Annotated in this window: 105 protein-coding genes and 1 tRNA gene (1 of these 106 running past the window's edge); 47 read left to right on the forward strand and 59 right to left on the reverse strand. The window is 73.8% G+C overall.

Annotated features, from left to right (window positions below):
- Positions 1 to 286: 286 nt before the first annotated feature.
- Genes gatB through gatC form a run of 4 tightly spaced genes read right to left on the reverse strand, consistent with a single transcriptional unit; the run spans position 287 to position 3823 of the window.
- Positions 287 to 1786 carry an Asp-tRNA(Asn)/Glu-tRNA(Gln) amidotransferase subunit GatB gene (gene gatB, locus CRP39_RS20070; protein WP_097208176.1) on the reverse strand — a complete coding sequence of 500 codons (1500 nt, stop codon included), beginning with the start codon at positions 1784 to 1786 and terminating at the stop codon, positions 287 to 289.
- Positions 1783 to 1962: a hypothetical protein gene (locus CRP39_RS20075; protein ID WP_097208177.1), complete on the reverse strand. Its 180-nt coding sequence runs from the start codon at positions 1960 to 1962 to the stop codon at positions 1783 to 1785. The genes gatB and CRP39_RS20075 overlap by 4 nt, the downstream gene beginning before the upstream one ends.
- Entirely contained in the window at positions 1959 to 3500 is a 1542-nt protein-coding gene (gene gatA, locus CRP39_RS20080; protein ID WP_097208388.1) for an Asp-tRNA(Asn)/Glu-tRNA(Gln) amidotransferase subunit GatA, read from the reverse strand. Before gatA ends, CRP39_RS20075 begins: the two co-directional genes overlap by 4 nt.
- Before the next feature lie 5 nt (positions 3501 to 3505).
- Positions 3506 to 3823, reverse strand: coding sequence for an Asp-tRNA(Asn)/Glu-tRNA(Gln) amidotransferase subunit GatC (gene gatC / locus CRP39_RS20085; protein WP_097208178.1), 318 nt, complete (start codon positions 3821 to 3823; stop codon positions 3506 to 3508).
- A 216-nt stretch (positions 3824 to 4039) separates the two neighbouring features.
- Between gatC and CRP39_RS20090 the strand changes: the two genes are divergently transcribed.
- A complete protein-coding gene (locus tag CRP39_RS20090) occupies positions 4040 to 4711 on the forward strand; it encodes an ACT domain-containing protein (RefSeq protein ID WP_097208179.1) in 672 nt (223 codons plus the stop codon).
- A 283-nt stretch (positions 4712 to 4994) separates the two neighbouring features.
- Positions 4995 to 5696, forward strand: coding sequence for an HNH endonuclease (locus tag CRP39_RS27265; protein WP_183358955.1), 702 nt, complete (start codon positions 4995 to 4997; stop codon positions 5694 to 5696).
- Between the two features lie 22 nt (positions 5697 to 5718).
- Here the strand turns inward: CRP39_RS27265 and ligA are convergent, their stop codons facing one another.
- The 13 genes from ligA to CRP39_RS20160 form a co-directional block, all read right to left on the reverse strand.
- Positions 5719 to 7944: an NAD-dependent DNA ligase LigA gene (ligA, locus tag CRP39_RS20100; protein ID WP_245853987.1), complete on the reverse strand. Its 2226-nt coding sequence runs from the start codon at positions 7942 to 7944 to the stop codon at positions 5719 to 5721.
- 57 nt (positions 7945 to 8001) lie between these two features.
- The gene (locus tag CRP39_RS20105) at positions 8002 to 9039 is read right to left on the reverse strand and encodes a methionine synthase (protein WP_097208180.1); all 1038 of its coding nucleotides are present in this window, start codon (positions 9037 to 9039) and stop codon (positions 8002 to 8004) included.
- A gap of 41 nt (positions 9040 to 9080) precedes the next feature.
- Complete coding sequence (gene mnmA, locus CRP39_RS20110) at positions 9081 to 10169, reverse strand: tRNA 2-thiouridine(34) synthase MnmA (protein ID WP_097208181.1); 1089 nt, start codon at positions 10167 to 10169, stop codon at positions 9081 to 9083.
- Positions 10169 to 11359 (reverse strand): cysteine desulfurase family protein, encoded by a 1191-nt coding sequence (locus tag CRP39_RS20115; protein WP_097208182.1) that lies wholly within the window; start codon positions 11357 to 11359, stop codon positions 10169 to 10171. The genes mnmA and CRP39_RS20115 overlap by 1 nt, the downstream gene beginning before the upstream one ends.
- Positions 11356 to 12750: an MFS transporter gene (locus CRP39_RS20120; protein WP_245853988.1), complete on the reverse strand. Its 1395-nt coding sequence runs from the start codon at positions 12748 to 12750 to the stop codon at positions 11356 to 11358. Before CRP39_RS20120 ends, CRP39_RS20115 begins: the two co-directional genes overlap by 4 nt.
- A gap of 147 nt (positions 12751 to 12897) precedes the next feature.
- A complete protein-coding gene (locus CRP39_RS20125; protein ID WP_097208184.1) occupies positions 12898 to 13860 on the reverse strand; it encodes an electron transfer flavoprotein subunit alpha/FixB family protein in 963 nt (320 codons plus the stop codon).
- A 42-nt stretch (positions 13861 to 13902) separates the two neighbouring features.
- Positions 13903 to 14682, reverse strand: coding sequence for an electron transfer flavoprotein subunit beta/FixA family protein (locus CRP39_RS20130; protein ID WP_097208185.1), 780 nt, complete (start codon positions 14680 to 14682; stop codon positions 13903 to 13905).
- Between the two features lie 116 nt (positions 14683 to 14798).
- Positions 14799 to 15932 (reverse strand): ABC transporter ATP-binding protein, encoded by a 1134-nt coding sequence (locus CRP39_RS20135; protein WP_097208186.1) that lies wholly within the window; start codon positions 15930 to 15932, stop codon positions 14799 to 14801.
- Positions 15929 to 16807 (reverse strand): ABC transporter permease, encoded by an 879-nt coding sequence (locus tag CRP39_RS20140; RefSeq protein WP_245854018.1) that lies wholly within the window; start codon positions 16805 to 16807, stop codon positions 15929 to 15931. Before CRP39_RS20140 ends, CRP39_RS20135 begins: the two co-directional genes overlap by 4 nt.
- A 2-nt stretch (positions 16808 to 16809) precedes the next feature.
- Positions 16810 to 17652, reverse strand: a complete 843-nt coding sequence (locus CRP39_RS20145; RefSeq protein WP_172442538.1) for an ABC transporter permease — start codon at positions 17650 to 17652, stop codon at positions 16810 to 16812.
- 95 nt (positions 17653 to 17747) lie between these two features.
- Positions 17748 to 18908: an ABC transporter substrate-binding protein gene (locus CRP39_RS20150; RefSeq protein WP_245853989.1), complete on the reverse strand. Its 1161-nt coding sequence runs from the start codon at positions 18906 to 18908 to the stop codon at positions 17748 to 17750.
- Positions 18909 to 19030: 122 nt separating this feature from the next.
- The gene (locus CRP39_RS20155) at positions 19031 to 19816 is read right to left on the reverse strand and encodes an enoyl-CoA hydratase/isomerase family protein (RefSeq protein WP_097208188.1); all 786 of its coding nucleotides are present in this window, start codon (positions 19814 to 19816) and stop codon (positions 19031 to 19033) included.
- A 47-nt stretch (positions 19817 to 19863) separates the two neighbouring features.
- Positions 19864 to 20655: an ABC transporter ATP-binding protein gene (locus CRP39_RS20160; protein WP_245853990.1), complete on the reverse strand. Its 792-nt coding sequence runs from the start codon at positions 20653 to 20655 to the stop codon at positions 19864 to 19866.
- Positions 20656 to 20729: 74 nt separating this feature from the next.
- Between CRP39_RS20160 and glgX the strand changes: the two genes are divergently transcribed.
- Positions 20730 to 22868 (forward strand): glycogen debranching protein GlgX, encoded by a 2139-nt coding sequence (gene glgX, locus CRP39_RS20165; RefSeq protein WP_097208189.1) that lies wholly within the window; start codon positions 20730 to 20732, stop codon positions 22866 to 22868.
- 66 nt (positions 22869 to 22934) lie between these two features.
- Here glgX and CRP39_RS20170 read toward each other — a convergent pair whose 3' ends face one another.
- Positions 22935 to 23915, reverse strand: coding sequence for an FHA domain-containing protein (locus CRP39_RS20170; protein WP_097208190.1), 981 nt, complete (start codon positions 23913 to 23915; stop codon positions 22935 to 22937).
- Positions 23916 to 24026: 111 nt separating this feature from the next.
- Positions 24027 to 26576: an alpha-glucan family phosphorylase gene (gene glgP / locus CRP39_RS20175; RefSeq protein ID WP_097208191.1), complete on the reverse strand. Its 2550-nt coding sequence runs from the start codon at positions 26574 to 26576 to the stop codon at positions 24027 to 24029.
- A gap of 144 nt (positions 26577 to 26720) precedes the next feature.
- Between glgP and CRP39_RS20180 the strand changes: the two genes are divergently transcribed.
- The 7 genes from CRP39_RS20180 (at position 26721) to CRP39_RS20210 (ending at position 38060) form a co-directional block, all read left to right on the forward strand.
- Positions 26721 to 28733 (forward strand): alpha-1,4-glucan--maltose-1-phosphate maltosyltransferase, encoded by a 2013-nt coding sequence (locus CRP39_RS20180; RefSeq protein ID WP_097208392.1) that lies wholly within the window; start codon positions 26721 to 26723, stop codon positions 28731 to 28733.
- Between the two features lie 47 nt (positions 28734 to 28780).
- The gene (gene treS, locus CRP39_RS20185; protein ID WP_097208192.1) at positions 28781 to 30649 is read left to right on the forward strand and encodes a maltose alpha-D-glucosyltransferase; all 1869 of its coding nucleotides are present in this window, start codon (positions 28781 to 28783) and stop codon (positions 30647 to 30649) included.
- Positions 30646 to 32016 carry a maltokinase N-terminal cap-like domain-containing protein gene (locus CRP39_RS20190; RefSeq protein ID WP_097208193.1) on the forward strand — a complete coding sequence of 457 codons (1371 nt, stop codon included), beginning with the start codon at positions 30646 to 30648 and terminating at the stop codon, positions 32014 to 32016. The genes treS and CRP39_RS20190 overlap by 4 nt, the downstream gene beginning before the upstream one ends.
- A gap of 53 nt (positions 32017 to 32069) precedes the next feature.
- Positions 32070 to 34970 (forward strand): 1,4-alpha-glucan branching protein GlgB, encoded by a 2901-nt coding sequence (glgB, locus tag CRP39_RS20195; protein WP_097208194.1) that lies wholly within the window; start codon positions 32070 to 32072, stop codon positions 34968 to 34970.
- A gap of 222 nt (positions 34971 to 35192) precedes the next feature.
- Positions 35193 to 35708, forward strand: a complete 516-nt coding sequence (locus CRP39_RS20200) for a hypothetical protein (protein ID WP_097208195.1) — start codon at positions 35193 to 35195, stop codon at positions 35706 to 35708.
- The gene (locus CRP39_RS20205) at positions 35654 to 36583 is read left to right on the forward strand and encodes a neutral zinc metallopeptidase (protein WP_097208196.1); all 930 of its coding nucleotides are present in this window, start codon (positions 35654 to 35656) and stop codon (positions 36581 to 36583) included. The genes CRP39_RS20200 and CRP39_RS20205 overlap by 55 nt, the downstream gene beginning before the upstream one ends.
- A gap of 67 nt (positions 36584 to 36650) precedes the next feature.
- Positions 36651 to 38060, forward strand: a complete 1410-nt coding sequence (locus CRP39_RS20210; RefSeq protein WP_245853991.1) for a neutral zinc metallopeptidase — start codon at positions 36651 to 36653, stop codon at positions 38058 to 38060.
- A 59-nt stretch (positions 38061 to 38119) separates the two neighbouring features.
- On the opposite strand, the gene CRP39_RS20215 is transcribed toward CRP39_RS20210, so the two are convergent.
- The 5 genes from CRP39_RS20215 to CRP39_RS20235 form a co-directional block, all read right to left on the reverse strand.
- Positions 38120 to 39085: a tetratricopeptide repeat protein gene (locus tag CRP39_RS20215; RefSeq protein ID WP_097208394.1), complete on the reverse strand. Its 966-nt coding sequence runs from the start codon at positions 39083 to 39085 to the stop codon at positions 38120 to 38122.
- Between the two features lie 44 nt (positions 39086 to 39129).
- On the reverse strand, positions 39130 to 39654 hold the full coding sequence (locus CRP39_RS20220) for a MarR family winged helix-turn-helix transcriptional regulator (RefSeq protein ID WP_097208197.1): 525 nt from the start codon (positions 39652 to 39654) through the stop codon (positions 39130 to 39132).
- 114 nt (positions 39655 to 39768) lie between these two features.
- Positions 39769 to 41244, reverse strand: a complete 1476-nt coding sequence (locus CRP39_RS20225) for a phytoene desaturase family protein (RefSeq protein WP_097208198.1) — start codon at positions 41242 to 41244, stop codon at positions 39769 to 39771.
- A gap of 23 nt (positions 41245 to 41267) precedes the next feature.
- Positions 41268 to 42275: a methylmalonyl Co-A mutase-associated GTPase MeaB gene (gene meaB / locus CRP39_RS20230; RefSeq protein ID WP_097208199.1), complete on the reverse strand. Its 1008-nt coding sequence runs from the start codon at positions 42273 to 42275 to the stop codon at positions 41268 to 41270.
- Positions 42272 to 43462: an acetyl-CoA C-acetyltransferase gene (locus CRP39_RS20235; RefSeq protein WP_097208200.1), complete on the reverse strand. Its 1191-nt coding sequence runs from the start codon at positions 43460 to 43462 to the stop codon at positions 42272 to 42274. The genes meaB and CRP39_RS20235 overlap by 4 nt, the downstream gene beginning before the upstream one ends.
- 184 nt (positions 43463 to 43646) lie before the next feature.
- On the opposite strand from CRP39_RS20235, the gene mce reads away from it, so the two are divergent.
- From mce to CRP39_RS20260, 5 genes are all read left to right on the forward strand, one after another.
- Positions 43647 to 44102, forward strand: coding sequence for a methylmalonyl-CoA epimerase (gene mce, locus CRP39_RS20240; protein ID WP_097208201.1), 456 nt, complete (start codon positions 43647 to 43649; stop codon positions 44100 to 44102).
- Between the two features lie 116 nt (positions 44103 to 44218).
- Positions 44219 to 45550: a crotonyl-CoA carboxylase/reductase gene (gene ccrA / locus CRP39_RS20245; protein ID WP_097208202.1), complete on the forward strand. Its 1332-nt coding sequence runs from the start codon at positions 44219 to 44221 to the stop codon at positions 45548 to 45550.
- Positions 45551 to 45693: 143 nt separating this feature from the next.
- On the forward strand, positions 45694 to 47034 hold the full coding sequence (locus CRP39_RS20250; RefSeq protein ID WP_097208203.1) for a hypothetical protein: 1341 nt from the start codon (positions 45694 to 45696) through the stop codon (positions 47032 to 47034).
- A gap of 32 nt (positions 47035 to 47066) precedes the next feature.
- Positions 47067 to 47891, forward strand: coding sequence for a DUF4397 domain-containing protein (locus CRP39_RS20255; protein WP_245853992.1), 825 nt, complete (start codon positions 47067 to 47069; stop codon positions 47889 to 47891).
- Positions 47888 to 48478, forward strand: coding sequence for a class F sortase (locus CRP39_RS20260; protein WP_097208205.1), 591 nt, complete (start codon positions 47888 to 47890; stop codon positions 48476 to 48478). The genes CRP39_RS20255 and CRP39_RS20260 overlap by 4 nt, the downstream gene beginning before the upstream one ends.
- A gap of 9 nt (positions 48479 to 48487) precedes the next feature.
- Here CRP39_RS20260 and CRP39_RS20265 read toward each other — a convergent pair whose 3' ends face one another.
- The 3 genes from CRP39_RS20265 to nucS all read right to left on the reverse strand — a co-directional run bounded on the left by CRP39_RS20265 (position 48488) and on the right by nucS (position 51372).
- A complete protein-coding gene (locus CRP39_RS20265) occupies positions 48488 to 48793 on the reverse strand; it encodes a hypothetical protein (RefSeq protein ID WP_097208206.1) in 306 nt (101 codons plus the stop codon).
- A 6-nt stretch (positions 48794 to 48799) separates the two neighbouring features.
- Positions 48800 to 50581, reverse strand: coding sequence for a 3-hydroxyacyl-CoA dehydrogenase family protein (locus CRP39_RS20270; RefSeq protein WP_097208207.1), 1782 nt, complete (start codon positions 50579 to 50581; stop codon positions 48800 to 48802).
- A 119-nt stretch (positions 50582 to 50700) separates the two neighbouring features.
- Complete coding sequence (gene nucS / locus CRP39_RS20275) at positions 50701 to 51372, reverse strand: endonuclease NucS (RefSeq protein WP_097208208.1); 672 nt, start codon at positions 51370 to 51372, stop codon at positions 50701 to 50703.
- A gap of 79 nt (positions 51373 to 51451) precedes the next feature.
- Between nucS and CRP39_RS20280 the strand changes: the two genes are divergently transcribed.
- Complete coding sequence (locus CRP39_RS20280; RefSeq protein WP_216359837.1) at positions 51452 to 52309, forward strand: hypothetical protein; 858 nt, start codon at positions 51452 to 51454, stop codon at positions 52307 to 52309.
- 69 nt (positions 52310 to 52378) lie between these two features.
- Here the strand turns inward: CRP39_RS20280 and CRP39_RS20285 are convergent, their stop codons facing one another.
- From CRP39_RS20285 to CRP39_RS28145, 3 genes are all read right to left on the reverse strand, one after another.
- Entirely contained in the window at positions 52379 to 53725 is a 1347-nt protein-coding gene (locus CRP39_RS20285; RefSeq protein WP_097208209.1) for a dicarboxylate/amino acid:cation symporter, read from the reverse strand.
- A gap of 197 nt (positions 53726 to 53922) precedes the next feature.
- Positions 53923 to 54696 carry an enoyl-CoA hydratase-related protein gene (locus CRP39_RS20290; protein WP_097208210.1) on the reverse strand — a complete coding sequence of 258 codons (774 nt, stop codon included), beginning with the start codon at positions 54694 to 54696 and terminating at the stop codon, positions 53923 to 53925.
- Positions 54697 to 54705: 9 nt separating this feature from the next.
- Positions 54706 to 55929, reverse strand: a complete 1224-nt coding sequence (locus CRP39_RS28145) for a diguanylate cyclase domain-containing protein (protein ID WP_172442539.1) — start codon at positions 55927 to 55929, stop codon at positions 54706 to 54708.
- Positions 55930 to 56027: 98 nt separating this feature from the next.
- On the opposite strand from CRP39_RS28145, the gene CRP39_RS20300 reads away from it, so the two are divergent.
- Positions 56028 to 57050 carry a Gfo/Idh/MocA family protein gene (locus CRP39_RS20300; RefSeq protein WP_097208212.1) on the forward strand — a complete coding sequence of 341 codons (1023 nt, stop codon included), beginning with the start codon at positions 56028 to 56030 and terminating at the stop codon, positions 57048 to 57050.
- A gap of 31 nt (positions 57051 to 57081) precedes the next feature.
- Here CRP39_RS20300 and CRP39_RS20305 read toward each other — a convergent pair whose 3' ends face one another.
- Positions 57082 to 59094, reverse strand: coding sequence for a protein meaA (locus CRP39_RS20305; protein WP_097208213.1), 2013 nt, complete (start codon positions 59092 to 59094; stop codon positions 57082 to 57084).
- A 94-nt stretch (positions 59095 to 59188) separates the two neighbouring features.
- On the opposite strand from CRP39_RS20305, the gene CRP39_RS20310 reads away from it, so the two are divergent.
- Positions 59189 to 59503, forward strand: coding sequence for a hypothetical protein (locus tag CRP39_RS20310; protein ID WP_097208214.1), 315 nt, complete (start codon positions 59189 to 59191; stop codon positions 59501 to 59503).
- 89 nt (positions 59504 to 59592) lie between these two features.
- Here CRP39_RS20310 and murA read toward each other — a convergent pair whose 3' ends face one another.
- Positions 59593 to 60873 (reverse strand): UDP-N-acetylglucosamine 1-carboxyvinyltransferase, encoded by a 1281-nt coding sequence (gene murA, locus CRP39_RS20315; RefSeq protein WP_097208215.1) that lies wholly within the window; start codon positions 60871 to 60873, stop codon positions 59593 to 59595.
- 139 nt (positions 60874 to 61012) lie between these two features.
- Between murA and CRP39_RS20320 the strand changes: the two genes are divergently transcribed.
- Positions 61013 to 61636, forward strand: coding sequence for a cob(I)yrinic acid a,c-diamide adenosyltransferase (locus CRP39_RS20320; protein WP_097208216.1), 624 nt, complete (start codon positions 61013 to 61015; stop codon positions 61634 to 61636).
- 24 nt (positions 61637 to 61660) lie between these two features.
- Here CRP39_RS20320 and CRP39_RS20325 read toward each other — a convergent pair whose 3' ends face one another.
- The 9 genes from CRP39_RS20325 to atpB form a co-directional block, all read right to left on the reverse strand.
- Entirely contained in the window at positions 61661 to 62062 is a 402-nt protein-coding gene (locus CRP39_RS20325; protein ID WP_097208396.1) for a DUF2550 domain-containing protein, read from the reverse strand.
- A gap of 39 nt (positions 62063 to 62101) precedes the next feature.
- Entirely contained in the window at positions 62102 to 62491 is a 390-nt protein-coding gene (locus CRP39_RS20330; RefSeq protein ID WP_097208217.1) for a F0F1 ATP synthase subunit epsilon, read from the reverse strand.
- Positions 62492 to 63070: 579 nt separating this feature from the next.
- Positions 63071 to 64507 carry a F0F1 ATP synthase subunit beta gene (atpD, locus tag CRP39_RS20335; protein WP_097208218.1) on the reverse strand — a complete coding sequence of 479 codons (1437 nt, stop codon included), beginning with the start codon at positions 64505 to 64507 and terminating at the stop codon, positions 63071 to 63073.
- 72 nt (positions 64508 to 64579) lie between these two features.
- Positions 64580 to 65551, reverse strand: a complete 972-nt coding sequence (locus CRP39_RS20340) for a F0F1 ATP synthase subunit gamma (RefSeq protein WP_097208219.1) — start codon at positions 65549 to 65551, stop codon at positions 64580 to 64582.
- A 2-nt stretch (positions 65552 to 65553) separates the two neighbouring features.
- Positions 65554 to 67191: a F0F1 ATP synthase subunit alpha gene (atpA, locus tag CRP39_RS20345; RefSeq protein ID WP_097208220.1), complete on the reverse strand. Its 1638-nt coding sequence runs from the start codon at positions 67189 to 67191 to the stop codon at positions 65554 to 65556.
- Between the two features lie 70 nt (positions 67192 to 67261).
- The gene (locus CRP39_RS20350) at positions 67262 to 68080 is read right to left on the reverse strand and encodes a F0F1 ATP synthase subunit delta (RefSeq protein WP_097208221.1); all 819 of its coding nucleotides are present in this window, start codon (positions 68078 to 68080) and stop codon (positions 67262 to 67264) included.
- Entirely contained in the window at positions 68080 to 68658 is a 579-nt protein-coding gene (locus CRP39_RS20355; protein WP_097208222.1) for a F0F1 ATP synthase subunit B, read from the reverse strand. Before CRP39_RS20355 ends, CRP39_RS20350 begins: the two co-directional genes overlap by 1 nt.
- Positions 68659 to 68708: 50 nt before the next feature.
- The gene (atpE, locus tag CRP39_RS20360) at positions 68709 to 68936 is read right to left on the reverse strand and encodes an ATP synthase F0 subunit C (RefSeq protein ID WP_097208223.1); all 228 of its coding nucleotides are present in this window, start codon (positions 68934 to 68936) and stop codon (positions 68709 to 68711) included.
- A gap of 91 nt (positions 68937 to 69027) precedes the next feature.
- A complete protein-coding gene (gene atpB / locus CRP39_RS20365; protein ID WP_097208224.1) occupies positions 69028 to 69855 on the reverse strand; it encodes a F0F1 ATP synthase subunit A in 828 nt (275 codons plus the stop codon).
- Between the two features lie 111 nt (positions 69856 to 69966).
- Between atpB and CRP39_RS28150 the strand changes: the two genes are divergently transcribed.
- The gene (locus CRP39_RS28150) at positions 69967 to 70095 is read left to right on the forward strand and encodes a hypothetical protein (protein WP_260180492.1); all 129 of its coding nucleotides are present in this window, start codon (positions 69967 to 69969) and stop codon (positions 70093 to 70095) included.
- Between the two features lie 97 nt (positions 70096 to 70192).
- Here the strand turns inward: CRP39_RS28150 and CRP39_RS20375 are convergent, their stop codons facing one another.
- From CRP39_RS20375 to argS, 12 genes are all read right to left on the reverse strand, one after another.
- Positions 70193 to 70678, reverse strand: a complete 486-nt coding sequence (locus CRP39_RS20375; RefSeq protein WP_097208225.1) for a Cg1360 family ATP-synthase-associated protein — start codon at positions 70676 to 70678, stop codon at positions 70193 to 70195.
- Positions 70675 to 71928, reverse strand: coding sequence for a glycosyltransferase family 4 protein (locus CRP39_RS20380; protein WP_097208226.1), 1254 nt, complete (start codon positions 71926 to 71928; stop codon positions 70675 to 70677). Before CRP39_RS20380 ends, CRP39_RS20375 begins: the two co-directional genes overlap by 4 nt.
- A gap of 187 nt (positions 71929 to 72115) precedes the next feature.
- Entirely contained in the window at positions 72116 to 72772 is a 657-nt protein-coding gene (locus tag CRP39_RS20385; RefSeq protein WP_245853993.1) for an L-threonylcarbamoyladenylate synthase, read from the reverse strand.
- 14 nt (positions 72773 to 72786) lie between these two features.
- On the reverse strand, positions 72787 to 73647 hold the full coding sequence (prmC, locus tag CRP39_RS20390; protein WP_097208228.1) for a peptide chain release factor N(5)-glutamine methyltransferase: 861 nt from the start codon (positions 73645 to 73647) through the stop codon (positions 72787 to 72789).
- Positions 73644 to 74735, reverse strand: coding sequence for a peptide chain release factor 1 (prfA, locus tag CRP39_RS20395; RefSeq protein WP_097208229.1), 1092 nt, complete (start codon positions 74733 to 74735; stop codon positions 73644 to 73646). Before prfA ends, prmC begins: the two co-directional genes overlap by 4 nt.
- A gap of 112 nt (positions 74736 to 74847) precedes the next feature.
- Positions 74848 to 75078 (reverse strand): 50S ribosomal protein L31, encoded by a 231-nt coding sequence (rpmE, locus tag CRP39_RS20400; RefSeq protein WP_097208230.1) that lies wholly within the window; start codon positions 75076 to 75078, stop codon positions 74848 to 74850.
- A gap of 179 nt (positions 75079 to 75257) precedes the next feature.
- Positions 75258 to 77495 carry a transcription termination factor Rho gene (rho, locus tag CRP39_RS20405; RefSeq protein WP_097208231.1) on the reverse strand — a complete coding sequence of 746 codons (2238 nt, stop codon included), beginning with the start codon at positions 77493 to 77495 and terminating at the stop codon, positions 75258 to 75260.
- A gap of 248 nt (positions 77496 to 77743) precedes the next feature.
- The gene (thrB, locus tag CRP39_RS20410) at positions 77744 to 78694 is read right to left on the reverse strand and encodes a homoserine kinase (RefSeq protein ID WP_097208232.1); all 951 of its coding nucleotides are present in this window, start codon (positions 78692 to 78694) and stop codon (positions 77744 to 77746) included.
- The gene (gene thrC, locus CRP39_RS20415; RefSeq protein ID WP_097208233.1) at positions 78691 to 79776 is read right to left on the reverse strand and encodes a threonine synthase; all 1086 of its coding nucleotides are present in this window, start codon (positions 79774 to 79776) and stop codon (positions 78691 to 78693) included. Before thrC ends, thrB begins: the two co-directional genes overlap by 4 nt.
- Positions 79773 to 81077 carry a homoserine dehydrogenase gene (locus CRP39_RS20420; protein WP_097208234.1) on the reverse strand — a complete coding sequence of 435 codons (1305 nt, stop codon included), beginning with the start codon at positions 81075 to 81077 and terminating at the stop codon, positions 79773 to 79775. The genes thrC and CRP39_RS20420 overlap by 4 nt, the downstream gene beginning before the upstream one ends.
- Entirely contained in the window at positions 81074 to 82600 is a 1527-nt protein-coding gene (gene lysA, locus CRP39_RS20425; RefSeq protein WP_097208235.1) for a diaminopimelate decarboxylase, read from the reverse strand. Before lysA ends, CRP39_RS20420 begins: the two co-directional genes overlap by 4 nt.
- The gene (gene argS / locus CRP39_RS20430; protein ID WP_097208236.1) at positions 82597 to 84273 is read right to left on the reverse strand and encodes an arginine--tRNA ligase; all 1677 of its coding nucleotides are present in this window, start codon (positions 84271 to 84273) and stop codon (positions 82597 to 82599) included. The genes lysA and argS overlap by 4 nt, the downstream gene beginning before the upstream one ends.
- 207 nt (positions 84274 to 84480) lie before the next feature.
- Between argS and CRP39_RS20435 the strand changes: the two genes are divergently transcribed.
- The 5 genes from CRP39_RS20435 to CRP39_RS20455 all read left to right on the forward strand — a co-directional run bounded on the left by CRP39_RS20435 (position 84481) and on the right by CRP39_RS20455 (position 87634).
- Entirely contained in the window at positions 84481 to 85266 is a 786-nt protein-coding gene (locus CRP39_RS20435) for a thioredoxin-like domain-containing protein (protein ID WP_097208237.1), read from the forward strand.
- Positions 85263 to 85922 (forward strand): DUF305 domain-containing protein, encoded by a 660-nt coding sequence (locus CRP39_RS20440; RefSeq protein WP_097208238.1) that lies wholly within the window; start codon positions 85263 to 85265, stop codon positions 85920 to 85922. The genes CRP39_RS20435 and CRP39_RS20440 overlap by 4 nt, the downstream gene beginning before the upstream one ends.
- A gap of 57 nt (positions 85923 to 85979) precedes the next feature.
- Positions 85980 to 86051: transfer RNA gene (locus CRP39_RS20445), tRNA-Arg, on the forward strand.
- A 281-nt stretch (positions 86052 to 86332) separates the two neighbouring features.
- The gene (locus CRP39_RS20450; RefSeq protein ID WP_097208239.1) at positions 86333 to 86614 is read left to right on the forward strand and encodes a hypothetical protein; all 282 of its coding nucleotides are present in this window, start codon (positions 86333 to 86335) and stop codon (positions 86612 to 86614) included.
- A gap of 291 nt (positions 86615 to 86905) precedes the next feature.
- The gene (locus CRP39_RS20455; RefSeq protein WP_097208240.1) at positions 86906 to 87634 is read left to right on the forward strand and encodes a GAF and ANTAR domain-containing protein; all 729 of its coding nucleotides are present in this window, start codon (positions 86906 to 86908) and stop codon (positions 87632 to 87634) included.
- 55 nt (positions 87635 to 87689) lie between these two features.
- Here CRP39_RS20455 and CRP39_RS20460 read toward each other — a convergent pair whose 3' ends face one another.
- Entirely contained in the window at positions 87690 to 88460 is a 771-nt protein-coding gene (locus tag CRP39_RS20460; RefSeq protein WP_216359838.1) for an SDR family NAD(P)-dependent oxidoreductase, read from the reverse strand.
- A 153-nt stretch (positions 88461 to 88613) separates the two neighbouring features.
- Between CRP39_RS20460 and CRP39_RS20465 the strand changes: the two genes are divergently transcribed.
- The 7 genes from CRP39_RS20465 to CRP39_RS20495 all read left to right on the forward strand — a co-directional run bounded on the left by CRP39_RS20465 (position 88614) and on the right by CRP39_RS20495 (position 95418).
- Positions 88614 to 90113, forward strand: coding sequence for a long-chain-fatty-acid--CoA ligase (locus CRP39_RS20465; RefSeq protein WP_097208241.1), 1500 nt, complete (start codon positions 88614 to 88616; stop codon positions 90111 to 90113).
- A complete protein-coding gene (locus CRP39_RS20470; RefSeq protein WP_245853995.1) occupies positions 90110 to 91312 on the forward strand; it encodes an acyl-CoA dehydrogenase family protein in 1203 nt (400 codons plus the stop codon). The genes CRP39_RS20465 and CRP39_RS20470 overlap by 4 nt, the downstream gene beginning before the upstream one ends.
- A gap of 35 nt (positions 91313 to 91347) precedes the next feature.
- Positions 91348 to 91749 carry a hypothetical protein gene (locus tag CRP39_RS20475; RefSeq protein WP_097208242.1) on the forward strand — a complete coding sequence of 134 codons (402 nt, stop codon included), beginning with the start codon at positions 91348 to 91350 and terminating at the stop codon, positions 91747 to 91749.
- The gene (locus tag CRP39_RS20480) at positions 91667 to 92779 is read left to right on the forward strand and encodes an alpha/beta fold hydrolase (RefSeq protein WP_097208243.1); all 1113 of its coding nucleotides are present in this window, start codon (positions 91667 to 91669) and stop codon (positions 92777 to 92779) included. The genes CRP39_RS20475 and CRP39_RS20480 overlap by 83 nt, the downstream gene beginning before the upstream one ends.
- Positions 92776 to 93327, forward strand: coding sequence for a GNAT family N-acetyltransferase (locus tag CRP39_RS20485; protein WP_097208244.1), 552 nt, complete (start codon positions 92776 to 92778; stop codon positions 93325 to 93327). The genes CRP39_RS20480 and CRP39_RS20485 overlap by 4 nt, the downstream gene beginning before the upstream one ends.
- 50 nt (positions 93328 to 93377) lie before the next feature.
- Positions 93378 to 94562, forward strand: coding sequence for an MFS transporter (locus tag CRP39_RS20490; protein WP_342744247.1), 1185 nt, complete (start codon positions 93378 to 93380; stop codon positions 94560 to 94562).
- A 79-nt stretch (positions 94563 to 94641) separates the two neighbouring features.
- Positions 94642 to 95418 (forward strand): hypothetical protein, encoded by a 777-nt coding sequence (locus CRP39_RS20495; protein WP_097208245.1) that lies wholly within the window; start codon positions 94642 to 94644, stop codon positions 95416 to 95418.
- On the opposite strand, the gene CRP39_RS20500 is transcribed toward CRP39_RS20495, so the two are convergent.
- Genes CRP39_RS20500 through CRP39_RS20510 form a run of 3 tightly spaced genes read right to left on the reverse strand, consistent with a single transcriptional unit; the run spans position 95408 to position 98613 of the window.
- Positions 95408 to 97039 carry an ABC-F family ATP-binding cassette domain-containing protein gene (locus CRP39_RS20500; protein WP_097208401.1) on the reverse strand — a complete coding sequence of 544 codons (1632 nt, stop codon included), beginning with the start codon at positions 97037 to 97039 and terminating at the stop codon, positions 95408 to 95410. The genes CRP39_RS20495 and CRP39_RS20500 overlap by 11 nt on opposite strands.
- Before the next feature lie 23 nt (positions 97040 to 97062).
- The gene (locus CRP39_RS20505) at positions 97063 to 98094 is read right to left on the reverse strand and encodes an adenylate/guanylate cyclase domain-containing protein (protein ID WP_097208246.1); all 1032 of its coding nucleotides are present in this window, start codon (positions 98092 to 98094) and stop codon (positions 97063 to 97065) included.
- A 60-nt stretch (positions 98095 to 98154) separates the two neighbouring features.
- The gene (locus CRP39_RS20510; RefSeq protein ID WP_097208402.1) at positions 98155 to 98613 is read right to left on the reverse strand and encodes a universal stress protein; all 459 of its coding nucleotides are present in this window, start codon (positions 98611 to 98613) and stop codon (positions 98155 to 98157) included.
- Positions 98614 to 98803: 190 nt separating this feature from the next.
- Here CRP39_RS20510 and CRP39_RS20515 point away from each other — a divergent pair, with 190 nt between their 5' ends.
- The 8 genes from CRP39_RS20515 (at position 98804) to CRP39_RS20550 (ending at position 107619) form a co-directional block, all read left to right on the forward strand.
- Positions 98804 to 99760 (forward strand): ABC transporter ATP-binding protein, encoded by a 957-nt coding sequence (locus tag CRP39_RS20515; protein ID WP_375791627.1) that lies wholly within the window; start codon positions 98804 to 98806, stop codon positions 99758 to 99760.
- Positions 99757 to 100512: an ABC transporter permease gene (locus CRP39_RS20520; RefSeq protein WP_097208247.1), complete on the forward strand. Its 756-nt coding sequence runs from the start codon at positions 99757 to 99759 to the stop codon at positions 100510 to 100512. Before CRP39_RS20515 ends, CRP39_RS20520 begins: the two co-directional genes overlap by 4 nt.
- Before the next feature lie 40 nt (positions 100513 to 100552).
- The gene (locus CRP39_RS20525; protein ID WP_097208248.1) at positions 100553 to 101362 is read left to right on the forward strand and encodes an ankyrin repeat domain-containing protein; all 810 of its coding nucleotides are present in this window, start codon (positions 100553 to 100555) and stop codon (positions 101360 to 101362) included.
- 146 nt (positions 101363 to 101508) lie between these two features.
- On the forward strand, positions 101509 to 105381 hold the full coding sequence (locus CRP39_RS20530; RefSeq protein WP_245853996.1) for a multifunctional oxoglutarate decarboxylase/oxoglutarate dehydrogenase thiamine pyrophosphate-binding subunit/dihydrolipoyllysine-residue succinyltransferase subunit: 3873 nt from the start codon (positions 101509 to 101511) through the stop codon (positions 105379 to 105381).
- 69 nt (positions 105382 to 105450) lie between these two features.
- A complete protein-coding gene (locus CRP39_RS20535) occupies positions 105451 to 105633 on the forward strand; it encodes a DUF6104 family protein (protein ID WP_097208250.1) in 183 nt (60 codons plus the stop codon).
- A gap of 224 nt (positions 105634 to 105857) precedes the next feature.
- Entirely contained in the window at positions 105858 to 106280 is a 423-nt protein-coding gene (locus CRP39_RS20540; RefSeq protein ID WP_097208251.1) for a DUF2269 family protein, read from the forward strand.
- A 65-nt stretch (positions 106281 to 106345) separates the two neighbouring features.
- Positions 106346 to 107059 (forward strand): metal-dependent hydrolase, encoded by a 714-nt coding sequence (locus tag CRP39_RS20545; RefSeq protein ID WP_097208252.1) that lies wholly within the window; start codon positions 106346 to 106348, stop codon positions 107057 to 107059.
- Positions 107060 to 107169: 110 nt separating this feature from the next.
- The gene (locus CRP39_RS20550) at positions 107170 to 107619 is read left to right on the forward strand and encodes an SRPBCC family protein (protein WP_097208253.1); all 450 of its coding nucleotides are present in this window, start codon (positions 107170 to 107172) and stop codon (positions 107617 to 107619) included.
- Between the two features lie 41 nt (positions 107620 to 107660).
- On the opposite strand, the gene CRP39_RS20555 is transcribed toward CRP39_RS20550, so the two are convergent.
- The gene (locus CRP39_RS20555; RefSeq protein ID WP_097208254.1) at positions 107661 to 108869 is read right to left on the reverse strand and encodes an NAD(P)-dependent malic enzyme; all 1209 of its coding nucleotides are present in this window, start codon (positions 108867 to 108869) and stop codon (positions 107661 to 107663) included.
- A gap of 51 nt (positions 108870 to 108920) precedes the next feature.
- On the opposite strand from CRP39_RS20555, the gene CRP39_RS20560 reads away from it, so the two are divergent.
- Together CRP39_RS20560 and CRP39_RS20565 are read left to right on the forward strand one after the other, a co-directional pair.
- Positions 108921 to 109526, forward strand: a complete 606-nt coding sequence (locus CRP39_RS20560; protein WP_097208255.1) for a dTDP-4-dehydrorhamnose 3,5-epimerase family protein — start codon at positions 108921 to 108923, stop codon at positions 109524 to 109526.
- 198 nt (positions 109527 to 109724) lie between these two features.
- Positions 109725 to 111344, forward strand: coding sequence for an FAD-dependent monooxygenase (locus CRP39_RS20565; protein WP_097208256.1), 1620 nt, complete (start codon positions 109725 to 109727; stop codon positions 111342 to 111344).
- Positions 111345 to 111374: 30 nt separating this feature from the next.
- Here CRP39_RS20565 and CRP39_RS20570 read toward each other — a convergent pair whose 3' ends face one another.
- The gene (locus CRP39_RS20570) at positions 111375 to 111749 is read right to left on the reverse strand and encodes a S26 family signal peptidase (RefSeq protein WP_245853997.1); all 375 of its coding nucleotides are present in this window, start codon (positions 111747 to 111749) and stop codon (positions 111375 to 111377) included.
- Positions 111750 to 111801: 52 nt separating this feature from the next.
- On the opposite strand from CRP39_RS20570, the gene sodN reads away from it, so the two are divergent.
- The 5 genes from sodN to CRP39_RS20595 form a co-directional block, all read left to right on the forward strand.
- Positions 111802 to 112203: a superoxide dismutase, Ni gene (gene sodN / locus CRP39_RS20575; protein WP_072918931.1), complete on the forward strand. Its 402-nt coding sequence runs from the start codon at positions 111802 to 111804 to the stop codon at positions 112201 to 112203.
- A gap of 203 nt (positions 112204 to 112406) precedes the next feature.
- Complete coding sequence (locus CRP39_RS20580) at positions 112407 to 113576, forward strand: PP2C family protein-serine/threonine phosphatase (protein ID WP_245853998.1); 1170 nt, start codon at positions 112407 to 112409, stop codon at positions 113574 to 113576.
- Between the two features lie 32 nt (positions 113577 to 113608).
- Positions 113609 to 114286 carry a phosphatidylserine decarboxylase gene (locus tag CRP39_RS20585; RefSeq protein ID WP_097208258.1) on the forward strand — a complete coding sequence of 226 codons (678 nt, stop codon included), beginning with the start codon at positions 113609 to 113611 and terminating at the stop codon, positions 114284 to 114286.
- Positions 114287 to 114297: 11 nt separating this feature from the next.
- Positions 114298 to 115125: a CDP-diacylglycerol--serine O-phosphatidyltransferase gene (gene pssA, locus CRP39_RS20590; protein WP_097208259.1), complete on the forward strand. Its 828-nt coding sequence runs from the start codon at positions 114298 to 114300 to the stop codon at positions 115123 to 115125.
- Positions 115122 to 115343: the 5' portion of a GNAT family N-acetyltransferase gene (locus CRP39_RS20595; protein WP_097208260.1), read on the forward strand. Its footprint extends 267 nt past the window's final position; the window shows 222 of its 489 coding nt (coding positions 1-222); its start codon is at positions 115122 to 115124; its stop codon lies off the right edge, out of view. Before pssA ends, CRP39_RS20595 begins: the two co-directional genes overlap by 4 nt.

Raw genomic sequence — 115343 nt, forward strand, 5'->3', positions numbered from 1 at the left:
AGAGCCCCAGACCCCCGCCCCCGCTCGGGAGGGCCTCCGGCCCCCCACTCCCAGGGACCACACCGCGGCCAGGTGCCGTCCCCCCGCTGAGGAGACCCCCGCCCCCGCTCGGGAGGGCCTCCGGCCCCCCACTCCCAGGGACCACACCGCGGCCAGGTGCCGTCCCCCCGCTGAGGAGAGCCCCAGACCCCCGCCCCCGCTCGGGAGGGCCTCCGGCCCCCCACTCCCAGGGACCACACCGCGGCCAGGTGCCGTCCCCCCGCTGAGGAGAAGCCGCTGCCTGGCTTCAGCTCCCGACGACGCGCTCCTCGAGCATGCGCTTGACGGTGGCGGCGTCGGCCTTGCCGCGGGTGGCCTTCATGACCGCGCCGACCAGCGCACCGAGGGCCTGCACCTTGCCGCCCTGCACCTTGGCGACGACGTCGGGCGCCCCGGCGATCGCGGCCTCGACCGCGGCGACGAGCTCGTCGGACTCTCCCATGACGGCCAGCCCGCGGGCCTCGACCACCTGTCCCGGATCGCCCTCGCCGGCCAGCACGCCGTCGAGCGCCTGCCGGGCCAACTGGTCGTTGATCGTGCCGGCGGACACCAGGCCGGTCAGCTCGGCCACCTGTCGCGGGGTGATGGTCAGCTCCGACAACTCGACGCCGGCGTCGTTGGCCCGCCGGGCCAGCTCACCGAGCCACCACTTGCGGGCGTCGGCGGGGGTGGCCCCGGCGGCGACGGTGGCGTCGACCAGACCGAGCGCACCGGCGCCGGTCAGCCAGCCCATCTCGGTGGCCGACAGACCCCACTCCTCCTGCAGCCGCGCGCGGCGGGCAGCCGGGAGCTCGGGCAGCTCGGCGGCGAGCTTCTCCACCCACTCGGCGTCCGGCGCGACCGGGACGAGGTCGGGCTCGGGGAAGTACCGGTAGTCGGTCGCCTCCTCCTTGCTCCGCCCCGGCGAGGTGGTGCCGGTGTCCTCGTGGAAGTGCCGGGTCTCCTGCAGCACGCGGCCGCCGCCGTCGAGGACCGCGGCCTGCCGGCGCATCTCGAAGCGCACCGACCGCTCCACCGAGCGCAGCGAGTTGACGTTCTTCGTCTCGGTGCGGGTGCCCCACTCCAGGCTGCCGATCGGCGCCAGCGAGGTGTTCACGTCGCAGCGCAGGCTGCCCTGCTCCATCCGGACGTCGGAGGCGCCGAGCGTCTGGATGATGTCGCGCAGCTCGGTGACGTAGGCGCGGGCGACCTCGGGGGCCTTGGCGCCCGCCCCGGGGATGGGCCGGGTGACGATCTCGACGAGCGGGATCCCGGCGCGGTTGAAGTCGACCAGCGAGTAGTCCGCACCGTGGATGCGCCCGGTCGCGCCACCGACGTGCAGGTTCTTGCCGGTGTCCTCCTCCAGGTGCACCCGCTCGATCTCCACCCGGTACGTCTCGCCGTCGACCTCGACGTCCAGGTGCCCGGCGGTGCACAGGGGCTCGTCGTACTGGCTGGTCTGGAAGCCCTTGGGGATGTCCGGGTAGAAGTAGTTCTTCCGCGCGAACCGGCACCACCCGGCGATCCGGCAGCCCAGCGCCAGGCCGATGCGGATCGTGGCGGCGATCGCCGCTTCATTGGCCACCGGCAGCGAGCCGGGCATGCCGAGGCACACCGGGCAGGTCTGGGTGTTGGGCTCGGCGCCGAAGGTGGTGGCGCAGCCGCAGAACATCTTCGACGCGGTGCCCAGCTCGACGTGGGTCTCCAGACCGATCACGGGCTCGTAGCGGGTGAGGACCTCGTCGTAGTCCACCAGGGTGTCGGTCATGAGGGGTTGTTCTCCTTCGGGCCGGTGCGACCGGTCATCCACGCACCGACCGCGGTCAGCAGGCCCAGGACGATGAAGACGGCGAAGAACGCCTCGCCGGAGACGACCCAGCCGACCAGGCCCACGATGACGACGAACGCGGTGAGGGCCCAGGCGGCCTTGAGCGGCCCGTTCACGCCTGGGCCCCCGCGGTCGCCGCCCGCCGATCCAGCTCGTCGAGCAGTCGGTGCCCGCGGGCGGAGTCCAGCGCAGCCTCGACGGCGGCGGCCACCCGGTAGCAGCGGTCGTCGGCCAGGGCCGGCGCCATGACCTGGAAGCCGACCGGCAGCCCGTCGGACAGCCCGCACGGCACCGAGATCGCCGGCAGCCCGGCGAGGCTGGCCGGCAGGGTGCACAGGTCGGCGGCGTACATGGCCAGCGGGTCGTCGACGCGGGCGCCGATCAGCCAGGCCACGGTCGGGCTGGTCGGGCTGACCAGCACGTCGACGTCGTCGTAGGCGGACGTGAAGTCGCGGGTGATCAGCGTGCGGACCTTCTGCGCCTGCCCGTAGTAGGCGTCGTAGTAGCCCGCCGACAAGGCGTAGGTGCCCAGGATGATGCGGCGCTTGACCTCCGGCCCGAACCCCTGCTCGCGGGTCAGGGACATGACCTCGTCGAGGTGGTGGGCGCCGTCGTCGCCGACCCGGAGACCGAACCGCATGCCCTCGAACCGCGCCAGGTTGGACGAGGCCTCGCTGGGGGCGATGAGGTAGTACGCCGGCAGGGCGAGGTCGAACGAGGGGCAGGAGACCTCGCGGACGTCGGCGCCCATGCTCTCCAGCAGCGCCACCGTCTCCCTCGTGCGGGCCAGCACCCCGTCCTCGTAGCCGTCGGTGTGCCCGTCGCCGCCGAGTTCGCGGACGACACCGACGCGCAGGCCGGCCAGGTCGCCACCGGCGCCCCGGCGCGCGGCCTCCACCAGACCGAGGGTCGGGGCGTCGATGCTCGTGGAGTCGCGGGGGTCGTGCCCGCCGATCGCCTCGTGCAGGACGGCGGCGTCGAGAACGGTGCGCGCCATCGGGCCGGCCTGGTCGAGGCTGGACGAGAACGCGATGAGGCCGTAGCGGGACACCGAGCCGTAGGTGGGCTTGTGCCCGACCAGCCCGGTGACGGCGGCCGGCTGGCGGATCGAGCCGCCGGTGTCGGTGCCCAGCGCCCACGGGGCCAGGCCACCGGCGACCGCGGCCGACGAGCCGCCGGAGGACCCGCCGGGGATGCGCTCGGGGTCCCACGGGTTGCGGGTCGGCCGGTAGGCGGAGTTCTCGGTGGAGGAGCCCATCGCGAACTCGTCCATGTTGGTCTTGCCCAGCAGCACGGTGCCGGCGTCCTTGAGCCGGGCGGCGACGGTCGCGTCGTACGGCGGCCGCCAGCCCTCGAGGATCTTCGAACCGCTGGTGGTGGGCACCCCCTCGGTGACGAAGACGTCCTTGAGCGCGATCGGGAGGCCGGCCAGGGGCCCGAGCTCCTCTCCCGCGGCGCGGGCGGCGTCGATCTCACCGGCGCGGGCCAGCGCGGCGTCGGCGTCGACGTGCAGGTAGGCGCCGAGCACGCCGTCGGCGGCGGCGATCCGGTCGAGGTAGGCACGGGTCAGCTCCACCGAGCTGAGCTCCCCGCCGGCCAGCCGCCGGCCGAGCTCGGCGGCGTCGAGGGTGGTCAGGTCCTGGGGATCGGCCACGCCGGTCACTCCTCGTCGCCCAGGATCTGCGGGACGCGGAAGCGGTCGTCCTCCGCGGCGGGCGCACCGGCGAGGACGACGTCGCGCGGCAGGCTCGGGGTGACCACGTCGGGCCGGGTGACGTTGGTCAGCGGCACGGCATGCGTCATCGGCGCGACGTCGGCGGTGTCGGCCTTGCCCACCTGCGCCACGGCGTCGAGCACCGCGGACAGCTGGCCCGCGAAGTGGTCGAGCTCGTCGTCGCTGAGGGCCAGACGGGCCAGGCGCGCCAGGTGCGCGAGGTCCTGCCGCCCGAGGGGTTCCTTCGGGGAGGGGGTGCTCACTGCGCTGCGGACTCCACTTCGGGGGCGCCTTCCGAGGCCGTGGACGGCCAGGGAACCAACCCCGCCACTGTACGTGGGGCGCCTCCGCTGCCGTCCGGGCGGCGAGGTCCGACCCCGGCGCCCCCGGAGGTCCCTCGACCGCCGCCGGACCGATGGGGGAAGCTGGTCGCACCGCGATCGACGGAGATCGGCCCGTACCTCGAACCCGGAGGACCTGTGTCCTATCTCCTGCGTCTGGTCGTCCCTGACCGTCCCGGCATCCTCGGCGCCGTGGCGACGGCGCTGGGCACCGCCGGCATCGACATCGTCTCGGTGGACGTGCTCGAGCGCGGCGGAGGCGTCGCCGTCGACGACATCGTCGTGGACCTGCCCTCCGACCGGCTCCCCGACAGCCTCATCACGCTGGCCCACGCGGTCGACGGCGTCCAGGTCGAATCGCTGCGGCCGTTCGCCGGGCCGCTGGACACCCACCGCGAGCTCGAACTGCTGGAGTCCCTGGCCCGCGCCGGCGAGGGCACCGCCGTCAAGCTGCTCGCCGCCGAGCTCCCGCGGGTGTTCCACAGCGGGTGGGCGGCGGTGCTGCACGGCGAGCCCGACGGACAGCCGTGCGAGGTCCTGGCCGCCTCCGACGCGGCTCCCGGCTTCGACGGCATGACCCTCCCGTGGCTGCCGCTGCCCGCCGCGCGACTGCTGCCCAGCGAGGAGGACTGGCTCCCCGAGCGCTGGCGGGAGATGGCCATCGAGATGATGGCGACCCCCTTCGGCAGCCCACGCACGGCCGTCGTCCTGGGCCGCTCCGGGGGGCCGGCCTACCGCCGGTCGGAGCTGCTGCGGCTCGTACACCTCGCCGGGATCGCCGCGAGCGTCGCCCACCTGCCGCCGGCCTGAGCCGGCCGGGGCTGCCCGACCCTCCCGCAGCTCTCGACGTCGCCCGCCGGGGCGCCCCTCCACGGCGACCGGCGGGTGGCGCGCCTCCGTCCCCCTGCACACGTCATCCCGACCGGCCGCACGACCGCTTGCCGGGCTACACGGTCGTGACCTGCAGGAATGCGGGCAGAGGCACATTGCCGACCCCACCGTTCGAACCTATGATCGAGAAATGGGAAGGCGGGCAGCGACTGAGCTGACGGAGCCCTCCCGTGGTCCTGCATCCGACTCCGCCTCGCCGTCCGTGGGATGGGCGTCCGGGCCGCTCGGCGCGGTCCAGGCCGCCGATCGCGAGATCGCCCGACAGACCGCGCTGCGCGCGCGTGTGGTGGCGGAGTTCGCCGCGTCACGTCCGGCGACCACCGATCGGCAGCAGGGCGAGCGCGGGGCGATGAGTGCCGAGCGGTGGACCGCCCGGCCCGACGTGCTGCGGGCGGTGAGCGAGTGGGCCGCACCCGAACTGTCCATCGCCGTGAACATCACGGCACGGGCCGCCGAGACACTCACCGACGCGCTCACCGGCGCCCTGAGGGCGCTCACCGACCTGCCCGGGCTGCGCGCCGCCGCGCACTGCGGCGCCCCCACCTGCCGCCGCCGGCCCCTCACCTGCCCCCACGACCTCATCGGCCGCCCCGGCCTGAGCGCACCCGGGCCCACCGACGGCCACCGCCCCGGCGCCGCCCTGGACCGCTTCGTCCGCGCCCGCGACCGCCGCTGCCGCTTTCCCGGCTGCCGCCGCCGCATCCCCCGCGGCGGCGAACTGGACCACTCCCGGCCCTGGCCCGCCGGACCCACCAGCGCCACCGACCTCACCGGCTACTGCACGACCGACCACCGCGGCAGACACCAGGCACCGGGCTGGCGACACACCCTCGCCCCCGACGGCACCCTCACCGCCACCACCCCCACCGGCCTGACCGCGACCACCACCCCGCCGCCGTACTGACTGCGGGTCACACGCAGGGAGGTCAGTCCCCCACGGGCTGCTCGGCCGGAGCCGCAGGCGCCGGCTCCTCGGCTGGAGCCGCGGGCGTGGGCGCGGGCTCGGTGCGGTCGCCGATGGTCGCCACCGCGCGGGCCGCCTCGGGCCCGTCCTCGAGCAGCACGCGGAAGCCGTCGTCGTCCAGGACCGGCGCCTTCACCTGGACGGCCTTGTCGTACTTGCTGCCCGGGTCGGCGCCGACGACGACGAAGCCGGTCTTCTTGCTGACCGAGCCGGTCACCTTGCCACCGCGCTCCTGGATCGCCGCGGTCGCCTGGTCGCGGCTGAAGTCACGCAGCGAACCGGTGACGACGACGGTGACCCCGGTCAGCGGGCCCGGACCGGCGTCCTCGCCCTCGTCGGCCATCCGCACGCCCGCCGCGCGCCACTTCTCGACGACCTCACGGTGCCAGTCGACGGCGAACCAGTCGCGGACCGACGCCGCGATGGTCGGGCCCACCCCGTCGGCGGCGGCGAGCTCCTCCTCGGAGGCCTCGGCGATCCGGTCCAGGGAGCGGAAGTCGCGGGCCAGCGCCTGGGCGGCGGTCGGGCCGACGTGCCGGATCGACAGCGCGACCAGCACCCGCCACAGCGGGACGTCCTTGCGCATCTGCAGGTTCGACAGCAGCTTGCGGCCGTTGGCCGAGAGGGTGCCGTCCTTCTTGGTGAAGAAGGCGGTGCGGCACAGCGCCTCCTCGTCGAGGGTGAACACGTCACCCTCGTCCTGCAGGAGGGAGCTCTCCAGCAGCGCGATCGCCGCCTCGTAGCCGAGCACCTCGATGTCGAAGGCACCCCGCCCGGCGACGTGGAACACCCGCTCCCGCAGCTGAGCGGGACACGACCGCGCGTTGGGGCAGCGGATGTCGGCGTCGCCCTCCTTCTCCGGACGCAGCTCGGTGCCGCACTCCGGACAGTGCGTGGGCATGACGAACTCGCGCTCCTCGCCGGTGCGGGCGGCCGCCACCGGGCCGAGCACCTCCGGGATCACGTCGCCGGCCTTGCGGATGACGACGGTGTCGCCGATGAGCACGCCCTTGCGCTTGACCTCGCTGGCGTTGTGCAACGTGGCCAGCTGCACCGTGGACCCCGCCACCTTGACCGGCTCCATGAAGGCGAACGGGGTGACCCGGCCGGTGCGCCCGACGTTGACCCGGATGTCGAGGAGCTTGGTGGTCGCCTCCTCCGGCGGGTACTTGAACGCGATCGCCCACCGCGGCGCCCGCGAGGTCGAACCCAGCCGCCGCTGCAACGCGACCTGGTCGACCTTGACGACGACGCCGTCGATCTCGTGCTCGACGGAGTGCCGCTGCTCCCGGTAGCGCTCGATGTAGGCCCACACGCCCTCGAGGTCGTCGACCACCTCGTACCGGTTGCTGACCGGCAGACCCAGCTCGCGCAGCCGGTCGTAGGCGGCCGACTGCCGCTCGAGGGTGAACCCCTCGCGCGCGCCCATCCCGTGCACGACCAGCCGCAGCGGCCGGGAGGCGGTGATCCGCGGGTCCTTCTGCCGCAGCGAGCCGGCGGCGGCGTTGCGCGGGTTGGCGAACGGCGCCTTGCCGGCCTCGACCATGCCCGCGTTGACGTCGGCGAACGCGGCGACCGGGAAGTAGATCTCGCCGCGGACCTCCAGCAGCGCGGGCACGTCGGCGCCGGTGAGCTGCTGCGGCACGTCGTCCATGGTGCGCACGTTGGCGGTGACGTCCTCCCCCGTGACGCCGTCCCCGCGGGTGGCCGCGCGCACCAGCCGGCCGCGCTCGTAGAGCAGTGCCACGGCGACGCCGTCCACCTTGAGCTCGCACAGGTAGACCGCCGCCGCACCCACCTCGCGCTCGACGCGGGCGGCCCAGGCGGAGAGCTCGTCGCTGCTGAACGCGTTGTCCAGGCTCTGCATCCGCTCTCGGTGCTGGACCGGGGCGAAGGTCGCGGTGAACCCGCCGTTGACCTTCTGACTGGGCGAGTCGGGGGTGACCAGCGCGGGGTGCTCGGCCTCGATCGCCTTGAGCTCGCCCATCAGCTCGTCGTACTGGGCGTCGCTGACCAGTGGCGCGTCCTGCACGTAGTAGGCGAACGCGTACCGATCCAGCTCCTCGGAGAGGTCGCGGTGGCGGGTGCGCGCCTCGTCGGGGACCTCGGTGAGGTCCTCCCGGTCGGTCGCGGCAGCGACCTGCGGGGCATCGACCGGCGACTCGTCCAGCGCGGCTTCGGTGGTCACGGCGAAACGGTATCCGGCGAGTACGACGGCGAACCGGCGCTCACCCGGCCGTGTGCGTCACTCGGGCAGCAGGTACCGCGCCGCCTCGCGCACGTGGGTCATCGCCGTCCGCGCGTAGCCGGGTGTCGCCCCGGCCAGCCCGCAGGACGGCGTCAGCGTGACCGCGGTGTGCAGCCGGTCGGCCGGGAAGCCCAGTTCACTCCACCACGCCTGCAGCCGGGAGGCGGTCGCCTTCGGCGCGGGCAGCGTCGCGTCGGTGCCCGGGACGACACCGGGCAGCAGGTGGGTGCCGGCCTCGACCGCGGTGCCGATCGCGTCGAGGTCCTGGACCGTCCCGAGGTCGAAGGAGACCGCGCCGGCACCGGCGGCCCGGAACAGCTCCAGCGGCGCCCGATTCGCGCAGCAGTGCACCACCACCGGCACGTCCAGCGCGTCGACGACGGCGGCGAGCTCCTGCTCGACGACGGACGCCTCGACCGCGGCGAGCTTGCCGAAGCCGCTGACCGTGGGCAGCGCGCCCTGCAGGACGGCGGGCACCGAGGGCTCGTCGAGCTGCACCACGACCCGCGCGCCGGGCACCCGTGCGGTGACAGCGGCGACGTGCTGCGCGACGCCCTCGGCGAGGGACTGACCGAGGTCGCGACGGGCGCCGGGGTCGACGACGGCGCGGTCACCGCGGGTGCGCTCCAACCCGGCGGCCAGTGTCCACGGCCCGGCCACCTGCACCTTGAACGGTCCCTCGTAGGCCTCGGCGACCTCGTACAGGGCGTCGAGGTCGCGGGCGAGGAACTCCTGCGCCCGCCGCTGGTCCACGCCGGAGCGCGGGACCAGCCGCCAGCCGGCGGGCGTCAGCTCCACGGCGATCTCGACCAGCAGTGCGGCGCCGCGGCCCACGAGGTCGGCGCCGGCTCCGCGACCGGGCAGCTCGGGCAGGTGCGGGAAGTCGGGGAGCTCGCCGGTCACCGTGCGCAGCGCCTCGGCGGCGTCGGTACCGGGCAGCGAGCCCACGCCGGTCGCGGGCCCCCAGGACGCAGGCCCGGGCCCGGCGTCGGGGGTCGGCTCGATCGGCGAGGCGGGATCGATCGGCGAGGCCACGGGTCCGACCGTAGTCGGCCGGCTCCCCGGCCCCGGTCGACCTAGGCGGGGACCGGGTGGCCGGCGGAGACCACGGTCCCCTGCCCCAGCACGAGGTCGCCCCGCTCGACGTCGGCGGCGTACAGCACCGCCGACTGCCCCGGGGCCACGCCACGCTGCTCGCTGCCCAGGCGCAGCACCAGCCCGCCGTCGTCGGCCGCGCTGACCGTGCAGGGCACCGGGGTGCCGTGCGCCCGCAGCTGCACCTCGGCGTGGAACGGCAGCCGCGGGACCGGGCCGGTCCAGGTGGGCCGGGCGGTACGCACCTCGGTCACACCCGCCTGCTCGGCGGTGCCGATGGTCACCGTGCGGGTCACCGGCTCGATGCCGAGCACGTAGCGGGGCCGGGAGTCGCCGACCGCGACCCCGAGACCGCGGCGCTGCCCCACGGTGAAGCCGTAGGTGCCGCCGTGTTCCCCCACGGTCGCGCCGGTGGCGGCGTCGACGACCGGTCCGGGCTGCTCGCCCAGCCGCCGGGACAGGAAGCCGCGGGTGTCGCCGTCCGGGATGAAGCAGATGTCGTGCGAGTCGGCCTTGGTCGCCACCGCGAAGCCCCGCTCGGCGGCGATCTCCCGGACCCGCTGCTTGGTCATCGACCCCAGCGGGAAGACCGCCCCGGCCAGTTGCTCGGCGGTGAGGACCGCGAGCACGTAGGACTGGTCCTTGGCCGGGTCGACCGAGCGCCGCAGCTGACCGTCGGCCAGCCGCGCGTGGTGCCCGGTGACGACGGCGTCGAAGCCCAGCGCCTGCGCGCGGTCCAGCACCGCGGCGAACTTGATCTTCTCGTTGCAGCGCAGGCACGGGTTGGGCGTGCGTCCGGCCGCGTACTCGGCCACGAAGTCGTCGACGACGTCCTCGGTGAACCGCTCGGCGAGGTCCCAGACGTAGAACGGGATGCCCAGCTCGTCGGCGACCCGGCGGGCGTCGTGGGCGTCCTCGACGCTGCAGCACCCCCGGGCGCCGCTGCGCAGCGTCTGCCGGTCCGGGGAGAGCGCCAGGTGCACTCCGGTGACGTCGTGGCCTGCGTCCACGGCCAGCGCCGCGGCGACCGCCGAGTCCACGCCGCCGCTCATGGCCGCGAGCAGGCGCACTACCGCCGCCCCAGTCCGGCCCGCCGGGCGCGTTCCACCACCGGCCCGATCACGTCGAGCACCGCGTCGACGTCGGCGTCGGTCGACGTGTGACCGAACGAGAACCGCAGCGAGCTGCGCGCCCGGTCGGCGTCGGCACCGACGGCGAGCAGCACGTGGCTGGGGCGGGCGACCCCGGCACTGCAGGCCGAGCCGGTGGAGCACTCCACGCCGCGCGCGTCGAGCAGCATGAGCAGCGCGTCGCCCTCGGCCCCGGGGAAGGACAGGTGCGCGTTGCCGGGGAGCCGGCCCGGCCCGCCGGCGACGACGTCGTCGAGGGGGGCGCCGTTGAGCTGGACGTCGGGCACCTGCGCCATCACCCCGGCGACCAGCCGGTCGCGCAGGGCGGACACGCGCACCGCCCGCTCCTCGCGGGTGCGCACCGCCGTCGACGTGGCCACCTGCAGGCCGACGATCGCGGCGACGTCGAGCGTCCCGGAGCGCACGTCGCGCTCCTGGCCGCCGCCGTGCAGCAACGGCGTGCACTCCGCGTCGCGGCGCAGCAGCAGCACCCCAGCCCCCATGGGGCCACCCAGCTTGTGCCCGGTCATGGTGAGCGCGTCGACGCCGCTGGCGGTGAAGTCGACCGGCACCTGACCGACCGCCTGCACCGCGTCGGTGTGCAGGGGGACCCCGACCGCGTGCGCGACCTCGGCGAGCGCGGCGAGGTCGCTGACCGTACCGATCTCGTTGTTGGCCCACATGACGCTGGCCAACGCGACGTCGTCGCCGTCGCCGAGCGCCGCACGCAGTGCCTCGGGGGTGATCCGCCCCGTCGGCTCCACCGAGAGCCAGGTGATGTCGGCGCCGTCGTGCTTGGCCAGCCACTCGACGCTGTCGAGGACGGCGTGGTGCTCGGCGGGGCTCACCACGATCCGCCGGCGGCGGGAGTCGGCGTCGCGGCGGGCCCAGAACAGGCCCTTGACGGCGAGGTTGTCGCTCTCGGTGCCCCCACCGGTGAACAGGACCTCGGATGGGCGCGCGCCCAGCGCCTCGGCCAGGCGCTCGCGGGCCTGCTCGGCGGAGCGACGCGCGGCGCGGCCGCTGGCGTGCAGCGAGGAGGCGTTGCCGACCCGGCCCAGCTGCTCGGTCATCGCAGCCAGGACCTCGGGCAGCATCGGCGTGGTCGCCGCGTGGTCCAGGTAGGTCATGACGCCGCCAATGTAGTCGTGGGCCCGGCGACGCCCTCCTCGGCCGGGGCGGCGGCCCGCGGGGCCACGACCGCGCCGACGAGGGCCAGGCCGGTGAGCGCCGCCGCGGCGACGGCGACCGCGCCGGGCAGCGGCAGCAGCGCCGCGGTGGCCGCGGCGACGAGCACCCCGACCAGCCCGACGCAGAGGGCCGCCCCGGTGACGTCCGCGATCTGGAACGCCGCGGAGTCCGCGCCCCGGCGGTGCTCCGGCGACTGCGCGAGCAGCAGCACGCCGACGCTGGGCATGCCCAGCCCCATCCCGAGCCCGGCCACCGCCCACGTCGCGTAGGCCGGCCAGCCGCCCACCCCCGGGACGGCGACCAGCGCGCTGGCGCCCACGCCCACGGCGAGCAGCACGAAGCCGACCCGCAGCAGCCGGGCCCGGGACACCGCGGGGTGTCGCCCCTGCAGCTGGGACGCCGTCGCCCAGCCGACGGCGCCGGCGGTCAGCGGGAGGCCGGCGGCGGTCGGGCTGAAGCCGTGCAGCTGGGTCAGGGCCAGGGGCAGCAGCACGTCCATCCCGAAGAACGCCCCGGCCAGCAGCCCGCGGGCGCCGACGACGGCCGGCAGCCCGGCCCGCGCGCGGACGACGCCGGCGGGCAGCAGCCGCCGCAGCCCGAGGGCGAGCGCGACCAGGCCCCCAGCCGCCAGCGCCGGTGCGGCCAGGTCCAGCCGCTGGCCGGCGACCTGCAGGGCGCCGATCCCGATCCCGGCGAGCGCCGCCCAGGCCGGTCGGGCACGCCCGCCGGGAGCCCCCGACGACGTCGGCGCGGCGAGGTCGCGCAGCGCCGGCAGCACCAGCAGCACGCTGACCGTGACCAGGGGCAGCAGGCCGAGGAACACCCAGCGCCAGCTGGCGTGCGTGGTGACCAGCCCGGCGAGCACCGGCCCCACCAGCGCCGGGAGCACCCAGGCCGCGGAGATCGCACCGAACAGGCGGGGTCGCAGCGACGCCCCGTAGGCCTGCCCGGCGACGACGTACAGCGAGACCGCGATCAGCCCGCCACCGAGACCCTGCACGGCCCGGGCGGCCACCAGCAGCGCCATCGACCCGGCCAGACCCGCGGCGAGCAGCCCGGCACCGAACACCGCGACACCAGCACCCAGCGCCGACCGGGGGCCCCGCCGGTCACCGAGGTCGCCGCCCACGACCATCCCGATGACCGAGGCCACCAGGTAGGCACTGAACGGCCAGCCGTACCAGGCCAGCCCGTCGAGCTCGGCGACCACCGTCGGCATCGCCGTCCCGACGGCCATCGCCTCGAACGCGACCAGGGTGACCAGCAGGAGCAGACCGGACGTCGGCAGCCGGTGCCGACGGTCGAACAGCCCCGCCGCGGGTGCCTCCACGTCCACCTCCCCGCCAACCGTCGCCCGCGGCTCCGGCTTCCCCGACACACCGAGCGCCGGCCCCGTCGGACGGGACCGGCGCTGGGTGTGGCTCGCTGCCGGGGCCCGCGCCGAACGCCAGCGGGGCGTGGGGGGCAGCGAGGTCCTCTACTTGCGGGCGGTGATCAGCTCGGTGGCTGCGGGGACGACGGTGTTCAGGTCGCCGACGATGCCGAAGTCGGCCAGCTCGAAGATCGGGGCCTCGGGGTCCTTGTTGACCGCGACGATGGTCTTGCTGGTCTGCATGCCGGCCCGGTGCTGGATGGCCCCGGAGATGCCGACGGCGATGTACAGCTGCGGGGAGACGGTCTTGCCGGTCTGCCCCACCTGGAAGGTGTGCGGGTAGAAGCCGGAGTCCACCGCCGCCCGGGACGCACCGACCGCGGCACCCAGGGAGTCGGCCAGGCCCTCGATGACCGAGAAGTTCTCCGCCGAGGCGACCCCCCGGCCGCCGGAGACCACGATCGCGGCCTCGGTCAGCTCGGGGCGGGAGGACTTCTGCTCCACCACCCGGTCCACCACGCGGGCGGCCTTCGCGGCGTCGGACAGCTGCACGGTCACGGTCTCCTCCGCGGCCGCGGCCGGCGCCGGGGTGGGGGTGACCGAGTTGCCGCGCACCGTGTAGATCGGGGTGCCGGCGGTCACGCGCGAGTGCACGATCGTCGCCCCGGCGAACGCGGTCTGGGTCGCGGTGCCGTCGGGGGCGATCTCGGTGACGTCGGTGAGGAACCCCGAGCCGGTCTTGACCGCCAGCCGGGCGGCGACCTCCTTGCCCTCCGGAGAGGAGGGGATCACCACCGCCGCCGGTGACCTGTCGGCCACCAACTGCGCCAGCACCTCGGCCTTCGGGGCGACCAGGAAGTTCTCGATGTCGTCGGACTCGGCGACGTACACCTTCGCCGCGCCGTACTCGGCCAGCTGCTCGCGCGCCTCGGCGGCCGAGCCGGGGGCGCCGGCGACGACCGCGGACGGCTCGCCGAGCGCGCGGGCCGCGGTCAGCGCCTCCAGGGTGATCTTGCGGACGCCGCCGCCGGCCGGGTTGCCCTCGACCAGGACCAGGACCTCTGCCATGACTGCTCTCGTCTCCTCGTGCGGATGTCGGTCGGGGTCGGGTCAGACGATCTTCTGGCCGGCGAGGTAGTCGACCAGCTTGGCGCCGCCGTCGCCCTCGTCGACGACCTTCACGCCCTCGCCCTTGGGCGGGCGGCCGGTGAAGTCGAGCACCTCACTCGTCGCCGAGCCCGCACCCACCGTGCCGGGGTCGATGCCCAGGTCGGCCAGCGTCTTCTTCTCCACCGGCTTCTTCTTGGCGGCCATGATCCCCTTGAAGGAGGGGTAGCGCGGCTCGTTGATGGTGTCCCAGGTGGACACGATCGCCGGCAGCGGCGCCTCCAGCGCCCAGTAGCCGCCGTCGGTCTGCCGCTCCACCTTGGCCACGCCCCCGTCGACGGTGAGCTTGCGCGCCCCGGACAGCTGCGGCAGGCCCAGCCGCTCGGCCAGCAGCGCCGGCATCACCGACATCTGCGAGTCGGTCGCCTCCGCACCGCACAGCACCAGGTCGTACTCCAGCTGGCCCAGCGCCGCGGCCAGCACCGCGGAGGTCTGCACCGCGTCCGACCCGTGGATCGCCTCGTCGGTGACGTGCACCGCGCGGTCGGCGCCCATCGACAGCCCCTTGCGGATGGCGTCGGCGGCCGAGTCCGGCCCCACGGTGAGGATGGTGACCTCGCCGCCCTGCGCCTCCTTGAGCTGGAGGGCCTCCTCCAGGGCGTACTCGTCGATCTCGTTGAGCACGTTGTCCGCACTGCCCCGGGCGACGGTGTTGTCCGCCGGATCCAGAGTGCGCTCACTCCCGGAATCGGGGACCTGCTTGACCAGAACGACGATGTTCATCGTCAGACCTACCTCCGCGCTGGGTCAGGGGGTCGCGGGCCGGCGCCCGCCTCGCTCTGATAGTGGAGGTTACCGCCGGGTAACGGAGACGCCGTCCCTGGCTCCGGTGACGCCCGTCACGCCGTCCCGGCGGGGTCGCGGAGTTCCGGGGAGGACTCGGCCGGTGCCACCAGCACGGGGCGCTCGGCGGGGGTGACCGTCACCGCGGCGCCGGGGACGAGATCGGCGCTCTCGGCACTTGCCACGTCCACCGCCACCTCGAGGTCCCCGGGCAGCGCAACGGCCAGCCGGGTGGTGGCGCCGGAGAAGGTGCGAGTCACGACCCGGCCGGCACCGGCCGGGTCGGCGCGGACGGTGAGGGACTCCGGCCGCACCAGCGCGACCAGCGGGCCGGCCGACGGCAACGCCCCCGTGACGGGCCGGTGGACGCCGAGCAGCCCCACTCCCCCGTCGACCGGCTCCGCGGGCAGCCGGTTCATCGTGCCGACGAACTCGGCGACGAACGCCGTCGCCGGCCGCTCGTAGAGGTCATCGGGGGAGGCGACCTGCTCCAGTCGTCCCTGCCGCAGCACGCCCACGCGGTCGGCCACCGACAGCGCCTCGGCCTGGTCGTGGGTGACGAAGACGGTGGTGATGCCCAGCTCGAGCTGGATGCGGCGGATCTCCTCCCGCAGCTGGACCCGCACCTGGGCGTCCAGCGCCGACAGCGGTTCGTCGAGCAGCAGCACCTGCGGGGCGACGGCGAGCGCGCGGGCCAGGGCGACCCGCTGCTGCTGGCCGCCGGAGAGCTGGTGGGGGTAGTGACCGCCGCGGTCGGCGAGCCCCACCAGCTCCAGCAGTTCGACGGCCCGCCGCCGCTGCTCGGCCCTCCCCCGCCGGCGCACCCGCAGGCCGAAGCCCACGTTGTCGGCGACGGTGAGGTTGGGGAACAGGCTGTAGGCCTGGAAGACCATCCCCATGTCCCGCTTGCTGGCCGGGACGCCGGTGATGTCCCGCCCGTCCAGCAGCACCTGCCCGGCATCGGGCCGCTCGAAGCCGGCGATCGCCCGCAGCGCCGTCGTCTTCCCGCAGCCCGACGGACCCAGCAGGGCGAGGAACTCCCCACCGCGGATGTCGAGGTCGAGCCCGTCGAGGGCCAGTACCGAGCCGTACCGGCGGGTGATGCCGGCCAGCCGGACGGCGACGCCGGGGTGCTCGCGCAGGTCGGCCGGCGCCGCGGCGGCGCGCGTGGCGGCCGGGGTCGTGGTCATGCGGACTCCTTCCCCGTCCGCCGGCGGTCCAGCGCGGAGATCAGCAGCAACAGCACCCAGGTCATCACGAGGGAGAGCACCGAGACCGCCACCGACAGCTGTGGCCGGGACCCGGAGATCTCCAGGATCCACGTCGGGAAGGTCCGGAAGCCCAGGATCTGGGCGATGGTGAACTCCCCCAGCACCAGGGCGAGGGTCAGGAACGAGGCGTTGAGCACCGACGTGCGCAGCACGGGCAGCACGACCGAGACCAGCACGCGCGGCCACGAGGCGCCGAGGTTGCGGGCCGCTTCGGTCAGCGTGCGCAGGTCGGTGCCGCGCAGGCCGGCGTCCAGCGCCCGGTAGACGAACGGCAGCGCGAGGACGGCGTAGACGAGGACGAGGATCCACGGCAGTGAGGGGCGCTGCAGGGCGAAGAACGCCTCGGCCAACGGGGTCCCGAAGAAGTGGTCCGGGGCCCAGGCGAGCACGCTGCGCACCCCCACGACCAGCGCGATCGGCGGGAGCACCAGCGGCAGCAGGGTGAGCAGCTCCACCGTCGTCCGCAGGCGGGGCAGCCGCAGCTCGACCAGGACGACGGTCGGCACCATGAGCACCAGCGCGATGACCACGGTGAGCACGGCGATCGTCAGCGAGCGGGCGAAGGTCTCCGCGAAGCCCTCGGCCCCCGGGATGCTCGTGTAGTTCTCCGCCGTCAGTCCGCCGGTGCCGCGGTCGCGGACGGTGAACCACACCGACCCGGCGATGGGCACCAGGAAGTACAGGCCGAACAGCGCCAGCACCACCCAGCGCCAGGCGCCGGCCCCCCGCCGGCCCGGCCGCACCGGTGCGTCGGGGGCGACGCCGCCGGCGCCGGCGATGCCGGAGGTCGCCATGGTCACGTCAGCCACCGCTGGGTGCGGCGCTGCACCCAGGCGTAGAAGGCCATGACCAGGCCGATGAGCACGACCATCCCGAGGGCGAGGGCCTTGCCGAGGTTCTCCGCACCGACGACGACGTTGCTGGAGAGGGCGTCGGCGATCTGCAGGGTGACCAGCGGGATGCTGCTCCCCACCAGCGCGCGGGCGGTGGCGTAGGCGGCGAAGGCCGAGGCGAACAGCAGCATCGTCGCGCCGATCACCGGCGGGGCGAGCACCGGTCCGCCGACGTACCGCCAGTACTGCCACCCGCTGGCGCCGAGGTTGTCGGCGGCCTCCCGCCACTGCGGACGCAGGGCTTCCAGGGCCGGCGTGATGGTCAGGACCATGAGCGGGACCAGGAAGTACAGGTAGACCAGTGCGAGACCGGCCATCGAGTACAGCGAGAAGCCGGACAGTCCCAGGGTGTCGGTGACCAGCGCGGTGACCACGCCGGCGTTGCCGATGGTCGCGATGAAGGCGAAGGCCAGGGGGATGCCGCCGAAGTTGGCCAGGACGCCGGAGGCGGTGAGCACCAGCCGGCGCAGCAGCCGGCCGCGGCGGGCCCGGAGCACGGCGATCGCCAGCGCGAGCCCGAGCACCGCGCCGAGCACCGCGGTGAGCGCCGACAGCTGCAGGCTGCCGACGTAGGCCCGCCGGTAGGCACCCTCGGTGATCGTCGCCAGGTTCGCCGCCGACCACCCCTCCTCGAAGGTCACCGGGTCGGTGACCCGGAAGGCCTCCACCCCGAGCACGACGACCGGCAGCACCAGGAAGACCGCGACGTAGAGGAAGAACGGGACAGCGCCGAGCCAGACCAGCACCCGGCCGCGGCCGCCCCGGCGCGCAGGCGGGCGCGTCCGGTCCGGGGCGGCGGCCGGCGGGCCGCCGTCCCGGACCGGGGTGTCGGCTGCGGTGCTCAGCCGGACATCTCCGCGTTCCAGCGCTCGGCGACCACGTCGCGAGCAGCGGTCTCCTGCTCCTGGCTCGGGAACTCCGCGGTGCCCTCGACCGGCGGCAGCGCGGACAGCGCGTCGGCGTCGGCCGTGCCGGCCTCCTCCATCGCAGGCAGGCGCACCGGGCGGGCGCCACCGCGCAGCCAGATGTTCTGGCCCTCGTCGCTGTAGAGGAACTCCTGCCACAGCCGGGCGGCGGCCGGGTGCGGGGCGAACCGACTGATGGCCTGGTTGTAGTAGCCACCGAACAGCCCGTCGGACGGGACGGCGACCTGCCACTGGGCGCCCTGGTCGACGAGGTCGTCGGTCAGGGCGGCGTTGTTGTAGTCCCAGTCGATGGAGATGGGGGTCTCGCCGCTGAGGATCGTCGCCGGGGTGATCTCCACCGGGTTCCAGTTGCCGGCGTCCTTCACCTGACGGAAGAAGTCGACGCCCGGGCCGATGTCGTCGAGGTCCCCGCCGTTGGCCAGCGAGGCGGCCCAGACGCCCGAGAACGCCGCCGTCGCCTGCGTCGGGTTGCCGTTGAGGGCCACCAGGCCGGCGTACTGCGGGTCCAGCAACTCGGCGAAGGTCGTCGGGCACTGCCCGACGACCGACGCGTTGCACCCGATCGACACGTAGCCGCCGTAGTCGTTGACCCAGTACCCCTCGGGGTCCTTCTGGCCCTCGGGGATCTCGTCCCAGGTCTGCACCTGGTACGGCGCGAGGAGGTCCTGCGCCTTCGCCTGGTGGTGGAACGGGGTGCCGAGGTCGAGCACGTCGGGGGCTCGGTCCTGGCCGCGCTGGCTGGTCACTGCGTTGAGCTCGTCCTGGCTGGACCCGTCGGGCAGGGCGCTGACGACCTCGATGCCGTACTTCTCGGTGAAGGTCTCGATCATCTCGCCGTAGTTCGCCCAGTCCGGCGGGAGCGCGATGACGTTCAGCGTGCCCTCGGCCTGCGCGGCCTCGACCAGCGCGTCGAGGTCACCGACGTCCTGCAGGGAGGTCGCGGTCGCCGCCCCGCTGTCCGATCCCCCGCCGCCGGAGCCCTCGTCCCCGCCCCCGCACGCGGCCAGGACCAGGGCGGCGGCCAGGGTGGCCGCCGCCCGCACGGTGGGTCGTCTGCTCGGGGCACTGCACTGCACGTCTGTCCTCCAGGGTGGGTCCGTGTGGCTGCCGGGATGGTGGCAGAGAGCGGCCGCTCCGGACGGGGCGCGGACACCGACGCCCGGTGTCCATCCGGGGAACACCCGGCTGTCGGCCCTGGTCAGCGGCCGGTGAACGTGGCCTTGCCGGGCCCGTTCTCCAGGAACGACGCCATGCCGGCCTTCTGGTCCTCGGTGTCGAACAGCTCGGCGAACAGCTGGCTCTCCAGCGCGAGGCCGTCGGGCAGCGTCATGTCCAGGCCCTCGTCGACGGCCCGCTTCGCGGCGGCCAGCGCCAAGGGCGGGCCGGCGGCGAACTTGCGGGCCATCGCCACCGCGGTGGCGTGCACCTCCTCGTCGGGGACGACGGCGTCGGCCAGCCCGATCTCCAGGGCCTCCTCGGCGCCGACGTGCCGGCCGGTGAAGACGAGGTCCTTGGCCTTGGCGGGGCCGACCAGGCGGGACAGCCGCTGGGTGCCCCCCGCGCCGGGGATGACGCCCAGCAGGATCTCCGGCTGGCCGATCTTCGCCCCGGCGCCCATGACGCGGAAGTCGGCGCACAGGGCGAGCTCGTAGCCGCCGCCGAGGGCGTACCCGGTGATGGCGGCGATGACCGGCTTCGGGATGCGCTGCACGGTGGTGAAGGAGTTCGTCAGCTCCCGGCCCCACGCGACCATGCCGCGGCCGTCGAGCTGGGACATGGCCTTGATGTCGGCTCCGGCGGCGAAGACCCGCTCCCCGCCGTAGACCACCACAGCGCGGACGTCCTCGCGCTCACCGGCCTCGAGCGCGGCGGCGCGCACCTCCATGTGCAGCTGCTCGTTGATCGCGTTCATCTTCGGACGGTCGAGGCGGATCGTGCCCACCCCGCCCTCCACCTGCAAGGTCACGAACTCCGGCGCTGCCATGGAAGGCCTCCAACGGGGGTGGACGACGTCGTCGCCGCACCCTAGCTTCAGGCCGCGCGGCGGGCGGTCCAGCGTCCGTCTGCACGCTGCACCTGCAGGGCCAGCCCGAAGGTGTCCGACAGCGACTGCTGGGTCAGCACCTGCTCGACCGGCCCGCCGGCCACCACCTCGCCGGCACGCAGCAGCAGGGCGTGGGTGTAGCCGGGCGGGATCTCCTCGACGTGGTGGGTGACCAGCACCTGGGCCGGGGCGTACAGGTAGCGGGCGAGGTCGGCCAGCCGGCTGACGAGGTCCTCCCGGCCACCGAGGTCGAGGCCGGCGCCGGGCTCGTCGAGCAGCAGCAGCTCGGGGTCGGGCATCAGCGCGCGGGCGATCTGCACGCGCTTGCGCTCACCCTCGCTCAGGGTGCCGAACGGGCGGTGCGCCATCGGGGACACGCCCCACTGCTGCATCAGCATCGCCGCGCGGGTGAGGTCGTGGACGTCGTAGCGCTCCCGCCACCGGCCGAGGACCGCGTACCCGGCGGAGAGGACGACGTCACCGGTCCGCTCCGACGACGAGATGCGCTGGGCCAGGGCGGCGCTGGTCAGGCCGATCCGCGGGCGCAGCTCGAAGACGTCAACCGCGCCGAGGGTCTCCCCCAGCAGCCGCACGGTGCCCCGGGTCGGGTGCAGGTGCGCGGCGGCCAGCTGCAGCAGCGTCGTCTTGCCCGCGCCGTTGGGGCCCAGCACCACCCACCGCTGGTCGGCCTCGACCGTCCAGTCGACCCCGCGCAGCAGGTACGCCTGCCCTCGGACGACGTCCACACCGTGCATCTCGACGACCGGCTCGCTCGACACGCCCCCATCCAACCAACCCGCCCGGTGCCCCCGCCCTCCACCCGCCGGACGCCCCGGGTTGGCACCATGCCCCTGTGGACAGCAGCCCGGACGACGCCTCGGTCTGGCCCGGATCCCCCACGCCCCTGGGCGCGCACTGGGACGGCACCGGCACCAACGTCGCGCTGTGGTCCGCCGGCGCGCACGCCGTGGACCTCTGCCTGTTCGACGACGACGGCACCGAGCACCGCCACCGGCTGCAGGAGACCACCCACCAGGTGTGGCACGGCCGGCTGCCCGGCGCCGGGCCCGGCACCCGCTACGGGTACCGGGTGCACGGCGGCTACGACCCCGCCTCCGGGCAGCGGTACAACCCGGCCAAGCTGCTGCTGGACCCCTACGCCCGTGCGGTGGACGGCGAGCTGACCCTGCACCCGTCGCTGTTCGGCTACCTCGAGTCCGCCCCCGACACCCCGCTCCCCGATCCGCACGACTCCGCCCCGTACGTGCCCCGCGGCGTGGTCGTCCACGACTCCTTCCCGTGGGACGGCGACCGGCCACCGGGGACCAGGTGGTCGGACACCGTCATCTACGAGGTGCACGTCAAGGGCGCGACCATGCGCCACCCCGACGTGCCGCCTGCACTGCGCGGCACCTACGCGGGGCTGGCCCACCCGGCGTTCGTCGCCCACCTGCAGGCCCTCGGGGTGACCGCCGTCGAGCTGCTGCCGGTGCACCACTTCGTCAGCGAGCCGCACCTGCTGCGCCGCGGGCTGACCAACTACTGGGGCTACAACACCCTGGGCTACTTCGCCCCGCACGCGGCCTACAGCTCGGCCGGTTCGGGTGGCCGGCAGGTGACCGAGTTCAAGGCCATGGTGAAGGCACTGCACGCCGCCGGCATCGAGGTGGTCCTCGACGTCGTCTACAACCACACCGCCGAGGGCGACCACACCGGCCCCACCCTGTCGTTCAAGGGCATCGACAACGGCGGCTACTACCGGCTCGCCGGGGACGACCCGTCCCGCTACACCGACTACACCGGCTGTGGGAACACCCTCGACGTCCGCCGTCCCCCGGTGCTCGGGCTGCTCATGGACTCGCTGCGGTACTGGGTCACCGAGATGCACGTCGACGGCTTCCGGTTCGACCTCGCCTCGGCGCTGGCCCGCTCGATGCACGACGTCGACCGGCTGTCGGCGTTCTTCGACGTCGTCCACCAGGACCCGGTGGTCAGCCGGGTGAAGCTCATCGCCGAGCCGTGGGACGTCGGCGAGGGCGGCTACCAGGTCGGCAACTTCCCGCCGCTGTGGACCGAGTGGAACGGCAAGTACCGCGACACCGTGCGCGACGTGTGGTCCGGGGCACACGTGGGTGTCCGGGACCTCGCCTACCGGCTGACCGGCTCCTCCGACCTCTACCGCTCCGACGGGCGCCGGCCCTTCGCCAGCATCAACTTCGTCACCGCCCACGACGGTTTCACGCTGGCCGACCTGGTCACCTACGAGCGCAAGCGCAACGAGTCCAACGGCGAGGACAACCGGGACGGCGAGAGCCACAACCGGAACTGGAACTGTGGCGTCGAGGGGCCCACCGACGACCCGGAGGTGCGCGGGCTCCGCGCCCGGCAGGTGCGCAACCACCTGGCCACGCTGCTGTTGTCGACCGGCGTCCCGATGCTCACGGCCGGCGACGAACTGGGGCGGACCCAGCAGGGCAACAACAACGCCTACTGCCAGGACAACGAGATCTCCTGGATCGACTGGGACACCGTGGACGAGGACCTGCGCGCCTTCGTCGCCCGCATCGTCGGGCTGCGGAGGTCCTCCCCCGTACTCCGCCAGGAGGCGTTCTTCGAGGGCCACGAGATCCCCGGCACCGGTGGGACCCGGGACCTCGCCTGGTTCGCCCCGGGTGGTGAGCAGCTGACCACCGCGGAGTGGTTCGACACCGGGCTGCAGACGGTCGGCATGTACCTGGACGGCCGCGGCATCCGGCACCGTGACGAGCGTGGCCGCCCGGTGCAGGACGACTCCTACCTGCTGCAGCTGCACGCCGGCCCCGAGCCGGTCACCGTGCACCTGCCGGGGCCGCCGTGGTCGGACGGCTACGAGTTCGTCGTCTCGACGGAGTTCCCGACGGGGGCGCCGCCGCGGCCGGCCATCGTCGCCCCGGGCCGGCTGGAGATGCCCCCGCGCAGCCTCTGGCTGCTCCGGGTCCTGCGCCGCCCCTGACCGGGGAACGGGCAGCGGCTCAGCGCAGCAGGGGAACGGCGGTGCGGTCCGGAGGACCGCAGTGACTCAGTCCTGGACCTGTTCGAAGGTGATGACGGTCCAGCCGAGCAGCAGCCGGTCACCGTCGGAGAGCGGGTGCGCGACGCCGGGCTCGAGCTGGGTCCACTCGGTGGCCTCCGGCCCGGCGACGTGCGTGCCGTTGAGCGAGCCGAGGTCGACCAGGGAGACCTCCCGGCCGTTGCGCTGGATGGCCGCGTGGGCCGAGGAGAGCACGTTCTGGGTGTCGGCGATCGGCACCGGCCGGGCCGTCCCGGCGGTGACCAGCTCGTGGTTGTCCGGGCGCCGGCCGAGGACGAGGTCCTCGTCGACGGTCACGACGAGGCCGTCGTCGAAGCGCAGGATCGGCGCCGCGGGCGGCTCCGGCTTCCAGAAGGCCGTCGCCTCACCGCCGTCCGCCTCCTGCGCCGCGGGGGCGGGGGTCTCGTAGGCGGATGAGCCGGCGCTGCCGAAACCGGCGTCGGAGCCGGCGGTGAACGACGACGGCGCCGGCGACGACGGCACGGCGGCCGACGAGGCGTGTGCGGCAGCGGCGAGCTGCAGCATCGCCCCTGATCCGGGGACGGTGCCCTCGATCAGGTCGTAGGCGACACCCGGGGGCATGGAGGGCACCGGCTGGCCGGGGCCCACGTAGAGGGTCTGCCCGAGCTGGAAGCCGGTGGCCAGGGTGCAGCCGTCGACCGACGCGCCGGAGACCGGGACGCCGTCGACCGCCGGCTGGCCCTTGCCGCACCACAGCGCCACCCCGGTGCCCGTACCGCCCGCGGTGTCGACCAGCACGAGCGCGAAGGACGCCGAGCTGCCGCCCAGCGTGGCGACCTGACCGGCGATCGCGCCGAGCACCCGTTCCGCGCCGGGGCCGGAGACACCCAGGCAGGCGTGCAGGGCGGCGACGAGGGCCGGAGAGCCCGGCGCGTCGACCCACAGCAGACCGCCTCCGCGTCGGGCGACGACGGAGTCTCCGGGCAGGACTTCACAGCGGTCGGGCATGGCGCAAGCCTAATGACCTCAGGCACGCGGCGGCGGACCGGCGACGCGCCACGCCGACACGCCGCACGGCTCCCGGGACGGGTGCGACCGGCGTGGCGGATGTGTCGCGAGCTAGGCGCTGGCGACCACGCCCAGCTCCGCCGGGTCGGCCATGTGCGACGAGTACGGCAGCACGCGCACCGTGTAGCCGAAGGCGCCGGTGCGCTCCAGCGGCAGCGTCGCGGTGAACCAGTGGCGGGAGCCGTCGGTGTGCTCGTGCTCCATCGGCAGCGTGGTCACCTCGTGCAGCCCGTCGGCGTCGTCGACCCGCCCGTAGGCCGCCTGCACCTGGACGTCCACGGGGGTGAGGCCGGGCAGCTCCACCTCCGCGCGCAGGGCCAGCGTCGACCCGATCTCGGGGGTGTCGCCGGCGCCGGTGGCCTCGACGTGGGCGACCCGGACGGCGCTCCAGTGCTCCAGCAGGTGCGCCCGCCAGTCGGCCTCGGTCCGGGCCGGGCCGTAACCGCCGTCGGCCATCGCGCGGGCGGAGCCGGCGGCCGGGACGTACAGCTGCTGCACGTAGTCGCGGACCATGCGGGTGGCCAGCACCTTGGGACCGGTCTCGCGCAGGGTGTGGCGCACCATCTCGACCCACCGGGTCGGGACGCCGTCCCGGTCGGTCTCGTAGAAGCGCGGCAGCACCTGGTTGCCGAGCAGGTCGTAGATCGCCCGCGCCTCGATCTCGTCGCGTCGGTCGGCGTCGGTGACGCCGTCGGCGGTGGGGATGGCCCAGCCGTTCTGACCGTCGAACCACTCGTCCCACCACCCGTCGCGGATGGAGAGGTTGAGCCCGCCGTTCAGCGCGGCCTTCATGCCCGAGGTGCCGCAGGCCTCCAGCGGGCGCAGCGGGTTGTTCAGCCAGACGTCGCAACCCCAGTAGAGGTAGCGGGCCATGCCGATGTCGTAGCCGGGCAGGAACGCGATCCGGTGTCGGATCTCGGGGTCGTCGGCGAACTTCACCATCTGCTGGATCAGCTGTTTGCCGCCGTCGTCGGCCGGGTGGCTCTTGCCGGCGATGACCAGCTGGACCGGCCGCTCAGGGTCCAGCAGCAGCGCCTTGAGCCGCTGCGGGTCACGCAGCATCAGGGTGAGCCGCTTGTAGGAGGGCACCCGGCGGGCGAAGCCGATGGTGAGGACGTCGGGGTCGAACGCGGTGGCGGTCCAGCCCACCTCGGACTCCGCGGCCCCGCGGGACAGTGCCGTCTCCCGGAGCCGGCGGCGCACCTCCTCGACCAGCCGGCCGCGCAGCAGCCGGCGGGTGCTCCACAGGTCACCGGCGGAGATGTGGTCGACGCCGTCGAAGTGCACGTCGCCGTCGACCTCCACCGGGTCGCCCTGGGAGCCGGCCTGGCTGCCCAGGTCGACCAGCTCACGGGCGGTCCAGGTGGGCGCGTGCACGCCGTTGGTGATGGAGCCGATCGGCACGTCGCCCTCGTCGAAGCCGGCCCACAGGTCGCGGAACATGTGCCGGCTGACGTGCCCGTGCAGCTGGCTGACGCCGTTGGCGCGCTGACCCAGCCGCAGGCCCATGTGCGCCATGTTGAACTTGGTCGGGTCCTCCTCGGCACCCAGCGGGATGAGCTGGTCCAGCGGGACGCCGAACCCGGCGAAGTAGCGCTCGATGAGCGCCCGCGGGAAGCGGTCGATGCCGGCGGGCACCGGGGTGTGGGTGGTGAACACCGTGCCGGCCCGCACCGCCTGCAGCGCCTCGGCGAAGGACAGCCCGTGGGACTCGGTCAGCTCGCGGATCCGCTCCACGCCCTGGAAGCCCGCGTGGCCCTCGTTGGCGTGGAAGACCTCCGGCTGCGGCGTGCCGGTGAGCGAGCAGTAGGCGCGCAGCGCGCGGACGCCGCCGATGCCCAGCAGCATCTCCTGGCGCAGCCGGTGGTCCTCGTCGCCGCCGTAGAGGCGGTCGGTGACGCCACGCTCGGCGGGCGCGTTCTCCTCGATGTCGCTGTCGAGCAGCAGCAGCGAGACCCGGCCGACCTGGGCCCGCCACACGTGCGCGTGCAGGGTGCGGCCCTCGGGCAGCGGCACGGTGATGACCGCGGCCGAGCCGTCGGGCTGGCGCAGCAGCTTGACCGGCAGGCCGTGCGGGTCCAGCGAGGGGTAGTGCTCCAGCTGCCAGCCGTCGGCCGACAGGCCCTGCTCGAAGTACCCGGCGCGGTAGAGCAGCCCCACCCCGATCAGCGGGACGCCGAGGTCGGAGGCGGCCTTGAGGTGGTCGCCGGCGAGGATGCCCAGGCCCCCGGAGTACTGCGGGAGCACCTCGGTGATGCCGAACTCCGCGGAGAAGTACGCGATGGACGCCGGGGCGTCGGCTCCGAGGGACTGGTACCAGTGCGGGCCCGACAGGTAGTCCTGCAGGTCGTCGACGACGTCCTGCAGGCGGCGGACGAATCGGCGGTCCCTGGCCAGTGCCGCCAGCCGCTCCGCGGAGACCTCACCGAGCACCTTCACCGGGTCCCCGTTGCAGGTGGTCCAGAGGGTCGGGTCGAGGGCCTCGAACAGGTCGCGGGTCTCGGGGTGCCACGACCAGCGGAGGTTCATCACGAGCTGGGACAGCGGCATCAGCTCCTCGGGGAGCGATGCCCGGACGGTGAACCTTCGGAGAGCGCGCACCGCCCGAGACTAACCAGCCCCCCGCGCCCGCCACAGGCGGCCGACGGGTGTCCCCACGCCCGCCCGACCTGCTCACACGAGCGCGGCGAACGGCGCTCTCCCGCCGACATGCCCGCAGACCGGGACCTCGATAGCGTGGCCGGGATGACTCGCCGCGCTGACCTCCGTCTCGGCATCACCGATGTCGCCCCCGTCGTCTCCTGCGGGTCCTTCTCGGCCCGCGCCGTGGTCGGCGAGCACCTGCCGATCACCGCCACCGTCTTCCGCGAGGGCCACGACGCCGTCGCGGCCAACGTGGTGTGGACGCCGCCCGGCGAGGACGGCGCGGCCCAGCCCCTGCGCCGCATGGCGCGGTTCGGCCAGGAGCCGGACCGCTGGATCGCCACGGTCGTCCCCGACCGGGACGGGCTGTGGACCTACCAGGTGGAGGCGTGGAGCGACCCGCTGGCGACCTGGCACCACGCGGTCGAGGTGAAGATCGAGGCCGGTCAGGGCCCTGAGGACCTCGCCAACGACCTCGAGGAGGGCGCCCGCCTGCTCGACCGGGTCGCCGGCGAGGCATCGGACGAGTGGCGCGAGCGGGTCACCGATGCCGCCGCCGCGCTGCGCGACACCTCCCGCGAGCTCACCGCCCGGGTCGCCCCGGCGCTGGCCGCTGGGCTCCAGGAGTACCTGCACGAGCACCCCGTTCGGGAACTGGTCACCGGCGGGCCGCGGTACGAGGTCTGGGTCGACCGGCCCCGGGCCCTCTACGGCTCCTGGTACGAGTTCTTCCCGCGCTCGGAGGGCCCCGTCGTCGGGGGCACGCCCACCCACGGCACCTTCACCACCGCCGCCGACCGGCTGCCGGCGATCGCCGACATGGGCTTCGACGTCGTGTACCTGCCGCCGATCCACCCGATCGGGCAGGTCAACCGCAAGGGGCGGAACAACACGCTCACGCCCGGGCCGGACGACGTCGGCTCGCCGTGGGCGATCGGCAGCGCCGAGGGCGGGCACGACGCCGTCCACCCGCAGTTGGGCACGATGGACGACTTCCGCGCCTTCGTCGCCCGCGCTCAGGAGCTGGGCATGGAGGTCGCCCTCGACCTCGCCCTGCAGGCCGCGCCGGACCACCCGTGGGTGACCAGCCACCCGGAGTGGTTCACCACCAAGCCCGACGGGACGATCGCCTACGCGGAGAACCCGCCGAAGAAGTACCAGGACATCTACCCGATCAACTTCGACAACGACCCCGAGGGCATCTACGCCGAGGTGCTGCGGGTCGTGCGGGTCTGGATGGACGCCGGAGTACGGGTGTTCCGGGTCGACAACCCGCACACCAAGCCGCTGGACTTCTGGCACTGGCTGATCTGGGAGGTCAAGAAGACCGATCCCGACGTGCTGTTCCTCGCCGAGGCCTTCACCCGGCCGGCGATGATGCACCAGCTCGCCCGGATCGGGTTCACGCAGTCCTACACGTACTTCACCTGGCGCACCGCGCGCGGGGAGATCGAGGACTACGGCCGCGAGCTGGCCAGCAACAGCCACTACATGCGGCCGAACTTCTTCGTCAACACCCCGGACATCCTCCACGAGTCGCTGCAGTTCGGCGGCCCGCCGATGTTCAAGATCCGCGCTGTCCTGGCCGCGATGATGAGCCCGACGTGGGGCGTCTACTCCGGCTTCGAGCTGTTCGAGCACGTGGCCGTGCGGCCGGGCAGCGAGGAGTACCTGGACAGCGAGAAGTACCAGCTGCGACCGCGGGACTGGGCCGCGGCCGAGGCCTCCGGGCACAGCCTCGCGCCCTACCTGCGGAGGCTCAACGAGATCCGTCGGGCCCACCCGGCCCTGCAGCAGCTGCGCACGCTGCGGTTCCACTCGGTGGACAACCCGAACCTGATCTGCTTCTCGAAGACCGACCCGGGCTCCCAGGACGCCGTGATCGTGGTGGTCAGCCTCTCCAGCCACCACACCCAGATCGGCACCACCGCCCTGGACCTGCCCACGCTCGGCCTGGAGTGGTACGAGCGGTTCGCCGTGACCGATGAGCTGACCGGCGCCAGCTGGGACTGGGGCCAGTTCAACTACGTCGAGCTCGACCCCTACCGGGAGCCCGCGCACGTCTTCTCCGTCACCCGCCCCCGGGTGGTCCAGGTACCGCCGCCGGTCGCCTGACCACTCCCCTACCCGCTCCCCTGCTGAACCGAGGGCGACTTCCTGCGATGACCGTTCCCGTCCCTGGCCTCCCCGCCGGCCGCACCGACTCCCCGAGGTCGGCGCTGCCGGCCCCCGGCGCCGACCCCGACTGGTACAAGCGCGCCGTCTTCTACGAGGTGCTCGTCCGTGGCTTCGCCGACAGCAACGCCGACGGCGTCGGCGACCTGCGCGGCATGTTGGACAAGCTCGACTACCTGCAGTGGCTGGGCGTCGACTGCCTCTGGCTCCCGCCGTTCTTCGCCTCGCCGCTGCGCGACGGCGGCTACGACGTCAGCGACTACACCGCGGTGCTGCCGGAGTTCGGTGACATCGAGGACTTCAAGGAGTTCCTCGACGCCGCCCACGCCCGCGGCATGCGCGTGATCATCGACTTCGTCATGAACCACACCTCGGACCAGCACCCCTGGTTCCAGGCCAGCCGCAGCGACCCCGAGGGCCCCTACGGCGACTTCTACGTGTGGGCCGACGACGACACCGGCTACCGGGACGCGCGGATCATCTTCGTCGACACCGAGAGCTCCAACTGGTCCTTCGACCCGGTGCGCAAGCAGTACTTCTGGCACCGCTTCTTCTCCCACCAGCCGGACCTCAACTTCGAGAACCCGCGGGTGCAGGAGGCGATCATCGATGCCCTGCGCTTCTGGCTGGACCTGGGCATCGACGGGTTCCGGCTCGACGCCGTCCCCTACCTGTTCGAGGAGGAGGGGACCAACTGCGAGAACCTCCCGAAGACCCACCAGTTCCTCAAGCACGTCCGCAAGGTCGTCGAGGCCGACTACCCCGACCGCGTGCTGCTGTGCGAGGCGAACCAGTGGCCGGCCGACGTCGTCGAGTACTTCGGTGAGGACGGCGACGAGTGCCAGATGGCGTTCCACTTCCCGGTGATGCCGCGCCTGTTCATGGGCGTGCGGCGGGAGCAGCGCTTCCCGATCTCGGAGATCATGGCGCAGACCCCGGACATCCCCGCCAACTGCCAGTGGGGCATCTTCCTGCGCAACCACGACGAGCTGACCCTCGAGATGGTCACCGACGAGGAACGCGACTACATGTGGGCCGAGTACGCCAAGGACCCCCGCATGAAGGCCAACATCGGCATCCGTCGCCGGCTGGCGCCGCTGCTGGACAACGACATGGACACCCTGGAGCTGTTCAACGCGCTCCTGCTGTCCCTGCCGGGCTCCCCGGTCCTCTACTACGGGGACGAGATCGGCATGGGCGACAACATCTGGCTCGGTGACCGCGACGGCGTCCGGACGCCGATGCAGTGGACGCCGGACCGCAACGGCGGCTTCTCCACCGCCGACCCGCAGCGGATGTACCTGCCGCTGAACCAGGACCCGGTCTACGGCTACCAGGTGACCAACGTCGAGTCCCAGCTGCGCAACACCACCTCGATGCTGCACTGGATCCGGCAGATGATCCGCGTCCGCAAGGAGCACCCGACCTTCGGGCTGGGCACCTACGCCGAGATCGGCTCGCGCAACCCGACCGTGCTCTCCTTCGTGCGCGAGTTCGGCGACGACGTCGTGCTGTGCGTGAACAACCTGTCCCGCTTCCCGCAGCCGGTGGAGCTGGACCTGCGCCGGTTCGAGGGCTACACCCCGATCGAGCTCACCGGCCGGGTGGAGTTCCCGCAGATCGGCGTCCTGCCCTACATGCTCACGCTGGCCGGCCACGGCTTCTACTGGTTCGAGCTGAGCAAGCCCGCCGCGCCCGAGGCCGAGGAGACCGAGGACTGGGAGAGCACCGCGGCCAGCACGGTCGCGGAGTCCCTGTTGGCCGCGGGGGTGGTCTCCGCCGCGACGGAGATCCCCGGCGACAGCGACACCCGGTCCGGAGACGACGTCCCGCCCAGCCCCGGAGGCGACCGATGAGCGCACTGACCGATCTGCTCCGCGAATGGATGCCCCACCAGCGCTGGTTCGGCAGCAAGGGCCGGGAGTGGAGCGACGTCACCGAGGAGGGCTTCCTGCTCGACCAGGCCGACCCGGTGCTGTCGGTGCACCGGGTACGCGTCTCCTACACCGACGGCGTGAGCGAGACGTACCTGGTGCCGCTGTCGTGGCGGGACCACCCGGTCGAGGAGCTCAACTCCGCGTTCATCGGCGCGGTGCCCTCGGGGGAGCGGGAGAGCTACGCCTACGACGCCATGCGCGACCGGGACGCCACCACGCCGTGGCTGATCCACCTGGTCAACGCCTCGACGATCGGGCCCATGCACTTCCACCCGGCGGGGGTGGCCTACATCCCCGAGGGCGTGCCCGGCGACATCCTCTCCACCGAGCAGAGCAACACCTCGCTGGTCTACGGCCAGGAGGCGATCTTCAAGCTGTTCCGGCGGCTGGAGCCCGGGCTCAACCCCGACGTGGAGGTCCACGACGCGCTGCGCAAGACGCAGAACCCGCACATCGCCTCGCTGCTCGGGCACATCGAGATCGACGACCCCGACCCGTCGGCGGAGCCGGCCACCGTGGCGATGCTGCAGACGTTCGTGCCCAACGCCAGCGACGGCTGGCGGCTGGCCACCGCCAGCGTCCGGGACCTGTACGCCGAGGGTGACCTGCACGCCGACGAGGTCGGCGGGGACTTCGCCGCGGAGAGCGAGCGGCTGGGCGCGGCGACCGCGTCGGTGCACGCCGACATGGCCAAGGTCCTGCCCACCGAGCCCGCCGACCGCTCGTGGTTCGCCACCGTGGCCGAGCAGATGACCGCCCGGCTCGACGCCGCGATCGCCGTCGTCCCGCAGCTGGCCGAGCACGCCGACGGCCTGCGCGCCGTGTACGCCGCCGTGGCCTCCGCCCAGGAGACCGTCGTCCGGCAGCGGGTGCACGGCGACCTGCACCTCGGCCAGGTGCTGCGCACCGCCACCGGATGGATCGTGCTGGACTTCGAGGGTGAGCCGGCCCGTCCGCTGGCCGACCGCCGCGAGCTCGACAGCCCCATGCGTGACGTCGCCGGCATGCTGCGCAGCTTCGACTACGCGGCACGTCACATGCTCGTCGAGCAACCCGACGACTCCCAGCGCGCATACCGGGCGCAGGAGTGGGCAGAGCGCAACCGCAGCGCCTTCTGCGCCGGGTACTCGGCCGCCAGCGGGCTGAACCCGTGCGGTGACTCCCCGTTGCTGCGGGCCTTCGAGGCGGACAAGGCCGTGTACGAGTGCGTCTACGAGGCGCGCAACCGCCCACACTGGCTGATGATCCCGCTGCAGTCGCTGTCGCGGCTCACCGCCGCGGTCTGACGCGCGGGCCCACCCGACCACCGACCACCCGCACCGAAGAGGACGGCGACGCGATGACGACCCCCGAGGGGACGACCGACAGCACCACCGGCGCCACCGAGCCCACCATCGACTCCGGGAGCCGCCCGCCGGCGACCAAGGAGGAGCTGCAGGCCGCCGTCGAGGAGAAGGCGGCGCGAGCCGAGGCCGCCGAGAGCGAGCCGGTCGTGAACCCCACCGCGCCGCGCAAGCGGGCCGCGGCGAAGAAGGCACCGGCCGCCAGGAAGGCACCGGCGGCGAAGAAGACCACCGCGGCGAAGAAGACGACGGCCGCTGCCACGGACGCCGAGGGCGCCCCGGCGAAGGAGACCGCCAAGCGGGCCGCCGCGAAGAAGGCCACCCCCCGCGCTGCGGCGGCGAAGAAGACCGCTGCCGCCCGGGCGGCGGGCGACGTGGACACCCCGCAGGACGACGTCGTGCTCGAGCAGGGAGGCACCGCCACCCCGGTGGTCGCCCCGGCGCCGATCGCCGAGCCCGGCAGTCCCAGCGGCGCACCGGCTCCGCAGCCCGAGCCGCCGAGCCCGGACCCGGCCGAGCCGAGCACGCCACAGGCGCCGGAGGACGGCGCCGGCGGCGTCGGGACCGGCGAGACCGCCGAGGTCGCGGCCGGCGACGCCGGCGGGCTCCCGTCCGCGGGCGCGGGGCCCGCGGGCACGGCCGGCACCGGGACGCCCCCGGACGCGCAGCCCGCCGCCGAGGAGGTCACCGGCAAGCAGCTGCGGGCGATCGTGGAGGGCTGGTCCTACTCGCCGCACAGCGTGCTCGGCGCGCACCGGGCCGAGCGGGGTTGGGTGGTGCGCACGCTGCGGCCGGACGCGGTCTCGGTCACCGTCGTCGACCAGGACGGCTCCCGCCACGAGGCGCGTCAGCTGCACGGCGGCGGGATCTACGAGGCCCAGCTCCCCCAGCAGCCCGGTGACTACCGGATCGAGGTCAGCTACGGCGACGGCCAGGGTGGCACCACCACCTTCACCGTCGACGACCCCTACCGCTGGCTGCCCACCGTGGGTGAGCTGGACCAGCACCTCATCCGCGAGGGCCGGCACGAGCGGCTCTGGGACGTTCTCGGCGCGCACGTGCGGCGCTACGAGACGCCGGGCGGCCCGGTGGAGGGCGTGTCCTTCGCCGTCTGGGCACCCAACGCCCAGGGGGTGAAGGTCACCGGCGACTTCGACTACTGGGAGGCCCGCGCCTATCCGATGCGGTCGCTGGGCTCCTCGGGCGTCTGGGAGATCTTCGTCCCCGGCGTCCAGGTGGGGACGCGCTACCGGTACCACGTGCTCGGTCGCGACGGGGTGTGGCGGGAGAAGTCCGACCCGCTGGCCTTCGCCACCGAGGTGCCGCCACTCAACGCCTCGGTCGTCACCGCGTCCACCCACGAGTGGCAGGACGACGCGTGGCTCGCCGACCGCGCGCAGGCCGGCTGGCACCAGCGGCCGATGAGCGTCTACGAGGTGCACATCGGCTCGTGGCGGCAGGGCCTGTCCTACCGGCAGCTCGCCGACGAGCTGGTCGACTACGTCGTGTCGGCCGGGTTCACCCACATCGAGTTCATGCCGGTCGCCGAGCACCCCTTCGGCGGCTCGTGGGGGTACCAGGTCACCTCCTACTACGCCCCGACCGCGCGCTACGGCAGCCCCGACGACTTCCGTTACCTGGTGGACCGGGCCCACCAGGCCGGCATCGGCGTCATCGTCGACTGGGTCCCGGCACACTTCCCCAAGGACGACTGGGCGCTGGCCCGCTTCGACGGCACCCCGCTCTACGAGCACGGTGACCCGCGCCGGGGCGAGCAGCTGGACTGGGGCACCTACGTCTTCGACTTCGGCCGGTCCGAGGTCCGCAACTTCCTCGTGGCCAACGCCCTGTACTGGTGCAAGGAGTTCCACGTCGACGGCGTCCGGGTCGACGCGGTGGCCTCGATGCTCTACCTGGACTACTCCCGCTCGGAGTGGGCGCCCAACAAGTACGGCGGCCGGGAGAACCTGGAAGCCGTGGCGTTCCTGCAGGAGATGAACGCGACGGTCTACCGCGAGGTACCGGGCGTGGTCACCATCGCCGAGGAGTCGACCGCGTGGCCCGGCGTCACCCGGCCCACGCACCTCGGCGGCCTCGGCTTCGGCTTCAAGTGGAACATGGGCTGGATGCACGACTCGCTGGCCTACATCGAGCGCGAGCCGGTGCACCGCAGCTACCACCACGGGCAGCTCACGTTCTCGATGATGTACGCGTACTCCGAGAACTACGTGCTGCCGATCAGCCACGACGAGGTCGTCTACGGCAAGGGCTCCCTGCTGCGGAAGATGCCTGGCGACCGGTGGCAGCAGCTGGCCAACCTGCGCGCCTACCTGGCCTACATGTGGGCGCACCCGGGAAAGCAGTTGCTGTTCATGGGCTCGGAGTTCGGACAGGACGCCGAGTGGGCCGAGAGCCGCTCGCTGGACTGGTGGCACCTCGACGACCCCGCCCACCGCGGCATCCTCTCGTTGGTCACCGATCTCAACGCCCGCTACAAGGAGCTGCCGGCGCTGTGGTCGCAGGACGTCGACCCGGCCGGGTTCCAGTGGATCGACGCCAACGACGCGTCGGGCAACGTGCTGTCGTTCCTCCGGTACGGGCTCCCCAGCGCCTCCTCCGGCGGCGAGTCGGCCGATGCGCCGGGGACCGGCGGTGGGCAGGCGCTGGCCTGCGTCGTCAACTTCTCCGGCGCGCCGCACCACGGCTACCGGATCGGGCTGCCGCGTCCGGGCACCTGGCGAGAGGTGGTCAACACCGACGCGGAGGGCTACGGCGGCTCGGGCGTGGGCAACCTGGGTGGCATCGAGGCCGTCGAGGAGCCGTGGCACGGCCAGCCCTGCTCGGCGACACTGTCGGCTCCGCCGCTGGGCACCGTCTGGTTCCTGCACGAGGGCTGAGCGCCTCCCCTGCGCGGCCGGCGCACCTCCCCGGCCGCGCAGTGAACCCGCCTGCAGCGCGTCCCCGGCGCCGGCCCGACGCCGCACGCGCCGGTGACCGACCGCTCGACGGCGCGTGCGCCGGACACACCCCCTGACGAGGCCCTGACCGGGCATCATGTGCCGGCTCCCCGCCCGCCGTCTGGCCGCGGCGGTCCCGCCCAGACGAGGGAACACGGCTCCATGAGGCAGGTCCTGCGCGGCGCGACGACCGCGGCTGCCGTGGGCGGCGTGCTGCTGCTCGCGGGTTGCTCCACCACGGTCCCCGGTACCGCGATGCCGGCCGACCCGGTGACCGACGTGTCGGCCGAGGCCTTCCCGGTCACCGGGGCCACCGACGACGACATCGACCGCTCCGCCCGCAACGCGCTGGCCGACCTCACCACCTTCTGGACCGGCGCCTACCCCGAGTTCTACGACGCGGAGCTGACCCCGCTGCGTGGCGGCTACTCCTCGGTGGACGCCGACGACATCGACCCGGGCCTGTACCCGGACACCGGGGTGGGCTGCCAGCAGCTGCCGATCGACCCGTCCGAGGTCGAGGGCAACGCCTTCTACGAGCAGACCTGCGACGTCATCGTCTACGACGGTGCGCTCCTGGAGGGCTGGGCGAGCTGCACGGCCGCTTCCTGGGCCCGGCCGTCATGGCCCACGAGTTCGGCCACGCCATGCAGGCCCGGTTCGGCTTCAGCGAGGTGACGATCCGCGACGAGACGCAGGCCGACTGCTTCGCCGGTCCGTTCACCCGCTGGGTGGCCGACGGCAACGCCGAGCACGTCAGCCTGCGCGTTCCGGAGCTCGACGACGTCCTCGTGGGGTTCCTCGAGCTCCGCGACCCGGTGGGTACCGACGAGGACGTGGAGGGGGCGCACGGCTCCGGGTTCGACCGGGTGTCGGGCTTCCACTCCGGCTACACCGGCGGCGTGGGCACCTGCCGCGACGAGTTCGGCCCCGACCGGGTCTTCACCGCCCGCGAGTTCGACGACCGGCTCGACGAGGCCAACGAGGGCAACGCGCCCTACGAGGACATCGGCACCCTCGTCGCCGACTCGCTGCCGCTGTTCTACGACTCCTGGTTCCCGCAGGTCGCCGGCACCGCCTTCGAGGCGCCGGCCATCGCGGGCTTCGACGGCACCGCGCCGGACTGCGGCGACATGCGTGCCGAGGACCTCGACCTCGGGTACTGCGCGGCCGACGGCACCGTCTACGTCGACGAGACCGACCTGCTCCAGCCCGCCTACTCCGACGTCGGCGACTTCGCCGTCGCCACCGCGGTGTCCCTGCCCTACGCCGAGGCCGCCCGCGACCAGCTGGGGCTGTCCACCGACGACAGCGCCGCGACGGTGTCGACGGTGTGCCTGACCGGCTGGTACACCGCCCGCTTCGTCGACGGCGACTTCGAGGAGGTCACCGAGCTGTCCCCCGGCGACGTCGACGAGGCGATCGTCTTCCTGCTCACGTACGGCCGGTCCGGCAGCGTGCTGGCCGACGTCGGGACCAGGGGCTTCGAGCTGGTCGGGGCCTTCCGCGACGGATTCCTGGAGGGCGGCACCGCCTGCGACCTGGGCATCTGAGGCAGGCCACCGGCGGGGCCCCGCTCCCCCAGCGAGGCCGCCGCCGGGGTGGGACGATGCCCCGGACATGCCTGCTGCCGTGCTGCGCCGGGCGGTCCTGGCCCTCCTGGCCGTGGCCGCGCTGCTCGTCGTGTCCGGCTGCTCGGTCGTCGTCCTCGGCCGGCCCAGCGCCGCCGACCCGCCCCCGGACGACGCCGACCCCGGCCGCGTGGACGTCGTGGGCGCCGTCGACGGGCCGATCGACCTGCTCGCCCGCAACGCGCTCGCCGACCTCGAGGACTACTGGGCCGAGCAGTTCCCCGACGTGTTCGGCGCCCGCTTCGACCCGCTGGCGGGGGGCTACTTCAGCGTCGACCCGGCCGACGTCGACCCCGCGGTGTACCCGCAGGGCGTCGGGTGCGGCACCGACCCGCGCGAGGTCGAGGACAACGCGTTCTACTGCTCGGCGCCACAGGCCCCCCACTCCGACTCGATCAGCTACGACCGGACGTTCCTCGCCGAGCTCGCCGACGGGTACGGGCGGTTCATCCCCGCACTGGTGATGGCGCACGAGTTCGGGCACGCGGTCCAGGCCCGGGTCGGCTCCCCGCCGACGTCGATCGCCACGGAGACGCAGGCCGACTGCTTCGCCGGCGCGTGGACGGCGTGGGTGGCCGAGGGCCGCGCCACGCACTCCCAGATCCGGGAGCCGGAGCTGGACCAGCTGCTGCGCGGCTACCTCCTGCTGCGGGACCCGGTCGGGACGGGCACCGACGAGCAGCAGGCGCACGGGTCCTACTTCGACCGCGTCTCCGCGTTCCAGGAGGGCTTCGACGACGGCCCGGTCGCCTGCCGCGACCGGTTCGGGCCCGACCGCGTGTTCACCCAGGGCGAGTTCACCACCGACGAGGACTTCCTCAGCGGCGGCAACGCGCCCTACGGGACGATCGAGCAGATCGTCGAGACCTCGCTGCCGGAGTTCTGGGACCGCGCGTTCACCGAGGTCCTCGACGACCGCTTCACCGCCCCGCAGCTCGAGCCCTTCCGCGGGCAGGCGCCCGGGTGCGCCACCGACGACGTCGACCTCGTGTACTGCCCGCCCGGGGACGGCACCGGCGACGCCGGGCTGGTCGGCTACGACGAGCAGGACCTGATCGGCCCGGCCTACGAGTCACTGGGCGACTACGCCGTCCCCACCGCCGTCGCCATCCCCTACGCGCTGGCAGCCCGCGACCAGCTGGGGCTGTCCGCCGAGGGTGACGAGGCGCTGCGGTCAGCGGTGTGCCTGGCCGGCTGGTACAGCGCGCAGGTCTACAACGGCGAGCTGACGAACGTCGTCATCTCCCCCGGCGACCTCGACGAGAGCGTGCAGTTCCTGCTGGAGTACGGCAACGACCCGCAGGTGCTCGGCGCGACCGACGTCTCGGGCTTCCAGCTCGTCGACCTCTTCCGCGGCGGGTTCCTCGAGGGCGCCCGCGCCTGCGACGTCGGCGTCTAGGCCCCCGTGCAGGGTCCCGCCGCGAGCGTGCGAGCGGTGGGGGGCACGGGGGTCCTTCTTCAGTACAGGGCGAGAGTGAGCTGGCGGCGGGCGTCGCCCACCCGCGGGTCCTGGTCCCCGACGACGCCGAACAGCTCCACGAGGTGCTTGCGGACCTGGTCGCGCTCCTCGCCGGCGGTCCGGCGGACGACGTCGAGCAGGCGGGCGAACGCACCCTCGACGTCCCCGGTGCCGAGCAGGAAGTCGGCGGCGCGGGTCTGCGCGGTCACGTCGTCGGGTGCCGCGTCGGCGAGGGCCAGCGCGTCGGGCCCGGCCTCGTCGGCGCGCCGGAACAGCTGCACCTGGCGCAGGGCGAGGCCGGCGACCGGGTGGTCGGGCTCGGCGTCGACGATCGCCTGGTAGGCGGCCTCCGCGGCGGCGAGGTCGCCGCGCTCGAGGGCGGCCTCGGCGGCGTCCAGACGCGGGTCGTCGTCCGCGGCCTCACCGTCTCCGGCGTCGGGCACGGCGCCGCCGGTGGTGGCGCGGACCAGCTCGGCGACGAACTGGCGGGCCTGGTCCTCGGGGATGGCGCCGGTGAACTCGGCGACCAGCTGCCCCTGCCAGACGGCCTTGACCGCCGGGATGCCCTGCACCCGCAGGCCCTGGGCGAGCGCCGGGTTGGCGTCGACGTCCACCTTGGCCAGCACCCAGGACCCGCCACCCTCCGCGGCCAGCCGCTCGAGCACCGGGGACAGCTGCTTGCACGGCCCGCACCACTCGGCCCACAGGTCGAGCACGACCGGGACCTGGAAGGACCGGTCGAGCACCTCGGCCTGGAAGGTGTCCTCGGTGACGTCGACGACCGCGGCGCCGGGCGCACCGGCGGGGGCGGCCGGGCTGGGCGGCGGCGCGGCCTGGGCCCGTGCCGCGGCCTCGGAGCGGGCCTTGACGGCGGCGAGGTCGACCGCGCCGGCCAGGGAGGCGGCCAGATGCGCCTGCTGGGCCTGAGCGCGCGGGTCGGGGCGTCCGGGGCGGGAGGGCTGCATGACCTCGATCATCCCACCGCCGCCGCGGGGACGTCGCGGGGTGCTCAGCCGACGGCGGCCTCGGCGTCGGCCACGTCGCCGGCGCCGAGCCGGACCCGCTTGAGGATGTCGAACAACGTCTGCAGCTCCGCCTCGGGAACGTCCCCCAACCCGAAGTCGAGGGCGTTGAGCGCGCTGGTGGCCTCCTCGACCACGGCGCGCCCGCGTTCGGTGATGCCGGCCAGCACGCCCCGGCCGTCGGCCGGGTTGGGCCGTCGGTGGACGTAGCCGGCGGCGACCAGCCGGTCGATCGCGTTCGTGACGCTCGTGGGGTGGACCATCAGCCGGCTGCCGATGACCTTCAGCGGCAGCTCACCGGTGCGGCTGAAGACGAGGAGCACGAGGACCTCGTAGCGCGCGAAGGTCAGCGCGTGCGGCCGCAGCGCCTCGTCGAACCGGGCGAGCAGGATCTGCTGGACCCGGAACACCGACGTCGCGGCGCGCATCGTCGCGGCCGGGCCGAAGTGCTCCTCCCACGACGCCCCGGCGCGCTCGATGGGATCGAAGGGCAACCCCAGCGGTCGGACCATGGCTCCAGAGGTTACGGGCCGCGCTCCCGGGGCCGGTCGTCGGCGAGGTCCCGTCGAGTGGCGAGTCGTCGTGGCCTCGGCCCCGTGGAGACCACGGCGGCTCGCCACTCGACGTCAGTTCGCGGGCGGGGCCGGGCGCAGTGGGGGCACGTGCCGCAGGCCGAAGACCTCGCGCAGCGCCACCCGCGCCGCGTTGTCGCCGCAGGCGCCGTGCACGGCCGGCCCCGGTGGTGTCGCCGAGGAGCCGAGGTAGACGCCCGGCACCGGCGTCTTGTACGTGTTCCACCGCGGCACCGGCCGGGCGAGCATCTGCCGCAGGGTCGCCTGGCCGTTGGAGATGTCCCCACCGAGGTAGGCCGGGTTCCACTTCTCCATGGCGACGGCGTCCTTGGTGACCCGGTCGACGACGGTGTCCTTGAAGCCCGGCGCGAAGCGCTCCACCTGGTTCTCGATGGCCTCGGTCATGTCGACGTCGGCGCCGTGCGGCACGTGCACGTACGCCCAGAAGACGTGCCCGCCCTCCGGTGCCCGCGTCGGGTCCGGGACGGTCGGCTGGACGGCGAGCACGTACGGGCGGTCGGTGAGCCGCCCCTGGTTGGGGGCCCGCTCGCCGGCGATGGTCTCCTCCAGGGTGCCGGCGATGTGGATGGTCCCGGCCCGGCGGACGTCGGGGTTGGTCCAGGGCACCGGCTCGGACAGGATCCAGTCGACCTTGAAGACGCCGGCGCCGTGCTCGTAGCGACGCACCCACCGGCGGTAGCCCTCGTGCACCCGGTCGCCGGCCATGTCGACGAAGGCCTCCGGCGTGGTGTCCAGCAGCACCGCCGGCACGCCGTCGAACTCGCGCAGGTCGGTGACCAGGTGCCCGGTCACCACCTCGCCGCCCTGCTGTTCCAGCGCGGTGACCATCGCGTCGGCCAGGTTCTGCGAGCCGCCCTCGACCAGCGGCCAGCCGACGTGGTGGCCGAGCATCGTCAGCAACATGCCCAGCGCGGAGGTCAGGGGCTGGCTCAGGTCCAGCATGCCGTGCGCCGCGGCCCCGCCCAGCAGGGCTCGGGCCTCCTCGGTCTCGAAGTACCGGTGGGCCAGCCACCGCACGTTGGGCAGCCCGTTGAGCCCGAACTTGGTGATCGGCCCGACGCTGCGCGTGGGCAGCCGCCGCAGCCGGCTGGTCAGGAAGAAGTCGATGACGTCGGTGCCGTGCTCGACCAGCGGCTCGAACAGCCGCCGGTAGGCCGGCCCGTCCGCCCCCAGACCCGCGGCGGTCTCCTCCAGCGAGCGGCGCGCGATCGAGGCGCGTCCGCCGTCCAGGGGGTGCGCGTAGTTGATCTCCGGCTGGACCAGCCGCACGCCGCGGCTGGCCAGGTCGAACTCGCGGAAGAACGGCGCCGCGGCGGCCATCGGCTGCACGATCGAGCAGACGTCGTGCCGGTACCCGGGCCGCATGAGCTCCTCGGTGCGCATGCCACCGCCGGGGCGTTCGGCCGCCTCCACGACCTGCACGCGCAGGCCGGCGGCGGCCAGCCGCAGGGCCGCGGCGAGCCCGTTGGGCCCCGATCCGACGACGACGGCGTCCGGCTTCCCGTTCACCCCGCCATCCTGCCCTCAGCGGGTCACAACTGCGCGAGGAGCACGTCGGCGGCCCGGAAGGGGTCGGTCTCCCCCGCGACCACCGCCTCGGCCAGAGCCCCGAGCGCCACGGAGCCCCGCACCTCGCCCATCCGCTCGCGCAGGCCGGCCAGGGCGATCGCCTCGATCTCGCGGGCCGCCCGCTCCACCCGCCGGCGGGCGCGTTCCCCCGACGAGTCCAGCCAGCGGCGGTGCTCGTCGATCGCCTCGACCAGAGCCGCGACGCCCTCGCCGCCACCCCGGGTGGCGACCGTGCGGCAGACCGGCGGCCGCCAGGCGCCGTCGCGGCGCTCGCCCAGCGTGAGCATCGCGCGCAGGTCGCGCACCGTCTGGTCGGCGCCGTCCCGGTCGGCCTTGTTGACGACGAGGACGTCGGCGACCTCGAGGATCCCGGCCTTCGCCGCCTGGATCCCGTCGCCCATGCCGGGCGCCAGCAGCACCAGCGTCGTGTCGGCGAGGGAGGCGATCTCCAGTTCGGACTGCCCGACGCCGACGGTCTCGACCAGCACCACGTCGCACCCGGCGGCGTCGAGGACGCGCAGCGCCTGCGGCGTCGCCCAGGCCAGCCCCCCGAGGTGCCCGCGGGAGGCCATGGACCGGATGTACACGCCGGCGTCGCCGGCGTGGTCCTGCATGCGCACCCGGTCGCCGAGCAGCGCGCCGCCGGAGAAGGGGGACGACGGGTCGACGGCGAGCACGCCGACCCGCTGCCCGGCCTGCCGGTAGGCGCGCACCAGCGCGGTCGTCGTCGTCGACTTGCCGACGCCGGGCGCGCCGGTCAGGCCGATCACCCGGGCTCGCACGGTGTGCGGGGCCAGCGCCGCGGCCACCTCCCGCACCGCCGGGCTGGCGTCCTCCACCAGAGAGATCAGCCGCGCCACGGCGCGGGCCTCGCCGGCCCGCGCGCGGGCGACGAGATCGGGGAGGTCGACCGTCCGCCGTCCCCGGCGGGCGGTCGGGACCGCGGTCGGGCCGGGACCCGACCCGCTCACGCCCTGGCGGGTACGTGCAGGACGAGCGCGTCGCCCTGCCCACCGCCGCCGCACAGCGCCGCGGCACCGACGCCGCCGCCGCGGCGGCCGAGCTCGAGCGCCAGGTGCAGCACGATGCGCGCCCCGCTCATCCCGATCGGGTGCCCCAGCGCGATCGCGCCGCCGTTGGGGTTGACCTTCTCCGGCTCGATGCCCAGCTCGCGGGTGGAGACGATGCCGACCGCGGCGAAGGCCTCGTTGAGCTCGACCAGGTCCAGGTCGGCCGGGTCGATGCCCTCCCGGGCGCAGGCCTTGGCGATGGCCCGCGACGGCTGGCTCTGCAGGCTGGCGTCCGGGCCGGCGACGACGCCGTGCGCGCCGATCTCCGCGATCGGCGTGAGCCCCAGCTCGGCGGCCTTGGCCGCGCTCATGACCACGACCGCGCAGGCGCCGTCGGAGATCTGCGAGGCCGACCCGGCGGTGATCGTGCCGTCCTTGGCGAAGGCCGGCTTGAGCTTGGACAGGCTGTCGGCGGTGGTGTCGGGGCGGATGCCCTCGTCGTCGCGGAACTCGATCGGGTCGCCCTTGCGCTGCGGGATCAGCACGGGGGTGATCTCGTCGTCGAACAGGCCGTTCTTGGCCGCCGCGGCGGCCTTCTGGTGGCTGGCGGCGGCGAAGGCGTCCTGCTCCTCGCGGGTCAGCTCGTAGCGGTCGTTGGCCTTCTCGGTCAGCTCCCCCATCGCGACCTGGTCGAAGGTGTCCGACAGGCCGTCGTGGGCCATCGAGTCGACCAGCTTCGTGTCGCCGTACTTGGTGCCGGTGCGGGAGTTGGCCAGCAGGTGCGGGGCCTGGGTCATCGACTCCATGCCGCCGGCGACGACGACGTCGAACTCCCCGGCCCGGATCAGCTGGTCGGCCAGCGCGATCGCGTCGATGCCCGACAGGCACACCTTGTTGAGGGTGAACGACGGCACCGACATGGGGATGCCGGCGGCCACGGCCGCGGGACGGGCCGGGTTCTGGCCGGCGCCGGCCTGCAGCACCTGGCCCATGATCACGTAGTCGACCTGGTCGCCGGAGATGCCGGCGCGCTCCAGGGCGGCCTTGATCGCAACGCCGCCGAGGTCGGCGGCGGAGAAGTCCTTGAGCGAGCCGAGCAGCCGACCCATCGGGGTGCGGGCGCCGCTGACGATGACCGAACGGGGCATGGGGGCCTCCAGTGCCGGGCCGCGACGGCGGCCGGGGTGCTCAGAGCGGGCCGCGCGGACGGCGCGGCTTCGTGCTTCCCCCGAGGATAGGACGGCGGAGCCACCGAGCGGCCGCCTCGACGCCGGACGTGACCCGCGTCACCCCGAGCTGTCGTCCCAGACGTCTGTTCGGGAGGATGCCGCCGTGACCACTGACTCACCCACCGGCCTCCCCGCCGACCTGCTCACCACCATCGACCACGTGGGCATCGCCGTCCCGGACCTGCGCGAGGCGATCGCCTTCTACGAGCTGGCCTTCGGCATCACGTCCGTGCACGAGGAGGTGAACGAGGAGCAGGGCGTCCACGAGGCGATGCTCGCCGTCGGTGACGGGGAGACGCGCATCCAGCTCCTGGCACCCCTGACCCCGGAGTCGACGATCGCGAAGTTCATCGGCCGCTCCGGCCCCGGACTGCAGCAGCTGGCCTTCCGGGTGACCGACGTCGAGGCGGCGAGCGCGACCCTCCGGGCGCGGGGCCTGCGGCTGCTCTACGACACCCCGAAGCGGGGCACGGCCGGGAGCCGGATCAACTTCGTCCACCCCAAGGACGCCGGCGGCGTCCTCGTCGAGCTCGTCGAGCCGGCGACGGACGGCCACTGACCGTCGTGTCCTGACGGCGTGGCTACTCGCCGGTAACGTCTCGCGTCACCGCACCGCTGGCACTGCCCCACCCGCGCCGCCTCCGACCGCAGCCGACGAAGACCCGGGAGACGCACGTGTTCGAGATCAGGGACGCCATCCTCGCCGACCAGCCCGACGCCCTCGCCGGGCTGCCGGTGCCGGAGTCCTACCGCGCCGTGCTGGTGCGCAAGGACGAGCAGGACATGTTCGCGGGCCTGCCCACCAAGGACAAGGACCCCCGCAAGTCCCTGCACGTGGAGGAGGTGCCGACCCCGGAACTGGGCCCGGGCGAGGCGATCGTGGCGGTGATGGCATCGTCGGTGAACTACAACACCGTCTGGACGTCGATCTTCGAGCCGGTCTCCACCTTCGGCTTCCTCGAGCGCTACGGCCGGCTGCACGACCTCGCCCGCCGGCACGACCTGCCCTACCACGTGGTCGGCTCCGACCTGGCCGGCGTCGTCCTGCGGGTGGGTCCCGGCGTGCACAAGTGGAAGGCCGGCGACGAGGTCGTCGCGCACTGCCTGTCGGTCGAGCTGGAGGACCCGGCCGGCCACGACGACACGATGCTCGACCCGCAGCAGCGGATCTGGGGCTTCGAGACCAACTTCGGCGGCCTCGCGGAGCTGGCGCTGGTCAAGAGCAACCAGCTCATGCCCAAGCCGGCGCACCTCACCTGGGAGGAGGCCGCCGCGCCCGGGCTGGTCAACTCCACCGCCTACCGGCAGCTCGTGTCGCACAACGGCGCGGCCATGAAGCAGGGCGACGTCGTGCTGATCTGGGGCGCCTCGGGCGGGCTGGGCTCCTACGCCACCCAGATGGCGCTCAACGGCGGCGCGATCCCGGTCTGCGTCGTCTCCAGCTCGGAGAAGGCCGACATCGTCCGGAAGATGGGCGCCGAGCTGGTCATCGACCGCTCCGCCGAGCAGTACACGTTCTGGAAGGACGAGCACACCCAGGACCCCCGGGAGTGGCAGCGGCTGGGCAAGCGGATCCGCGAGCTGACCGGCGGCGACGACCCCGACATCGTCTTCGAGCACCCCGGCCGGGAGACCTTCGGCGCCAGCGTCTACGTCGCCAAGAAGGGCGGCACGATCGTCACCTGCGCCTCCACCAGCGGCTACCTGCACCAGTACGACAACCGCTACCTGTGGATGAACCTCAAGCGGGTCATCGGCAGCCACTTCGCCAACTACAAGGAGGCGTGGGAGGCCAACCGGCTCATCGACCGCGGCCTGGTCCACCCCACCCTGTCCAAGGTCTACCCGATGGAGCAGGTCGGCCAGGCCGCCTGCGACGTGAAGAACAACGCCCACCAGGGCAAGGTCGGCGTCCTCACCCTCGCACCCGAGGAGGGCCTCGGCGTCACCGACAGCGAGAAGCGGGCACGGCACCTCTCCGCGATCAACCGCTTCCGGGGCGTCTGAACGAGGCCCCTCTCCGAGCCCCTCGGGGCCCGGGGAGGGGCTCGAGCCCGCGAGGGGCTGCTCTCCCAGCCCTCTCCTGGCAGTCTGCTGGGGATCGCGGCGACACGCCGCGCCCCCTTCCGCGACTCTGCGAGGATGGACGTATGAGCGACCCCCGCCGCGACATGCTCCCCATGCGTGAGGCCCAGCACTCGTTCGACGTGGTGCTGCGGGGTTTCGACCGACACCAGGTCGCCGAGACGATCGAGCGGCTCGAGGCCGACATCCGGGTGGCGTTCGCCGACCGGGACGCCGCGATGGCCCGGTCCGCCGACCTCGCCGGCCAGCTCCAGGCCATGCACGGCGAGATCGAGTCCCTGCGCCGCAAGGCCGCGTCGTCCGGGCCGGCCACGTTCGAGAACATGAGCGAGCGCATCTCGCACATGTTGCGGCTCGCCGAGGAGGAGGCCGCCGAGATCCGGCAGGCGGCCCAGGCCGAGGCGCAGGCGCTGCGCGAGCAGACCGCCGCCGAGGAACGGGCGATGCACGAGCGGCACGCGGCCGGCCGCGCGGAGGTCGAGCGGATGATCGCCGAGGCCCGGCAGAACGCCGAGCAGATCGCCAGCAAGGCGCAGATCCGCGCCGACGAGCTGGTCAGCAAGGCGCAGGAGAAGGTCGCCCGGCTCGACGCCGAGTCCCAGGCCCGGCGGACGAAGGTCGAGGAGGACTTCGAGATCGCCCAGCGGGCCCGCCGGCACGAGGCCGCCCAGCGGGACCAGGAGCGCGACCACGCCTCGGCCGAGGCCGCCCGGCAGCGGATCGCGGCGGCCGAGCAGCACGCCGCCCGGGTGGTCGGCGAGGCCGAGGCGGCCGCGGCGGCCATCCGTGCGGTGCGCGACGAGCTGACCGGTCGGCTGACCGAGGCCCGCCGCGTGCTGGACCGGCTGCCCGACCTCGGTGACCGGCGCCCGGAGCCGACCGCGGGCCCGAAGCCGCCCGTCCCGGCGCAGGACCGCCCCTCGCCCACGCCCCGGCAGCCGCAGCCGTCCGCCGCACCGCAGCCGTCCCCCGCCCCGAAGCCGGCGGCGCAGGAGCCCGTGGGCCCGGTGACCGCCCAGCAGCCCGCGGTCCGGTCCGCCACGGCGCCGCAGCCTGCGGTGACCCGCCCGGCCGAGGCGCCACGCACGGGCACCGGCGAGGCCGCTGCGGCCCGCCAGCCCACCCGTCCCCCGGTGCAGCCGGCCACGCAGGGCCCCGCCCCGCAGGGCGCGGCGCCCCAGGAGGCGGCGAACCGAGCTCCGGCCCAGCCGTCGGAGGAGTCCCCCGGCGACGCCCCGGCGCTGTCCGCGCAGCAGACCCAGCAGCTGACCCCCGTCTCCGCCGGGGACACCGCCACCGGCGCCCCGCCGGCCGCCGGCCCGCCGACCCTGGTCCAGCCCGCGGTGAAGCCCGACCAGCCCGACAGCGACACCGGCAGCCGTCCGGTGGTCCCCGGCCGCCGCTGAGCGGCCCGCTGCGCCACGGCCCGGCGCGCGGGGTGCGGGGCCGGCCCGCCGCTCCCCGCGCCCTCGCCGTGGCGCTGCTCGTGGCGGCCGCCGTACTGGTCGGTGTCCCGGCGTCGGCGGCGGAGACGGCTCTGCTGCGCGTCGCCCACCTGTCGCCGGACACCCCGGCCGTCGACCTCGCCGTCACCCCGCTCGGTGGCGGGGACCCGCTCAGCACCCGGCCCGGGGTGGGGTACGGCGCGCTCTCCGAGTACCAGGAGGTGCCCCCGGGCGGCTACGCGGTCAGCGTCCGCGCCGTGGGCGCCGCCCCGGGCAGTCCACCGGTGTTGTCGGTGACCGTCGACGCCCCGGCCGGCGCCGCGCGCACCGTGGCGGCGGTGGGTTCGTTCGCCGGCCTCCGGCTGGTGGTCCTCGACGACGACCTCACCCCTCCCCCGACCGGGTCGGCCCGCGTCCGCGTCGTCGCCGCCGCCCGTACGCCGTCCCTGGACGTGTCCGCGGGCGCGGTCGCGGCGGCCACGGACCTGGGGTCCGGCGAGGTCGGTCCGTACGTCGCGGTGCCCGCCGGTGCCACCACGCTGCAGCTGCGGGCCGGGGAGTCCCCGGCCGAGGTGCCGGTCGAGCTGGCCGCCGGCTCCGTCTACAACCTGCTCGTGCTGGACGGGCCCGACGGCGGCCTGACCGTCCGCACCGTGCTCGACGCGGCCGGCGCCGCCGTCGTCCCCACCGGTGGGGTCGAGACCGGCGCCGGGGGGACGGCGGGCGGCTCCGCGCTCCCCGCCGTCCTGGCCGCGGCGGTGCTGGTTCCCGCGGTGCTGGCGGTGCTGCGGCTGCGGCTGCGGGCACGGACCCGGTGAGCGGAGGCCTCGCCGCGGTCCGGCGGCTGCTGGCGGCCACCGCGCTGGTCGCCGGGGCCGTCGCGCTGGTGGCCCCCGCCCCGACCGTCCCCCCGACGCGGCCGGTCCCGGTCCTCGCCGAGAGCGGCGCGGTCGCCGCCGCGGCCGCGCCGCTGCGGGTGCGCGTCCCGGCCATCGGCGTGGACAGCCCGCTGGCCCGCCTCGGGGTGGACGCCACGGGGGCGCTGGTCCCGCCGGCCGAGTACGACCGGGCCGGGTGGTTCACCGGCAGTCCGGCACCCGGCGACGTCGGCCCGGCGGTGGTCGCCGGACACCTGGACTCCCGGGCCGGCCCGGCCGTCTTCTGGCGACTGCGGGAGCTCGCCGCCGGGGACGAGGTGCTGGTCGACCGCGGCGACGGGACGACGGTCCGCTTCGTGGTGACCGCGGTGGCGACGTACCCCAAGGAGCAGTTCCCGACGGCGGCGGTCTACGGCCCCACCCCACGCGCGGAGCTGCGCCTGGTCACCTGCGGCGGGGAGTTCGACCGCTCGGCGCGCAGCTACGCCGACAACGTGGTGGTGACGGCCGTCCTCGCCCTGCCGTGACCGAGCCGGCTAGCGGCGCCGCTCGCGCGCCCGCCAGCAGGCGGTGTGCCAGTGCCGGCGGCGGTCGGCCGCCGACCCGGTGTCCCACGGCTCGAGGTCGGAGTCGCGGGCGTAGGCCGGCCACGTCACCACGTGCGGCACCCCCGGGCGGATCTCCTGGTCGCAGCCGGGGCACCGGTAGGTCTTGCCGGTCGCCGACCCGGTGACCGCCCGTACCACCCAGTCGCCGTCGGAGGCCTCCTCGACGGGGTCGGGACGGCGGAGCAGGTCGCGGCCTGCCGGTCGCGACCTGCTCCGTCCGGTGCGGCGGGGCACGGGAGCTCAGCGGCGCGCGTGGTCCCGGAACCCGCGGCCGGTCTTGCGGCCGACGTAGCCGGCGGTGACCAGGTGCTCCAGCAGCGGGGCGGGGGCGAAGCCGGGCTCGCGGAACTCGACGTAGAGCTCCCGCTCGATGGCCAGGGCGACGTCCAGGCCCACGACGTCGAGCAGCTCGAACGGGCCCATGGGGTAGCCGCAGCCCACCTTCATCGCGGCGTCGATGTCGTCGGCGGTCGCGTAGTGCGCCTCCAGCATCCGCACCGCGTCGTTGAGATACGGGAACAGCAGCGCGTTCACGATGAACCCCGCGCGGTCGGTGCACGCCACCGGGTGCTTGCCCAGCTGCCGCGACACCGCGTGCGCCGTGGCCGCGACGTCCGGTGCGGTGGCGATGGTGGAGACCACCTCGACCAGCTTCATGACCGGGGCAGGGTTGAAGAAGTGCAGCCCGACGACGTCGGCCGGGCGGCCGCTGGCCTGGGCGCAGTCGATGACCGGGAGGCTGGAGGTCGTGGTGGCCAGCACGGCGCCGGGCTTGCAGATCTCACCGAGGTTGGCGAACAGCGCGTGCTTGACGCCGAGGTGCTCCACCACGGCCTCGATGACCAGGTCGACGTCGGCGAGGTCGTCCAGCGAGGCGCTGCCGGTGACCCGGCCGAGGGCCTCGTCGCGGGCGGCCTCGTCCAGCCGGCCGCGGACGACCTGCTTGTCCAGCGACCGGGTCAGCGCGCTCTGCACCGCCTCGACCTTGTCGAGGGTGCGGGCGACGAAGGCGACCTCGTAGCCGCTCTTGGCCGCGACCTCGATGATCCCGGTCGCCATGGTGCCCGAGCCGACGACGCCGATCCGGCGCACCGGCCGGGCGCCCTCGGCGGCGGCGTCGCCGGCCGGGGTGAGGGCGTCGGGGACGACCTCGGCGGAGTCGCGGTCGGCGTAGGTGTAGAAGCCGCGGCCGGACTTCCGGCCGAGCAGGCCCGCGGTCATCATCTGCTTGATGATCGGGGTGGGCGCGTGCAGCCGGTTGCGCGACTGCTTGTACATCGTGTCGAGGATCTCGTAGGCGGTGTCGATGCCGATGAGGTCCATCAGGGCCAGCGGGCCCATCGGCAGGCCGCACCCCAGGCGCATGGCCGCGTCGATGTCCTCGCGGCTGGCGTAGTGGTTCTCGTACATCGAGACCGCGTGGTTGAGGTAGCCGAACAGCAGCGCGTTGGCGATGAACCCGGCCTTGTCGCCGATCGTCACGTCGACCTTGCCCAGCCGCGCGGCCAGCGCCTCGACGTCCTCCACCACCGACGGCTCGGTGACGACGGTCCGCACCACCTCGACCAGCTTCATGACCGGGGCCGGGTTGAAGAAGTGCATGCCGATGACCTTGCTCGGCCGCCCGGTGGCCACCGAGATCTCGGTGACCGACAGGCTGGAGGTGTTGGTCGCCAGGATGGTGTCCGGCGGGCAGATCTTGTCCAGCCTGCCGAAGATGTCGCACTTGAGCTCCAAGCGCTCCGGCACGGCCTCGACCACCAGCTCCGTGTGCGCGAGGTCCTCCAGCGAGGTGCTGAACCGGATCCGCTCCAGGATGGCGTCGCGGTCGGCGGGGTCGAGCTTCCCGCGCTGCACGGCACGCCCGGTGGAGTGCGCCAGGTGCTCACGGCCGCGGGCCACCGCCACGTCGTCGACGTCCACGGCGGTCACCGACAGTCCCGCCCGGGCGAGCACCTCGGCGATGCCGGCACCCATGGTGCCCAGCCCCACGACGCCGACCTCGGTCAGTTCTCTGGCCACGCTGCCATCCCCTCTGCCGTCCGGTGATCGCAGGCAGTCTCCCACCCGGACCCTCGGGGACACGGCCCCGTCCACGGCAGCCCCGCGAGCCCGGTCGCGGTGGGGACGGGGCCCTGCGTTCAGAACAGTCGCTCGGAGGGGTCGTCGGTGCCCTTGAGGACGGCGTAGTCGACGGTGAGGCAGTCGATGCCGCGGTCACCGGCGAGCACCCGCGCCTGCGGCTTGATCTCCTGCGCGGCGAACACCCCGCGGACCGGCGCGAGCAGCGGGTCGCGGTTGAGCAGCTCCAGGTAGCGGGTGAGCTGCTCGACGCCGTCGATCTCGCCGCGCCGCTTCACCTCGACCGCGACGGTGGCGCCGTCGGCGTCCCGGCACAGCAGGTCCACCGGGCCGATCGCGGTGGGGTACTCGCGACGCACCAGCGACCACCCGGCCCCGAAGGTCTCCACGTGCAGGGCGAGCAGCCGCTGCAGCTCCGCCTCCACGCCGTCCTTCTGCAGGCCCGGGTCGATGCCGAGCTCGTGCGAGGAGTCGTGCTCGACGGACTCGATGGTGATGACCAGCTGCTCGCCGGCCTTGTTGGTGACCGTCCAGGTGCCCTGCCCGTCGACCAGCTCGTCCTTGAGGGAGCAGGGCGGGCTCATCCAGTTCAGCGGCTTGTAGGCGCGGTCGTCGGCGTGGACCGACACCGAGCCGTCGGACTTCACCAGCAAGAGGCGGGGCGCCATCGGCAGGTGGGCGGTGAGCCGCCCGATGTAGTCCACGGAGCAGCGGGCGATGACCAGGCGCACGGGGTCCGACGGTACCGGTCCGGCAACGACCGGCCGCCGGACCGGGGCGGGCGGGCCTCCGGACGGCATCCTGGCGGGCGTGACCAGCGCCCTGCGCCCCGCCGCCCTGGCCCTGCTCCTCCTGCTGTGCGCGTGCGCCCAGCGCGGGGGCGACGCCGGCGCCCCCCGGGCCCCGGCCCCCGGCGACCCGGGCCGGCCGGTGCTGCTGATCGAGCACGTCGGCGGGTTCGTGACGCCGGAGATGCTGGCGTCACGGCTGCCGCTGGTCGGCGTCTACGCCGACGGGCGGGTCATCGCCCAGGGCCCGGTGCCGGCGATCTACCCGGGGCCGGCTCTGCCGAACCTGCAGGTGTGGCAGCTCGACGCAGACGGCGTGCGGACCGTGGTCGACCGTGCCGTCGCCGCCGGGGTGACCGACACCGGCGACCTGGGCAGCCCCCCGCTCGCGGACGCGCCGGCCACCCGCTTCACGCTGGTCACCGAGGAGGGGACGTCGGTGCGTGAGGTGCAGTCCCTGCTCGAGCTGCCCGACGACGGCGGCCTGACTCCGGAGCAGCGCGCCGTCCGCGGGGAGCTGATGGGCCTGATCGACGTCCTCGGCTCACCGGACGCCTCGCTCCGCGCCGCCGGGCCGGTGTCCTACCGGCCGTCGGCGGTCGCCGCGGTGGTCGCGGAGTACGCGGCGGCCCCGGAGCCCGAGCTCGTCCAGCCGGACTCCCCCTGGCCCGGGCCGGCACTGCCGGGGGAGCCGCTGGAGGAGCGCCTCGGGCTCTCCTGCGTGGTGGCCCGCGGCGCGGACGCCGACGCCGTCCTCGACGCCGCCGGCCGGGCGAACGCCCTCACCCCGTGGCTGGCCGCCGACGGCAGCCGCTGGGCCCTCACCCTGCGCCCGCTGCTGCCGCACGAGAGCGGCTGCGGCGACCTCCGGGGGCAGTGACGCCGCCGGCCCGGCCCTCCGCGGGGAGGACCGGGCCGGTCGTGTCGGTTTCCGCGGAAACCGACGGGATCACACCGTGGCGGGCTCCCGCAGGTCGGCGTCCACCCCGCCGCGCTCGTCGACGCGGGCCAGCGGGTCGATCGTCGACGTCGACCGGTAGCGCTCGACGTCGAGGATGCCCTCGCGCTTGGCGACGACGGTCGGCACGAGCGCCTGCCCGGCCACGTTCACCGCGGTGCGGCCCATGTCGAGGATCGGGTCGATCGCCAGCAGCAGGCCGACGCCGGCCAGCGGTAGGCCCAGCGTGGAGAGGGTCAGCGTCAGCATGACGACCGCGCCGGTGACCCCGGCGGTGGCCGCCGAGCCGATGACCGAGACCAGCGCGATCAGCAGGTAGTCGGTGATCGACAGGTCCACCCCGAAGAACTGGGCCACGAAGATCGCCGCCAGCGCCGGGTAGATCGCCGCGCAGCCGTCCATCTTCGTCGTCGCGCCCAGCGGGACGGCGAAGGAGGCGTAGGACCGCGGGACACCCAGGTTCTGCTCGGTCACCCGCTCGGTCACCGGCAGGGTGCCGATCGAGGACCGCGACACGAACGCCAGCTGGATGGCCGGCCAGGCGCCGGCGAAGTAGCGCAGCGGCGAGAGCCCGTGCAGCCGCAGCAGCACCGGGTAGACGACGAACAGCACCAGCGCGAGGCCGGCGTAGACGGCACCGGCGAACACCCCGAGCGAGCCGAGGGACTCCCAGCCGTAGCTGGCGACGGCGTTGCCGATCAGGCCGACGGTGCCCAGCGGGGCCAGCAGGATGACCCACCACAGCACCTTCTGGACGATCGCCAGCGCGGAACGGACGAAGCCGAGAAAGGGCTCGGCCGGCTCGCCGACCTTGAGCGCGGCGACGCCGACGGCCACGGCGATGACGATCAGCTGCAGGACGTTGAACGACAGGCTGCCGTCCGCCGAGCCCTCCAGGCCGAGGATGTTGCCGGGCACGAGGCCGGTGAGGAAGTCGAACCAGGAGCCGGTGCTCTCGGGCACCTCCTGGGCGGCGGCGTCGACGGAACTGTTGCGGCCGGGCTCGGTGAGCAGGCCGAGGCCGATCCCGATCGCGACGGCGATCAGCGCCGTGATCGCGAACCACAGCAGGGTCTGGCCGGCCAGGCGGGCGGCGTTGGAGACCTGCTTGAGGTTGGCGATGCTGACGATCACCGCGGTGACGACCAGCGGCGGGACGAGTGCCTTCAGCAGCGTCACGAAGGTGCCGCCGATGGTCTGGAGGGTGCTGGTCAGCCAGTTGGGGGTGCCGTCGGCGACGGGACCCATCTCGCGGGCGACCAGCCCGAGGACGACGCCCAGCACGAGGGCGAGGAGCACCTGCGCCGCGAACGGGACGCGGCGGAGACGAGCGAGCACGATGAGGTGCCTTCCGGAGATCGGGGCGGGAGGGGGCGGACCGGGCGCGGGCAGCGCTCAGCGGTCGGCGGTCACGCGCCCGAAGTCGACGGTGCGGCGGCGCGTCAGGCCCCACAGGTTATGCACGCCAGGGTCAATGCCGCGACGACGTCGTCCCATCCCGGTGTGGGCGGACTCACGCCCGCCCCCGGAACTGCTCAGTCCGGCCAGACCGGCCGGCGCTTCTCCAGGAAGGAGGTCATGCCCTCGACGGCGCCGGGCAGCTGGCTGGCCGAGGCCATGACCTCCACGGCGGTGGCGTAGGCGTCCCGCTCCGGCCGGTCCAGCTGGGCGTACATCGTCTGCTTGCCCCACGCCTTGCTCGCCCGCGACCCACGGGTGGCCCGGCTCATCAGGTCGGCGACGGCGACGTCGAGCTCGTCGTCGGGCACCACCCGGTTGACCAGACCCCAGTCCAGCGCCGTCCGGGCGTCGATGACGTCGCCGGTGAGGGCCAGCTCCATGGCTCGCTTGCGGCCCACGTTGCGGGCGATCGCCACCATCGGCGTGTGGCAGAACCAGCCACCCTTCCCCCCGGGGGCGGCGAAGCCGGCCGACTCGGCGGCGACGGCCAGATCGCAGGAGGCGACCAGCTGGCAGCCGGCCGCGGTGGCGAGGGCGTGCACCCGCGCGAGGACGACCTGCGGCACGCCCTGGATGGTCTGCATGAGCTCGGTGCACAGCTGCAGCAGGCTGCGCACCTCGGTCACCGGCCGGCCGGCGACGTCGGCGAAGTCGTGGCCGGCGCTGAACACCGGCCCCTCGGCGGCCAGCACGATGCCGGCCGCATCGCTCTCCCCCGCCTCGGTGACCGCGGCCAGCAGCTGGCCGAGGTGTTCCCGGGAGAGCGCGTTGCGCTTGGCCGGCCGGCACATCGTGATGGTGACGACGTCGCCGTCACGGGCGACCCGGGGCGCACCCTCAGCAGTCATGCCCCGACGCTAGCGGGCCGGTGCCGACGGTGCCGCCGGTGCCGCCCCGCGCAGGCGCCCGCGGCCGGCGTCCTTGGCCGCGTACATCGCCCGGTCGGCGTCCTGCAGCACGTCCTCGAACGGCGTCCCGGGCGCGGCCATCGCCAGCCCGATGCTGGCCGAGACCCGCACGGTGCGGCGTCCCACCTGCACCTCGTCCACCAGCGCGGTGACCAGGCGCCGGCCGATCGCCTCGGCCGTCTGCCGGTCCAGGCCGGGCAGGACCGCGGCGAACTCATCGCCGCCGAGCCGGCCCACCACCACCCCCGGTACGTCGTCGAGGTGGACCCGCAGCCGCTCGGCGAGCCGGACGAGCAACTGGTCCCCCACAGCGTGGCCGCCGCGGTCGTTGACCTCCTTGAAGCGGTCGACGTCGACGAACAGCACGGCGCCGCCACCGGCGAGCGCCATCCGCCCCGCCTCGAGGAGGTGGCCGCGGTTGGCCAGCCCGGTCAGCGCGTCCTGCCGCGCGACCCGGGTCATCGTCCGGCGCCACCCGTCGGCGTCGGTGGCGACCGTCGTCAGCCGGTCCACGGTGTCGGTCAGGAGCCGCTGCTGGTCGGCGTCGGCGTCCGGGGACAGCTCGCGCACCGCGGTCGCGAGCAGGTCGAGGACCTCCGCGAGCGGCGCGCCCGTGGCGACGGCCTCGAGCACCCGTCCCTGCGTGGCGAGCAGCCGGGTGTCCCACCGGTGCGCCGCCACCTGGCGACGCAGGGACAGCACGCTGCGCACGAGCCGGACCTGGATCTGCAGGACGTCGAGGCCGTCCACGGGGAAGGAACGGACGTCGTCGTCGAAGACGCCGAGCGAGCCGAGCACGAAGCCGTCCGCGTCGATCAGGGGGACGCCGAGGTAGGAGCGGATGGCACCGGCCGCCACCGCCGGGTTGTCGGCGAACACGGGGTGCGCGAGCGCGTCCGGCACCTCCAGCGGCTCGCGCGTGGCGACCACGTACGCGCAGAACGACAGCTCGTCCGGGACGTTCGAGAACGGGGCGCCGACGCCGATCTCCGCGGGGAAGCACTGCAGGTCCGGTCCCACGAGGTTGATCACCGCGATGGGCGCGTCGAGCGCACGGGCCAGGTAGGCGACGACCGCGTCGAGATCGGCGTCGCCGGCGTGGCCGCCCAGCCGGTAGCTGGCGAGGGCGGACAGCCGCGCGGGGTCGGCGACGGCGAGACGAGGGCTCAGCACGCGCGGCACGGTAGCGGGTGTCGGTCACGAATCGTGGTCACCGCGGTACCGCTGGTCTCGGAAGTCGGGTGGGGACGGGTCCGGGGCATGATCCCGGCATGGACCCCGTGCGTTTCGGACTGGTCGGGTACGGCTTCGGCGGCCGGTACTTCCACGCACCGCTGCTGGCCGCGGCCCCCGAGTGCGACCTGCTGGGGGTGGTCACCACCTCGCCCGAGCGGCGCGCGCAAGTGGCCGCCGAGCACCCGGGCGTGCGCGCGTTCGCCTCGCTCGAAGACCTCGCGGCGGCCGGTGCCGAGGCGGTCGCCATCTCCACCCCGGCCGACACCCACACCCCGCTGACCGAGCAGGCCCTGCGGCTGGGGCTGGCCGTGGTATGCGACAAGCCATTCGCGCTCGACGCGGCGTCCGCCGGCCGGTCGGTGCACCTGGCCGAGGAGCGGGGCCTGCCCCTGGCGCCGTACCAGAACCGCCGCTGGGACTCCGACTTCCGCACCGTCCGCGCCCTGGTCGACACCGGCCGGCTGGGCACCGTCACCCGCTTCGAGTCGCGCTTCGAGCGGTTCACCCCGGAACCGGGGCCGCCCGCCTCGGGCGGTGGCACGCTGCTGGACTTCGGCAGCCACCTCGTCGACCAGGCCCTGGTGCTGCTCGGGCCGGTGACGAGCGTCTACGCCGAGTGGCGGCTGCGCGCCGGCGGCCTGGACGACGACGTCTTCGTCGCCCTCACCCACGCCGACGGCGCGCGCTCCCACCTGGCGGGCAGCTGGAGCGAGGGCGCGCCGGGTCTGCGGTTCCGCGTCACCGGGACCGAGGGCAGCTACGTCGTCGACGGCCCGATGGACGGGCAGGAGGCCGTGCTGCTGGCCGGGCAGACGCCGGCGAGCCGCGACGACTGGGGTGCCGAGCCTCCGGAGCGCTGGGGTCGACTGCGCCGGGGGGACGTCGGCGAGACCGTGCCCACCGAGCGCGGGCGCTGGGACACCTTCTACCCGGCCTTCGCCGCCGCCGTCCGGGGGCGGGGCCCGGTGCCGGTCGACCCGCGCGACGCCGTCGCCACCGCCACCGTGCTGGACGCCGCCCGCCGCAGCGCCACCGAGGGCGTCGTCGTCGAGCTGTAGCGGAGGCCGGGGGCGCAGGTTCCGTGCGCTCTCAGCCTCCGCTCCCGCCGGCGTCGAGGCCGTTCGCGGCGCGGACCACGTCGACGACCTGGCTCATGATCTCGGTCAGGCCGAAGTCTTTGGGCGTGAAGACGCGGGCCACCCCCTGCTCCCGCAGCCGCCGCGCGTCGCTGTCGGGCACGATCCCGCCGACCACGACCGGGACGTCGTCCAGGCCGGCCTCCCGAAGGCCGGCCAGCACCGCGGGGACGACCTGCAGGTGCGAGCCGGAGAGCACCGACAGGCCCACCACGTGCACGTCCTCCTCGACCGCCGCGGAGACGATCTGCGCCGGGGTGAGCCGGATGCCCTGGTAGACCACCTCGAAGCCGGCGTCCCGCGCGCGGACGGCGATCTGCTCGGCGCCGTTGGAGTGCCCGTCGAGCCCCGGCTTGCCGACGAGGAAGCGCAACCGGCCGCCCAGCTCCGCACCCGTCGCGCGGACCCGCTCGCGAACCCCGGTCAGCGTCGCGTCCGCCGTCCCCGCGGAGGCCGCGGCCACGCCGGTGGGCGCCCGGTACTCACCGAACACCTCACGCAGCACCCCGGCCCACTCCCCCGTCGTGACGCCGGCGCGGGCGCAGTCGAGGGTGGCCGGCACGAGGTTGACGTCGCTACCGGCCGCCGCGCGCAGCGCGTCGAGCGCGCGGCGCACCGGCTCGGGGTCGCGGGCCGCGCGCCACCGCTGCACCGACGCGCAGGCCGCGGCCTCCACGGCCGGGTCGACGGTCTGGATGGCGGTGTCGAGGTCGGCCAGCAGCGGGTTGGGCTCGGTGCCCTCGAACCGGTTGACCCCGACCACGACGTCCTCGCCGCTCTCGATCCGCCGTCGCCGCTCGGCCAGCGAGGCGACCAGCCGCCCCTTCATGTAGCCGGACTCGACGGCCGCGACCGCCCCGCCCAGCTCCGCGACGCGGGCCATCTCCTCCCGCGCGCCCTCGACGAGGTCGGCGACCTTCCGCTCGACGACGACCGACCCGGTGAACAGGTCCTCGTACTCCAGGAGGTCGGTCTCGTAGGCGAGCACCTGCTGAAGCCGCAACGACCACTGCTGGTCCCACGGCCGCGGCAGGCCGAGGGCCTCGTTCCACGCCGGCAGCTGGACGGCGCGGGCCCGGGCGTCGCGGGAGAGGGTCACCGCCAGCATCTCCAGCACGATCCGCTGCACGTTGTTCTCCGGCTGGGCCTCGGTCAGGCCGAGGGAGTTGACCTGGACCCCGTAGCGGAAGCGGCGGTGCCTGGAGTCTCGGACGCCGTACCGCTGGAGGGTCAGCTCGTCCCAGAGCTGGGTGAAGGCGCGCAGCTTGCACATCTCCTCGACGAAGCGCATGCCCGCGTTGACGAAGAAGGAGATGCGCGCGACCACCTCGCCGAAGCGGTCGGGCGGCACCTGCCCCGAGTCGCGCACCGAGTCCAGGACGGCGATCGCGGTGCTCATCGCGTAGGCGATCTCCTGCACCGGCGTCGCCCCGGCCTCCTGCAGGTGGTAGCTGCAGATGTTGACCGGGTTCCACCGCGGCATCGCCGAGACGGTGTAGGCCACCATGTCGGTGGTCAGCCGCATGCTCGGCCCGGGCGGGAAGACGTACGTCCCGCGCGACAGGTACTCCTTGATGATGTCGTTCTGCGTCGTCCCGGCGAGCTCCGCGACGTCGTGCCCGTGCTCCTCGGCGACTGCCTGGTAGAGCGCCAGCAGCCACATCGCCGTGGCGTTGATCGTCATCGAGGTGTTCATCTCGTCGAGCGGGATGCTGTCGAACAGCGCCCGCATGTCCCCGATGTGCGTGACCGGGACACCCACCTTGCCGACCTCGCCGACCGCGAGCTCGTCGTCGGGGTCGTAGCCGGTCTGCGTCGGCAGGTCGAACGCCACCGACAGGCCGGTCTGCCCCTTGGCGAGGTTCCGCCGGTACAGGGCGTTGGACTCGGCCGGCGAGGAGTGGCCGGCGTAGGTGCGCATGACCCAGGGGCGGTCACGCTCCTCCGGCGTGCGCGGGAACGGCATGCCAGCGGAGTGTAAGGGGGTTACCAATGAGTAGGAACGCCGCCTCCGGGCCGCTCCGGTGGCACACTCTCTGCAGCCGAGAGGAGGTGCGTCGATGGCACCCGTCGCCGGTCTGCAGTACCTCGTCGGCCCGGTCATCGTGTTCGCCGTCCTGGCGGGGCTGGCTCTCTTCCTGCGCTGGGCGTTCGGCTCCGGCGACCGCCCCCGCCCGCCGTCGGACGACGGCCTGCTCGCCCGGGTGGCGACGACGTCCTCGCGCGAGGCCGCGCTGGCGCTGCGGGCCGTGCTCTCCGACGCCGAGATCCGCTCGACGATCCGCTTCCCGGGGCCGCACCGCGTCGAGGTGCTGGTCTTCCCCGAGGACGCCGCCCGGGCCCGGGAGCTGGCCGCCTCGTTCCCCGCCGAGTGAAGCAGGACCCGATTCCTGTCCACCGGGTCGGCCCTCGTGCAGGGGCCCGAGCCGAGCGGAGCGAAGTTCGGGGGCACGAGGGTCCTCTGTCAGTCCGGGCGCTGCACCCGCTGGATCTGCACCCCGAGCCCGCGCAACTGCTCGACGAAGTCGGGGTAGCCGCGGTCGACGTGGTGCACGTCCTGCACCTCGGTGACGCCGTCGGAGACCAGCCCGGCCAGCACCAGACCGGCACCGGCGCGGATGTCGGTGGCCAGGACCGGCGCGCTGGAGAGCCGCTCCCGGCCGCGGATCACGGCGTGGTGACCGTCGATGCGCACGGAGGCGCCCAGCCGGACCAGCTCGTTGACGAACATGAACCGGCCCTCGAACACGTTCTCCGTGATCAGGGCGGTGCCGGTGGAGACCGACGCCAGCGCGACGGCCATCGGCTGCAGGTCGGTGGGGAACCCCGGGTAGGGCAGCGTGACGACGTCCACGCAGCGCGGGCGCCCGTCCATGGCGACCCGCAGCCCGCCGTCCAACGGCTCGACGTGGGCGCCGGCGTCGGTGAGCTTGGCCAGCGCGACGGTGAGGTGGTCGGCCTCCGCCCGCTCGATGACGACGTCCCCGCGGGTCATGACCGCACCGATCGCCCAGGTGCCGGCGACGATCCGGTCGGGCACGGTGGTGTAGGTGACCGGCTTGAGGGTGGAGACGCCCTCGACGGTGATGGTGGAGGTGCCGGCGCCGTCGATGACCGCGCCCATCGCGGTGAGCATCGCGCACAGGTCGGCGATCTCCGGCTCGCGGGCGGCGTTGTCGATCACCGTGGTGCCCTCGGCGAGCACCGCGGCCATCACCAGGTTCTCCGTCGCCCCCACCGAGGGGAAGTCCAGCCAGATGCTGGTGCCGGTCAGCCGCGGCGCGGTCGCGACGAGGAACCCGTGCTCGCTCTCGATCGTGGCGCCCAGCCGCTCCAGGCCGGAGATGTGCATGTCGAGCCCGCGTGAGCCGATCGCGTCGCCACCGGGCAGGGCGACCCGGGCCGACCCGCACCGGGCGACCAGCGGACCGAGCACACTGATCGAGGCCCGCATCTTGCGCACCAGGTCGTAGTCGGTCTCGGTGGCCGGCTCCTCCGGCACGTCGACGACGACCCGCCCGCCACCCCCGCCGTGCTCGTGGCGGTCGTACGTGACGTCGCAACCCAGGCGTCGCAGCACCTCGCTCATGATCGCCACGTCGAGGATGTCCGGGACCTCCTCGATGGTGGTCCGCCCGGACGCCAGCAGGGCGGCGGCCATGAGCTTGAGGGCACTGTTCTTCGCGCCGGTCACCCGCACCCGGCCCCGCAGCGCCGTGCCGCCGGTGACCTCGAAGCACTCCACCGGGCCACCCTACGGTGGCCCTGGCTGCAGGGTCCCACCGCGAGCTTGCGAGTGCTGGGAAGGCAGCAGGGTCCCACCGCGAGCGGGCGAGTGGTGGGGGGCGGCAGGGTCCTTCTTCTAGCTTCTAGGCTCGGCAACCATGACCGTCCGGCTGACGCGCATCTACACCAAGACCGGCGACGCCGGGCAGACCCACCTCGGCGACATGAGCCGGGTGGCGAAGACCGACCCCCGGCTGGTCGCCTACGCCGACGTGGACGAGACCAACAGCGTCCTCGGTGTCGCCCTGGCACTGGGCGCACCCCCGGCGGAGCTGGCGGACCTGCTGCGCAGCGTGCAGAACGACCTGTTCGACGTCGGCGCCGACCTCTGCACGCCCATCACCCCGGACCCGGAGTTCCCCCCGCTGCGGATCACCGCCGCCTACACCGAGCGGCTCGAGGGCGCCTGCGACGCGTACAACGAGGCACTGCCGAAGCTGGCCAGCTTCATCCTGCCCGGCGGGACGTCGCTCGCCGCCCTGCTGCACCAGGCCCGGGTCGTCACCCGCCGCGCGGAGCGCAGCGTGTGGGCGCTGCTGGCCGAGGACGCCGACCGCACCAACGCCGAGACCGCGCGCTACCTCAACCGGCTGTCGGACCTGCTGTTCATCCTCGCCCGGGTGGCCAACCCCGACGGCGACGTGCTGTGGGAGCCGGGGGCGCACAGCGGGGCGCACACCCAACGGTCCGCGGCGGCCGCGCAGCAGCAGGCCGGCGACTGACCCGGCCGCCGACGGCGCCGCCGTTCAGCGCACCGGTGGCGCGGACTCCACCCAGGAGAGGAAGCCGGTCACGGTCGAGGGATCCATCGCCAGTTCCCGGCGTCCCCCCGCGGTGGCGCAGACGAGGACGACGACGTCCGGTGGCAGGGCGACGTCCTCGGGGCCGGCGGTGCGGCGGCTCTCGACCTGGAACTCGGCGCGGCACAGCCGCTGCTGCGGGCGCACGGACAACGACAGCGCCCGGTACCAGAGGAGGGCGTCCCCGCCGTACCAGGCCACGCCCACCGACCAGCGGGACGAGCCGGCCGGTCGCAGCCACATGGTGACCGCGCCGAGACCGGAGAGCAGGAAGCGTCGCCGCAGCAGGAAGGCGACCACCACCGCGACGACGAGCACGCCGGCCAGGATCAGCAGTGCGGTGGTCATCCGGCCGGCGGGCACATCGACGTTCGGCTCAGCCGCGCCTCAGGCGTCCTGACCGGCTGCCCGCAGCCGCGACTGGGCGCGACGGGCGGCAGCCAGGGCCTCGGGGTCGTCACCGGCGTCCTCGGCGCGGCGCAGGGCCTCACGAGCACGCTCCACGTCGATCTCGGAGGAGATCTCGGCCGTCTCGGCGAGGATCGACACACCCCGGTCGGTGACCGAGAGGAAGCCGCCGTGCGCGGCCACGACCATGTCCTCGCCCTCGGTGGTCCGGATGCGGACCACGCCACCGGGCGCGAGCTCCCCCAGCAGGGGCGCATGACCGGGGAGGACGCCGAGCTCACCCTCGGTGGTACGGGCGATGACCATGCTGGCCTCGCCGGACCAGATCATCCGCTCTACGGCCACCAACTCGACCTGCAGGGTCGCCACGACACTCCTCGGGGTCCACCGCCGGGCGGTGCGGGGTCACCACGTCCGACTGGACACGGCGACGGGTCGGTCCCACTCTAACGGCCGGGGTCCGGACCCCGATCGGGCGATCCCCGCTGCGGCCTCGGCGGGGGCACCGCCGCGGGTGGGACGGGGGGCGCGTTCAGGCGGCGCGCCGGTACAGCAGGGTCCAGCGGCCGACGCGGACCCAGGGGTGGCGGACGGTGGACGCCGGGGCCCATCGCTCGGTCACGAACTGCTGCGCACCCGCGTGCGGGACCGCCGCAGACGGGGGCCAGCTCCAGTCGGCGCCGTCCGGCCTGCTGGTCGTCCCGTCCACTCTCGTCTCCCGCACGTCGCCCGGGCCGTCCGGGCCTCCCCGCTCACTGATCGGCAGGGAGCATCCCGCGCTCGAGCCCGCCCGCACCAGGGTTTCCGTCACGTGCTGCGGACCGGAGCGGCCACCCCGGTCCGGGGACGCGGAACGGCCGGGCCCCAGCGGGGACCCGGCCGTCCGGTGTCGGCCCCGTCTCGCGCACCGCCCCGCGCTTGCGCCGGGTGGGGAGGACGGGTCCTTCGTCAGCCCTTCTTCAGCTTGTCGGCGTTGCGCTCGAGGTCCTCGAGGCCACCGCACATGAAGAACGCCTGCTCGGGGACGTGGTCGTACTCGCCCTCGGTCAGCGCCTTGAAGGCCTGCAGGGTCTCCGCCAGCGGGACGAACGAGCCCGGCTGACCGGTGAACGCCTCGGCGACGAACATGTTCTGCGAGAGGAACCGCTCGATGCGCCGGGCCCGGTTGACGGTGACCTTGTCCTCCTCACCGAGCTCGTCGATGCCGAGGATGGCGATGATGTCCTGCAGTTCCTGGTAGCGCTGCAGGATCCGCTGCACCTCGCGGGCGATCGAGTAGTGCTCCTGACCCACGTACTGCGGGTCGAGGATCCGGCTGGTGGAGTCCAGCGGGTCCACGGCCGGGTAGATGCCCTTCTCCGAGATCGGCCGCGAGAGCACGGTCGTCGCGTCGAGGTGGGCGAAGGTCGTGTGCGGCGCCGGGTCGGTGATGTCGTCGGCGGGCACGTAGATGGCCTGCATCGAGGTGATCGAGTGGCCGCGGGTCGAGGTGATCCGCTCCTGCAGCTCGCCCATCTCGTCGGCCAGCGTCGGCTGGTAGCCCACCGCGGACGGCATGCGGCCGAGGAGCGTGGAGACCTCGGAGCCGGCCTGGGTGAACCGGAAGATGTTGTCGATGAAGAGCAGGACGTCCTGCCCCTTCTCGTCGCGGAAGTACTCCGCCATCGTCAGGGCCGAGAGCGCCACCCGCAGTCGCGTGCCCGGCGGCTCGTCCATCTGGCCGAACACCAGCGCGGTCGAGTTGATGACGCCGGACTCGGTCATCTCCGTGATCAGGTCGTTGCCCTCGCGGGTGCGCTCGCCGACCCCGGCGAACACCGACACACCACCGAACTCCTGGGCGACGCGGCGGATCATCTCCTGGATGAGCACCGTCTTGCCCACACCGGCACCGCCGAACAGGCCGATCTTCCCGCCGGCCACGTAGGGCGTGAGCAGGTCGATGACCTTGATGCCGGTCTCCAGCATCTCGGTGCGGCCCTCGAGCTGGTCGAACCGCGGCGCGTGCCGGTGGATGCCCCAGCGCTCGGCGCCGGCGCCGTAGCCCGGCTCGTCCAGGCACTCGCCCAGGGCGTTCCAGACGTGGCCGGTGGTCACGTCGCCGACGGGCACCGAGATGGCCGCACCGGTGTCCTGGACCTCGGCCCCACGGATCAGGCCGTCGGTCGGCTGCATCGAGATGGTGCGGACCACGTTGTCACCCAGGTGCTGGGCGACCTCGAGGGTCAGCGTCTTGCCCAGGTCGGCGAGGGTGACCTCCACCTTCAGGGCGTTGAACAGGTCGGGCATCGCGTCGCGCGGGAACTCGACGTCGACGACCGGCCCGGTGACCCGGACGACACGGCCGGTCGTCTGGGTGGTCGGACGGTCCTCGGTGACGGTCATCTGTACTGCTCTCCTGCCCTCGGGCTCGCTTGCTTCCGCGTCTTCAGTGTCCCCGCCGCGGCGGGGAGGGGGTCAGTCGTCGGCGCCGGCCGACACGAGCGCGTCGGCACCGCCGACGATCTCGCTGATCTCCTGGGTGATCTCGGCCTGACGGGCCTGGTTGGCCTGCCGGGAGAGGTTCTTCGCCAGTTCCTCGGCGTTGTCCGACGCCGACTTCATCGCCCGCCGCCGCGACGCCGACTCCGAGGCCGCCGACTCCAGCATCGCCGCGAAGATCCGGGTGGTCACGTACTTCGGCAGCAGGGCGTCGAGCAGGGCCTCGGCCGACGGCTCGAACTCGTAGGACGTCGGCACACCGCTGTCGCCGGTGACCCCGTGCTCGCGGTCCTCCCGCTCGTAGTCGAACTCCTCGACCTCCTCGACCTCCAGCGGGGCCATCCGCTTGGCGACCGGGACCTGGGAGAGCAGCGACCGGAACTCGGTGTAGACGATGTGCAGCTCGTCCACACCGATGACGCCGTCGGCGCCCGCACCGGTCTCGTCGTCGTCCTCACCGGCGGTGAAGGCGTCGATGAGGACCTCCCCCACGCGCTGGGCATCGGGGTAGTTGGGCTGCTCGGAGAAGCCGGTGAAGGTCTCGGCCATCTCGCGGTTGCGGAAGGAGTAGTAGGTCTCCCCCTTCCGGCCGACCACGTAGAGGACCGGCTCCTTGCCCTCCTGACGGAGCAGCGACAGCAGCTCCTCGGTACGGCGCAGCACGTTCACGTTGTACGAGCCGGCGAACCCGCGGTCGGAGGTGATCACGAGGACCGCCGCCCGGCGGGGGTTCTGCCGCTCAGTCAGCAGCGGATGGTCCAGGGACGCCGAGGACGCCAGCGCCGACAGGACCCGCGTGATCTCCCGGGCGTAGGGCTTGGACGCCTCCACCCGGGCCTGGGCGCGCACGATGCGGGCACCGGCGATCAGCTCCTGCGCCGAGAAGATCTTCTTCGTCGACTGCGTGGAGCGGATGCGGCGCCGCAGCGCGCGGAGGTTGCCGGCCACGGTCAGGCGCTCCGCTTGACCTGGACGCGCTCCTGGCCACGCTCGGACGCGTCCATCGCCTCGGCCTCGGGCTCGTTGATGTGCAGCGTCCCGCCGTCGGAGGTCTGGAACTGGCGGTAGAACTCCTCGATCGCGGACTCCAGGCTGCGGACGGCGTCCTCACCCAGCGCCTTGGTCTGGCGGATCTCGTCGTAGATGCCGTTGTCGCCGCGACCGATGTACTCGAGGAACTCGGCCTCGAAGCGACGGACCTCCGGCACCGGCACCTTGTCCAGCTTGCCGGTGGTGCCCAGCCAGATGGAGACGACCTCGCGCTCGACGGGGTACGGCTGGTACTGGCCCTGCTTGAGCAGCTCCACCAGCCGCTGGCCGCGCTCCAGGGTGGCCCGGCTGGAGGCGTCCAGGTCCGAGGAGAAGGAGGCGAAGGCCTCGAGCTCGCGGAACTGCGCCAGGTCCAGCCGCAGGCGCCCGGCGACGGACTTCATCGCCTTGATCTGCGCTGAGCCGCCGACCCGGGACACCGAGATGCCGACGTTGATCGCCGGGCGGACGCCGGAGTTGAACAGACCGGTCTCGAGGAAGATCTGCCCGTCGGTGATCGAGATGACGTTGGTCGGGATGTACGCCGACACGTCGTTGCCCTTGGTCTCGATCAGCGGCAGGCCGGTCATCGAGCCGGCGCCGAGCTCGTCGGAGAGCTTCGCGCAGCGCTCGAGGAGCCGGGAGTGCAAGTAGAAGACGTCGCCGGGGTAGGCCTCGCGCCCCGGCGGGCGGCGCAGCAGGAGGGAGACCGCGCGGTAGGCCTCGGCCTGCTTGGACAGGTCGTCGAAGACGATCAGGACGTGCTTGCCCTCGTACATCCAGTGCTGGCCGATCGCCGAGCCGGTGTAGGGGGCGATGTACTTGAAGCCAGCGGCCTCGGACGCCGGGGCGGCGACGATGGTCGTGTACTCCATCGCGCCGGCCTCCTCGAGGGCGGAGCGGATGGCGGCGATCGTGGAGCCCTTCTGGCCCACCGCGACGTAGATGCAGCGCACCTGCTGCGACGGGTCACCGGTCGCCCAGGCCTGCTTCTGGTTGATGATCGTGTCGGTGACGATCGCCGTCTTGCCGGTCTGGCGGTCACCGATCACCAGCTGCCGCTGACCACGGCCGATCGGCGTCATCGCGTCGATGGCCTTGATGCCGGTCTGCATCGGCTCGTGCACCGACTGCCGCTGGACCACGGTCGGCGCCTGCAGCTCCAGGGCGCGGCGGCCGGTGGTGGCGATCGGGCCGGCACCGTCGATCGGGTTGCCCAGCGGGTCCACGACGCGACCGAGGTAGCCGTCGCCGACGGGCACCGAGAGCACCTCGCCGGTGCGGCGGACCTGCTGCCCCTCCTCGATGCCGGCGAAGTCGCCGAGGACGACCACACCGACCTCGCGCACGTCCAGGTTCAGGGCCAGGCCGCGGACGCCGCTCTCGAACTCGAGCAGCTCGTTGGTCATGACCGAGGGCAGGCCCTCGACCCGGGCGATGCCGTCGCCGGCCTCGGTGACGATGCCGACCTCTTCCCGGGAGACGTCCGGGGTGTAGTCGGTGACGTAGTTCTGGATGGCACTGCGGATCTCGTCTGCGGAGATCGTCAGCTCGGCCATGGTCTGCGTCCTCTTCCCTGCTGGGGTCGTGAATGTCTGCTGGACTGGGGGCGGCGGGTCGGCGCGGGTGTCAGCCGACCAGCCGTCGGCCGGCGGCCTCGAGCCGGTGGGCGATGCTGCCGTCGATGACCTCGTCACCGACGCGGATCACCAGGCCACCGAGGACGTCGGGGTCCACGGTCACCTGCAGCCCCATCGCCCGGCCGTAGAGGCGGCTGAGCACGTCGGTCAGCCGGCGCTCCTGCGCGACGGTCAGCGGGACGGCGGTGGTCACGCGGGCCACGGAGTGGCCACGACGACCGGACGCCGCCTCGGAGAGCCGCTCGACGACCGTCGCGGCGTTGCCGACGGTGCGACCGGTGAGGTGGCTGCGCAGCAGCAGGACGGTGACCGGGCTGACCCGCCCCGTCAGCAGCCGCTCGATGAGGGCGGTCTTCCCCTCGGCCGGAGCCGCACGGTCGCTGAGGATGCGCGAGAGCTCGGCGTTCCCGGCGACGATGCGCCCGAAGCGGAAGAGCTCGTCCTCCACGCCGTCGAGCTCCCCGCGGGCGGAGGCGGCGTCGAGCGCCGCCTCCGTGGCGAGCGTCTCGGTGGCCTCGACCAGGTCCAGCGGCCGCGACCAGCGCTGCCGGGCGACCGTCTCGACCAGGTCGAGGGCGGCCTCGGAGACCTTGCCGCCGAGCACCCGGCGGGCCAGTGCCGCCCGTTCGGCCGGCGAGCCGGACGGGTCCGACATCGCGCGGCGCAGCGCGATGTGTCCGTCGAGCAGACGGGCCACGGCGAACAGCTCCTCGGCGAGGCCGACGAGGGACTCACCGGTGGCGCCGCTGGTCCGATCGATCAGGCGCTCGCGCGACTGCGCGAGCGCCGCCCGGCTGGAGGCGTCCATCAGCGGTTGCCCTCCGGGGCGTACACCGAGCTGCCAGTGCGCCCATCGGGCGAGCCGGCCGCCATGCCGTCGAGCTGGTCGAGGAATCGGTCGACGGTGCCCCGACGACGCGCGTCGTCCTCCAGCGACTCCCCGACCACGCGGCCGGCGAGATCGACGGCGAGCGAGCCGATGTGGCCGCGCAGCTCGTTGAGGACCTGCTGGCGGGAGGCCGCGAGCTGCTCCTCGCCACGGGCGACGATCCGTGCGGACTCCTGCTGGGCCTGGGCCCGCAGCTCCTCGAGGATCTGCTGGCCCTCGGCACGCGCCTGGTCGCGGATCTGCGCGGCCTCGGTGCGGGCCTCGGCCAGCTGCGCCCGGTACTGCTCCAGCGATGCCTGCGCCTCGGCCTGCATCGCCTCCGCACGCTCGATGCCCCCCTCGATCGCCTCACGGCGGGCCCGGAAGACCTGCTCGAAGCGCGGTGCAACGAACTTGAACATCACGAACAGCACGATCGCGAACGCGATCAGGCCGATGATGATCTCGCCCAAGGGCGGAAGGAGCGGGTTCGCGCTCTCCGCAGCCAGGATGCTCATGCTCTCGATGTCCCTGTCTGGAGTCGGTGACCGTACTCAGGCGGTACGGATCAGGTACCGAAGACGAAGGGGACGACGAAGCCGATCAGCGCCAGCGCCTCCGAGAGGGCGAACCCGAGGAACGCGTAGGTGCGGGTCAGGCCGGCCGACTCGGGCTGCCGGGCGGTCGCCTGGATGTAGGCGGCCCAGACGATACCGACACCGATACCGGGGCCGATCGCGGCGAGGCCGTAGCCGACCGAGCCGATGCTGCCGGTCAGTTCTGCCAGAGCGTCCATTACGGGGTGTTCCTCCTTCGTCGTCGCCCGGCGGGTACCGGGCGGCTGGCGGGGTCGTGCGGGGTGGTGCGGTTCAAGGGGGTGGTCCGGGTCAGTGCTCGGCCTCGATCGACCCGTTTAGGTACGTGCCCATCAGGACGGTGAAGACGTAGGCCTGCAGGAAGATGACCAGCAGTTCGAAGAAGGTCATCACGATCGCCATCAGGGCCGAGATCGGGCCGAAGATCATCGAGTAGTTGCCGACCTGGAACAGGTAGACCGCACCGAGCGAGAACACCACCAGCAGCATGTGGCCGGCGAACATGTTCGCGAAGAGCCGGACGGCGAGCGTGAACGGCCGGACCACGAAGTTCTGCAGGATCTCGATGGGCGTCACCAGGACGTACATGGGCTTCGGCACGCCGGGCAGGAACAGGATGTCCTTGAAGTACTTCCCGGCGCCCTGCTCCCGGATGCCGATCCAGATGTACATCACCCAGCAGATGGCGGCGAGCACCAGCGGGAAGGCGAACTTCGACATCGGCGAGATCTGCGCGAACGGGATGATCGCCATCAGGTTGTTCGCCAGGATGAAGAAGAAGAGCGAGGCGAGGAACGGCGCGAACGGCAGCCCCTTCGGCCCGACGACGTCTCGGGCGATGCCGTCGCGGACCAGCGAGTAGCCGGATTCACCGACGAACTGGAGCTTCCCCGGCACGATGGACGGCTTGCGCACCGTCGCCACGAGGAAGGCGATCAACGCCAGGGTGGCCACCCAGAGGATGATCGTGATCCGGGTGATCTCGAAGGCGATGCCGAACAGCGAGAAGCTGGCGACCACCTCGGGGTAGAACTCACCCAGTCCGGGGGCCTGGAAGCCGTCGCCACCGCCACTCTCGGCGGCGAGCACGTTCCCTAGCGCGAGGGCGCTGGAGGTCACCGTTGTCCCTTCTCCGTCCTGGGCCGGCTCCGTCGTCCGCCCGGGGTCGTTCCTGTGCGCCGTCCCCCCGATGGCGGGTCGACGGCGCCATAGCGAGCGACCACCAGGTAGATGGCCACTGCCATGCCGAAGATGATGCCGACCGGGAAGAACACGCGCGTGTCCAGCCACTGGTCGAGCAGCCACCCGGCCCCGCCCCACACGGCCATCCCGGAGATCAACGTCCCGATGACCGCGTAGCCCGTCTCAGCACCACTGCCCTGCCGCGCCGGACTCACAGGTCGGGGCCGAGCGTCCCCACGTGCGGGGTTGTCCTCGGCCATCGGCGGGGACACTATCAGCCGCGTTCCGCGGGCCCGTCCGGGTCCACGCCTACGGGGGAATCCGTCCGTGCCACGGGTGGCGCCGGCGGCTGCACGTAGTAGAGCGGACGGGTCCACACCCAGCGCAGTTGGACGGCACTCCACAGCAGCGCCCCCACGATGACCGTCCAGGCCAGCGTCAGGCGGTCCAGCCATCCCTCCTCGGGCAGCGCGTTCAGCACCGCGAACAGCACCAGTGCCTTGACGAAGAAGGCGCCCAGCGCCGCCGGCAGGGTGAACGCGTCGTTGACCCTGCCCGCCCAGGCGACGACCACGCCGGAGACGACGAAGAAGGCGGTCACCACCAGGGCGCCGACCAGGACCCCGGCAGCGTCGTCCCATCCGGCCAGCAGCCCCGCGACGGGGGCGGCCACGGCGGTGAGCGCTGCGCTGACCAGGGCCCCCACCCGGAGGAAGGAGAGGTCCCAGGGGGCCTCGGTGGAGGTGTCGGTGCCGGTCATCGGACTCCCTGCCCCGCCCCCGCGGCGCGCGGGGAGGGCTCGTCGGTGCGGTCGGGGACGGTCGAGGCGGCGCGGAGGGACCGCGCCGTGGGGTGGTCGGCCCGGCTGCGCCGGCGCTGCGCGGCGAGATCCGCAGCGCGCGCCTCCCGCGCCGCGCGGCGGGCCCGCGGGCTCAGGACGACGACGACGCCGACCACGAGCAGCACGCCGATCGCGACCAGCAGCTCCGCCTGTCCCCCGGTGATCGACAGCGCGACCGCCCCGAAGGACAGCAGCGCCGCCCAGAAGTACATGACGAGCACCGCGCGCCGGTGCGAGTGGCCGATGGCCAGCAGCCGGTGGTGCAGGTGCATCTTGTCCGGTGAGAACGGCGACTGGCCGCGCAGGCTGCGGCGGATCACGGCGAGGACCAGGTCGATGAACGGGATGGAGAGGACGGCGATCGGCACGAGCAGCGGCAGCGCCAGCGGCAGCAGGTTGGCCGCGGAGTCGAACGACTGCGGGTCCACCCGGCCGGTCGCGGTGACCGCGGCGGCGGAGAGCATGAGCCCGACGAGCATCGACCCGGAGTCGCCCATGAAGATGCGGGCCGGGCTGAAGTTGTGCGGGAGGAACCCCAGGCACGCGCCGGCGAGGACGGCGGTGATCAGGGCGGGAGCGCTGGCCACCTCGTCGTAGCCGACCAGGCCGAGGTTGTAGCTGTAGGCGAAGAAGGCCAGGGCGGCGACGGCGGACACGCCGGCGGCCAGCCCGTCGAGGCCGTCGATGAAGTTGAGCGCGTTGACGGTCAGCACCGTCAGCAGGATGGTCAGCGGGACGCCGATGTCGGGTCCCAGCGACAGCGTCCCGATGTCGGCCACCGGCAGGAACACGAACGCGAGCTGCACACCGAGCAGGACCATGACGCCCGCCGCGGCGATCTGGCCGGTCAGCTTGGTGAGCGCGTCGAGCCCGAACTTGTCGTCGAGCACACCGAGGGCACAGATCAGCCCGCCGGCGACCAGCACGGCGAAGGTCTGCGAGTCCTCGAAGGTGCGTTGCAGCGCCGGCAGCCGGGTCGCCACCAGGATCGCGGCGGCGACGCCCAGGTACATGGCCACGCCACCGCCCCGCGGGGTGGGGATCACGTGCACGTCGCGCTCGCGCGGCGCGGCCATCATCCGCAGCCGGATCGCCGCCATCCGCACCACCGGGGTGGCCAGGAAGGTGACCAGCCCGGCGGTGAGCAGGACGACGACGTACTCGCGCATGGTTCAGGCGAGACCGGCGGCGGTCCGGCTCCCGCTCGCGGCCGTCCGGCCGGCGGAGGGACCCGAGGAGGGCGTGCTCATCGCGGCGGGTCTCCCGGGTTTCGGCGTCGGACGGTCGCTCCACGGTATCTCTCCGGACGAGCGATCAGCCCGACGGCGCGGGGTCCTGCGGCCGCGCGAGCCTCCGTCAGTCCGTGAGTTCCGGCACGAGGTCACGCAGCCGGTCGACCGGGACGGCGCCGATCCGGAGCACCCGCGGCACCGGTCCGGTGCAGTCGACGATGGTGCTGGGAGCCGACTGCGACCGGGGTCCGCCGTCGAGGACGACGGCCGCGTGCATGCCCAGTTGCGCGACCGCCTCGTCAGCGGTGGTCGCGGCCGGGCGGCCGGAGCGGTTGGCGCTGGAGACCGCCAGCGGGCCGGTGCGGCGCAGCAGGTCGCGGGCGACGCCGTCGTCGGGCAGGCGGACCGCGACGGTGCCCTCGGCGTCCCCGAGGTCCCAGGCCAGGGACGGCGCGTGCTCGAGGACGAGGGTGAGGCCGCCGGGCCAGAACGCCTCCGCGAGCCGGGTGGCTGCCTCGGGCACGGTGCGCACCAGCCCGGCCAGCGTGGAGGCCTCACCGACGAGGACCGGGACCGGCATGGTCCGCCCCCGGTTCTTGGCGGCCAGCAGGGACATCACCGCCGCCGGGGTGAAGGCGTCGGCGGCGACGCCGTAGACGGTGTCGGTCGGCAGCAGCACCAGTTCGCCGCGGCCGATCGCCGCCGTCGCGGCGTCCAGCCCGGCGGCGCGGGCGTCGGGGTCGGAGCAGTCGTAGGTCACCGGGGTCGGAGGTGGGGCCACGAGGCCGGAGTCTGTCATCCCGCCGCGCGTCGGGCCGTGGTGAAGCGGGGCCGGCCGGCGAGGTCGGGGTGGTCGGCGACGTCGTCGAAGCCGCCGTGCCCGCGCACCAGCGTGGGCAGCGCACTGCCCTGCTGGTCGGCGTGCTCGATGCCGAGGTGGCCGCCGGGGCGCAGCAGCCGCGCGGCGGTGCGCAGCAGGCCCCGGACGACGTCGAGGCCGTCGGGGCCGCCCCACAGCGCCAGCGGCGGGTCGTGGTCGGCGACCTCCCGCGGCACCCGGGCGCCGTCGGGCACGTAGGGCGGGTTGGAGACGACGAGGTCGACGGCGCCGTCGAGCTCGGTCAGCAGCCGCGGCGAGGTCATGTCACCGGCCAGGACCTCGACCGGGCGGTCCCCCGCCGCGGCCCGCGAGGCCGCGTTGTGGCGGGTCCACTCGATCGCGCCGGCGTCACGCTCGACGGCGAGCACACGGCCGCCGGGGTGCTCGTGCGCGATGGACAGCGCGATGGCGCCGGACCCGGCCCCCAGGTCGACGACGACAGGTGCGGGCCGCCCCGCGAGCCGCTCGAGCGCCCACTCGACGAGCAGCTCGGTCTCCGGCCGCGGCACGAACACGCCCGGGCCGACGGCGAGCTCCAGGTGCCGGAAGGGAGCGCGGCCGGTGAGGTGCTGCAGCGGCACCCGCCCGGTCCGCAGGTCCAGCAACGCGGCGAAGCGGGCCGCGGCCTCGTCGCCCACCTCGTCGAGGGTCAGCAGCCGGGTCCGGGGCACGTCGAGGACGTGGGCGAGCAGCAGCTCGGCGTCCACACGTGGGGACTCGACCCCGGCGTCGGTGAGCCGGCGGACGGCGACGGCGAGCAGCCCCCGGGTGTTCAGGAGCCGACCGCCAGCAGCTCGGCGGTGTGCGCGCGGGTCAGCGCGTCGATGACCGGGTCGAGCTCACCGTCGAGCACGGCGTCCAGGTTGTGCGCCTTGAAGCCCACCCGGTGGTCGGAGATCCGGTTCTCCGGGAAGTTGTAGGTGCGCACCCGCTCGCTGCGGTCGACCGTGCGGACCTGGCTGCGCCGCTGGTCGCTGGCCGTGGCGGCGGCCTGCTCGCGGGCAGCGGCCAGCAGCCGCGACCGCAGGATGCGCAGCGCGGACTCGCGGTTCTGCAGCTGACTCTTCTCGTTCTGGCAGCTGACCACGATGCCGCTCGGCAGGTGGGTGATCCGGACGGCGGAGTCGGTGGTGTTCACGCTCTGCCCGCCGGGGCCGGACGACCGGAAGACGTCGATGCGCAGGTCGCCCGGGTCCACGGTGACGTCGACCTCCTCGGCCTCCGGCAGCACCAGGACCCCGGCCGCCGAGGTGTGGATGCGGCCCTGGGACTCGGTGACCGGCACGCGCTGCACACGGTGCACGCCGCCCTCGAACTTCAGCCGCGACCAGATGCCCTCGTCAGTGCGGGACTTGATGGCGACCGAGACGTCCTTGTACCCGCCGAGGTCGGCGTCGACGGCGTCGATGACCTCCGCCGACCAGCCGCGGCGCTCGGCGTAGCGCAGGTACATGCGCAGCAGGTCGCCGGCGAACAGCGCCGACTCCGCACCGCCCTCCCCTGCCTTGATCTCGAGGATGACGTCCTTGTCGTCGTCGGGGTCCTTCGGGAGCAGCTGTTCGCGCAGCCGCTCCTCGAGCTCGACGACCCGCTGCTCCAGCGTCGTGGCCTCCGCGGCGAAGGAGTCGTCCTCGACGGTCAGCTCGCGCGCGGCGGCGAGGTCGTCGCGGGCGGCGTCCAGGGCGCGCGCGGTCTCGACCAGCGGCGCCAGCTGCGCGTAGCGGCGGCCCAGCCGGCGGGCCCGGCCGGCATCGGCGTGGACGCCGGGGTCGGCGAGCTCGGACTCCAGGGCGGCGTGCTCGGCCAGCAGCCCGCTCAGGCGATCGGGCTGCCCGCCCGACCCGGCCTCGGTGGTGCTGCTCATCGGCTGGGGCCTTCCAGTGCGCGTGCACATCCGCGGAGGTGCACGAACGGGGGCGGACACGACGACGGCGCCCGCCCCACCGCATGTGGTGGGGCGGGCGCCGTCGGGAGTGCTACTTCTCGGCGCCGGTGCCGGCGTTGCGCTTGCCGAACCGCTTCTCGAAGCGGGCGACGCGGCCACCGGTGTCCAGGATCCGCTGCTTGCCCGTGTAGAAGGGGTGGCAGGCGGAGCAGGTCTCGACGGTCAGCGTGCCGCCGGCTGCCGTGCTGCGGGTGGTGAAGGTGTTCCCGCAACCACAGGTCACCGTGGTGGTGTGGTAGTCGGGGTGGATTCCGGGCTTCATGTCGCCTCTTCCGGGGTCTGTGTCGTTCAGGTGGTCGAACGCCGGCGGCCGGCCGGGCATTCCGGCCGCGCAGCGGGGCTCAGTCGCTCAGTATCCCTGACGCGCGAGCCCCGCCGGCGAGTGGCCCCGCTGCAGGGTCCCGCGGCGAGCTCGGGAGCGGCGGGGGGCAGCGGGGTCGTTCAGTCGTTGCCGGGGCCGAGCGTCGTCTTCTGGATCTGCATGAGGAACTCGATGTTGTTCCGCGTCTTCTTGAGCTTGTCCAGCAGCAGCTCGAGGGCCTGCTGGGGCTCGAGCGCGGCGAGCACCCGGCGCAGCTTGATGACGATGGCCAGCTCGTCGGGCGACATGAGGATCTCCTCCTTGCGCGTGCCCGACGCGTTGACGTCCACGGCCGGGAAGACCCGCTTGTCCGCCAGCCGGCGGTCGAGCTTGATCTCCGCGTTACCGGTGCCCTTGAACTCCTCGAAGATGACCGTGTCCATCGTGGACCCGGTCTCCACCAGCGCCGAGGCGATGATGGTGAGCGAGCCGCCGTTCTCGATGTTGCGGGCGGCACCGAGGAAGCGCTTGGGCGGGTAGAGCGCCGTGGAGTCGACACCGCCGGAGAGGATGCGCCCGCTGGCCGGGGCCGCCAGGTTGTAGGCGCGGCCCAGGCGGGTGATCGAGTCCAGCAGGACGACGACGTCGTGGCCCATCTCGACCAGCCGCTTGGCCCGCTCGATGGACAGCTCGGCGACCGTGGTGTGGTCCGACGGCGGCCGGTCGAAGGTCGAGGCGATGACCTCGCCCTTCACCGAGCGCTGCATGTCGGTGACCTCCTCGGGCCGCTCGTCGACGAGGACGACCATGAGGTGGCACTCGGGGTTGTTCGTGGTGATCGCGTTGGCGATCGCCTGCAGCACCATCGTCTTGCCGGCCTTGGGCGGGCTGACGATGAGGGCGCGCTGCCCCTTGCCGATCGGCATGACCAGGTCGATGACCCGGGTGGTCAGCTGGTGCGGCTCGGTCTCCAGCCGCAGGCGCTCCTGCGGGTAGAGCGGGGTCAGCTTGGTGAACTCCGGGCGCTGGCGGGCCTGCTCGGGGTCCAGGCCGTTGACCGTGTCCAGCCGGACCAGCGCGTTGTACTTGTCCTTGCGCTCGCCCTCGCGCGGCTGCCGGACGGCGCCGGTGATGGCGTCACCGCGGCGCAGGCCGTAGCGGCGCACCTGTGACAGCGACACGTACACGTCGTTCGGGCCGGTCAGGTACCCCGACGTCCGGACGAAGGCGTAGTTGTCCAGCACGTCGAGGATGCCGGCGACCGGGAGCAGGACGTCGTCCTCGCTGACGGTCGGCTCGCCCTGGTCGAAACGCTCGCGGCCCGTGGTGCCCCGGCGGTTGCGGTCCCGGTAGCGGCGGCCGCGGCGGCCGCGACCGCCCTCGAAGTCGTCGTCGTCCTCGTCGTTGCGGTCGTTCCCGCCCCGGTCGTTGCGGGTGTCGTTCCGGTTCTCCGGACGCCCGCCGCGGTCGTTGCGCTCGTTGCGGTCCGGGCCGCGGTTGCCGTCACGGGTGCCGTCCCGGCCGTCGCGGTTCTCGCGGTTGCCCCGCTCGGCGCGGTCGCCACCGTCCCGGTTGCCGCTCTCGCGGTTGTCGCGGGCGCCCCGCTCGGCGCGGTCGCCACCGTCCCGGTTCCCGCTCTCGCGGTTGCCGTCGCGGTCGCCGCGGGTGCGGTTGCCGCGCTCGCCACGGTCGCGGCTGCGCTGCGGACGTTCGCCGTCCACGCGGTCGCCGTCGGCCTTCTCCGGCGCGGTGGTGCTGTCGGCGGCCGGCGGCTCGGTGCGCGGCTCGGCGGCCGGCGCCTCGGTGCGCGGCTCGGCGGCCGGCACGGCGGCTGCGGGAGCCGGGGAGTCCGTGGCCGGGGCTGCCGGGGACGCAGCTCCGCCGTCCACGGCGGGGGCGCCGGCGGGACGGCTGGCGGCACGACGCCGACGGGGAGCGGCCTCGGCGGGGGTCTCGGGAGCAGCGGCCGGCGCGGTCACCGGGCCCCCGTTGGCCCCACCGCTGACGGGCGCCTCGAGCGGCGCGGCCGTGGCGGCGACACCGCGGGCGGCGTCGGCGCCCTGGGTGCTGTCGGTGCTCGCGGCGCGGGCCGTCGGGGTGCCGGTGGGAGTCCGGCCCTCGGCCGGGGCGGCTGGCGCGTTGCCGGCGCCCTCGCCGCCGACCTGGCGGGCGGAGATCGCGGCGACGAGGTCGCCCTTGCGCATCCGGCCGGTGCCGGAGATGCCGAGCTCGGCCGCCAGCCGCTGCAACTCGGGCAACAACATGCCGGACAGCCCGCTGCCGCGGCGACGGGTGCGGCCCGTCGTCCCAGAAGCGGCAGATGCCTCGTCGGTCCCCGCGCTCTGCGGCGCGGCGACGAGGTCGGTGGTCTCGCTCACGTACAGGTCCTTCCCTGCGGAGACCTGCGCCTACCAGCGCAGGGGGTGAGCCGGCCCTCCCTCGGTCCGGCTCGGGAGCGGGACAGCAGGGAGAACGGGATCGATGAGGTGCGGGGCGGAATCTGCGGCGACGGAATGGATACGTCTGCAACGCCCCGCGCGAGGCTCGCCCCTGGGGGCGGCTACGCCGTGAGCCTAAACCGCGCTCACGAACACGACAACACTGGTGAGTACCGGTGTGTTCCTCGTTACCGAGACGATACCTGAACGCCCCGGTCCAGCACGGCAGCACCGCCGGCGTCGACGTCGAGTGGCAGCACCGCCCACCCCTGAGGGGTGAGATCGGCCACCGTGCGCACCGCGCCCGGCTCCTCCCCCACCTCACCGTCGAGCCGGCGGGCCAGGACCAGGACGCTGGGCCCGGCACCGGAGACGACGGCCGCGTGGCCGGCGGCGCGCAGCCGCTCGAGCACGGCCAGGGTGTCGGGCATCGCGGCGGCGCGCTGCCGCTGGTGCAGCCGGTCGTCGGTGGCGTCGAGCAGCAGCGCCGGCGCGGTGGTCAGGGCGTGCGTGAGCAGCGCCGCCCGGGAGGCGTTGAACACGGCGTCCGCGTGCGGCACCAGCTCGGGCAGCAGGCTGCGGGCCACGTGCGTCGACAGCGTCCCCGGCGGCACGAGGACGACGGGGACGACGTCGGGGTGCACCGCCAGCCGCTCGGCCCGTGCCCCGCCGGGCGTCGTCCACGACAGGGTCGCCCCGCCGAGGAGGCACGGCGCGACGTTGTCCGGGTGCCCCTCCATCTCGGTGGCCAGGCCGAGCGCGGCGTCGAGGTCGACGTCCTCGACGTCCGGGCACAGGGCCCACGCCCCGACGATCCCGGCGACGACGGCGGCCGCGGACGAGCCCATCCCCCGCCCCTGCGGGATGGTGTTCTCCGCGACCACCCGCAGCCCGGACGGCCGCCAGCCCAGCCGGTCACAGGCCGCGCGGAATGCCCGGACCACCAGGTGCGACTCGTCGGCGGGCAGGCTGTGCGCGCCCTCGCCGGTCATCACGACCTCCAGCCCGCCGGCGGCGGTGCTGAACTCCAGGACGTCGTGTCGGGCCAGGGCCAGGCCGGCGCAGTCGAACGCGGGGCCGAGGTTCGCGCTGGTGGCGGGGACACGCACCCGCACCGCATCGCCGGCCGGTGCGCTCACAGGCCCAGCTGCGCCGCGGCGACGGCCGCGTCGACCGGGACGGTCACCGGCGCGGGGGCACCGGAGATGGCCCACTCCGGGTCCTTGAGGCCGTTGCCGGTCACCGTGCAGACCACGCGCTGCCCGGGCTCGAGCCCGCCGGCCTGCGCCACCTTGAGCAGCCCGGCGACCGACGCGGCCGACGCGGGCTCGACGAAGACCGCCTCGCTGCGCGCCAGCAGCCGGTAGGCGGCGAGGATCTCGCGGTCGGTGACGCTGTCGATGAGGCCGCCGGACTCGTCGCGGGCGGCCAGGGCCTTCGTCCACGACGCGGGGTTCCCGATGCGGATCGCGGTGGCGATCGTCTGCGGGTGCTCGACGACCTGGCCGGTGACGATCGGTGCGGCGCCGGCCGCCTGGAAGCCCCACATGCGGGGGCGCTGCGAGGCGGTGCCGTCGTCGGCGTACTCACGGTAGCCCTGCCAGTAGGCGGTGATGTTGCCGGCGTTGCCGACCGGCAGGCAGTGGATGTCCGGGGCGTCGCCGAGGACGTCGACGATCTCGAACGAGGCCGTCTTCTGCCCCTCGATGCGGAACTGGTTGACGCTGTTGACCAGGCTGACCGGGTAGTCGATCGCGAGCTTGCTGGCCAGCGCCAGGCAGTCGTCGAAGTTGCCGTCGACCTGCAGCAGCTTCGCGCCGTGCACCAGGGCCTGGGCCAGCTTGCCGAGCGCGATCTTGCCCTGGGGCACCAGGACGGCGCAGACCAGCCCGGCCCGGGCGGCGTAGGCGGCGGCGCTGGCGCTGGTGTTGCCCGTGGAGGCGCAGATGACCGCCTGCGAGCCCTCCTCGACGGCCTTGGTGATGGCCATCGTCATCCCGCGGTCCTTGAACGACCCGGTCGGGTTGGCGCCCTCCACCTTGAGGTAGACGTCGCAGCCGGTGCGCCGGGAGATCTCCTGCGCCGGCACCAGGGGGGTCGCGCCCTCCTGCAGCGTCACCACGGGCGTGCTGTCGCTGACCGGCAGCCGGGAGCGGTAGGCCTCGATGAGCCCGGGCCAGTACGGCGAGACGGTGCCCCGCACGGGCAGCTGGGTGGTCATGAGAGTCCCTCCACACGCAGGATGCTGGTCACGCCACGGACGGCGGGCATCTCCCGCAGCGCGGCGACGGTCGCCGACAGGGCGGCGTCCGGGGCGCTGTGGGTCACGATGACCAGCGTCGCGGCGTCCCCGTGCCCGTCCTGGCGCACGGTGGCGATGCTGACGCCGTGGCGGGCGAACTCCTGCGCCACCGTCGCCAGCACGCCGGGCTTGTCCGCGACGTCGAGGCTGACGTGGTAGCGGGTCGGGGTCTCGGCGATGGGCCGGGCCGGCAGGCCCGCGTACGTGGTCACCCCGGGCCCGGCCACGCCGGCGACGCGGTTGCGCGCCACGGCGACCAGGTCGCCGAGGACGGCACTGGCCGTCGGCCGGCCGCCGGCGCCCTGGCCGTAGAACATCAGCTGCCCGGCCGCCTCGGCCTCGACGAAGACGGCGTTGAACGCGCCGCCGACGGCGGCCAGCGGGTGCGTCGTCGGGATCATCGCCGGGTGCACGCGGACGGCGACCGAGTCCGACGCGGCGTCGCCGTCGTCGGCGGTGACCCGCTCGCAGATGGCCAGCAGCTTCACCGTGCAGCCGATCTCCGCGGCGCGGGCGACGTCGGTCGCCGTCACCGCCGAGATGCCCTCGCGGTAGACGTCGGCGGCGGTGACCTCGGTGTGGAACGCCAGCGACGCGAGGATCGCGGCCTTCGCCGCCGCGTCGAACCCGTCGACGTCGGCGGTCGGGTCGGCCTCGGCGTAGCCCAGCTCGGTCGCCTCGGCCAGTGCCTCGGTGAACCCGTGCCCGGTCTCGGCCATGCGGGAGAGGATGTAGTTCGTCGTCCCGTTGACGATGCCGACGACGCGGCGCAGCTGGTCACCGGCCAGCGACTCGCGCAGCGGGCGCAGCAGCGGGATGGCCCCGGCGACCGCGGCCTCGTAGTAGAGGTCCACGCCTGCCTTGGCGGCCGCGGCGTGCAGGGCTGAGCCGTCGTCGGCGAGCAGCGCCTTGTTCGCGCTCACCACCGACTTGCCGGCCTCGAAGGCCGCCATCAACAGCGACCGCGCCGGCTCGATCCCGCCGATGACCTCGACGACGAGGTCGACGTCCGGGCGGGTGACCAGGGCCTCGGCGTCGGTGGTCAGCAGGGCGGCGGGGACGTCGGGGTGCCGGTCGGGACGGCGGACGGCGACCCCGGCGACCTCGACCGGCCGGCCGATGCGGGCGGCGAGGTCCCCGGACTGGTCCTCGAGCAGGCGGAGCACGTCGCTGCCGACGGTTCCGCAGCCGAGCAGCGCGACCTTCAGCGGCGTCGTCACGACCGGACCTCCACGCCGACCCCGGCGCCCGTCGAGCGGGCTCCGGCCGGGTTCTCGGGGGCCGGCTGGTCGATCGCCGGCGAGGGCGCGGGCACGTCAGCGAGGACGGCATCGAGGGCGAACACGTCCGACAGTGTCTGACGTCGCACGACCTCCGTGGCGACGCCCTCCCGCACCGCCACCACCGGGGGCTTGAGCAGGTAGTTGTAGTTGCTGGCCATCGACCAGCAGTACGCGCCGGTCGCGGCGACGGCGAGCAGGTCGCCGGCCTGCACGTCCGACGGCAGCCACAGGTCACGCACCAGGACGTCCCCGCTCTCGCAGTGCTTGCCCACCACCCGGCACAGGGCCGGCGGCGCGGTGGAGACCCGGTTGGCCAGCACGCACGTGTAGGCGGCGTCGTAGAGGGCGGTGCGGATGTTGTCGCTCATCCCCCCGTCGACGGAGACGTAGTTGCGCACGAGGGGCGTCCCCGGCGCGCCGCTGGCCCCCAGCCGCACCGGCTTGATGGTGCCGATCTCGTACAGCGTGACCGTCCCGGGGCCGGCGATGGCCCGTCCCGGCTCGACGGCCAGCCGCGGCACCGGCAGGTCAAGCGCCGCGCACTCCGCGGCGACGACCGCGCGCAGCCGCGCGGCGACGTCGGACGGGGTCACCGGGTCGTCCTCGGCGAGGTAGGCGATGCCGAACCCGCCGCCGAGGTTGAGCTCGGCCAGCACCTCCCCCGTCGCCTGCGCGATCTGCCCCATGAGCCCGACCACCCGGTGGGCGGCGGCCTCGAAGCCGGCGGTGTCGAAGATCTGCGAACCGATGTGGCTGTGCAGCCCGGTCAGCCGCAGGGCCGGCTCGCGGATCACCCGCACCGCGGCGGTCAGCGCGTCCCCGGTGGCCAGCGAGAAGCCGAACTTCTGGTCCTCGTGCGCGGTGGCGATGAACTCGTGGGTGTGCGCCTCGATCCCGACGGTGGCCCGGATCAGCACCGGCACCGCGGTGCCTCCGGCGGCCACCCGCGCGGCGGCCAGCGGCACCAGCCGCTCGATCTCGTCGAAGGAGTCGAGGACGACGTGGCCGATGCCGGCGTCGACGGCCAGCTGCAGCTCGACCAGCGACTTGTTGTTGCCGTGCAGCGCGATCCGCTCGGCCGGGAAGCCGGCGGCCAGCGCGAGGGCCAGCTCGTTGCCCGAGCAGGCGTCCAGGTGCAAGCCGTCCTCGGCGATCCAGCGGGCCACCTGCCCGCAGAGGAACGCCTTGGAGGCGTAGTGCACGTCGGCGCCCTCGAACGCCGCGGCGAAGTCCGCCGCCCGGCCCCGGAAGTCGTCCTCGTCGAGGACGAACAGCGGCGTGCCGTGCGCGCGGGCCAGCTCGGTGACCGGCCGGCCGCCGAGGTGCAGCTCGCCGTCGACCCGCGTCGCCGAGCGCGGCCACACCGCGGCGTCGAGCGTCCCGAGGTCCTCCGGCGGGGCGCCAGCTGCCGACGGCGGGGTGAGCCCGCCGTGCAGCGGGCCGGCCGGGTGCGCCCTCACATCCGCTCCGGGGCGCTCACGCCGAGGACACCGAGGCCGTTGCGGAGCACCACCGCGGTCGCCGCGCACAGCCACAGCCGGGCGGTGGTCAGGGCGGTGGGCTCCTCGTCACCGCGCGGCAGCACCCGGCAGGAGTCGTAGAACCGGTGGTAGGTGCCGGCCAGCTCCTCGAGGTAGCGGGCCACCCGGTGCGGGGCGCGCAGCTCCGCGGCCGAGGACACCACCCGGGGGAACTCGCCGATCGCCCGCAGCAGGTCGTTCTCCCGCTCGTGGGTCAGCTGGCCGGGGTCGACGGCGCCGGCCGGGGTGGGCGGGTCGAGGCTCGAAGCCAGACCGAGGTCGGCGGCGTTGCGCAGCACCGAGGAGATCCGGGCGTGCGCGTACTGCACGTAGAAGACCGGGTTGTCGTTGGTCTGCCGGCTCCACAGGTCGGCGTCGATGTCGATCTGCTGGTCGACCGAGGCGCGGGCGAGCGCGTAGCGGGCGGCATCGGTGCCGACGGCGTCGACGAGGTCGGTGAGCAGCACGAAGTTGCCCTTGCGCTTGCTCATCCGCACCGGCTCGCCGTCGCGCACGAGGTTGACCAGCTGGCCGATGAGGATCTCGAGGTGGGTGCCGGGGTCGTCGCCCGCGGCGGCCACCAGCGCCTTGTACCGGCCGACGTACCCGGAGTGGTCCGCGCCCAGCATGATCACGACCCGGTCGAACCCGCGCGCCCGCTTGTCCAGGTAGTAGGCGCAGTCGGCGGCGAAGTAGGTCGGCTCGCCGTCGTTCTTGACCAGCACGCGGTCCTTGTCGTCGCCGAAGTCCGTCGTCCGCAGCCAGATGGCGTCGTCGGCCTCGTAGACGTGCCCCTGCTCGCGCAGCGTGGCGACGGCCTTCTCCAGCGCACCGGAGGTGTGCAGCGTCCGCTCGGAGAAGAACGTGTCGAAGTGGACGCCGAAGCCGTCGAGGGTGGCGCGGATGTCGGCGACCATCGCCTCGACGCCGCGCTCGGCGAAGACGGTCAGCTGCTCGTCCTCGGGCCGCTCCAGCAGGCCCGGCTCGGCGGCGACCACCTGCTGGGCGACCGTCTCGACGTAGTCGCCCTGGTAGCCGTCCTCCGGGACCGGCCGGCCCAGCGCCGTCGCCTGCAGACTGCGCCCGAACCGCACGATCTGCGCCCCGGCGTCGTTGACGTAGTACTCCCGGCTCACCTCCGCGCCGCTGGCCTCCAGCAGGCGGGCCAGCGCGTCGCCGACGGCGGCCCAGCGGGTCGAGCCGAGGGTGACCGGGCCGGTCGGGTTGGCCGAGACGAACTCCAGGTTCAGCCGCTGGCCGGCGAGGGTGTCGGTGCGGCCGTAGGCCTCCCCCGCGGTCACCGCGTCGACGGCGATCCGGCCGAGCGCACCCTGGGCGAGGGTGATGTTGAGGAAGCCCGGGCCGGCCACGTCGACCGACGCGATGCCGGGCTGGGCGCGCAACTGCTCCGCGAGGGCCTCGGCGACCGCGCGCGGCGGCTGCCCGGCGGGCTTGGCCAGCCGCAGGGCGATGTTGGTGGCGTAGTCGCCGTGCTCGGGGTTCTTGGGCCGCTCGACGAGGACGTCGTCGGGGACCTCGACCGACAGCACGCCGCGCTCGACGGCGGCGGCCACGGCGGTCCGGACGACGTCGCGCAACTGCTCCGGTGTCACCGCACGAGCGTACTGACCGCGGATCCCGGGCCCAGGGGCCGTCCCCGGACGGGCCGCGCCCCCCAGGGGGCTGCCAGGCCGCCGCCCTAGACTGGCCGCCCGGGGAGGGGCACACGGCCCGATCCCCCGGGGCCGGTGTCCGGCGCGGGCGCTCGCCCGGACCGACACGTCGCACGGTCCCCGAGGACCGAGCACGAGGAGCAGGCCGTGGCCAAGGACCGTAAGCCCCAGGACGGCCGCGCACGCGGCGGGTCCGGCAAGCCGGGTGCCGGCGGGCGGCCGGGCGCGGGCGGTCGCACGCGGCCGCCGGTCACGAACGTGGTGAGCCCACAGCGCCCCTGGGGCCTGATCGCCGCCGCGGTGGCCGTCGTGGTGTTCGCCGCCGCCGTCATCACCTACGCGGTGGTGCAGGTCCGCGAGGCCGACGAGGCGCGGGTCGACTCGGTCGACGAGATCGCGGGCGTGCAGACCTTCGACTACGACGCCGGGCAGGAGCACGTGACCACGCCCGTGCAGTACGAGCAGTCCCCGCCGGTGGGTGGGCCGCACGACGGCGAGTGGGCCGACTGCACCGGCACCGTCTACGACGTGGACATCCGGCACGAGAACGCCGTGCACAGCATGGAGCACGGCGCGGTCTGGATCACCTACGACCCCGAGGCCGTCTCCGCAGACGACATCGCCACGCTGGCCGAGGCCGCCGAGGAGTCCGGCCGGATGCTCTCCCCCTACGCCGGCCAGGACTCCCCCGTCAGCGTGCAGTCCTGGAACCACCAGCTGAAGGTGGACTCCGCGACCGACGAGCGGATCGTGCAGTTCGCCGACTTCATGACGTTCAACGCCGAGTTCTACCCGGAGGTCGGCGCGAGCTGCGAGAACCCCCAGTTCATCAGCGACCCCCTGACCGTGGACGACGGCAGCCGCGGCAGCGACGCGATGACCACCGACGCCCCGACCACGCCGGACGCCGGGGCCGAGACCGGCACCCCGTGACCGCCGACGGGCACGCCCGCGGGCTGCGGACGGCGCTCCTGGCGGTGATCGCCGTCGGCCTGGTGCTGCTCGGCGGGGGCATCGCGGTCGCCGTGGGCATCGGCCGGGACGACGCCGCGGCCACCCCCACCGCCGACTCGGTGGACGCCGGGTTCTCCCGGGACATGGCCCGTCACCACCTGCAGGGCGTGGAGATGGCCAACCTGGCCCTCGAGCGCAGCACCGACCCCGAGGTCCGCCAGCTGGCCTTCGACATCTCCGCCACCCAGACCAACCAGGTCGGCCGCATGCAGGGCTGGCTGTCGCTGTGGGGCCTGCCGCCGTCGGGCGGGGAGACCATGGCCTGGATGGACGACCCCGCGATGGCGCACGGCGGGCACGACACGGCCGGCGGGCTCATGCCGGGGATGGCCACGGAGGAGGAGCTGGCCGAGCTGCGTAGGCTGTCGGGCACCGAGTTCGACGTCCAGTTCCTGCGGCTGATGATCCGCCACCACCAGGGCGGCGAGGACATGGCGGAGTACACCGCCGCGCACGCCACCGAGCCCGCCGTCGCCACGCTGGCCCGTTCGATCGCGGAGACGCAGGCCGCCGAGGTGACGACGATGACGCGGATGCTCACCGCCCGCGGCGGCACCCCGCTCCCGGCCCCCTGAGAGCCGCCGTCGGGGTCGCCGCCGGGGGCTGGTAACTTCTTCCTCGCCCCACCGCGAGCCCCCGTAGCTCAGGGGATAGAGCACCGCCCTCCGGAGGCGGGTGCGCAGGTTCGAATCCTGCCGGGGGCACCCACCAGTGCTGACCGTTGGTCTCTCCGGGGCCTGACCGTTGGCCACCGGCACGACGCAGAAAGGCCCCGCGGGCCCCGACGACGGGTCCTGGCGGGGCCTTTCTGCTGTTTTCAGGGTGCCACTGTGCTCGCCGTCTGGGGGGACGTCGCACCGTCCGGACCACGCGCGTCGTCGGCCAGGTGCTGGCCCTCCTCGTCGCAGCCGCGGACGCCATCCGTCACGGGGGTCGGCGATCGTGCCGGGTGGTGACACGATCGCCGCGGTCCTGGTCTGCTGGCGTGCCCGATCCGCGACCGGCCACCGAGGTCGACGCCGCGCGGGTCCGCGCCGCTGTGGCAGGCGTACGGACGGCGCAGGAGACGCTGGAGACGGCCGTCGCCCAGGCGCTGAAGAACGGCGCCTCGGTGCGGTCGGTCGCCGAGCTGGGGCTGTCGGCGAACACGGTGCAGAAGTACGGGCGGGCTCACGGCTGGCCCACCGAGGAGAACCGCGAACGGTTCTACGAGTCCCGCTACGACCGCGAGGAGCGGGAGGACCTCGGCGATTCGCAGCCGGCATAGGGCGGTCTCACCTGCAGCGGACGTCGTGCCGGTGAGACCTGACCTGTGATGCTCGTTGGTGAACGTCACTGGCTGGCAGCGACGCTACGCGCCTTCCGGAATCCCCACGGTGATCTCGGCAGACGGTGACACGTTCGACGCGCGAGTTCCCGAACCCGCGTACGTTGCCCCTCGGACGTCGGGATGACCGAGCGTCGACCGTGCGTCGGGCAGCGGCGTACCCGAGCGGGCCCGCAGGGTCCGCGACCGAGGTCGCCGGCCCCGGGTGCCAGCAGAACCGGAGGCCCCGCCGTGGCCGACACCGAGAACCCGCGACCAGCCGACCCCACCGAGGCGCTCGAGCGCCTGGGCAGACTGTCCCTGCGCGAGCTGTCGATGGACAGCCTGCTGCAGACGGTCGCCGACGTGACCAAGACCGTGATGCCCGGCAACCCCGAGGCCTCGGTGTTGCTGCTGGTCGAGGACCGACCGACCACGGTGGTCTCCACCGGCGAGCTCGCCACCGACCTGGACGAGACCCAGTACGAGCGGGGGCACGGCCCCTGTCTGCACGCGGCCCGCACCGGCGAACTGACCGAGATCCCCGACACCCGAGCCGATGACAGGTGGCCCGACTACACGCCGCGCGCCGTCGAGCACGGCAACCTCAGCTCCCTGTCCGTCCCGCTGGCCATCGACCAGGATGCGCAGGTCACCGGCGCGCTGAAGGTCTACGCCCGCCGCGCCGACGCCTTCGACGAGGCAACCCGGTCGGTGGCCACCCGGTTCGCCCCGTACGCCGCGGTCGCCGCCGGCAACCTGTACGCCTACCGGTCCGCCCGGAACACGGCGGACAACCTGCAGGCCGCGCTGGAGTCACGAGCGGTCATCGACCAGGCCAAGGGCATCCTGATCGAGCGCTACAAGGTGACCGCCGACCAGGCCTTCCAGCTGCTGGCGCGGGTCTCGATGACGACCAACCGGAAGCTGCGCGACATCGCCGACGACCTGGTCCGGACCGGCGAGCTCCGCCTCCCGTAGCCGCCGCCCTCTGCTCTGCCCGGGAGGACCCGACGCCGGTAGGAGCTCCGCCGTCTCAGCTGGTCAGCAGGCCGCCCTCGACCGGCAGGGTCGTCCCGGTGACGTAGCCGCCGGCGTCGCTGACCAGGAACACCAGCGCCGCGGCGAGCTCGTCGGGGTCTCCCTTGCGGCCGACGAGCACGCGGGACAGTTGGCTGTCGATGTAGCCCTCCGGGTACTGGTCGGTCATCTCCGACTCGAAGAAGCCGGGGGCCAGGGCGTTGACCCGGATGCCCTTGCGGCCGGTCCACTGCTGGGCGAGGTCACGGGTCAGGCCGATCAGGCCGGCCTTGCTCGCCGCGTACGCCGCCTGTGGCAGGCCCGCCGTCGTCAGCCCCAGGATGCTGGAGACGTTCACGATGGAGCTGCCCGGCTGCATGACCCGCGCGCAGGCCTGGGCCATCCAGTAGCAGCCGTTGAGGTTCACGTCGATGACCGACCGGAACTGCTCGGGCGTCTCGCGGGTGGCCGGGACCGCGGTGCCGACGCCGGCGTTGTTCACCAGCACGTCGACCCTCCCGAACTCCGCCATCGCGGCGTCCACCAGGCCCTGGCAGTCCTCGGGACGGGAGACGTCGGTGCGCACGGTGATCGCCCGCCGGCCGGCCGCCACCACCGCCTCCCGGGTGCCGGCCAGCCGGTCCTCCCGCCGGGCCCCGAGGGCGACGTCGCAGCCGGCCTCGGCGAGGGCCCGGGCGAAGACCGCGCCCAGCCCGGAGGACGCTCCCGTCACGATCGCCACCCGACCGTCCAGCCGGAACATGTCGAGGATCGTCCTGCCGCTCACGTGCGCTCCTGTCGTCGATGTCGGTCCGGTCGCGAGCCTGTCGTCCGGTGGGCCGGAGCGCCACCTCGGCACCGGTGTGGGGTAGATCACCCTCAGGTCGGGTAGGGGTCCCTCCTCTGGCCGAGCCGCCGGCCCCAGCAGAGGGAGTGCGCCGTGACCAACCTCGCGCAGCACCTGCTCGACACCGCCTCGGCGCACGGTGATCGGCCGGCGCTCCGCATGGACGACGCCGTCCTGACCCACGGGCAGTTCCGCGAGGACGCCGCCGCGGTCGCCGCCGGGCTGCGCGCCCGCGGGGTGACGCCGGGCGACCGGGTCGGGATGGTGCTCCCCAACGTGCTCAGCTTCCCGGTCGTCTTCTACGGGGCACTCCTGGCCGGGGCCGCCGTCGTCCCCATGAACCCGCTGCTCAAGGCGCGGGAGGTCGAGTACTACCTCCGCGACTCCGGCGCCCGCCTGGTCGTGGCGCTGGACGCCGTCGCCGACGCCGCGGTCGAGGCGGCCGGCGTCGTGGGCGTGGACGCGCTGACCGTCGGGCCGGCCGGAGTCGGGGACGCGCTGCGCGGCACCCCCGACGGGGGCGTCGTCGACCGGGCCGACGAGGACGCGGCGGTGATCCTCTACACCTCGGGGACCACCGGCCCGCCCAAGGGCGCCGAGCTCACCCACGCCAACCTGCGCGGCAACGCCCGGACGACGCAGGAGACGCTGCTGGAGGCCACCCCGGACGACGTCGTCATGGGCTGCCTGCCGCTGTTCCACGTCTTCGGGCTGACCTGCGCGCTGAACGCCGCGGTCCTGGCCGGGTCGTGCCTGACCCTGCTGCCGCGGTTCGACGGCGCGCGGGCGCTGGAGATCATCGAGCGGGACCGGGTGACGGTGTTCGAGGGCGTGCCGACGATGTTCTCGGCGATGCTGCACTCCCCCGACCGCGACCGCGCCGACGTCTCCAGCCTGCGGCTGTGCATCTCCGGCGGCTCGGCGATGCCGGTGGAGGTGATGCGCAGCTTCGAGGAGACCTTCGGCTGCATCGTGCTCGAGGGCTACGGGCTGTCGGAGACCTCCCCCGTCGCCTCGTTCAACCACCCGCACGCGGAGCGCAAGCCCGGCACGATCGGCACGCCGATCCGCGGCGTGGAGATGCGCCTGGTCGACGACGAGGGCCGCGACGTCCGCGAGGGTGACGTCGGCGAGATCGCGATCCGCGGCGAGAACGTCATGAAGGGCTACTGGCGCAAGCCCGAGGAGACGGCGAAGGCCATCCCCGACGGGTGGTTCCGCACCGGCGACCTCGCCCGCCGGGACGGCGACGGCTACTACGCCATCGTCGACCGCAAGAAGGAGATGATCATCCGCGGCGGCTACAACGTGTACCCGCGGGAGATCGAGGAGGCGCTCTACGAGCACCCGGCGGTCGCCGAGGCCGCCTGCGTCGGCGTCCCCCACCCCGAGCTCGGCGAGGAGGTCGCCGCCGCCGTCGCGCTCAAGCCCGGTGCGCAGGCCGACTCCGCCGAGCTGCAGGCCTGGGTGAAGGAGCGCGTCGCCGCCTACAAGTACCCGCGGCACCTCTGGCTGGTCGACGCCCTCCCCAAGGGGCCGACCGGCAAGATCCTGCGCCGCGCCGTCGAGATCCCCACGGAGGTCACCCAGTGACGACGCAGCACCTGGACACCAGCCACCTGGGCGAGGCCCTGGGCACCGACTTCTTCTCGGTGCGCGAGCAGTTCACCGACGAGATGTGGGAGAAGTTCATCGCCGTCCGCCGGTTCGTCGACCGCGAGGTGCTGCCGGTCGCCGGGGAGTACTGGGAGCGGGCCGAGGTGCCGTGGCCGCTGATCCGCCGGCTGCCGGAGCTGGGCATCGTCGGGGGCAGCATCAAGGGCTACGGGTCGGCGGAGCTGAGCCCGATGACCGCTGGGCTGGTGCAGATGGAGCTGCACCGGGGCGACGGCAGCCTGGGCACCTTCCTCGGCGTGCACGCCGGGCTGGCCATGCAGTCGATCGACATGTGCGGCTCGGAGGAGCAGAAGGCCCGCTGGCTGCCGCAGATGGCGACGCTGGACAAGCTGGGCGCCTTCGCGCTGACCGAGCCGCACCACGGGTCGGACTCCGTCGCGCTCGAGACCACCGCGCGGCGCGAGGGCGACACGTGGGTGCTCGACGGCTCCAAGCGCTGGATCGGCAACGGCAGCATGGCCGACCTCGTGATCGTGTGGGCGCGAGACGAGGCCGACGGCAAGGTCAAGGGCTTCATCGTCGAGACGCCGGCGGAGGGCTACGAGGCGACGGTCATCACCGGGAAGCTGTCGCTGCGCTCGGTGTGGCAGGCCGAGATCGAACTGCGGGGCGTGCGCGTGCCCGAGGCCAATCGGCTGCAGGAGGCGCACAGCTTCGCCGACACCGGGCGGGTGCTGGCCACCACCCGCGGCGCCTGTGCGTGGATGGCCCTCGGGCACGCCACCGCCGGGTACGAGACGGCGCTGGCCTACGCGCGGGAACGGGAGCAGTTCGGCAAGCCGCTGGTCAGCTTCCAGATCGTGCAGGAGCGGCTGGTGAAGATGCTCGCCGCGCTCACCGGGATGCAGCTGTACTGCATGCAGATCGGCCGGCTGGCCGAGGCCGGGCGGCTGTCCCCCACGGTCGCCGGGCTGGCGAAGATGCACAACACGAGCACGGCCCGGGAGATCCTCGCCGCGGCCCGCGACATGCTCGGCGGCAACGGGATCCTGCTGCAGAACCACGTCATCCGGCACATGGCCGACATCGAGGCCATCCACACGTTCGAGGGCACCGAGACGGTGCAGACGCTCATCGTCGGCCGCGACATCACCGGGGTCGGCGCCTTCACCTGAGCCGACCGCCGTCCGAGGAGTCCGAGGGAGGGACCGTGGCCGACGTCCGACCACCGCTGTGGCGGCAGGCCTTCGACGCCGCCGAGCGGCGCGTGACACCGCGCGCCGAGGAGTTCGTCCGCACGGACACCTACGCCATCGGCACGGCCCTGTTCCGCCGGGCCACCACGCTGGCGAGGGCCTCCGCCCGGGACGTGACCACCCGGGCGTGGCACCTGCTCAACCTCCCCGCCGGCACCGACGTCAGCCGGCTGAACGCCCAGGTCGGCGCGCTGGACCGGGAGGTCCGCCGGCTCACCCTGGCGCTGGAGGCAGAGCGCCGCCGCAGCGCCCCGCAGATCCCGGAGGAGACCGATGCCGCCGCCCGTCCCCAGCCCGCAGACGGTCCTCGACCGCGTCCGGCGCGACGTCGAGCGCAACGCCCTCCGCGCCCGTAACGGGCTCAAGCTGGTCACCGGCGTCGACCGGCCCGGCGTCGGCCAGACCCCGAAGGACGTCGTCTGGCAGCGCGGCCGCACGCAGCTGTGGCACTACCGCAACGAGTCCGACACGTACGGCGGGGTCCGGCACTCCCCGCCGCTGCTCATCGTGTTCAGCCTGTTCAGCCGCAGCTACATCCTCGACCTGACGCCGGGCAACAGCTTCGTCGAGCAGCTGCTCACGGCCGGTTTCGACGTGTACCTGCTCGACTGGGGCGAGCCGGACCAGCGCGATGCCGCCAACACCCTCGAGGACTACGTCGACGACTACATCCCGGCCGGGGTGGACCGCGTCCTCGAGCTGTCCGGCGCCGACGAGGTCAACCTCGTCGGCTACTGCTTCGGCGGCGACCTGGCGCTGCTCTACGCCGCCCACCACCCCGAGGCGCCGCTGCGCAGCCTCACCGTGATGGCCACGCCCGTCGACTTCGAGCACATGGGCCCGCTGGTCGACCTGTTCCGCGTGGGCGGGCTCGAGGTCTCCTCGGTGCTCGACGCCGACGGCAACGTGCCGCCGCGGATCGTCGTCCAGGGGTTCCGCTCGCTGACCCCGACCGCGGAGGTGACCCGCTACGTGACCCTGTGGGAACGGCTCTGGAACGACCAGTACGTCGCCAGCTACCAGGCCATGACCGGCTGGTCGGACGACCACGTGCCCCTCCCGGGTGCCGCCGCGGAGGAGATGGTGCGGATGCTCGTGCGCGACAACGGGATGGTCACCGACCGGCTGACCGTGGGTGGCGACCGGGTGCACCTGTCCGACGTCCGGGTGCCCTTCCTGACCGTCCGGGCCGAGCGCGACCACATCGTCCCGGCCGCCGCGTCCGCGCCGTTGATCGACCTCGTCGGCTCCCCGGACAAGCACGAGCTGCCGCTCCCGGCGGGCCACATGGGCCTGGTCGTCGGCCGGACGGCGGCCCGGACGACCGTGCCGCAGATCATCGACTTCCTCCGCCGGCGCAGCGAGCCGCTGGAGACCGCGCGATGACCGACGTCGTCGAGCTGACCGACGCCCACTGCGACGCGCTCGTGCGCTTCTTCGCCGACCTGCCCGAGGGCGACCGCACGTTCATCCGCGACGACGTCACCGACGTCGACGTGGTGCGCGGCTGGGCCGCCGGCGGCACGCCCGGCGTCCGGCGGTGGGTCGCCGTGGACGGCGACGCGGCGGTGACGGGGTACGTGGCCGTGCTGCGGCTGCCCGGGTGGTCCGACCACGTCGGCGAGCTGCGGCTCGTGGTCTCACCGTGCGCGCGCGGCGCGGGCCTGGGTCGCGAGCTCGCCCGGCACGCGCTCGTGCAGGCGGTCGAGGACGGGCTCGCCAAGCTGGTCGTCGAGGTCGTCGCCGAGCAGGGCGCGGCCCTGGCGCTCTTCACCGACCTGGGCTTCACCGGCGAGGCGTTGCTGGTCGACCACATCCGCGACCGGGACGGGCAGCTGCGCGACCTGCTGGTGCTCGCCCACCACGTCCGCGACACCTGGTCGGGGATGGTCGCCGTCGGCCTGACCGAGACGCTCGGGGAGGACGCGCCCTGAGTGAGACATCCGGTCGCCGGGCCCGCGGGTGGCTGCCGGTCGCGGCCACGCTGTTCGCCATCGGCTGGGGCGCCAACCAGTTCGTGAGCCTGCTCGTCGCCTACCGCGAGCGCAGTGGCCTGACGGTGACCACCGTCGACGCGCTGGTCGGCGTGTACGCCCTCGGACTCATCCCGGCGCTGCTGGTGCTCGGGCCGGTGTCCGACCGGCACGGGCGTGCGCCGGTGCTCCGGGTGGCCGCGCTCGTCTCCCTGGCCGCCACGGTGGTCCTGCTGCTCGGCGGGCTGCCCGCCCTCTACCTGGGCCGGTTCCTCGCCGGGCTGGCCAGCGGCGCCGCCTTCGCCGCGGGCAGCGCCTGGGTGGAGGAGCTCTCCTCCACCCCGTGGGACCCCACCGCGCCGGAGGGGGCCGGCGCGCGCCGGGCGGCCATGTCGCTCACCGCCGGCTTCGGGCTCGGCCCCGTCGTCGCCGGCCTCGTGGCCCAGTGGGCGCCCGCACCGCTGGTGACGGCCTACCTGCCCCACCTCGTCGTCGCCCTGGCCGTGCTGGTGCCCCTGTGGCGGGCGCCGGAGACGGTCACCGACGCCGGGCCCGACACCGGGTCGCTGCGGTCGCGGCTGCGGGTGCGGTCGGCCGCCGACCCGCGGTTCCGGCGGGAGGTCGCGCCGGTGGCGCCGTGGGTGTTCGGCGTGGCCACGACCACCATCGCCGTCCTGCCGGGGCTGGTGCGCTCCTCGACCCCCGGCTGGACGGTGGCGTTCAACGCCGTCGTCGCCGGCGTCATCCTCGGCACCGGCGTCGCGGTCCAGCCGCGCGCCCGCCGGATGGCTGCCGTCGACCCCCGGCGGGCGACGGCGGTCGGCATGGGCGCGATCGTCGTCGGCCTGTCGTGCGCGGCGGGCGCGGCGGCGCTCGCGCAGCCGTTGCTCGTGCTCGTCACCGCCGTCGTCCTGGGCTGCGGATACGGCTTCTGCCTGGTCGCCGGGCTGCTGGCCACCCAGCGCATCGCGCCGCCACGCGAGCTCGCCGGGCTCACCGCCGTCTACTACGCCCTCACCTATCTCGGGTTCGCCGTCCCCGTCGTCCTCGCCACGCTGGCGGCGGTGGTGCCGTACGCGGTGCAGCTCGCCGGCCTGGCGGTCGCCGCGGCCGCCACGCTGGCCCTCACCCGGCGCTCCGGGCGGCCGCGGGCCGGCGACCGACCGTCCCCGGACCGTCCCGGCGCCGTCCCCTGACCGTCATCGGCCGGTCACCTCGACCCGTGACGCTTGGCGCACGCGGGTCCGCCCCGGGCCCCGAGCCCCGGAGGGCACCGTGCCGCCACCGTCCGTGCTGCCACCGACCTCGTCCCGCTGGCTGCGCGCCGGCGCGGTCCTCGCCGCCCAGCGGCTGCGGCCCCCCGTCGGCAGTGCACGGCGGCGGGCCGTCTGCGGGGCGGCCCGGCTGCTCGCCGGCCTGGGGCTGCGGGTCGACGTCCGGCCGCCGGCGGTGCCCTGGCCCCGTACCGGTCCCGGCCCCGGCGCCCTCCTGGTGACCAACTCGGTGTCGCCGCTGGACCCCCTGGTGCTGCTCACCGCCGTCCCCGGGGTCGTCATCGCCACGGCCGGTCCCCAGCGCGTCGCCGGGGTGCCCTGCCCCACCGTCCCGGCCACCGTGGCCGGCGTCCGCGCCGCCCTGGCCCGCGGGACGTCGGTCGTCATCCGGCCCGAGCAGCCGGCCGGCGGGCGGGCGGCGCTGGGCCGGTTCTCCCCCGAGCTGTTCGCCGCCGCCCTCGCCACCGGCGCCCCGGTGTGCCCGGTGGCGCTGCGCTACGGCGGGGACGGTGGCGCCCCGCCCCCGGCTCCCGGCGGCCGCACGCTGCTCGCGGCGCTGCGCTGGATCGGCGCCACGCGGGACGTCGTCGTGGCGGTCCGGCCGCTGCCGGCGCTCGGCTCGTCCGGTGCGACCGCCACCGAACTGGCGGCGCTGGCCGAGTACGCGGTGGCCGCCGTCCTCGAGGCGCCGCTGCCCGCCCGCCCGGGTGGCCTCGCTGCCGGGCCCCGCCCCGAGCCCGCGCGGCGTGTGGGGCAGCAAAGCCGCCCTACTCGGTGACCCGCCCGTCCTCGACGGCGATCCGGCGGGTGGTCGCGACCGCGTCGAGCATCCGCCGGTCGTGGGTCACCAGCAGCAGGGTGCCGTCGTAGCCGGCCAGCGCCTGCTCCAGCTGCTCGATCGCCGGCAAGTCGAGGTGGTTGGTCGGCTCGTCGAGCACCAGCACGTTCACGCCCCGGGCCTGCAGGAGCGCCAGCCCGGCGCGGGTCCGCTCCCCGGGCGAGAGCGTGTCGGCCGGACGCAGCACGTGCTCGGCGGTCAGCCCGAACTTGGCCAGCAGGGTGCGCACCTCGGCCGTCGGCCAGTCGGGCACCTCGGCCGAGAACGCGTCGAGCAGCGTCTCCGACCCGAGGAACGCCCCGCGCGCCTGGTCGATCTCACCGATCCGCACCGACGGCCCCAGGGCGGCCCGTCCTCCGTGCAGGGGCACCCGGCCCAGCAGGGCGGCCAGCAGCGTGGACTTGCCCGAGCCGTTGGGCCCGGTGATCGCCACCCGGTCGCCCCAGTCGACCTGCAGGTCCACCGGTCCCAGGGTGAACGCGCCGCGCCGCACGACCGCCCCCGACAGCGTGGCGACGACCGCGCCCGCCCGCGGTGCGGCGGCGATCTCCATCCGCAGCTCCCACTCCTTGCGGGGCTCCTCAACCACCTCGAGCCGCTCGATGCGGCGCTCGGTCTGTCGCGCCTTGGCCGCCTGCTTCTCTGCCGTCGCCCGCTGGTGCGCCCGGATGTTCTTGTCCGGGTCGCCCTTGCGCACCGAGTTGCGCACGCCCTTCGCCATCCAGTTGCGCTGCATGCGCGCCCGGCCCTCGAGCCCGGCCTTCGTGTCGGCGTACTCCTCGAACTCCTCGCGCGCGTGCCGGCGGGCCACCTCCCGCTCGACGAGGTAGGCCTCGTAGCCGCCGTCGTGGACCCGCACCAGCTGCTGGGCGAGGTCGAGCTCGACCACCCGCGTGACGGTGCGGGCGAGGAACTCCCGGTCGTGGCTGACCACCACGATCCCGCCTCGGGCGGAGGTGACGAAGCGCTCCAGCTGCTCCAGCCCCGCCAGGTCCAGGTCGTTGGTCGGCTCGTCGAGCAGCAGGACGTCGTAGCGCGACAGGAGCAGACCGGCCAGCCCCACCCGGGCGGCCTGCCCGCCGGAGAGGCCGGCCACCGGGGCTCCCAGTGACACCCCCGGCGCCACCTCGGTGACGACCTGCTCGGCGCGCTCGTCGAGATCCGCGCCGCCGAGCGCCAGCCAGCGCTCCAGCGCCTCGGCGTAAGCGTCCCCGGCGCCGTCGCCACCGGCGGTGAGAGCCTCGGTGGCGGCGTCGAGGGCGGCCTGCGCGGCGCCCACGCCGGTGCGGCGGGCCAGCGCGGCGCGCACCGTCTCCCCCGGCCGGCGCTCGTGCTCCTGGGGCAGGTACCCGAGGGTGGCCGTCGGCGGGCTGACCGTCACGCTGCCGGACTCGGCCGGCAGCTCACCGGCGAGCGTGCGCAGCAGCGTCGACTTCCCCGCGCCGTTGACGCCGACGAGACCGACCACGTCCCCCGGCGCGACGACGAGGTCGAGGTCGCTGAACAGGACACGGGCACCGTGGCCGGCGGCCAGCCCGCGGGCGACGAGGGTGGCACTCACACCGCCCACCCTCTCACCGCACCTCAGCGCCCCTCGTCGTCCTCCCGGCCGCCGCCCAGGACGTCGTCGGCCATCTCGTCGAGCATCGCCTCGAAGGAGCTGTCCTCCTCCCCCGGCGGGCGGCGGCGGACCAGCCACGGCTGCAGCTCCTCGTACCCGCGCACCGAGACCCGGCGCAGCGGGCGCACCCGGTACTGGGGCAGCCCTCGCAGCTGCCCCGCCAGCTCCCGGTCGACCAGCAGTGTCTCGGGGCGGGCGATGGAGGTCAGCCGGCTGGCCAGGTTGACCACCGGCGAGTAGACGTCGCCGAGGTGGGTGAGCACCGTCCCGTGGGCCGCGCCCACCCGCAACGGCGGCCGGTCCTCCGCCCGCCAGACCCGGGGCAGCTCCAGCCCGATCTCCACCGCGTCGACGGCCGAGGAGGCGGTGTAGAGGACGCCGTCCCCGACGCTCTTCACCACCCGGCCGTGGGAGCGCGCGATCACCTCGGCCGCCGTGGCCTCGAAGTCCTCGACCATCTCGCCGAGCTCGCGCGCGCTCATGCCCTGGCTGCGGGAGGTGTAGCCGACCAGGTCGGCGAAGCCGACGGAGAGTTCACGCCGGTCCCCCGCGCCGGCGGCAGCCAGCAGCCGCTCGGCGTTGGCCGCCAGGTGTCGCCGCCACACGTAGTCCTGCACCGCCCGCAACAGGGGCAGCAGTCGCCGGGTGCTCTCCGCGGCACGCTCCCAGGCGACCACCCCCGGCTGGTCGGCGTCGCGGGTCAGCGCCTCGGCGAGCATGTCGGTCTGCCAGTCGGCCAGCCGGGCCAGTGACTGCGCCATGGCCCGCGCGATGGAGGCCTCGGTGCCCTCGTCGACGAAGCCCGCGTCGATCAGCGACGACAGCAGTCCCAGGGCCTGGACGTCGGCGTCGGTGAAGACGAGGTCGTCGTCGGCCGCGTCGGGGAAGCCCAGCGCTCGCCACAGCCGCTGGGTGCGGTGGGCCGACATGCCGGCCTGCTCCGCCACCTGCAGCCGGGTGTAGCGACGCGGCCCGCCGAGCAGCAGCCGTTCCATCGCCTCGCGGGCGTCGGGTGCGCCCGGAGCGACGTCGTCGGGGCCGGTCTCGGGCAGGGCTCAGCCCGTGGTGTGGACGACCAGCACGTCGACGTCGGACCGGCGGGTCACGTCGGAGGGGACCGACCCCAGCAGCCGGCCCTTGATGCTGTTGAGTCCCCGGTTGCCGATGACGAGCAGGTCGGCCTGCTCCCGCTTGACGACGTCGAGGAGGGCCTCGACCGGAGAGCCGACGACGGCGATCGGGTGGACGTCGGTCGCCCCGCCGGCGCGGGCCCGCTCCGCGGCGGTGCGCACGGTGTCCTCGGCGGGGCGCGAACCGATGACCTGGTAGGCGTCGTCGCCGAGCACCTCCTGTGCGCGGCGGACCTCACGGTCGTCGGCGCGCGGCGGCAGGTAGGCGCAGACGATGACCAGGCGAGCGGCGCAGGCCCCGGCGAGCGCGCCGGCCCGGCGCACCGCCCGCAGCGACGACTCCGACCCGTCGGTCCCGACGACCACCGTGCGATACGCGCTCACGGGCACGGAACCTACCTGCTCGGCACCGTCTCGGTGTGCGGAGGGTCACGACGGCGCCCGCGGGGCAGCGGCCCGCCACGCCCGGCGGGACTCCCGTCCCGTCGGCGGGGTGCGCTTGGATGGTCGTACCGTCGGCACCCGACACGAGGAGCGCGTCATCCCCACCGGTACCACCGCCCACCTCGAACCCGTGCGGGTCGAGGTCCGCGGACTCACCAAGGACTTCGGGCCCGTCCGTGCCGTCGACGACCTCACCTTCACCGTCGAACCCGCCTCCGTCACCGGCTTCCTCGGCCCCAACGGGGCCGGCAAGACGACGACGATGCGCATGGTGCTCGGCCTCGAGCGCCCGGACTCCGGGACGGCGACGTTCAACGGCGCCACCTACGCCTCCCTCGCCGCCCCGGTACGCACCGTGGGGGCGGTCCTCGAGACGGCCTTCCACCCGGCGCGCTCCGGCCGCAACCACCTGCGCGTGTACTGCCGCGCCGCCGGGCTGCCGGTCTCCCGGGCCGACGACGTGCTGGTCCAGGTCGGCCTGGCCGACGCGGGCGGGCGCCGGGCGGGCGGCTACTCCCTCGGCATGCGCCAGCGCCTGGCCCTGGCCACGGCGCTCCTGGGCGACCCGTCGGTGCTCGTCCTCGACGAGCCGGCCAACGGTCTGGACCCCGAGGGGATCCAGTGGCTGCGCGGCTTCATCCGCCACCTGGCCCACGACCAGGGCCGGACGGTCCTGGTCTCCAGCCACCTGCTGTCGGAGATGGAGCACACCGCCGACCGCGTGGTGATCGTCGGCGCCGGGCGCCTGGTCCGGGAGGGCTCGATCGCCGAGCTGCGCTCGGGCGCGCAGGGTGAGGGCGCGGTCCTCGTCCGCAGCCCCGAGACCACCCGGCTGGCCGAGGTCCTGGGCGCTGCCGGGCTCGGCGTGCGCCCCGGCGGCGACGGGCTGGTGACGGTCACCGGCTCGACGCCGGCCGACGTCGGCGCCCGCGCCTTCCAGGCCGGCATCGAACTGCACGAGCTGCGGGCGGAGTCCAGCGGGCTGGAGGAGCTGTACTTCCGGCTCACCGCCGGCCAGGAGCAGTACGCCGCCTCCACCACCGACACGACGACCACCGGCACGACGACGCAGGGAGCCGCACGATGACCGCCCTCGTCCGCGCCGAGTGGACCAAGCTGTTCACCACCCGCGTCTGGATCGGGCTGCTGCTCGGGGCCTGCGTGATGGTCGCCGGGTTCGCCGTGCTCTTCACCTCCTTCGCCGGCGACGCCCAGAGCGGCCTGCCGGGGGTGGGCACGGAGGCGTACGAGGAGCTCATCCTGGCCACCGCGGCCAACGTCACGGTGCTGTTCCTCATCCTCGGGATCATCGGGATGACCCAGGAGTACCGGCACCGCACCGCCACCCCGACGTTCCTCACCACCCCCCGCCGCGGTCGCGTCGTGATCGCGAAGCTGGTCGGCTACGCGCTGGCCGCGGTGCCGTTCGCGCTGGCCGTCCTGGCCGTCAACTACCTGGTCGTGCTCGTCTACGCCGGGGCCAAGGGCGCGGCGCCGTCCCTGACCGGGGACAACCTGCGGATCCTGGCCAGCAGCGGCCTGGCACTGGTCATCTACGCCGTCATCGGCGTCGGGCTGGGCGCCCTGCTACGCAACCAGGTGGGCGCGATCGTCGGCGGGCTGGTCTACCTGTTCGTCGTCGAGCCGATCATCCGGTCGATCCCCGCGACGGCACCGGCGTACAAGTGGCTGCCCGGCGGCGGGCTGGAGGCCATGACCGCGACCTTCCAGGGCCCCGACCTCCTCGAGCCCTGGCAGGGGGCCGTCCTGCTGCTCGGTTACGGTCTGGTCGCCGCCCTGTTGGGCACTCTGCTGGCCGTCCGGCGCGACGTCGCCTGAGCCCGCCCGCACGTCCCGAGACCAGGAACGGGGATCCCCGATGACCGTCCGCATGACCGCGCAGCGGCTGGGCCGGCTGATCGCCGACGGCGACGCCGACGCCGTCCGCACGGCCGTCGCCGAGGCGCCACGGCTGCTGTCCACCACGCTCGAGCGCGGCGGCCAGGGCGGGTGGACGCCCCTGCACCTCGCCGTCGCCGAGGGGCAGGCGGAGGTGGTCCGGGTACTGGTCGCCGCGGGCGCCGACCTCGGCGCGCGCACCGAGCACGACCGGACACCGCTGCACACCGCGCTGGAGTTCGCACCGGACCTCGTAGCGGTGCTGCGCGAGCTGGGTGCCCCGGTGGACGCCCCGACCGCCGCCTACCTCGACGACGTCGACCAGCTGACCACCGAGCTCGACCGGGGTGCGCCCCTCGCCGACCCGGTCACCGGTGTGGACCTGCTGACGTGGGCCGCCGCGGGTGGCGCGGCCGGCGCGGCGCGGCTCCTGCTCGACCGGGGCGCCGACGTCGACGGCGGAGCGCTGCACGCCGCGGCGACCAGCCGGCGCCTGACCCTGGTCCGCCTGCTGCTGGACGCCGGCGCCGACGCCAACCGGCGCGACCCCGACACCGGCCGGTCACCGCTGCACGCCGCGGTGGCCGCGGGGGTGGACGGCGACGCGCCCGAGGTGGTGCGCGCCCTGCTCGACGCCGGGGCCGACGTCAACGCGACGACGAACGACGGCGCCAGCGCCCTGGACATGAGCCGGGTGGCCGCGGCCAGGGCCAGGCGCACCGACGCAGGCCAGGCGACCGCCCACGATGCCCTGGCCGACCTGCTCGTGGCCCGCGGTGCCACCGACTGAGAGTCCCACCCGATGCCCCCCACCCGCCCCGGGCCCGCCGACGCGCCGCTGCACGGCCGGTCAGGGCCCCGGGACGGGCGTAGACTGACCGCCCGGTCCAGAGACGTCCACCGACGACGAAGAAGGCACTCGACCCCGTGTCAAGCGTGAGCTCATCCCGGCCGTCCTCCACCCCGTCCTCCTCCGCGGTGGCAGGGTTCGGTACCAACGAGTGGCTGGTCGAGGAGATGTACCAGCAGTACCTCGCCGACCCGTCCAGCGTGGACCAGGCGTGGCACGAGTTCTTCGCCGACTACCGACCCGGGAGCCCGGTGGCCGCCAGCGACGACCGTGAGGCGCCGTCCACCTCCTCCGACGGCGCCGCTGCCCCGGCCACCTCCTACGCCAGCCCCTCGCCGTCGCAGGAGGTGACCGCCCCCGCCGCATCCGCAGCGCAGCAGGCGGCCCCGCAGCCGGCCGCGCCGCAGCCGACCGCGCCGGCGCAGGACGCCCCGCAGCAGCCGGCCGCGGGCGACGGGTCCTCCCGAGCGACGACTGTCGAGCCAAAGACCGAGGACACCGTCGTGAACCGCGCCGCGGAGCGGACCGCCCAGCAGCAGCCGGCCGCCAAGGCCGCGAAGCCCGCCGCCAAGGCGGCGCCGAAGTCCACCGATGGTGAGGGCCCCAAGCGCACGCCGCTGCGCGGCGCGGCCGCCAGCATCGTCAAGAACATGAACGCGTCGCTGACCGTCCCGACGGCGACCAGCGTGCGGGCGGTGCCGGCGAAGCTCCTGGTCGACAACCGCATCGTCATCAACAACCACCTGGCCCGCGCCCGCGGCGGGAAGGTGTCGTTCACCCACCTGATCGGCTACGCGCTGGTCCGGGCGCTCGACGACTTCCCGGAGATGAACGCCTCCTTCACCGAGGTCGACGGCAAGCCGACCCTGGTGCAGCCCGAGCACGTCAACTTCGGCCTGGCCATCGACCTGCCCAAGCCCGACGGGTCCCGCTCCCTCGTCGTCGCCTCGATCAAGGCGGCCGAGGAGATGGACTTCGCCCGATTCTGGGGCGCCTACGAGGACGTCATCCGCCGTGCCCGCGCCGGCAAGCTGACCCTCGAGGACTACTCGGGCACCACGATCAGCCTGACCAACCCGGGCACGATCGGGACCAACCACTCGGTGCCGCGGCTGACCGCCGGCCAGGGCACGATCGTCGGCGTCGGGGCCATGGAGTACCCGGCGGAGTTCCAGGGGATGAGCCCCGAGGCGCTCACGGAGATGGCGGTCAGCAAGATCATCACGCTGACGTCGACCTACGACCACCGGATCATCCAGGGCGCCCAGTCCGGGGACTTCCTGCGCCGGCTGCACCAGCTCCTGCTCGGTGAGGACGGCTTCTACGACGGCGTCTTCCGCTCGCTGCGCATCCCGTACGAGCCGGTGCGCTGGATGCCCGACGTGCGGGTCAGCCGCGAAGGGCAGATCGACAAGGAAGCCCGGGTCATCGAGGTCATCGAGTCCTACCGGCGCAACGGCCACCTCATGGCCGACACCGACCCGCTCGAGTTCAAGGTCCGCAGCCATCCCGACCTCGACATCCTCCAGCACGGGCTGACGCTGTGGGACCTCGACCGCAAGTTCCCCGTCGGCGGGTTCGCCGGCGAGAAGCTGATGGCCCTGCGCGACGTCCTCGGCGTGCTGCGCAACTCCTACTGCCGCACCGTCGGCGTGGAGTACATGCACATCACCGACCCCGAAGAGCGCGAGTGGATCCAGCAGCGCGTCGAGGTCAAGGCCGACCAGCCCGACCGTGACAAGCAGAAGCACATCCTCGGCCGGCTGAACGCCGCCGAGGCGTTCGAGACCTTCCTGCAGACCAAGTACGTCGGCCAGAAGCGGTTCAGCCTCGAGGGCGGCGAGTCGGTCATCCCGCTGCTGGACGAGGTCCTGATCGCCGGTACCGACCACGACCTCGACGAGGTCGCCATCGGCATGGCCCACCGCGGCCGGCTCAACGTGTTGGCCAACGTGCTGGGCAAGAGCTACGCCAAGATCTTCGGCGAGTTCGAGGGCAACATCGACCCCGGCACGGTCCAGGGCTCCGGTGACGTGAAGTACCACCTGGGCGCCGAGGGCACCTTCAAGAACCCGCTGCGCGACGGCGCCGAGATCGCCGTGTCGCTGGCCAGCAACCCCTCGCACCTGGAGACGGTCAACCCCGTCCTGGAGGGCATCGCACGCGCCAAGCAGGACATGATCGACCGGGGCGAGCAGGGCTTCACCGTCCTCCCCGTGCTGCTGCACGGGGACTCCGCGTTCGCCGGCCAGGGCGTGGTCGCCGAGACGCTCAACCTCTCCCAGCTGCGCGGCTACCGCACCGGCGGCACCGTGCACGTCGTCATCAACAACCAGGTCGGCTTCACCACCAGCCCGGCCGCGGCCCGCTCGAGCCTCTACTCGACCGACGTCGCGCGGATGATCGGCGCGCCGATCTTCCACGTGAACGGCGACGACCCCGAGGCCTGCGTGCGCGTGGCCCGCCTGGCGGTGGAGTACCGGCAGACGTTCAAGAAGGACGTCGTCATCGACCTGGTCTGCTACCGCCGCCGCGGCCACAACGAGGGCGACGACCCCTCGATGACCCAGCCCCTGATGTACGACATCATCGACCGCAAGCGCTCGGTCCGGAAGCTCTACACCGAGGCGCTCATCGGTCGCGGGGACATCACGCTGGCCGAGGCCGAGGAGGCGCTGAAGGACTACCGCGGGCAGCTGGAGCGGGCCTTCGCCGAGACCCACGACGCCCAGGAGACCCCGCAGAAGCAGCCGGTCATGGACCAGCCGGCGCAGCAGAAGCCCGTCGCGACGGCCATCACCACCGAGGTGCTCAAGGCCATCGGCGACGCGCACGTCTCGCTGCCGGAGTACTTCACCGTCCACCCGAAGCTCAAGCGGATGCTCGAGCGGCGTGCGGCCATGGTGAGCGAGGGCGGCATCGACTGGGCGATGGGCGAGCTGCTGGCCTTCGGGTCGCTGCTCATGCAGGGCGTCCCGGTCCGGCTCGCCGGCCAGGACTCCCGCCGCGGCACCTTCGTGCAGCGTCACTCGGTGCTCATCGACCGCGACACCGCCGCGGAGTACACGCCGCTGGCCAACCTCAGCGAGGACCAGGCCAAGTTCTTCGTCTACGACTCACTGCTCAGCGAGTACGCCGCGCTGGGCTTCGAGTACGGCTACTCGGTCGCCAACCCCAAGGCGCTGGTGCTCTGGGAGGCGCAGTTCGGCGACTTCGTCGACGGCGCGCAGATGGTCATCGACGAGTTCATCTGCTCCGGCGAGGCCAAGTGGGGCCAGCGCTCCGGTGTCGTCCTGCTGCTCCCCCACGGCCTCGAGGGCCAGGGCCCGGACCACTCCAGTGGTCGCATCGAGCGGTTCCTGCAGCTGTCGGCGGAGAACAACATGACCGTCGCCAACTGCTCGACGCCGGGCAACTACTTCCACCTGCTCCGCCGGCAGGCGCTGTCGGACGTGCACCGGCCGATGGTCGTGTTCACGCCGAAGTCGCTGCTGCGGGCCAAGGCCGCCGTCAGCCCGGTCTCGGACTTCACCGACGAGACCTTCCGGCCGGTCCTGCCCGACCCGGGCGTGGGGGGCGAGCCGCTCGACGACGCCGCGGTGCGCCGGGTGCTGCTGTGCAGCGGCAAGGTCACCTACGACCTGTTCGCCCAGCGGGAGACCGACGGCACCGCGGACACCGCGGTGGTGCGGGTGGAGCAGCTCTACCCGCTGCCGGCCGAACAGATCCGCGAGGCCCTGGAGCGCTACCCGAACGCCTCGGACGTGGTCTGGGTGCAGGAGGAGCCGGCGAACATGGGCGCCTGGCAGTTCATGGCGGTCAACCTGCCCGAGCACCTGCCGTCCGGCCGCAGCCTGCGGCGCATCAGCCGCCGCGCCTCGGCCAGCCCGGCCGTCGGTTCGGCCAAGGTGCACGAGATGGAGCAGAAGCAGCTGGTCGCCGAGGCCTTCGCCCGCTGACCCCCCGCGCTCCCTGCCGACGCCCGGCCGCCGACCCAGTCGGTGGCCGGGCGTCGTAGGTTCTGGGGCGTGTACTTCACCGACCGCGGTCTCGAGGAGCTCGCCGAGCGGCGGGGCGAGGAGCAGGTCACCCTCGCCTGGCTCGCGGACCAGATGCAGGCGTTCGTCGACCAGCACCCGGACTTCGAGGTGCCGGTGGAGCGGCTGGCGACCTGGCTGGCCCGCGGCGGCACCGAGGACGACGACGACTGAGCCCCGTCTGGTGGCGGTGTCGTGAGGAGTGGGGGCCGGAGGCTCCCGCGATCGAACGACGAGGGGGCTCAGCGCGGCCGGGGGACGCCACCTGGCGGCGGTGTCGTGAGGAGTGGGGGCCGGAGGCTCCCGCGATCGAACGACGAGGGGGCTCAGCGCGGCCGGGGGACGCCACCTGGCGGCGGTGTCGTTCGGTAGGACGACGGAGTGCATAGCGTGGGGGCATGGGCACCGTTCTCGCCGTCCTGCACGTCGTCTCCGCCGTCTTCCTCATCGGGCCTATGGCCCTGCTCCCGCAGACCGCCCTGCGCGCGGTGCGGGCGGGCAACGGGCCGATGGTCGAGCTGCTCACCCGCTCGACGAAGGTCTTCACGTGGGCCTCGCTGGCGGTCGCCGTCTTCGGTTTCGGCGTCTCGGGCATCGAGGGGATCCCGCTGTCGCGGACCTGGCTGTGGCTGTCGATCGCGCTGTACCTGGTCGCGCTGGTGCTCAGCCTGGTGCTGGTCGTCCCCTCGCTCACCCGGGCGGCGGCGGAGCTGACCGGGGGCCGGTCCGCCACGGCGCTGTACGGCCGGATCGCCGCCGGGTCGGGCGTCGTCTCGCTGCTGCTGCTCGCCGTGACCGTCCTGATGGTCTGGAAGCCGTGACCGGACCGACACGCCCGGGCGGCCGGATCCCCCGCTGACGGGCGGGACGACGGGACGCTGCGTCCGTGCTCGGTCACTCGCACGCCCTGTCCGGGCTCGCCGCCGGGGCAGCCACGCTGCCGTGGGCCCCGGTCGAGGGCCCCGTCTCCCAGGTCGCGTGGATCGCCGCCGTCGGCGGGATGTCGATGCTGCCCGACCTGGACGCCAGCGGTTCCACCGTCTCCGACATGTGGGGTCCGGTCACCGACGTGCCTTCGGCTGCGGTCGGGCGACTGGCTCAGGGGCACCGCTGGGGCACCCACGACGCCGTGCTGGCCCCGATCGCGTTCGGCGCGCTCGCGCTGGCCGCCGCGAACGCCTTCTGGTCCAGCCTGCTGCTCATGGCCCTGGCGATCGGGCTGGCGCTGCGGGCGCTGCACTTCGTCATCCCCGGTCGCGCGGAGAACACCGTCGTCGGCAACCTGGTGTTGTCCTGGGGCGGGGCCTGGCTCCTGCTGGAGCACATGCCGCCCCCGGCCTGGCTGCCGTGGGCTGTCGCGCTCGGGGTGCTCACCCACATCGCCGGTGACGCGATCACCACGCAGGGGGTGCCCGTGCCGCTGGTCTGGATCCTCAGACGGTGCCGGCTGGCCCTCACCCCGCTGCGCACCGGGACGACGCTGGAGAAGGCGGTCCTCGCCCCCGCGTTCGTCGTCGTGACGCTCTGGTTCGTCTACACGAACACCGGCGTGCAGGCGGCGGTCGACCCCTGGCTGCAGGACCTGCGCGGACTGCTCTGACCGTGGTCGATGGACGGACGCCGGAGCGCGGATCTGGACGCCGGCGGCCGAGCCGAGGACGCTGACGGTGGCCCGTACACGGGCGGCTTCCCGGTGGGAGGAGTCGGCCGATGCTCTTCCGGTTCACGTTCGACACCCGCGCGGCGCCGGAGCAGGTGGTGGGCGCCTTCACCGATGTCAGCGACCGCCGGCTGACGGTGTGGCGGCGCACCCTCGACCCGGCGAAGTACGAGGTCCGTGAGGCCGGCGACCGCTGGGCCGTCGTCCGGGAGGGCAGTGCGGGCACCCGGATCTGGGTCCTGCTGCGCTACGAGTGGTCGGAGCCCGGGACCATCCGGTGGACGCTGATCGACAGCGACCACTGTCGCCGGGGCCGCGGCGAGGTGGTCGTCGCCGCTCGACCGGACGGCGGCAGCCGGGTCGACGCCACGATCGACCACGGCGCCCCACGGGGACTGCGCGGCCGGGTGATCCTCCTCGGGCAGCGGGTCGTGGGTCCGGTCGCGTTCCCGCGGCTGTGGCGAACCGCACTCGACGAGCTGGCCACGACCCCCGCCTGACCCGGGCGGGGAGCGCAGGCAAGTTGCGCTTCCCACCCCGGTCAGCGTGTGACGCCCTGCTCCCGCGCGCAGCTGGCCACCGCAGCGGCCACCGCCGCGGCCACCCGCCGGTCCAGCGGGCTCGGCACGACGTAGTCCGCGCGCACATCGTCGCCCACCACGTCGGCGATCGCGGTCGCCGCGGCGAGCTTCATCTCCTCGGTGATGGCCGTGGCACCGGCGTCGATCGCCCCGCGGAAGATGCCGGGGAAGGCGAGCACGTTGTTGATCTGGTTCGGCTCGCCGCTGCGCCCGGTCGCGACCACCGCCGCGTACCGGCCCGCCATCTCCGGGTCGACCTCGGGGATCGGGTTGGCCAGCGAGAACACGATGCAGTCCCCGGCCATGGTCGCGATCGCCGACTCGGGCACCGACCCGCCGGACAGGCCCAGGTAGACGTCGGCCCCTTCCAGCGCGCCGGTCATCGTGCCCGCGTACCCGGCCCGGTTGGTGTTCTCCGCGACCCACCGCTTGATCGGGGTGAGGTCGTCGCGGCCGAGGTGCAGGACGCCCCGGGAGTCGGCCACGGCGATGTCGCCGATGCCGGCCTCGAGCAGGATCTTGGTGCACGCGATCCCGGCCGCCCCGGCCCCGGCGACGACGACCCGCAGGTCGCCGAGCTCCCGGCCGACCACCCGCGCGGCGTTGCGCAGCGCGGCCAGGACGACGATCGCCGTCCCGTGCTGGTCGTCGTGCATGACCGGGATGTCCAGCCGCTCGCGCAGCCGCTCCTCGATCTCGAAGCAGCGTGGGGCGCTGATGTCCTCGAGGTTGATCCCACCGAAGGACGGCGCGATCGCGGCCACCGTCTCCACGATCGTGTCGACGTCGGTGGTGGAGAGCACCACCGGCACCGACGACAGCCCGGAGAACTCGCTGAACAGGCAGGCCTTGCCCTCCATGACCGGCAGCGCGGCGGCCGGCCCGATGTCCCCCAGGCCCAGCACGGCGGTGCCGTCGGAGACGACCGCGACCACCCGCGAGGCCCAGGTGAACCGCCGCGCGAGGCCCGGCTCGGCAGCGATGGCACTGGAGACCCGGGCGACGCCCGGGGTGTAGGTGAGGGCGAGGTCGGCGAGGGAGTCGATCGAGCGGGTGGGGCGTACCACCAGCTTGCCCCCCTCGTGCACCGCGAACGCCGGGTCCTCGGCGAAGCGGTCGGGGCTCCCCGGCGGGGGAGCGGAGGCCTCGGGATGCTGGGTACCGCCCATGGACACGGCAGCGTAGACCGTTCGCCACCGGTGCCTCGCTACGGTTCTCCCGTGCAGATCCGCGAGCTCGCCGTGCGCGACGCCTACGTCCTGGACCTGGTCCCCCACGGCGACGCCCGGGGACGGTTCACCGAGTGGTACCGCGCCGACGTCCTCTCGCGGGCCGTCGGGTACGGCCTGCCCCTCGCCCAGGCCAACCACAGCGTGTCCGCCCGCGGGGTGCTGCGCGGGGTCCACTTCGCGCTGGTGCCGCCCGGGCAGGCCAAGTACGTGTACTGCCCGGCGGGCCGGGTGCTCGACGTCGTCGTCGACGTCCGCGTGGGCTCCCCGACCTTCGGCGCGCACGACGCCGTCGTCCTCGACAGCGAGCAGCCCCGGGCGGTGCACCTGGCCGAGGGGCTCGGGCACGCCTTCGTCTCCCTCGCCGACGGCAGCTCGGTGACCTACCTGGTGTCCAGCGGGTACGACCCGGACAGGGAGTTCGGCATCGACCCGCTGGACCCGGCGCTGGGCCTGCCGTGGCCGGCCGACGTCGAGTTCGAGCTCTCGGCCAAGGACCGCCAGGCGCCCACCCTCGAGCAGGCCCGCGAGCAGGGCCTGCTGCCCACGATGGAGCAGTGCACCGCGCGTTACGCCCAGCTACGCGCCTCCGACTGACCGCGGCCGTCCGGGCGGGCAGCACGGCGGCTGGGACTGCGGCCGGATGCCCGATCCGTCAGAAGCGACGGCACTCGACCGCAACGACGTGTGTGAGCCTTGACACACGACCGGACGGACCTCAAGGTGGACGCCTTGCCGCCATGCGGACGCACGTCCGTGTGCCGGTGCCCGCTGCATGCCGGGAAGGACCACCTGATGGCCGACCTCCACGTCCCCGTCCTCATCGCAGGTGGCAGCCTCGTGGGGCTGAGCGCCTCGGTCCAGCTCGCCACCCACGGCGTTCCTCACCTGCTCGTCGAACGACACCGCGGGACGGCGGTCCACCCGCGGGCCGCCTCCTTCCACCAGCGCACGATGGAGATCTTCCGCGGGATGGGCCTGCAGGCAGCGGTGGAGGCCGCTGCGCAGAAGGAGTTCCTGCAGGACGGCGCCATCGTGTCCGTGTCGGACCTCAGCAGCCCCGAGATGACCTTCTTCTTCCGGTCGTTCAACGACGGCGTCGAGGAGCTGAGTCCGACCCGGCGGCTGTTCATCACCCAGATCGGCCTGGAACCCATCCTGCGGGACCGCGCCCGCGACCTCGGCGGCGAGCACCGCTACGGGACGGAACTGCTCGGATTCCAGCAGGACGACGACGGGGTCACCTCGGTCGTCCGCTCCCGGGACAGCGGTGAGGAGACGACCGTTCGATCCGAGTACCTGGTGGCGGCGGACGGCGCCCACAGCCCCGTGCGTGGGCGGTGCGGCATCGACATGCAGGGCCGGGGCGCGTTCGCGCGGTGCATCACCATCTACTTCCAGGCCGACATGCGCGAGCTCATCGGCGACCGGAACCTCAGCGTCGTCTACGTCAACCAGCCTGATCTGCTCGGCTTCTTCCGGTTCTCCATCACCGGCGACTCGGGGTTCCTGGCCGTCTTCTCCGCGACGGGCGCCGACGGGACGCGCGACACCCATGTGGCCGAGGACCTCGACGAAGACCAGTGCGTGGCGTACGTCCGCAAGGCCCTGGGGCGTCCGGACACCGCCGTCCGCATCGACGACGTGCAGCGGTGGACCGCCGAGGCGTCACACGCGGCCAGGTTCAGCGACGGGCGGGTCTTCCTGGTCGGCGACGCCGCTCACGTGATGCCGCCCACCGGGGGCTTCGGCGGGAACACGGGGGTCGCCGACGCGCACGACCTCGCGTGGCGGCTGGCGCTGGTCTCCCGGGGGGTCGCCGGGCCGGCGCTGCTGGACAGCTACGACGAGGAGCGACGGCCGGCCAGTGCCCTGGTGGTCGAGCAGGCCTACACCCGCTACGTCATGCGGGTTGACCCCTCACTCCCCCGGGGTGACCTGGCGGCCCCCCTCGACGACCCCTCCATCGAGCTGGGCACCCTCTACCGCTCCCGCGCGGTCCTGGCCGCGGAGGGCGAGGACGACGGCGCGCTGCTGGTCGACCCCCGGAAGCCCTCCGGCCGGCCGGGCGCCAGGGCTCCGCACGTCTGGGTCCAGGTCGACGGGGCAGCCGCGTCGGTGCACGACCTCGTCGGGTCGGAGTTCGTCCTGCTCGCCGGCGCGGACGGACAGCCCTGGTGCGACGCCGCCGAGGAGCTGACCGGCGCGGACGGCACGCCGCTGACCGCGCACCGGGTCGGTCCCGGCGGAACGGTGCAGGACCCCGGGGAACGCTTCCGCGAGGCCTTCGGGATCGGCGCGGCAGGAGCCACGCTCCTCCGGCCCGACGGCGTCGTCGCCTGGCGCTCGACTGGCTCCTCGGACCGGCCGCGGGCCGTGCTCACCGACGTCATGGCGCGGCTCCTGGGGCGCTGACGGCGGTCAGCCGGGTCCGTGGTCGCCGGGCTACGGCGGTTGCCCGCCCAGCCGTCCCGGGCGCGGCCACAGCCGGCCCACCACCCGGCCGACCACGACGGCCGGCCCGAACGCCCGGCTGTCGTCGGTCACGAGGGCGTTGTCCCCCTCCACCCAGTGCCCGCCGGGCACTGGGCGGCGGACCCGCTTGACCACGAGCAGCTCCGGGCGGGAGGGGAAGCGGGCGAGGACGACGGCACCGGCGCCCACCGGGGACCCGCCGTCCACCCGGCGCACCAGCAACCGGTCGCCGTGCCGCACCGTCGGGGACATCGACGGGCCGCTGACCCGGGCCACGACCCAGGGCGTGACCAGCGACGGGACCGCCCCGGAGGTCTTGTCCTCGGACCTGTGGTCGGCGTTCACCGGGAGTAGGGTCCCAGACGAAAACGACCCACGAGACCCGGAGGTCACGTCCATGCGTTTCCGCATGTTCTCCGCCGTGGAGGCCACCGCTCACTGCGACCTCCCTTGCGGCGTGTACGACCCGGCCCAGGCCCGCATCGAGGCGGAGTCCGTCAAGGCGATCCAGGAGAAGTACCAGGCCAACGAGGACCCGGCCTTCCGCACCCGCGCGATCCTGATCAAGGAGCAGCGGTCGGACCTGGTCAAGCACCACCTGTGGGTGCTGTGGACCGACTACTTCAAGCCCCCGCACTTCGAGAAGTACCCGCAGCTGCACGAGCTGTTCAACAAGGCGACCAAGCAGGCCGGCGCGGCCGGCGGCAAGGGCAGCATGGACCCGGCCGAGGGCCAGAAGCTGCTCGACTACATCGCCGAGATCGACAAGATCTTCTGGGAGACGAAGGCCGCGGCCTGACCGTTCCCTCGAGCAGCGGCGCCGGTCGGCGGGGTCCCCCGCCCCCCGGCGCCGTTGCCGTCTCCAGCCCCGGAGCGGCCACGGCCGCCTCATGGGCAGCACCTGCTCGTCCACCCCACGTCCACGTCCGGAGGTCCCAGATCGACGTCGCGGCGCTGCTCCGGCGGGTCGAGAACGCAGCACCGATCGAGGCGGTCGAGGCCGTGGCCGCCGCGCTGGCCGACCAGGTCGACGCCCGAGCGGTCAGCTTCCTGATCGCCGACTTCAGCGGCCGGGCCGTCGTCCGGCTCACCTCCGCCGGCCCCGCCACCGGCGCACGCACCCGCGACGCCGAACAGGCGCAGACGGTGCCGCTGGCCGGCAGCGTCTACGACCAGGTCCTGCGGTCCCAGCAACCCGATCTGCGGACCGAGGGCGACCTGCACCGGGTGCTGGCCCCCGTGACCGACCGGGGGGACGCGATCGGCCTGATCGAGATGCTCCTGCCGCGGGTGCCCACGTCCCAGGAGCTCGACGAGATCCGCAGCGCCGCACACGCACTGGCCTACGTCGTCATCGCCGCCCGCCGGCACACCGACGTCTTCGAGTGGGGCATGCGCTCCACCCCGTTCACCCTCGCCGCCGAGATCCAGCGCCGGCTGCTCCCCGCCGCCTACGCCTGCGAGGCGGCCCAGTTCACCCTCGCCGGCTGGATGGAGCCGGCCAGCGAGGTGGGCGGGGACACCTTCGACTACTCGCTCGACCGCGACGTCCTGCACCTGTCGGTCACCGACGCCGTGGGGCACCAGGTCCCGGCGGCCCTGCTGGCCACGCTGCTGGTCGGCGGCCTGCGCAACGGCCGGCGCCGGGGTCTGGACCTGCTCGGCCAGGCCCGGTACGCCAACGACGCACTGGCCGAGAACGCCGCCCCCGGAGAGTTCGTCACCGGCCAGCTGGTGCGCATCGACCTGCGCACCGCCACGGCTCACCTCGTCAACGCCGGCCACCCGTTCCCGCTGCGGCTCCGCGGCGGCCGGGTCAGCGAGATCGAGCTGGCCATCGACGCCCCGTTCGGCGTCCGGCCGGGCGGGTCGTTCACGGTGCAGCCGCTCGCCCTGGAGCCGGGCGACCGCGTCGTGTTCCTCACCGACGGCATGCAGGAGCGCAACGCCGCCTCCCTCGACGTCGCCGCCGCGCTCGCCGACACCGCCGACCTGCACCCGCGCGAGGTCGTGCACGCCCTCGGTGCCGCGGTCCTGCACGCCACCGGCGGGGACCTGCGGGACGACGCGACGATGCTCTGCCTCGACTGGTACGGCGGGCCGCCACGGGCCCGGGCCAGCGAGCACGGCGCCGATCCCGCCCTCGTCTCCCCACCCGCCGCCCCCCGGTGACGCCGGGTGCGTCCCGGTACCGTTTGACCACGATGCGCATCGACCCGGCCGGGTGGCCCTTCATCACCGGGCCCCTCGCCCCCGCTGCCCTGCTCACCGCCACGGGGCGGGCCACCGGACGGCGCGGTCTCCGGATCGCCGCCTGGCCGTTCGCCGCCCTCGCCGCCTACATGGCGCTGTTCTTCCGCGACCCCGACCGCCGGTGCGACGTCCACCCCTCGGACGCCGACGACGTCGTCTCACCGGCCGACGGCGTGGTGATGGTCGCCGGCGAGCCGCAGGAGGGCGTCGCACCCGAGGGGGAGTGGCAGCAGGTCAGCGTCTTCCTCTCCGTCGTCGACGTGCACGTCAACCGCTCCCCCTACCGCGGCGAGGTCGTCGAGAGCTCGTACCGCAAGGGCAGCTTCCTCGCCGCCTACCGCAAGGAGTCCGCGCACCGCAACGAGCGCAGCGAGCTGTGGCTGCGCGACACCGACAGCCCCACCCCGCGCACCGTGGTGTTCCGGCAGATCGTCGGGGTCCTCGCCCGGCGCATCGTCACCCGCACCGGGGTCGGGCAGCGGCTGGAGACCGGTGAGCGGATGGGGCTGATGAAGTTCGGGTCCCGGATGGACGTCTTCGTCCCGCGGGAGTGCACGATCACCGTTCGCACGGGGCAGCGGGTGCGGGGCGGCGAGACCGTCATCGCCCGCTGGCCCGCGGCCGGCTGAGGAGTTCCCCCATGCCCAGCTCAGCGTCCGGCCAACGCCCTCCGCAGACCCGTCGCACGGCCACCGTCGAGTTCGTCCGCGGCTCGGTCCGCGGCACCCGGCGCCGGGCGCTGGCCACCCTGCCCAGCTTGTTCACCCTCGCCAACATGATGTGCGGTTTCGCCGCGATCCTGGTCTCGATCCGCGGGCAGTACACCCTCGCGGCGGTCCTGGTCGGGCTGTCGGTCGTCTTCGACATCACCGACGGGGCGGTCGCCCGGCTGGTGGGTGCGGTCACCCCCTTCGGCCTGCAGTTCGACTCCCTGGCCGACCTCGTCTCCTTCGGTCTGGCCCCCGCGTTGCTGGCGTTCACGCTGTTCTCCGAGGGGCGCGACGAGTGGGACCCCCTCGGCTGGGTCGTCTGCTTCCTGTGGGTGGCCTGTGCCGCCATCCGCCTGGCCCGCTTCAACACGACGATCGACCCCACCGCCGACAAGCGGTACTTCACCGGCATGCCCAGCCCCGGGGCGGCCGGCGTCGTCCTGGCCTCGGTCTTCGCCTTCGGCGACCAGATGCACGGCCGTGACCGGCTGTGGGTCCTGCTGATCGTCGCCGTCCCGGCGCTGCTCATGGTGAGCACGGTCCGGTTCCGCTCGTTCCGCTCGCTGGTCAGCCCGAAGAGCGGCAAGCCCTACGGGCTGATCGCCGCCGCGCTGGCGGTCGTGGTGGGCTTCGCCCTGGCCCCGGTCGTCACCGGCTGCGTCCTGGCCTACGGCTACCTGCTGGCTCCCGTCCTGGTGCCGCTGCTGTCCCCGCTGTCCCGGCTCGTGCCGACCCGCCTCAAGGAGCTCCTCACATGAGTGTGCGGCCCATCCGCCCCGACGACGTCGCCGCCGTGGTCGGGCTGGTCCGGGAGCTCGCCGAGTACGAGAAGGCGGCGCACGAGGTCCGGTTGACCGAGGAGCAGCTGACCGCCGCGCTCTTCGGCGACTCCCCCAAGCTGTTCGGTCACGTCGCGGTGGCCGACGGCGACGAGGTCGTCGGCACGGCGCTGTGGTTCCTCAACTTCTCCACCTGG

This window comes from Geodermatophilus sabuli, assembly GCF_900215145.1.
Taxonomy (GTDB): domain Bacteria; phylum Actinomycetota; class Actinomycetes; order Mycobacteriales; family Geodermatophilaceae; genus Geodermatophilus; species Geodermatophilus sabuli.

Excerpts from the sequence above, each read along its gene's own strand:
- CRP39_RS20565 (WP_097208256.1), top strand. The coding sequence starts at position 109,725 with ATGGCCGACCTCCACGTCCCCGTCCTCATCGCAGGTGGCAGCCTCGTG.
- CRP39_RS20130 (WP_097208185.1), bottom strand. The coding sequence starts at position 14,682 with ATGAACATCGTCGTTCTGGTCAAGCAGGTCCCCGATTCCGGGAGTGAG.
- CRP39_RS20350 (WP_097208221.1), bottom strand. The coding sequence starts at position 68,080 with ATGGACGCCTCCAGCCGGGCGGCGCTCGCGCAGTCGCGCGAGCGCCTG.
- CRP39_RS20205 (WP_097208196.1), top strand. The coding sequence starts at position 35,654 with ATGGCCCACGAGTTCGGCCACGCCATGCAGGCCCGGTTCGGCTTCAGC.
- atpA (WP_097208220.1), bottom strand. The coding sequence starts at position 67,191 with ATGGCCGAGCTGACGATCTCCGCAGACGAGATCCGCAGTGCCATCCAG.
- glgB (WP_097208194.1), top strand. The coding sequence starts at position 32,070 with ATGACGACCCCCGAGGGGACGACCGACAGCACCACCGGCGCCACCGAG.
- gatB (WP_097208176.1), bottom strand. The coding sequence starts at position 1,786 with ATGACCGACACCCTGGTGGACTACGACGAGGTCCTCACCCGCTACGAG.
- treS (WP_097208192.1), top strand. The coding sequence starts at position 28,781 with ATGACCGTTCCCGTCCCTGGCCTCCCCGCCGGCCGCACCGACTCCCCG.
- CRP39_RS20375 (WP_097208225.1), bottom strand. The coding sequence starts at position 70,678 with ATGACCGGCACCGACACCTCCACCGAGGCCCCCTGGGACCTCTCCTTC.
- sodN (WP_072918931.1), top strand. The coding sequence starts at position 111,802 with ATGCGTTTCCGCATGTTCTCCGCCGTGGAGGCCACCGCTCACTGCGAC.
- CRP39_RS20485 (WP_097208244.1), top strand. The coding sequence starts at position 92,776 with ATGACCGACGTCGTCGAGCTGACCGACGCCCACTGCGACGCGCTCGTG.
- CRP39_RS20380 (WP_097208226.1), bottom strand. The coding sequence starts at position 71,928 with ATGCGCGAGTACGTCGTCGTCCTGCTCACCGCCGGGCTGGTCACCTTC.
- CRP39_RS20180 (WP_097208392.1), top strand. The coding sequence starts at position 26,721 with ATGACTCGCCGCGCTGACCTCCGTCTCGGCATCACCGATGTCGCCCCC.
- atpE (WP_097208223.1), bottom strand. The coding sequence starts at position 68,936 with ATGGACGCTCTGGCAGAACTGACCGGCAGCATCGGCTCGGTCGGCTAC.
- CRP39_RS20505 (WP_097208246.1), bottom strand. The coding sequence starts at position 98,094 with ATGGAACGGCTGCTGCTCGGCGGGCCGCGTCGCTACACCCGGCTGCAG.
- rpmE (WP_097208230.1), bottom strand. The coding sequence starts at position 75,078 with ATGAAGCCCGGAATCCACCCCGACTACCACACCACCACGGTGACCTGT.
- CRP39_RS20125 (WP_097208184.1), bottom strand. The coding sequence starts at position 13,860 with ATGGCAGAGGTCCTGGTCCTGGTCGAGGGCAACCCGGCCGGCGGCGGC.
- CRP39_RS20305 (WP_097208213.1), bottom strand. The coding sequence starts at position 59,094 with ATGCCGTTCCCGCGCACGCCGGAGGAGCGTGACCGCCCCTGGGTCATG.
- CRP39_RS20525 (WP_097208248.1), top strand. The coding sequence starts at position 100,553 with ATGACCGTCCGCATGACCGCGCAGCGGCTGGGCCGGCTGATCGCCGAC.
- pssA (WP_097208259.1), top strand. The coding sequence starts at position 114,298 with ATGCCCAGCTCAGCGTCCGGCCAACGCCCTCCGCAGACCCGTCGCACG.
- CRP39_RS20290 (WP_097208210.1), bottom strand. The coding sequence starts at position 54,696 with ATGACTGCTGAGGGTGCGCCCCGGGTCGCCCGTGACGGCGACGTCGTC.
- CRP39_RS20310 (WP_097208214.1), top strand. The coding sequence starts at position 59,189 with ATGGCACCCGTCGCCGGTCTGCAGTACCTCGTCGGCCCGGTCATCGTG.
- CRP39_RS20555 (WP_097208254.1), bottom strand. The coding sequence starts at position 108,869 with ATGGGCGGTACCCAGCATCCCGAGGCCTCCGCTCCCCCGCCGGGGAGC.
- CRP39_RS20480 (WP_097208243.1), top strand. The coding sequence starts at position 91,667 with ATGCCGCCGCCCGTCCCCAGCCCGCAGACGGTCCTCGACCGCGTCCGG.
- CRP39_RS20155 (WP_097208188.1), bottom strand. The coding sequence starts at position 19,816 with ATGGCAGCGCCGGAGTTCGTGACCTTGCAGGTGGAGGGCGGGGTGGGC.
- CRP39_RS20170 (WP_097208190.1), bottom strand. The coding sequence starts at position 23,915 with ATGCCCGACCGCTGTGAAGTCCTGCCCGGAGACTCCGTCGTCGCCCGA.
- CRP39_RS20320 (WP_097208216.1), top strand. The coding sequence starts at position 61,013 with ATGACCGTCCGGCTGACGCGCATCTACACCAAGACCGGCGACGCCGGG.
- CRP39_RS20190 (WP_097208193.1), top strand. The coding sequence starts at position 30,646 with ATGAGCGCACTGACCGATCTGCTCCGCGAATGGATGCCCCACCAGCGC.
- prfA (WP_097208229.1), bottom strand. The coding sequence starts at position 74,735 with ATGAGCAGCACCACCGAGGCCGGGTCGGGCGGGCAGCCCGATCGCCTG.
- CRP39_RS20210 (WP_245853991.1), top strand. The coding sequence starts at position 36,651 with ATGCCTGCTGCCGTGCTGCGCCGGGCGGTCCTGGCCCTCCTGGCCGTG.
- CRP39_RS20300 (WP_097208212.1), top strand. The coding sequence starts at position 56,028 with ATGGACCCCGTGCGTTTCGGACTGGTCGGGTACGGCTTCGGCGGCCGG.
- CRP39_RS20135 (WP_097208186.1), bottom strand. The coding sequence starts at position 15,932 with ATGACCACGACCCCGGCCGCCACGCGCGCCGCCGCGGCGCCGGCCGAC.
- CRP39_RS28150 (WP_260180492.1), top strand. The coding sequence starts at position 69,967 with ATGGCCACTGCCATGCCGAAGATGATGCCGACCGGGAAGAACACGCGC.
- CRP39_RS20215 (WP_097208394.1), bottom strand. The coding sequence starts at position 39,085 with ATGCAGCCCTCCCGCCCCGGACGCCCCGACCCGCGCGCTCAGGCCCAG.
- CRP39_RS20115 (WP_097208182.1), bottom strand. The coding sequence starts at position 11,359 with ATGACCTACCTGGACCACGCGGCGACCACGCCGATGCTGCCCGAGGTC.
- CRP39_RS20140 (WP_245854018.1), bottom strand. The coding sequence starts at position 16,807 with ATGGCGACCTCCGGCATCGCCGGCGCCGGCGGCGTCGCCCCCGACGCA.
- CRP39_RS20355 (WP_097208222.1), bottom strand. The coding sequence starts at position 68,658 with ATGAGCATCCTGGCTGCGGAGAGCGCGAACCCGCTCCTTCCGCCCTTG.
- CRP39_RS20250 (WP_097208203.1), top strand. The coding sequence starts at position 45,694 with ATGAGCGACCCCCGCCGCGACATGCTCCCCATGCGTGAGGCCCAGCAC.
- CRP39_RS20540 (WP_097208251.1), top strand. The coding sequence starts at position 105,858 with ATGGGCACCGTTCTCGCCGTCCTGCACGTCGTCTCCGCCGTCTTCCTC.
- CRP39_RS20550 (WP_097208253.1), top strand. The coding sequence starts at position 107,170 with ATGCTCTTCCGGTTCACGTTCGACACCCGCGCGGCGCCGGAGCAGGTG.
- CRP39_RS20220 (WP_097208197.1), bottom strand. The coding sequence starts at position 39,654 with ATGGTCCGACCGCTGGGGTTGCCCTTCGATCCCATCGAGCGCGCCGGG.
- atpD (WP_097208218.1), bottom strand. The coding sequence starts at position 64,507 with ATGACCGTCACCGAGGACCGTCCGACCACCCAGACGACCGGCCGTGTC.
- CRP39_RS20520 (WP_097208247.1), top strand. The coding sequence starts at position 99,757 with ATGACCGCCCTCGTCCGCGCCGAGTGGACCAAGCTGTTCACCACCCGC.
- CRP39_RS20325 (WP_097208396.1), bottom strand. The coding sequence starts at position 62,062 with ATGACCACCGCACTGCTGATCCTGGCCGGCGTGCTCGTCGTCGCGGTG.
- thrC (WP_097208233.1), bottom strand. The coding sequence starts at position 79,776 with ATGACCACCCAGCTGCCCGTGCGGGGCACCGTCTCGCCGTACTGGCCC.
- CRP39_RS20585 (WP_097208258.1), top strand. The coding sequence starts at position 113,609 with ATGCGCATCGACCCGGCCGGGTGGCCCTTCATCACCGGGCCCCTCGCC.
- CRP39_RS20235 (WP_097208200.1), bottom strand. The coding sequence starts at position 43,462 with ATGCCCCGTTCGGTCATCGTCAGCGGCGCCCGCACCCCGATGGGTCGG.
- CRP39_RS20200 (WP_097208195.1), top strand. The coding sequence starts at position 35,193 with ATGAGGCAGGTCCTGCGCGGCGCGACGACCGCGGCTGCCGTGGGCGGC.